The organism is Gordonia sp. HS-NH1, from assembly GCF_001418765.1.
Lineage (GTDB): Bacteria > Actinomycetota > Actinomycetes > Mycobacteriales > Mycobacteriaceae > Gordonia.
Genome location: NZ_LIYC01000009.1, coordinates 57,672 through 143,921, shown reverse-complemented (window position 1 = coordinate 143,921; position 86,250 = coordinate 57,672). Strand labels below are relative to the sequence as shown.

The 86,250-nt window shown below is 67.6% G+C and carries 80 protein-coding genes and 5 pseudogenes (1 of these 85 cut by a window edge); 45 read left to right on the top strand and 40 right to left on the bottom strand.

The features are described from left to right. Positions 1 to 742, bottom strand: a 742-nt coding sequence (locus AMD30_RS09350) for an SDR family NAD(P)-dependent oxidoreductase (RefSeq protein WP_055475432.1), incomplete at its 3' end; no start/stop codon positions are given. Then, the gene (locus tag AMD30_RS09345; RefSeq protein WP_055475431.1) at positions 739 to 1,077 is read right to left on the bottom strand and encodes a nuclear transport factor 2 family protein; all 339 of its coding nucleotides are present in this window, start codon (positions 1,075 to 1,077) and stop codon (positions 739 to 741) included. The genes AMD30_RS09350 and AMD30_RS09345, both read right to left, overlap by 4 nt. Before the next feature lie 149 nt (positions 1,078 to 1,226). Here AMD30_RS09345 and AMD30_RS09340 point away from each other — a divergent pair, with 149 nt between their 5' ends. Next, the gene (locus AMD30_RS09340) at positions 1,227 to 2,054 is read left to right on the top strand and encodes a MerR family transcriptional regulator (RefSeq protein ID WP_055475430.1); all 828 of its coding nucleotides are present in this window, start codon (positions 1,227 to 1,229) and stop codon (positions 2,052 to 2,054) included. Between the two features lie 51 nt (positions 2,055 to 2,105). On the opposite strand, the gene AMD30_RS09335 is transcribed toward AMD30_RS09340, so the two are convergent. Beyond that, a complete protein-coding gene (locus AMD30_RS09335; RefSeq protein ID WP_010842518.1) occupies positions 2,106 to 2,876 on the bottom strand; it encodes a DUF4436 family protein in 771 nt (256 codons plus the stop codon). 307 nt (positions 2,877 to 3,183) lie between these two features. After that, on the bottom strand, positions 3,184 to 3,570 hold the full coding sequence (locus AMD30_RS09330; protein ID WP_035717284.1) for an SRPBCC family protein: 387 nt from the start codon (positions 3,568 to 3,570) through the stop codon (positions 3,184 to 3,186). 278 nt (positions 3,571 to 3,848) lie between these two features. On the opposite strand from AMD30_RS09330, the pseudogene AMD30_RS09325 reads away from it, so the two are divergent. Together AMD30_RS09325 and AMD30_RS09320 are read left to right on the top strand one after the other, a co-directional pair. Further along, a pseudogene (locus tag AMD30_RS09325) lies at positions 3,849 to 4,124 on the top strand (hypothetical protein); the annotation flags it as partial. 279 nt (positions 4,125 to 4,403) lie between these two features. Next, complete coding sequence (locus AMD30_RS09320; protein ID WP_010842515.1) at positions 4,404 to 4,712, top strand: hypothetical protein; 309 nt, start codon at positions 4,404 to 4,406, stop codon at positions 4,710 to 4,712. Between the two features lie 39 nt (positions 4,713 to 4,751). On the opposite strand, the gene AMD30_RS09315 is transcribed toward AMD30_RS09320, so the two are convergent. Next, positions 4,752 to 5,150 carry a hypothetical protein gene (locus AMD30_RS09315; protein WP_148281193.1) on the bottom strand — a complete coding sequence of 133 codons (399 nt, stop codon included), beginning with the start codon at positions 5,148 to 5,150 and terminating at the stop codon, positions 4,752 to 4,754. Positions 5,151 to 5,449: 299 nt separating this feature from the next. Then, positions 5,450 to 5,983 carry a DUF1801 domain-containing protein gene (locus tag AMD30_RS09310; protein ID WP_152467748.1) on the bottom strand — a complete coding sequence of 178 codons (534 nt, stop codon included), beginning with the start codon at positions 5,981 to 5,983 and terminating at the stop codon, positions 5,450 to 5,452. 167 nt (positions 5,984 to 6,150) lie between these two features. Between AMD30_RS09310 and AMD30_RS09305 the strand changes: the two genes are divergently transcribed. After that, positions 6,151 to 6,627 (top strand): DoxX family protein, encoded by a 477-nt coding sequence (locus AMD30_RS09305; RefSeq protein WP_010842512.1) that lies wholly within the window; start codon positions 6,151 to 6,153, stop codon positions 6,625 to 6,627. Positions 6,628 to 6,809: 182 nt separating this feature from the next. After that, positions 6,810 to 7,250 carry an SRPBCC family protein gene (locus tag AMD30_RS09300; protein ID WP_055475429.1) on the top strand — a complete coding sequence of 147 codons (441 nt, stop codon included), beginning with the start codon at positions 6,810 to 6,812 and terminating at the stop codon, positions 7,248 to 7,250. Between the two features lie 153 nt (positions 7,251 to 7,403). Here AMD30_RS09300 and AMD30_RS09295 read toward each other — a convergent pair whose 3' ends face one another. After that, complete coding sequence (locus tag AMD30_RS09295; protein ID WP_010842510.1) at positions 7,404 to 8,291, bottom strand: DUF5996 family protein; 888 nt, start codon at positions 8,289 to 8,291, stop codon at positions 7,404 to 7,406. Between the two features lie 189 nt (positions 8,292 to 8,480). Between AMD30_RS09295 and AMD30_RS09290 the strand changes: the two genes are divergently transcribed. The 5 genes and pseudogenes from AMD30_RS09290 (at position 8,481) to AMD30_RS09270 (ending at position 12,150) form a co-directional block, all read left to right on the top strand. Further along, positions 8,481 to 8,831 (top strand): hypothetical protein, encoded by a 351-nt coding sequence (locus tag AMD30_RS09290; RefSeq protein WP_152467747.1) that lies wholly within the window; start codon positions 8,481 to 8,483, stop codon positions 8,829 to 8,831. A 149-nt stretch (positions 8,832 to 8,980) separates the two neighbouring features. Further along, positions 8,981 to 9,789: pseudogene (locus AMD30_RS09285) on the top strand (SDR family NAD(P)-dependent oxidoreductase). A gap of 352 nt (positions 9,790 to 10,141) precedes the next feature. Beyond that, a complete protein-coding gene (locus tag AMD30_RS09280; RefSeq protein WP_231632673.1) occupies positions 10,142 to 10,840 on the top strand; it encodes a PE-PPE domain-containing protein in 699 nt (232 codons plus the stop codon). Between the two features lie 104 nt (positions 10,841 to 10,944). Next, a complete protein-coding gene (locus AMD30_RS09275; protein WP_010842508.1) occupies positions 10,945 to 11,475 on the top strand; it encodes a hypothetical protein in 531 nt (176 codons plus the stop codon). 63 nt (positions 11,476 to 11,538) lie between these two features. Further along, positions 11,539 to 12,150 carry an AAA family ATPase gene (locus tag AMD30_RS09270; protein WP_010842507.1) on the top strand — a complete coding sequence of 204 codons (612 nt, stop codon included), beginning with the start codon at positions 11,539 to 11,541 and terminating at the stop codon, positions 12,148 to 12,150. A 46-nt stretch (positions 12,151 to 12,196) separates the two neighbouring features. Here AMD30_RS09270 and AMD30_RS09265 read toward each other — a convergent pair whose 3' ends face one another. Continuing rightward, a complete protein-coding gene (locus AMD30_RS09265) occupies positions 12,197 to 12,595 on the bottom strand; it encodes a GNAT family N-acetyltransferase (RefSeq protein ID WP_231632672.1) in 399 nt (132 codons plus the stop codon). Positions 12,596 to 12,832: 237 nt separating this feature from the next. Between AMD30_RS09265 and AMD30_RS09260 the strand changes: the two genes are divergently transcribed. Next, entirely contained in the window at positions 12,833 to 13,126 is a 294-nt protein-coding gene (locus AMD30_RS09260; RefSeq protein ID WP_055475428.1) for a hypothetical protein, read from the top strand. A gap of 12 nt (positions 13,127 to 13,138) precedes the next feature. Here the strand turns inward: AMD30_RS09260 and AMD30_RS09255 are convergent, their stop codons facing one another. After that, positions 13,139 to 13,579 carry a MarR family winged helix-turn-helix transcriptional regulator gene (locus AMD30_RS09255; RefSeq protein ID WP_035717329.1) on the bottom strand — a complete coding sequence of 147 codons (441 nt, stop codon included), beginning with the start codon at positions 13,577 to 13,579 and terminating at the stop codon, positions 13,139 to 13,141. 108 nt (positions 13,580 to 13,687) lie between these two features. Between AMD30_RS09255 and AMD30_RS09250 the strand changes: the two genes are divergently transcribed. Beyond that, positions 13,688 to 15,814 carry an MMPL family transporter gene (locus AMD30_RS09250; RefSeq protein WP_035717276.1) on the top strand — a complete coding sequence of 709 codons (2,127 nt, stop codon included), beginning with the start codon at positions 13,688 to 13,690 and terminating at the stop codon, positions 15,812 to 15,814. 57 nt (positions 15,815 to 15,871) lie between these two features. Here the strand turns inward: AMD30_RS09250 and AMD30_RS09245 are convergent, their stop codons facing one another. From AMD30_RS09245 to AMD30_RS09230, 4 genes are read right to left on the bottom strand one after another with little or no spacing between them, the layout of a single operon-like run. After that, positions 15,872 to 17,581 carry an ATP-binding cassette domain-containing protein gene (locus AMD30_RS09245; protein WP_051129794.1) on the bottom strand — a complete coding sequence of 570 codons (1,710 nt, stop codon included), beginning with the start codon at positions 17,579 to 17,581 and terminating at the stop codon, positions 15,872 to 15,874. Beyond that, positions 17,578 to 18,480, bottom strand: coding sequence for an ABC transporter permease (locus AMD30_RS09240; RefSeq protein WP_010842501.1), 903 nt, complete (start codon positions 18,478 to 18,480; stop codon positions 17,578 to 17,580). Before AMD30_RS09240 ends, AMD30_RS09245 begins: the two co-directional genes overlap by 4 nt. Before the next feature lies 1 nt (position 18,481). Then, positions 18,482 to 19,558: an ABC transporter permease gene (locus AMD30_RS09235; RefSeq protein WP_010842500.1), complete on the bottom strand. Its 1,077-nt coding sequence runs from the start codon at positions 19,556 to 19,558 to the stop codon at positions 18,482 to 18,484. Then, a complete protein-coding gene (locus AMD30_RS09230) occupies positions 19,558 to 21,150 on the bottom strand; it encodes an ABC transporter substrate-binding protein (protein ID WP_010842499.1) in 1,593 nt (530 codons plus the stop codon). The genes AMD30_RS09235 and AMD30_RS09230 overlap by 1 nt, the downstream gene beginning before the upstream one ends. Positions 21,151 to 21,397: 247 nt before the next feature. On the opposite strand from AMD30_RS09230, the gene AMD30_RS09225 reads away from it, so the two are divergent. The 5 genes from AMD30_RS09225 to AMD30_RS09205 all read left to right on the top strand — a co-directional run bounded on the left by AMD30_RS09225 (position 21,398) and on the right by AMD30_RS09205 (position 27,957). Continuing rightward, positions 21,398 to 22,597, top strand: coding sequence for a GNAT family N-acetyltransferase (locus tag AMD30_RS09225; protein ID WP_010842498.1), 1,200 nt, complete (start codon positions 21,398 to 21,400; stop codon positions 22,595 to 22,597). Positions 22,598 to 22,658: 61 nt separating this feature from the next. Further along, complete coding sequence (locus AMD30_RS09220; RefSeq protein WP_010842497.1) at positions 22,659 to 23,909, top strand: acyl-CoA dehydrogenase family protein; 1,251 nt, start codon at positions 22,659 to 22,661, stop codon at positions 23,907 to 23,909. Positions 23,910 to 23,911: 2 nt separating this feature from the next. Next, a complete protein-coding gene (locus tag AMD30_RS09215) occupies positions 23,912 to 24,808 on the top strand; it encodes an LLM class flavin-dependent oxidoreductase (RefSeq protein ID WP_010842496.1) in 897 nt (298 codons plus the stop codon). 58 nt (positions 24,809 to 24,866) lie between these two features. Beyond that, positions 24,867 to 26,162 (top strand): NtaA/DmoA family FMN-dependent monooxygenase, encoded by a 1,296-nt coding sequence (locus tag AMD30_RS09210; RefSeq protein ID WP_010842495.1) that lies wholly within the window; start codon positions 24,867 to 24,869, stop codon positions 26,160 to 26,162. Positions 26,163 to 26,328: 166 nt separating this feature from the next. Beyond that, positions 26,329 to 27,957 (top strand): APC family permease, encoded by a 1,629-nt coding sequence (locus AMD30_RS09205; protein WP_010842494.1) that lies wholly within the window; start codon positions 26,329 to 26,331, stop codon positions 27,955 to 27,957. A 54-nt stretch (positions 27,958 to 28,011) separates the two neighbouring features. Here AMD30_RS09205 and AMD30_RS09200 read toward each other — a convergent pair whose 3' ends face one another. Further along, entirely contained in the window at positions 28,012 to 29,292 is a 1,281-nt protein-coding gene (locus AMD30_RS09200; RefSeq protein ID WP_010842493.1) for a low temperature requirement protein A, read from the bottom strand. Between the two features lie 180 nt (positions 29,293 to 29,472). Further along, positions 29,473 to 30,648: a thiolase family protein gene (locus AMD30_RS09195; protein WP_010842492.1), complete on the bottom strand. Its 1,176-nt coding sequence runs from the start codon at positions 30,646 to 30,648 to the stop codon at positions 29,473 to 29,475. Between the two features lie 126 nt (positions 30,649 to 30,774). Here AMD30_RS09195 and AMD30_RS09190 point away from each other — a divergent pair, with 126 nt between their 5' ends. From AMD30_RS09190 to AMD30_RS09180, 3 genes are all read left to right on the top strand, one after another. Continuing rightward, complete coding sequence (locus tag AMD30_RS09190; RefSeq protein WP_010842491.1) at positions 30,775 to 31,248, top strand: winged helix-turn-helix transcriptional regulator; 474 nt, start codon at positions 30,775 to 30,777, stop codon at positions 31,246 to 31,248. Positions 31,249 to 31,272: 24 nt separating this feature from the next. Beyond that, positions 31,273 to 31,782, top strand: a complete 510-nt coding sequence (locus AMD30_RS09185) for a putative immunity protein (RefSeq protein WP_010842490.1) — start codon at positions 31,273 to 31,275, stop codon at positions 31,780 to 31,782. A gap of 190 nt (positions 31,783 to 31,972) precedes the next feature. Further along, a complete protein-coding gene (locus AMD30_RS09180; RefSeq protein ID WP_010842489.1) occupies positions 31,973 to 32,719 on the top strand; it encodes an MBL fold metallo-hydrolase in 747 nt (248 codons plus the stop codon). A 90-nt stretch (positions 32,720 to 32,809) separates the two neighbouring features. Here AMD30_RS09180 and AMD30_RS09175 read toward each other — a convergent pair whose 3' ends face one another. Beyond that, a complete protein-coding gene (locus tag AMD30_RS09175; RefSeq protein WP_010842488.1) occupies positions 32,810 to 34,186 on the bottom strand; it encodes an NAD-dependent succinate-semialdehyde dehydrogenase in 1,377 nt (458 codons plus the stop codon). A gap of 249 nt (positions 34,187 to 34,435) precedes the next feature. On the opposite strand from AMD30_RS09175, the gene AMD30_RS09170 reads away from it, so the two are divergent. The 3 genes and pseudogenes from AMD30_RS09170 (at position 34,436) to gdhA (ending at position 37,852) form a co-directional block, all read left to right on the top strand. Beyond that, positions 34,436 to 35,431: an alpha/beta hydrolase gene (locus AMD30_RS09170; RefSeq protein ID WP_055475427.1), complete on the top strand. Its 996-nt coding sequence runs from the start codon at positions 34,436 to 34,438 to the stop codon at positions 35,429 to 35,431. Between the two features lie 490 nt (positions 35,432 to 35,921). After that, positions 35,922 to 36,302 (top strand): hypothetical protein, encoded by a 381-nt coding sequence (locus tag AMD30_RS24985; RefSeq protein ID WP_231632671.1) that lies wholly within the window; start codon positions 35,922 to 35,924, stop codon positions 36,300 to 36,302. Between the two features lie 187 nt (positions 36,303 to 36,489). Then, positions 36,490 to 37,852 (top strand): annotated as a pseudogene (gene gdhA, locus AMD30_RS09160) (NADP-specific glutamate dehydrogenase). A 70-nt stretch (positions 37,853 to 37,922) separates the two neighbouring features. Here the strand turns inward: gdhA and AMD30_RS09155 are convergent. Continuing rightward, the gene (locus AMD30_RS09155; protein WP_010842484.1) at positions 37,923 to 38,606 is read right to left on the bottom strand and encodes a DNA alkylation repair protein; all 684 of its coding nucleotides are present in this window, start codon (positions 38,604 to 38,606) and stop codon (positions 37,923 to 37,925) included. Between the two features lie 56 nt (positions 38,607 to 38,662). Then, positions 38,663 to 38,961, bottom strand: a pseudogene (locus tag AMD30_RS09150) (putative quinol monooxygenase). A gap of 158 nt (positions 38,962 to 39,119) precedes the next feature. Between AMD30_RS09150 and AMD30_RS09145 the strand changes: the two are divergent. After that, positions 39,120 to 40,763, top strand: a complete 1,644-nt coding sequence (locus tag AMD30_RS09145) for an alkaline phosphatase D family protein (protein ID WP_035717322.1) — start codon at positions 39,120 to 39,122, stop codon at positions 40,761 to 40,763. A gap of 23 nt (positions 40,764 to 40,786) precedes the next feature. Here the strand turns inward: AMD30_RS09145 and AMD30_RS09140 are convergent, their stop codons facing one another. Both AMD30_RS09140 and AMD30_RS09135 read right to left on the bottom strand, forming a co-directional pair. Next, entirely contained in the window at positions 40,787 to 41,224 is a 438-nt protein-coding gene (locus tag AMD30_RS09140) for a VOC family protein (protein WP_010842480.1), read from the bottom strand. A gap of 65 nt (positions 41,225 to 41,289) precedes the next feature. Beyond that, positions 41,290 to 41,721 carry a PPOX class F420-dependent oxidoreductase gene (locus tag AMD30_RS09135; RefSeq protein WP_055475426.1) on the bottom strand — a complete coding sequence of 144 codons (432 nt, stop codon included), beginning with the start codon at positions 41,719 to 41,721 and terminating at the stop codon, positions 41,290 to 41,292. A 9-nt stretch (positions 41,722 to 41,730) separates the two neighbouring features. Here AMD30_RS09135 and AMD30_RS09130 point away from each other — a divergent pair. Both AMD30_RS09130 and AMD30_RS09125 read left to right on the top strand, forming a co-directional pair. After that, a pseudogene (locus AMD30_RS09130) lies at positions 41,731 to 42,042 on the top strand (DUF4334 domain-containing protein); the annotation flags it as partial. Positions 42,043 to 42,114: 72 nt separating this feature from the next. Continuing rightward, positions 42,115 to 42,528, top strand: coding sequence for a hypothetical protein (locus AMD30_RS09125; RefSeq protein WP_035717273.1), 414 nt, complete (start codon positions 42,115 to 42,117; stop codon positions 42,526 to 42,528). 38 nt (positions 42,529 to 42,566) lie between these two features. On the opposite strand, the gene AMD30_RS09120 is transcribed toward AMD30_RS09125, so the two are convergent. Continuing rightward, on the bottom strand, positions 42,567 to 43,460 hold the full coding sequence (locus AMD30_RS09120) for a hypothetical protein (RefSeq protein WP_055475443.1): 894 nt from the start codon (positions 43,458 to 43,460) through the stop codon (positions 42,567 to 42,569). Positions 43,461 to 43,587: 127 nt separating this feature from the next. Here AMD30_RS09120 and AMD30_RS09115 point away from each other — a divergent pair, with 127 nt between their 5' ends. The 5 genes from AMD30_RS09115 to upp all read left to right on the top strand — a co-directional run bounded on the left by AMD30_RS09115 (position 43,588) and on the right by upp (position 49,697). Continuing rightward, positions 43,588 to 44,013, top strand: a complete 426-nt coding sequence (locus tag AMD30_RS09115) for a Fur family transcriptional regulator (protein WP_055475442.1) — start codon at positions 43,588 to 43,590, stop codon at positions 44,011 to 44,013. Between the two features lie 82 nt (positions 44,014 to 44,095). Continuing rightward, on the top strand, positions 44,096 to 46,339 hold the full coding sequence (katG, locus tag AMD30_RS09110) for a catalase/peroxidase HPI (RefSeq protein WP_055475441.1): 2,244 nt from the start codon (positions 44,096 to 44,098) through the stop codon (positions 46,337 to 46,339). Positions 46,340 to 46,511: 172 nt separating this feature from the next. Continuing rightward, positions 46,512 to 47,759, top strand: a complete 1,248-nt coding sequence (locus tag AMD30_RS09105; protein WP_010842474.1) for a GTP cyclohydrolase II — start codon at positions 46,512 to 46,514, stop codon at positions 47,757 to 47,759. Continuing rightward, positions 47,759 to 49,003 (top strand): DUF1688 family protein, encoded by a 1,245-nt coding sequence (locus AMD30_RS09100; protein WP_055475425.1) that lies wholly within the window; start codon positions 47,759 to 47,761, stop codon positions 49,001 to 49,003. The genes AMD30_RS09105 and AMD30_RS09100 overlap by 1 nt, the downstream gene beginning before the upstream one ends. Positions 49,004 to 49,067: 64 nt before the next feature. After that, entirely contained in the window at positions 49,068 to 49,697 is a 630-nt protein-coding gene (gene upp / locus AMD30_RS09095) for a uracil phosphoribosyltransferase (protein WP_055475424.1), read from the top strand. 27 nt (positions 49,698 to 49,724) lie between these two features. Here upp and AMD30_RS09090 read toward each other — a convergent pair whose 3' ends face one another. After that, positions 49,725 to 50,435: a CPBP family intramembrane glutamic endopeptidase gene (locus tag AMD30_RS09090; RefSeq protein WP_055475423.1), complete on the bottom strand. Its 711-nt coding sequence runs from the start codon at positions 50,433 to 50,435 to the stop codon at positions 49,725 to 49,727. Between the two features lie 51 nt (positions 50,436 to 50,486). Here AMD30_RS09090 and AMD30_RS09085 point away from each other — a divergent pair, with 51 nt between their 5' ends. Continuing rightward, positions 50,487 to 51,473 (top strand): bile acid:sodium symporter, encoded by a 987-nt coding sequence (locus AMD30_RS09085; protein ID WP_055475440.1) that lies wholly within the window; start codon positions 50,487 to 50,489, stop codon positions 51,471 to 51,473. Here the strand turns inward: AMD30_RS09085 and AMD30_RS09080 are convergent. Then, complete coding sequence (locus AMD30_RS09080; protein ID WP_055475422.1) at positions 51,448 to 52,182, bottom strand: glucose 1-dehydrogenase; 735 nt, start codon at positions 52,180 to 52,182, stop codon at positions 51,448 to 51,450. The genes AMD30_RS09085 and AMD30_RS09080 overlap by 26 nt on opposite strands. Positions 52,183 to 52,317: 135 nt before the next feature. Between AMD30_RS09080 and AMD30_RS09075 the strand changes: the two genes are divergently transcribed. Next, the gene (locus tag AMD30_RS09075) at positions 52,318 to 53,403 is read left to right on the top strand and encodes an NAD(P)H-dependent amine dehydrogenase family protein (RefSeq protein ID WP_055475421.1); all 1,086 of its coding nucleotides are present in this window, start codon (positions 52,318 to 52,320) and stop codon (positions 53,401 to 53,403) included. Between the two features lie 100 nt (positions 53,404 to 53,503). Here the strand turns inward: AMD30_RS09075 and AMD30_RS09070 are convergent, their stop codons facing one another. Both AMD30_RS09070 and AMD30_RS09065 read right to left on the bottom strand, forming a co-directional pair. Beyond that, entirely contained in the window at positions 53,504 to 54,154 is a 651-nt protein-coding gene (locus AMD30_RS09070; RefSeq protein ID WP_055475420.1) for a response regulator, read from the bottom strand. Continuing rightward, positions 54,151 to 55,284: a sensor histidine kinase gene (locus AMD30_RS09065; protein WP_231632669.1), complete on the bottom strand. Its 1,134-nt coding sequence runs from the start codon at positions 55,282 to 55,284 to the stop codon at positions 54,151 to 54,153. The genes AMD30_RS09070 and AMD30_RS09065 overlap by 4 nt, the downstream gene beginning before the upstream one ends. Positions 55,285 to 55,435: 151 nt before the next feature. Between AMD30_RS09065 and AMD30_RS09060 the strand changes: the two genes are divergently transcribed. The 5 genes from AMD30_RS09060 to AMD30_RS09040 all read left to right on the top strand — a co-directional run bounded on the left by AMD30_RS09060 (position 55,436) and on the right by AMD30_RS09040 (position 60,585). Next, positions 55,436 to 56,359, top strand: a complete 924-nt coding sequence (locus AMD30_RS09060; RefSeq protein ID WP_055475418.1) for an ABC transporter ATP-binding protein — start codon at positions 55,436 to 55,438, stop codon at positions 56,357 to 56,359. Further along, positions 56,356 to 57,168 (top strand): ABC transporter permease, encoded by an 813-nt coding sequence (locus tag AMD30_RS09055; RefSeq protein ID WP_055475417.1) that lies wholly within the window; start codon positions 56,356 to 56,358, stop codon positions 57,166 to 57,168. The genes AMD30_RS09060 and AMD30_RS09055 overlap by 4 nt, the downstream gene beginning before the upstream one ends. 103 nt (positions 57,169 to 57,271) lie before the next feature. Further along, positions 57,272 to 59,023, top strand: a complete 1,752-nt coding sequence (locus AMD30_RS09050; protein WP_055475416.1) for an alpha/beta hydrolase — start codon at positions 57,272 to 57,274, stop codon at positions 59,021 to 59,023. 69 nt (positions 59,024 to 59,092) lie between these two features. Beyond that, positions 59,093 to 60,031 (top strand): helix-turn-helix domain-containing protein, encoded by a 939-nt coding sequence (locus AMD30_RS09045; RefSeq protein ID WP_055475415.1) that lies wholly within the window; start codon positions 59,093 to 59,095, stop codon positions 60,029 to 60,031. After that, positions 60,031 to 60,585: a dihydrofolate reductase family protein gene (locus AMD30_RS09040; protein WP_055475414.1), complete on the top strand. Its 555-nt coding sequence runs from the start codon at positions 60,031 to 60,033 to the stop codon at positions 60,583 to 60,585. The genes AMD30_RS09045 and AMD30_RS09040 overlap by 1 nt, the downstream gene beginning before the upstream one ends. A gap of 33 nt (positions 60,586 to 60,618) precedes the next feature. On the opposite strand, the gene AMD30_RS09035 is transcribed toward AMD30_RS09040, so the two are convergent. Beyond that, positions 60,619 to 61,278 (bottom strand): PaaI family thioesterase, encoded by a 660-nt coding sequence (locus AMD30_RS09035; protein ID WP_055475413.1) that lies wholly within the window; start codon positions 61,276 to 61,278, stop codon positions 60,619 to 60,621. A gap of 100 nt (positions 61,279 to 61,378) precedes the next feature. On the opposite strand from AMD30_RS09035, the gene AMD30_RS09030 reads away from it, so the two are divergent. After that, positions 61,379 to 62,221, top strand: coding sequence for a crotonase/enoyl-CoA hydratase family protein (locus tag AMD30_RS09030; protein WP_055475412.1), 843 nt, complete (start codon positions 61,379 to 61,381; stop codon positions 62,219 to 62,221). A 9-nt stretch (positions 62,222 to 62,230) separates the two neighbouring features. Here the strand turns inward: AMD30_RS09030 and AMD30_RS09025 are convergent, their stop codons facing one another. After that, entirely contained in the window at positions 62,231 to 63,190 is a 960-nt protein-coding gene (locus AMD30_RS09025; protein WP_055475439.1) for an N-acetylglucosamine kinase, read from the bottom strand. A gap of 147 nt (positions 63,191 to 63,337) precedes the next feature. On the opposite strand from AMD30_RS09025, the gene AMD30_RS09020 reads away from it, so the two are divergent. Further along, entirely contained in the window at positions 63,338 to 63,808 is a 471-nt protein-coding gene (locus AMD30_RS09020) for a nitroreductase family deazaflavin-dependent oxidoreductase (protein ID WP_055475411.1), read from the top strand. A gap of 6 nt (positions 63,809 to 63,814) precedes the next feature. Here AMD30_RS09020 and AMD30_RS09015 read toward each other — a convergent pair whose 3' ends face one another. Both AMD30_RS09015 and htpG read right to left on the bottom strand, forming a co-directional pair. Further along, complete coding sequence (locus AMD30_RS09015) at positions 63,815 to 64,810, bottom strand: hypothetical protein (protein ID WP_055475410.1); 996 nt, start codon at positions 64,808 to 64,810, stop codon at positions 63,815 to 63,817. 31 nt (positions 64,811 to 64,841) lie between these two features. Further along, the gene (gene htpG, locus AMD30_RS09010) at positions 64,842 to 66,845 is read right to left on the bottom strand and encodes a molecular chaperone HtpG (RefSeq protein WP_055475409.1); all 2,004 of its coding nucleotides are present in this window, start codon (positions 66,843 to 66,845) and stop codon (positions 64,842 to 64,844) included. 174 nt (positions 66,846 to 67,019) lie between these two features. Between htpG and AMD30_RS09005 the strand changes: the two genes are divergently transcribed. After that, positions 67,020 to 67,775, top strand: coding sequence for a PIG-L family deacetylase (locus tag AMD30_RS09005; protein WP_055475408.1), 756 nt, complete (start codon positions 67,020 to 67,022; stop codon positions 67,773 to 67,775). 103 nt (positions 67,776 to 67,878) lie between these two features. On the opposite strand, the gene recD is transcribed toward AMD30_RS09005, so the two are convergent. Genes recD through AMD30_RS08985 form a run of 4 tightly spaced genes read right to left on the bottom strand, consistent with a single transcriptional unit; the run spans position 67,879 to position 77,147 of the window. Continuing rightward, on the bottom strand, positions 67,879 to 69,741 hold the full coding sequence (gene recD / locus AMD30_RS09000) for an exodeoxyribonuclease V subunit alpha (RefSeq protein ID WP_055475407.1): 1,863 nt from the start codon (positions 69,739 to 69,741) through the stop codon (positions 67,879 to 67,881). Next, positions 69,741 to 73,121 (bottom strand): UvrD-helicase domain-containing protein, encoded by a 3,381-nt coding sequence (locus AMD30_RS08995; RefSeq protein ID WP_055475406.1) that lies wholly within the window; start codon positions 73,119 to 73,121, stop codon positions 69,741 to 69,743. Before AMD30_RS08995 ends, recD begins: the two co-directional genes overlap by 1 nt. Beyond that, entirely contained in the window at positions 73,118 to 76,600 is a 3,483-nt protein-coding gene (gene recC / locus AMD30_RS08990; protein WP_055475405.1) for an exodeoxyribonuclease V subunit gamma, read from the bottom strand. The genes AMD30_RS08995 and recC overlap by 4 nt, the downstream gene beginning before the upstream one ends. A gap of 31 nt (positions 76,601 to 76,631) precedes the next feature. Next, on the bottom strand, positions 76,632 to 77,147 hold the full coding sequence (locus tag AMD30_RS08985; RefSeq protein ID WP_055475404.1) for an acyl-CoA thioesterase: 516 nt from the start codon (positions 77,145 to 77,147) through the stop codon (positions 76,632 to 76,634). Positions 77,148 to 77,284: 137 nt separating this feature from the next. On the opposite strand from AMD30_RS08985, the gene AMD30_RS08980 reads away from it, so the two are divergent. Then, entirely contained in the window at positions 77,285 to 77,890 is a 606-nt protein-coding gene (locus AMD30_RS08980) for a GNAT family N-acetyltransferase (RefSeq protein WP_010843827.1), read from the top strand. A 171-nt stretch (positions 77,891 to 78,061) separates the two neighbouring features. Further along, positions 78,062 to 79,579, top strand: coding sequence for an NAD(P)/FAD-dependent oxidoreductase (locus AMD30_RS08975; protein ID WP_014926973.1), 1,518 nt, complete (start codon positions 78,062 to 78,064; stop codon positions 79,577 to 79,579). Positions 79,580 to 79,607: 28 nt separating this feature from the next. Here AMD30_RS08975 and AMD30_RS08970 read toward each other — a convergent pair whose 3' ends face one another. The 7 genes from AMD30_RS08970 to AMD30_RS08940 form a co-directional block, all read right to left on the bottom strand. Beyond that, positions 79,608 to 80,336 carry an urease accessory protein UreD gene (locus tag AMD30_RS08970; protein ID WP_055475403.1) on the bottom strand — a complete coding sequence of 243 codons (729 nt, stop codon included), beginning with the start codon at positions 80,334 to 80,336 and terminating at the stop codon, positions 79,608 to 79,610. Between the two features lie 2 nt (positions 80,337 to 80,338). Continuing rightward, complete coding sequence (gene ureG, locus AMD30_RS08965; protein ID WP_010843824.1) at positions 80,339 to 81,025, bottom strand: urease accessory protein UreG; 687 nt, start codon at positions 81,023 to 81,025, stop codon at positions 80,339 to 80,341. Positions 81,026 to 81,072: 47 nt separating this feature from the next. Continuing rightward, a complete protein-coding gene (locus AMD30_RS08960) occupies positions 81,073 to 81,738 on the bottom strand; it encodes an urease accessory protein UreF (RefSeq protein ID WP_055475402.1) in 666 nt (221 codons plus the stop codon). Further along, a complete protein-coding gene (locus AMD30_RS08955) occupies positions 81,738 to 83,456 on the bottom strand; it encodes an urease subunit alpha (protein WP_010843822.1) in 1,719 nt (572 codons plus the stop codon). Before AMD30_RS08955 ends, AMD30_RS08960 begins: the two co-directional genes overlap by 1 nt. 3 nt (positions 83,457 to 83,459) lie before the next feature. Next, positions 83,460 to 83,837, bottom strand: a complete 378-nt coding sequence (locus tag AMD30_RS08950) for an urease subunit beta (protein WP_055475401.1) — start codon at positions 83,835 to 83,837, stop codon at positions 83,460 to 83,462. Between the two features lie 86 nt (positions 83,838 to 83,923). Then, entirely contained in the window at positions 83,924 to 84,226 is a 303-nt protein-coding gene (locus AMD30_RS08945) for an urease subunit gamma (protein ID WP_004022149.1), read from the bottom strand. A 134-nt stretch (positions 84,227 to 84,360) separates the two neighbouring features. Continuing rightward, positions 84,361 to 84,783, bottom strand: a complete 423-nt coding sequence (locus AMD30_RS08940; RefSeq protein WP_010843820.1) for a PaaI family thioesterase — start codon at positions 84,781 to 84,783, stop codon at positions 84,361 to 84,363. A gap of 352 nt (positions 84,784 to 85,135) precedes the next feature. Here AMD30_RS08940 and AMD30_RS08935 point away from each other — a divergent pair, with 352 nt between their 5' ends. Beyond that, positions 85,136 to 85,534, top strand: a complete 399-nt coding sequence (locus tag AMD30_RS08935; protein WP_010843819.1) for a BlaI/MecI/CopY family transcriptional regulator — start codon at positions 85,136 to 85,138, stop codon at positions 85,532 to 85,534. A gap of 44 nt (positions 85,535 to 85,578) precedes the next feature. Next, a protein-coding gene (locus AMD30_RS08930; RefSeq protein ID WP_055475400.1) for a M56 family metallopeptidase crosses the window boundary here: on the top strand, positions 85,579 to 86,250 show its 5' portion. It continues 282 nt past the right edge of the window; only the first 672 of its 954 coding nucleotides appear in the window; it begins with the start codon at positions 85,579 to 85,581; its stop codon lies beyond the right edge, outside the window.

Sequence of the window (86,250 nt, the reverse complement as noted above, 5' to 3'; positions counted from 1 at the left end):
CTACCAGGGGCTTGACCCGGGGAGGCTGGTCCTGGTCGATGGCAGCGATCACCGCACGGGCGCCGCGTCGCGGGTCGCCGGGTTGTCTACCGTCCATGTCCACGAACGCTGCGCGGATCTGCTCGAGCATCTCGTGGTACTTCGGAATCGGCTCCGACACCGGCTCGTCGGCGAAGCCGGCGTAGGCGTTCGTGCGGAATGCTCCTGGTTCGACTGCCAGCACCGAGATCCCCTGCGCCATGACCTCCTCACGGAGCGCCTCGGTGACGGCTTCGATCGCGAACTTCGTCGCGCTGTAGTAGCCGAAGCCGGTCGCCGCGACAAGCCCCGCCACCGAGCTCACGTTGACGATCCATCCGTCGCCGCGGGCACGCATGCCCGGCAGTACGGCGCGCGTCACGGAGAGCACTGCGAAGAAGTTCAGCTCGAACATCGCCCGCACCGACGATTCGTCCATACCCTCGATCGATCCGAACCAGCCGCGGCCGGCGCTGTTGATCAGCACGTCGATACCGCCGAAGTGCTCCTCGGCTGCACCCACCGCTCGCTGCACCTGCGCGGGATCGGTGACGTCGAGCGGTACGACGAGCACGCGGTCTCCGTACTGCTCGGCCCACGTCACCAACTTGTGCGGACGCCGGGACGTGAGCACAACGCGGCCCCCCGCCTCGAGTGCAGCTTCGGCGAACGCAACCCCGAAGCCACCCGGCGTGCCCCCGGTGATGAACCATCGCCGCGTCATGGCTCGATCACCAACCGGCTGATCAGCGCGTCGCGCAACGTGAAGCGGTAGTGCAGGTCGACGACGCCGCCCGGGAAGTCACCGTGCAGGTGCTGCCCGACGTCGACGATCTCAGCGGTCGTGGTTGCGCCGGTGAACTCGGACGTATAGGTGTACTCGCTGACCGAGTCGGCCAGCCATGCTTCGATCTCATCCCGGCCCCGGTAGTCGCGGCCGTCGTCGGTCACGACGGCATCGGCGGCGAACGTGGCGGACGCACGGTCGTCCTCTCGGGCGTCGAGCGCGGTCATGAACGTCTTTATGGTGTCCGGGAGAGCATGCCATTCTGTGGTCATGACCCAACGATGGAGTCTCCCCTTACGGGAAAGTCAACTGTGAACGCCGCAGTTCGTCGGACTGCACCGACATGTTGACCTTCCCCCAGGGGCAGACTGCAGGATGTCCCTCGAGTGGTAACACGCGCGACGGATCACAGGAGGACGCGATGGGCGCACAGGTTTCGATCGGCGACTTCGCAGTGATGACGAGCCTGAGCCGGAAGGCCCTGAGGCATTACCACGACATCGGCATTCTCCAACCGACCCACATCGATTCCCGCACGGGCTACCGGTTCTACGACACCAGCCAGGTCGATCATGCGCATATCATCCGCCGGTTCCGATCTCTCGGAATGTCCATACCCGACGTCAAGGCGCTACTGAGCACCGACGACGCAGCGGCCCGCACCGAGATCATCGCAACTCATCTCGAGCAGATGGAGGTCCAGCTGCAGCAGACTCGTGACACCGTCGGCGCACTGCGCGAACTACTTTCTCCCGTGCACACCCCCACCGTGGTGGCGGTCCGGCATGAACCCGCGCTCGCCGTATGGTCCATTGGTGCCACCCTCGAGGTCTCCGAACTCGACGGGTGGTTCGCGGCGACGCTGAGGACGCTGCGGAACGCCGTCGCCACGGTGGGAGGCGCCACGTCCGCAATCGTGCCGGGCGGCCTCTACGATCGAGCGCTGTTCGTCGAATCACGAGGTGAGGCAACCCTCTTCGTACCCGCACCGGAGTCCGCGACTCCCCCAGAGGGCATCCGTGCCGAGGTCTTGCCCCGGGCCGAATTCGCAGTGCTCACCCACTCCGGTGGCCATGAGGGCATCGACCGCAGCTACGGGGCCCTGGGGGTCTACGTGAACGAGCATCTGATCAGCGGCCCGGGGCCGATCCGCGAACATTACGTCGGCGGTACGCCGTCAAACCCGACATCGATCACCACGACCGAGATCTACTGGCCGATCTTCAGCACCACTCCACCGACCGACTGACAGCAGCAGGACCCGCGGTCCCACAACTCGCGGTCCGGCCGCCGGGTCCGATCAGGGAGCCTGCTTCCACCAGGCGATCACGTACAGCGACAACGATGCGACCAGACCGCCGAGGACCCACAGCACCACCGAGTAATCGACCCACGACCCGAATGGGGGCGTACCGGGAAAGATGTTGCGCAACGGCAGCACAGCAAACAGCATCACCGCGAACCAGGTGACCATCGGGGGCTGAAATGCCTTGCGACGGCGAACCGTTTGGATCGAGACGAACAGCGTGCAGATCGGCAGGACAACCAGCATCACGCACAACGCGAGATCGAAGGTCAACGATCCGGCCGTTCTCGACGAGGAGATCGTGAAGGCCTTTCCGCCGGAGGAGGGCGTGTCTCCGGCTTCGATGTTCCAGCCGATGAGCGAATCGGTGAGCACGACGTCCGTCGGCAACTCCACGTCGTTCGGCCCGAAGGCCTGAACCGTCACGGAGTCGGACACATAGCTGTCGAACGGCCAGTGTCGGATGTCGCCGTTGCTGTACAAGGTCACCGGCAGGGCGCCCGGGCGTGTACCAGCGGGGAACTGCAATTCAGCGGCCGAGACTCTCGGTGAGACATCGACGGTGAGATCTTCCCTGAGCTCTCCGCGCTCGTCGAGCAGATCGCTGCCGGCATAGACCGAGACGTTGCCCCCGACCTCGAACGCCGCACCATCGACCGAGTCGATGTCCAGATAGACCAGGACCTCGTTGGCAGCGGGTTCGTTCGTATCCGGGTCGCCACCGGCACCGCCTGCGGCGTACGCCACCAGCACCGCGACATACATAATCACTACTCCGACGACAATCGCCAGACCCTTGACCCAACCCGATCGTCTACCGCTCTCCGCCATACGCCGGCCTCCGTCGTCACCACCGTTCGGCGGCCATGAGCAGGCGCCGGCTGGACGTGAGTGTATCGGTGATCATGCTGAGTAAGAGAGGTTCTCGTCGCCGGAACGGCCCAACGACGCACCTGTGAGCGTCATGTCGCGGCTACTCGCTCACCAGTGTCCCGCGAACGATGATGAATCGAGCGATTTCGCTGGGCGAATTCTGCCGCGAACCATCACTCGTGCCCCGTGTCGATTCATGTCACGGTTTGTTCAGTTTTTCAGAGGCGATCCGTTCGATGCGTGGCAAGGCAACAGCCAGCACCGGCAGATACCCGATCGCCCACACCGGCGCACCGAAACTGAGGACGCAGCCACCCGGCACCGCGATCACCTCGTGACGGGTCGCGTTCACTCCTGCCACCTTCCACGCCCAGGATCGATGTTCCACGAACTCGGTGATCTCGAACGGCAGTGGAACTCCCGCGATGGTCGTGACGGTCCCTGTGGTCCCAAGCGTCAACCCGCCGGCACCTTCCACCTGCGCACCCGAGACGGTGGGACCCCATCGCGGCCAGTCCTGCACATCGACGAGCGTTGCCCACACCGCCTCTGGGGCCAGGTTCATCCGAAGTTGGGCCGTAGGCATCCCGCGACGCCATGTACTGCGAACGCGCAGAGCCGACTTCAGCCACGTGGGTGAAGCTAGGTGGTTCATGAGGGGTCCAGCTCGCCGAGGATGTGATGCAGCATCAGACCATCGTCGCAGAGCGAGCTGTACCGCGCGCTGACTTCTCGGCCCAGCCGGCGCCTCGCATCACGCGGGTGGTGCGCTCCCCCGCCGGCGTTGGCATTCCCGCCCGTTCGAGGTCTCGGCATCCGATACTGGTTGCACCTGATCACCCGCACCGAACTCGAGGAGACCTGATGTCGGTCAGCGAGCCCGCCGCCGGTCGCGGCACGTATTTCGACGACCCGATCACGATCGATGAGCAGACCACGATGATCCCGGTGTCGCGCCGCGGGTTCCGCGGCCGGCCGGTCGCCGTCGGCGCCTATACGGTGACCGGCGGCGTCACGACCTGGACCCCGGCCGTCGACAGCGGTCGAGTGGCACTCATCGGAGTGATCACCGGCCTCGTCGCGGCCACACTGGGATCGGCTGCAGTCCTCCGGCAACCGCCCTGGCCGCGAATGACCATCGAGCAGAGTCACCTGCCCCGCCACGGATCACCGACAACGCCCTCCCGTCGTCTGCGGGTGGGCCGATTGCACGGGTCGGCCCAGCACTCTTGACGCCGCCTACGCCCGGACGCCTGCTGCGAAGTATTGCGATGCGTTGAGCACATCGAGTCTCTAGCGTTCGAGTGATGAACGAGCACGGGAACGAGTGGTTCCGCGATCTCGCACGCCTGCAACCGAAAGACAACCCCGACCTCCGGCCTACCCGGTGAGACCGACCACTGAGAGGAGACTCGTCCGATGCAAGCCGACACCTATCCCGATGACTGGCGTCCGGCGCAAGCCGACGGCCCGGTCGATCTCGTCGTCAACGGCGAGCTGTTCCAGGTGAGTATCCGGGCTGACGGAGGGTATTCGAGCAGGTGGGTGTCAGGTCCGAATCCCGGGTACGGCTTCGACTCCAGCGCACCGTGCGTCGCATGGAACAGCGGGGACGGGCTCCCGCCCGCGCCGCTTCCACTCCCCCTTCCGACCATTGCCGAACATCGCGAGTCGATCACTGAGTTCCTCTCTGACATCGACCCGCTGACCGGCTATCTCCGGGAGTAGCGATGCGGGGACACCGCCCGACGGCGAGCGGACTCGACCTCAGCCCCGCGCGACGACCGACCGGCCGCGGACTGGCCACCACAACACCCAGACCGTGATGGCGTTGATCACCGACATGGCGACGTACGGTGCGGTGAACACGAGCAGCTCGGCGGCCGTAAGGGTTGGGACCCAGGCGAATTCGTCGTAGGGCTGCGGATCGAATGTCATGCGTGCGATGTCGGCCACCGCGACGGTCCACACCACGGTGGTCCACAGCAACCCCGTGGTCGCGATGATTCTTCCGGCCAACGGCAGGGCGGTGAGTACTGAAACGGCCAGCCCGGCAGCCACGAGAGCCGGCAGATAGAACAGCGCACCGAGTGTCATCAGCAACGCCCAGGTGGCGGTCACATCCAGCGCCGACGAAGGATTGGCGACCTCGTTGAGCACTGCCATGGACGCGAACCCGACCACCAGAAGCAGCGGGGGCCCCAAGACCGCACACCGCGTCCAGCGTCTGATTCGGGTCACCCGGCCGATACTCGCACAACTCTCGCACTACCCGTGTCGGCGTTCCGGTCCGTGTCGCCGGTCAGCGGCATAGATCAGTCACGTACGACGATCGCTGCGACCGACGATCATCGCCCGCTGCGTCGTGCTGCGCGGCGGCGACCAGGAGCTGTGATCGCAGAGGGTGCGCATGAACTCGTGATCTGGGGCGACGGCAGCGCTGACAGCGCACGCGTACGCACACCTCAACTGTCGTGAGAAGCGCGGGTCTCCGCCAGCGAGCGCTCGAGAAGTGTCCTCAACACCTCACGGTCAACGTCTTTCAATCGCGTGAGGTGCAAGCACGATTTGCCGGCGCGGGTCTTACCGAGTCTGTCGATGAGGTCTGGCCATCGTGAGGCAAAATCGCTGACCAGATAGATGGTGTGGGTTTTCGGACCTGTCGCGAAGGCGAGTTCGGGTGCCCGACCACCGTGTCCGCTGTTGTAGCGGTACTCATACTCGCCGAAGCCGACCATGCGCCCGGCCCACACCACCGGTGTCTGCCCGGTGATGTCTTCGAAGAGTGCGATAAGTTCGTCAGCCTCGCGACGACGGGGACCGCCCGCTCGGTCCAGCGCCTCTTCGACCGCTGTCGCGGACGGAACCATAGCCGGCGCTCTGCCACCGGCGCGCTGATTGTCGTTCACGACAGCTTCTCTTTGTCTCGATTGAATCGCCGAGCCGAATGAACCTAATACACCGTCGAAGTTCGTTCCGCGACGGGCGCTTTCGTCCATCGGATTCGTAGGCTACCAGCACCTTCGCCATCCTGCGGGAATCTCGACACGACGGGAGCCCAGGAGCCGACACGCCGCAGGTGACACCCCGGGAGGCGTAGAAGAGCGCATGTGATGTGGGTCGCTAAAGCAGTCGTGAAACGAGACCACCGTGCAATAGTTAGGCAATGCTTGCCTTAACTGAGAGTGCTCGTCCGTGGCTGATCGGCGTCTACCGCATCGTCGTCGGTTTCCTTTTCTTCTGTCACGGGACGACGACGCTGTTCGCGTGGCCGATCGAACCGTACGGTGGCTCGACAGCAGAGTTCGGCGCGTGGCCGTCGTGGTGGGCCGCCGCGATCCAGGTGGTCGGCGGACTGCTCATCATGACCGGCGTCGGAACCCGGGTTGCGGCGTTCGTCAGTGCGGGAAGCATGGCGGTGGCCTACTTCTGGAAGCACCAGGGCGACGGGCTGGTGCCGATTCAGAACGACGGTGAGTCCTCGGCGCTCTTCTGCTGGGCGCTTCTGATCCTGGTCGTCATCGGCCCGGGCAAGCTGACCGCGCAGTCCATTCTCGATCGTCTACGCGGCAACGCGACCCCCGCGAATCAGACAGACACAGAGTCGATCTCGGAGCCACCCGAAACGTCGATGGTCCGATAGTAGGACACCGGCAGGACAATAAATCCCGACCAAAGCCCTCCACTCGGCCGTCGCCCGGCCTTACAACCGCGCGCGCCGATGAATTCTGACAGTCGCGAGGGTCTGCCTCGGTGTGGACAACGTCGTCCGCACCGAGGCAGACCGATGTCCACAGACATCGACGACCAGAAGGCAGGCTCACGATGACCGACGCGACCGGGGCGACCCTCACCTATATCTTCGGAGCTTCCCCTGACGCGGTGTTCGACGCGTGGACGACACCGGCGCTCTTCGCGACCTGGTTCGGCGGCAGCACAAACGAGGTGCCCGTCGAGTCGGTCGCGCTCGACGCCCGATCCGGCGGCACTTGGGCCGCAACGATGATCGTCGCGGAAGAAATGCCCGAATTCCATTGGCGTGGTGAGTACGTGGAGGTTGCGCGACCGAACAAGCTCGTGCTGACGATGACGGACGAGCCCGGTGACGAGCGCGAACTTCTCACCGCGGACTTCATCGCCGTCGATGCCGGTACCGAACTCCGGTTCAGCCAGACCGGCGGGAACCTCACGGACGAGCAATACGACTACGCCGCCGCCGGCTGGCGCGCGGCGTTCGAGACGCTGGACTCGCTACTGGCCGACTGACCGACCCGCCGGTGTCTCGATCCTGACCCGAGGCTGCGGGCTGCGGGCATCGGACTGGCAGACTTCGTTTCGTCGACGCGACCCCGACCGAAGTCGCGTCGACGAAACGAAGTCCGGGTGTCCGGTCCCGACTGTCGATGGCCTGGCCCGCGCCTACTCCCAGCCCGCGGTCTCCGCCGCCGCCTGATGGGTTTGCCGAAGGAAGTTCAGAACCATGGCGTCTGGGTCCTCGGCTTGGCGCACGAGGTGATACGGCAGAACGTATTCCCCCAGCGCGGCATCCCAGCGGGCCGGGGCCTCGACCGCAGGGTGGGTGTCGTAGCCCTCGGGATGCGGGTACGCGTATGCGTAGAAGGCGCCCTCCACGGCGCCGCCTGGCCAATATCCCGCGCTCGACACCTCGTCGCTGTAAGCCTCGTGCATCACCCAGTCGGGACAATTCGGCACCCCACCGGGATGTTGCGGCGCACTGCGTCCCGAGAATCGCGTGACAGCCAGATCGAAAGCGCCCCAGAAGAAGTGCACTGGTGACGACTTTCCCCGGAACTCGCCGCGGAACGTCGACAACACACGATGAGCACTGACGAGCGACCGCCAGAACCTCGACACGGCCTCTGCGTCGTACGACGAGTGGGCGGTGTCCTCGGCGAACGGGGTCGCCTCGGGCAATTCGACGGGGGTCGCGACGATGTCGATGTCGAAATCCAGATCGGTGAGGTGCGACGTGTACTCGGTGTAGAAGTCGGCCACCGTCCGAGGTTCGAGGTTCATTCGACGAGTGGTTCCGTCGGTCACCAAGAGGAGCAATTCGTGGTCCAGGAAGTCGAAGCGGATCTCGAGACCGCGGCCTCCGACGGCCATCAGCGATGTGGTGAGTCCTCGCGCGTCGACATATAACGGCACTCCCCACCAGTGATTGACCTCCGGACCGAGGGCCAGGCGCGTCTTGCCGACGATCTGGGTCCACAACTGCACTGTGTCCCTGGTATCGATCCACGAATCCACCGGTAGCGCGGGCCATGCCTCGTATTGCGTCTCCATGCCCCCATGATCCCGGACGCGTCAACTCGACGAGCGCGCCCCAGAATGCCCACGAGGTCGGGGCTGGGTGATGACTACACGGCGGCGCCTGCCACCTGTGGAGTCGGCAACAGGAGGGTCGAAGGACCGCTTAACCTGTCGGGATCAGAGGCGCCACGCTACGTGTGCGCCGTCACCGAGGAGGGCACATTGCCGCGTATCACGTTGGGAGCGATTCTGGTCTTCGTCGCGATCGGGAGCACCATGGTTGCCGCGCTGCTCGGGGCACCGGACTGGTTGATCATCGTCGTACTCACCGTGCTCTCCGTCTTTGCTCTCGTGCTGCCGACGGCGATCCGCGAGTTCGGACGGGATCAACCGACGTCGGTCGGCCGGTCGGGGCTCGGGAATCCGGCGGGTCCGCGTCCGACGCCGACGCAGTGGCGTCGACATGCCCAGAGCTCGGATTCGTCCTCGGGGTGGTTCGGATTCGATGGCGGCTGGTCGGGCGACGGCGGTTCTGATTCCTCCGGCGGAAGCTCGGGTGGCGGAGGAGACTGAGCGGCCAGAGGCGGCTCAGCGACCGGTCGGGGCCGCTGTCAGGTCGTCGACACGATCCCCCGGTTGGCGGCATTGACGTGATCAGAAGAGGAGACCCGGTGAGCAGGATCAGAACTGATCTGACGGCGGTTCTCGGCAGGAGCGTCGGTATGGCACTGCAGCGCCGCACGCTGCTACCTCGGGCAGTTTCCGAGGCCATCGCCGGCGAAGGACGCAGTGTCCGTGGACTCACCGTCGTCGTGACCGGCGCCTCGGCGGGGATCGGACGGGAATCCGTACGACAGCTCACCGCACGCGGCGCGCATGTGGTGGCCGTGGCACGACGTCGGCAAGAACTGAGCGAGCTGTCCGACGAGACCGGCTGCGACTACAGACTCTGCGACCTTTCCGACGAGGCCTCGACCGCTGAATTGATCGACGAACTCCGACAGGATCCGGTCGACGTACTGGTCAACAACGCGGGCCATTCGATCCGACGAACCATCCTCGTCTCCGCCGACCGGTTGCACGACTACCGCGCACCATCCGTCTCAACTACCTCGCCCCCGTCCAACTGTCTCTCGGCCTGCTGCCGGACATGATCGACCGTCGGTCAGGACACATCGTCAACGTGTGCACGTGGGGAATCATGGCGAACACCTTTCCCAGGTTCTCGGCCTACGCTGCGTCGAAGAGCGCACTGGCCATCTTCGGCCGGAGCCTCAACGCGGAGAACCCTCATCCACACGTTCGGGCGACGAACGTCTACTTTCCACTAGTACGAACCGAGATGATCTCGCCTACAGCGGAATACGACAACACTCCGGCGCTCAGCGTTGACGAGGCCGGCCGGTGGATCGTCCGCGCGATCACCCACCGTCCGACCTCCGTGGCGCCGGCTGCCGTACGTACACTGCTGCCGGTCATCGATTATTTCGCACCGACGGCCGCCGACAAGGCGATCGCGTCTATCACCTGACGGCCTGCGGACAGCCTCTCATCCGCTTCTGCGGCAACCGAGCTGTTGCCCGGCATGAAGCCGGAAGAGTCATCGTGGACCGATCAGGCCTATTGGAATCACGACGACAGCGAATTGCGCTCATACGGACCGCCGTCCCTATTTTCATTTGTTCCGGTGTCAATTCTCGGTGTGATAGACAGTGGTGAGACCTCAAGGCGGCGAATAGACGATGAAACGACATATGCGGGTACTTCTGGTCTCGATACTGGCAATTGGGATCGGACAATGGTCGCCGGTCGTCGCCGGCGCGGCACCGGGCCCTGGAGGTGCCACGGTCCTGACACTGGACCCGGCGTTTCGGTCGCTACCGATGAACTGGCTCCGCGGGGAGCTGTTCGCAGCACCGAATCACGTTGTGAATGTGCCGTACAACAACTTCCCGGGCGCGACGAACACCCACCGCGGACGAGACAAGCTCAACGAGATGCTGCACGAGATCCCAGGGCGGAAGATCGTGGTGGGCCACAGTCAGGGTGCGCAAGTTCAAGACGACTGGCTACGCACTTACGGACCGACCAGCGACATCGACCCCGCCACAGTGATGTTCGTGCTGACCGGTGATCTCGAATCGAAGTACAACGGCTGCGCCAATCAAGGCGGATGCCGGGCCGACTATGGCGGGAACAACTTCCCCGATGACACCCGGTACACCGTCAAGGTCGTTGCGAGACAGTACGACTACTGGGCCGACGCACCCAATCGTGATCTGATGACCGACGCTGCTCGTCGCAACCACAGCGCGTCGAACTCTGTTGGCGGACAGGGCGAAGGCCGACCCGTCCACAACGACTACAGCATGATCGGGCTCGACGATCCGGCCAACAAGACCTTCGTCGAAGGCAACGTCACCTACATCCTCGGGTCGCCGGCCACCTACTACCTGCCGATGGTCACGCAGATGTGGACAACCGCCGCCCGAAAGGCGGTCGAGGACGCCCGACTTCGCCCAGAGGTCGAGAAGGCCTACGACCGGCCGATGGGGGATCCACCAGCACCCTCGGGTAGCTGACCCCGGCAACCATCTCGCGTGGATCAGGTGGAAACCGACGTCGAAACGGACGCCGAGATCTACCATCAGTGCACAATCGGACGATGTGGTGAGCGAGGACCGGCATGAAGAAGACTCTGAATTCTCTGTCCGAGAGCGACTATCTTCTCGTCCGTGAGACCAAGAAGTCCCAGATGGCCGGGCTCGACGAGGACGGGCTGATCGACCTCCACTCCCGCATCCGCCGCGCACGCAACAAATACGTCACCTTGTATCGCCGAGCAGGAGCGGAGAAGGTCAAGGCCAAGGGCGGCCGTGGCAGCGCCAAAGCGGCGAATGTCCGGAACGCCGCGAAAGCCGAGGTGTTCGAGGACGCGCTGAGTCGAGTGAGTCGGCGACTGGCTCGGGTCTCCCGCGACGCCGCGCTCGAGTTGAAGGCGGAAAGACTGGCACGCGCGCGTAACGATGAACCAGCGTCGGGCAAGGGCGGCAAACCGGACAAGAACGCGAGGGACGGTAAGGGCAAGGTGAACTCGTCGGGACGAATCCGTACGGACGACACGCGCGATTCGCCGGGCCGGAAGAAGTACGAGGCGTCGACCATCGCGGCCGGTGCGCGCCGTCAGACCAAGAAGGACCGGCGTCACGACTCCTGACGCCGGCGGGCGTTGACGGTCGCCTCGGTCTGCGACGTGCCCACCCGCCGGTAGCCTCGGCGCATGCTGATCTGGATCAACGGCGCCTTTGGCGTCGGCAAGACACAGACCGCCCACGAACTCCACCGCTGGCTGTCCGCGTCGCATGTGGCAGATCCCGAACTCATCGGATTCGCGATGCACAAGATGCTGCCGGCTGCTCGGCGCGACGATTTCCAGGATCTACCGCAGTGGCGAACGAGTGTCACACAGATCCTCGCCGACGCTGATCGGTCGAGCGGCTGCCCTGTGATCGTTCCCATGACGCTCGTCGACACCGACTATTTCGACGAGATCATCGGCGGACTCGTCGACCACGATGTCGATCTCAGGCATTACAGTCTGACGGCTTCCGTCGAGGTGATCCATCGACGGCTCAGAGCACGCCTCGCTCACCGGCTCGGCTCCATCGTCGGCGTCGACGAGACCTGGGCGATGCGCCAGACGGAGAGATGCGTTGCTGCGCTACGCGAGGACCGATTCGCAACCCACGTACCCACGGACGGACGCAGCGTCGACGACGTGGTCGAACACATCGCCGACGCTGCCGGACTCGAGCTCGTTCGTCCGCGACTGACTTCGGCGCGGTATCAGCTGCGCCGAGCAACCGTTGCCGTCCGTCACATCCGATGGTGAGCCGCCCGATCTTGTAGTGACAGTGGGGATATGGCGCCGACTATTGCTACGAAATCCCGGGCCGCCGAAGGTGCAGCAGGGGGAACGGCCGGCCGTCGGAATCGAGAGGCGAGCGTCCCACCTGTTCGAACCCTCTGCGGCGATAGAACTCCACCGCACCCGGATTCTGTTCGTTGACGTCGAGCTCGTCGACGCCCGCGTGTTCGACCGCATGATCGAGCAGCGCCGTGCCGACGCCCCGCCCGTGGGCGGCCGCGTCGACGAACAGCATCTCCAGCCGGTTGTCGGCGTTTCCACTGAAGCCGACGACCACTCCATCAACCTCCGCCACAACGATCTCGACCGCCGGAAAGAAATCACGCGCGAGCCGATCGGCAAAACCGTCGATGTCCGCGGGAGTCAGAAAATGATGCGTCGCCTCGACCGCCGAACGCCACACGGCCACGAGACGGTCGGTGTCGGCCGGCTCGCACGGTCGTAGTCTCACCTCAGCCACGATGTCCCCGAACGCGTTTCTGCCGGTGAGCCAAGGGTCGCCGAAAGAGGCCGATGAAGCACGGTCGGCACTGTAGCGGGCACCGCCGTCGCAGGACAACGTAATACGATCTCCCGCAAACCTCGGCGTCGACGGTCGCGCCGGATATCGTGATGACGACACATCCGCAGGGACGAGGGGTAACAGGTGCTCGAGATCCATGGTCTGTCGAATGAAACGGTCGTGCTCGACGGGGACTGGTTCGAAAAACTCCGGGGCGGAACGTCGAAGACCCGGTTGCCGGCGGCCTCGTTCGTCTCCGCGGAGATCACGGAGACCGACCGACGGAAAAAGCTGTTCGGCGGCGAACGCGAACAACTCCTCCAGGTCACCCTCACCTTCTCGCGTCCGCCGTTCGTCGGCCTGATGACGTCTGCCGACAACCGCGCCAAGGTCGACGCGCTCGTCGCCGGACTCGAAGCCGCCCGCGACGCCGGCTGAGCCCAGCCCGCGTCATGGTGAACCCGCGCCCCGATCCTGTTGCACGCGAATCAATTCGAGTAGCAACCGGCGGAGCTCCGGTTCGGATTCACCGATGGACGCGATCAGTGCCGGATCGGTTCGCTCGCGCTCGAGCAGGGCGTGATAGACCTCGGTCCCGGCCGGCGTCGAGCTCACGTGCTTGCGGCGCTCGTCGTCGGGGTCGATCTGGCGTTGCACATAACCCATGCGTTCCAGTCGTTCGATGGTGCGGCTCGCCGTCTGGTCGGTCACCCTCGCCTTCTTGGCGATCTCGCGCTGGGTGGCCGGCCCGGTGCTCACCACGTGCAGTACGACGAGTCCGGCGCTGGAGATGTGATACTCCCGCAGCACGGCCTCCCAGGCATGCTCGACAAGTCTCGCCGCCGCCGACAGCAGCCGGCCGGTCGGCCACCCGTCCATCCCGTCGTCCATCGTGTCCTGCCGATTCTCGTTGTCACACCGCACAGACTTGCAATTGTTCAGCCTGCTGAACATCATGGTGCTGTCCCCGGCCCGCCGCAACCAACGAACGGAAGCCCCGTGAACCCACCCACCCCTTCTCAGCGAGTCAGTCGCCTGCGATGGATTCTGCCAGCCCTGTTGGTCATCGGATGGCTGGCCCTGGGCTCCGTCGGCGGGCCGTTCGCCGGGAAACTCGGCGACGTGCAGGCCAACGACAACACCTCGTTCCTACCCGCATCCGCCGAGGCCACCGAGGTCTCCCGACTCGAAGCCGACTTCGTCGACTCCTCTGAGATCCCGGCGGTGGTCGTCGCCGAACGTACAAGCGGCATCACCGACGCCGACCTCGCGTTCGTGTCCGACGCCGTGGCCACGGTGGCCGGCACCGACGGGATCTCTGAACGAACGTCGCCGCCGATCCGCTCGCAGGACGGTCAGGCCATCCAGATGATCGTGCCCGTGGACTCCTCGGGCGAGGTATCGGAGAGCATCGAGGCGCTGCGTGCGGAACTCGCGAACGGCCCGCCCGAGGGGCTGTCGGTGTACGTGACCGGGCCCGCGGGCACCGCCGGCGATCTCACCATCGCATTCGGCGGAATCGACGGGCTGCTGCTCCTGGTTGCCGGTGCGGTCGTGATCCTGATCCTGATCGTGGTGTACCGCAGTCCCATTCTGCCGTTCGTCGTCATCGTGTCCGCCGTGTTCGCGCTCGGACTGGCGAGCCTGCTGGTCTACGTGCTCGCCTCGAACGACGTGCTGACCCTCAACGGTCAGAGCCAGGGCATCCTCTTCATCCTGGTGTTCGGTGCGGCAACGGACTACGCCCTGCTACTGGTGTCCCGCTATCGAGAAGAACTACGCGTGACCGACGACAAGTACGACGCGATGAAGGCCGCGTGGCGCGCCACTCTCGAGCCGGTCGCGGCCTCCGCGGGCACGGTCATCGCCGGCGTCCTGTGCCTGCTGCTGTCGGACCTGAATTCCAACCGCGGACTCGGCCCGGTAGCGGCCATCGGTATCGCGGCATCCTTCCTGGCCTCGATGACATTCCTTCCCGCGGCTCTGACCCTGCTGGGACGCACCGCATTCTGGCCGAAGCGTCCGGTCCTCGATCCCGACTCGGCGCAGCGAGACGACAGCAGCAACCATCGTTTCTGGGGCGCCCTGGCGAATCGGATCGGGCGACACCCCCGCCGCTTCTGGGTGGCCACCACGCTGCTTCTGGTCCTCTTCGCGTTGTTCCTCCCCCAATTCAAGGCCGACGGCGTCGCGCAGTCCGACACCTTCCTCGTGCCGGTGGAGTCACAAGAGGGCCAAGAGGTACTCACCGCCCACTTCGACGCCGGGGACGGTTCGCCCGCGGTCATCATCGCCAACGGCGCCTCGTGGCAACAGGTTCAGACCGCCGCAGCGAACGTCGAGGGCGTGGCCGAGGTCGTTCCGGTCACCGACCCGGGGGGCGCACCCAAGACCGTCGACGGACGGGTCGCACTTCAGGCGACCTTGACCGACCCGGCGGATTCATTGGCCGCCGAGGAGACCATCGAGCAACTTCGCGACGCGGTCGGGAACGTGAACGGCGCCGACGCGCTCGTCGGTGGCCCGACGGCGGTCGACCTCGACACCAAGACGACGGCCATCCACGACCGGAATCTGATCATCCCGATCGTCAGCATCGTGGTGCTGCTCATCCTGTGTGCGCTCCTCCGCGCGATCGTGGCCCCGATCCTCCTGATGGCCACCGTGATCCTGAGCTTCGCCGCGACGTTGGGAATCTCGTCGATCGTGTTCAACCACATCCTCGGGTTCCCCGGCGCAGATCCGGTCGTACCGCTGTTCGCGTTCGTGTTCCTGGTGGCGCTGGGCATCGACTACAACATCTTCCTGATGACCCGCGTCCGTGAGGAGGCACTCCAGATCGGCACGCGCCGAGGTGTTCTCCGTGGACTCACCGTGACCGGCGGAGTCATCACCTCCGCAGGTGTGGTCCTCGCCGCGACGTTCTCGGCGCTGGCAGTCATTCCGCTGATCTTCCTGGCGCAGATCGCGTTCATCGTCGCCTTCGGCGTTCTCCTCGACGCACTGATCGTGCGGACGCTCCTGGTCCCCGCGCTCGTCTACGACATCGGCCGACCGGTGTGGTGGCCGAGTGCGCTGGCCAAGAAAGAGGACGTGCCGGAAGACAAGGAGCTGGTGGGCCCGTAGGGACACCACGACAGCGGCGCGAGTTCCCGTCGGCGGTCGGTGCTGCCGGTCCAGCGATCAGCGGACCGGCAGCACCTTGTCCACACGAACAGCCGGCCGCAGCGACCGCGGTCTCGGAGACAGCACCGCGTCGACGAGACGTCGTGTGACGGGATCGCGGTCCGGAGCACGGAAGTCACGCGCCTCGAACCGGTCGACAACCCGTCCCCCGTCCAGAACCACGACATCGTCGGCAAAAGCCTGTACGACGGCGAGGTCGTGAGCGATGAGCACGTAGTCGACCGATGTCGTCGACCGCAGGTCCGCGAGGAGTTCGAGGATCTCGTCCTGAGTCGTGACGTCCAGAGCCGACGTCGGTTCGTCCAGGATCACCAGGGCCGGCTCGACCCCGAGCGCCCGGGCGATGCCGACCCGCTGGCGTTGCCCGCCGGACAGCTGGTGAGGGTATCGGTCGCCGATGACCGAGGGATCGAGTCCGACGAGATCGAGGAGTTCGTCGGCACGCCGACGCGCTGCCGGACCAGAAGCCACCCCGAGCCGGCTGATGGGCCGCGAGATCTGTCCGCTCACCCGGATCCGCGGATTCAGCGCACTCCCGTGATCCTGGAACACCAGCTGCGCGTGCCGTGCGCGTTCGGCATCCCGCAGTCGCGAGATCTCGATCTCGACTCCGTCGCGGTGGATGGTCGCCGATCCCCGGGAGGCCGGTTCGATCCCGGCGAGAATGCGGGCGAGCGTGGACTTCCCGGACCCGGATTCGCCGATCAGCCCGAGTGTGCGTCCGCGGTCCACCCGAATCGACACGTCGTCCAGCGCCGCGAAATCCTCGCTTCGCCCGCCGGTCGCGGGGAACACCTTCGACACCCCGGAGATCACCGCGGCCGGGGCGGTGGCGGGCCTGGATGTCTCACGCTCGCCGAGGTGCGCGTCGGCGGAGAGTTCGGGAACCGCCGAGATGAGCCGCCGCGTGTACTGGTGTCGCGGATCTGTGAGCAACTCGGCCGTGGCGCCGTACTCCACGAGACGGCCGTGCCGGAGAACCGCGACCGAGTCACTCAGGCGTGCGACGACGCCGAAGTCGTGGGTCACCAGCAGTACCGCCATGCCGAGCTCCCGGCGCAGGCCGTCGATGAGGTCCAGGATGTGGACCGACAGGGTCGGGTCGAGTGCGGTCGTCGGCTCATCCGCGATCAGCAGATCGGGCTCGGGCAGGCAGGCTGTGGCGATCATGACCCGCTGCCGCATCCCACCGCTGAGCTGGTGCGGATAACTGCCCAGGACACGTGCTGCGTCGTGGATACCCACGCGCGCCAGCCACTCCGCGGCCAGCTCGCGGGCGTCCGCCCTACTCGACCGACGGTGCAGTCTGATCAACTCGATCAGCTGGTTGCCGATCGTGAACGACGGGTCGAACGAGGTCGCCGGATTCTGGAAGATCGTCCCGATTCTCTTGCCTCGCAGTGTGTTCAGTTCACGTTCCGGCGCACCGACGATCTGCCGCCCGTCCAGTGAGATCGATCCGGTCACCTCGGGCCGAGCACTCGCCGGCAGCAGACCGGCTATCGCGGACGCGGTGACGCTCTTACCCGAACCCGACTCCCCGACGAGGGCCAGGACATGGTCGGCGGGCAAGTCGAGACTCAGGTCGGTGACCGCGTCCACACCGCCGTCGCGGTGGGGAAAGCGAACTGACAGGTGATCGATGCGCAGTAGCGAAGCACCGGGCTCCGTGGCGCGGGCGGCGACATCGTGGTGGGTGGCGGTCATGGTCGAGGACTCCATCGCGGGTCGAGTACGTCACGTAATCCGTCGCCGAGCCAGTTGAACGCCAGACCGACGACGAGGATCGCGATACCCGGGACGATCGCCACGAACGGGCTCCCCGAGATCAGGACCTTGGCGCCTTCGGCCACCATCCGGCCCCAGTCCGGGGTCGGCGGCTGCACGCCGATGCCGAGTGCACTGAGACTCGAAGCCAACACGATCAGGATCCCGATCAGACTGGTCCAGTAGACGATGATGGTCGCGCCGACGTTCGGCAGGATCTCCGACCGCAGGACCGTCCACGACGACGCTCCCAGACCGACTGCGGCGTCGACGTATTCGAGTTCACGCTGCCGACGCGTCTCGGCGTGCACGATACGCGTGACGTACGGGACGGCTGCGAAGACGACCGCCGAGGCCACCACCCAGACCCCCATGCCGATCACCTCGGCCAGTGCGAACGCGACGATGACGACGGGGAAGGCGAACAGGATGTCGGTGATGCGCATGACCGCCGAGGACAGCCACGACCGCGACCATCCGGTGAGCAGGCCGATCACCGACCCGATCAGGACCGCGACCGAGGTGGCGATCGCGGTCGGCCCGATCGTCGCCCGACCACCCCAGATGAGGCGGCTCAAGATGTCGCGACCCTGCTCGTCGGTACCGAACAGATGACCCTCGGTGCCCGGTGTCAGGTACCGCGACGCCGGATCGCCGACGGTGGGGTCATGGGGCACGATCCACGGCGCCAGCACCGATACGACGATGACCGCCGCCAGCACCGACACCGCGACGACGAGTTGCCGGTGATGGGTCCACGCCGGGCGCCGCGGCCGACGTCGAGGGACCGGGACGCCGGCGTCGACCGTGCGGTCGACTGATTCCTCGGACAGGGACACGTCAGCTCCTCAGGCGCGGATCGAGTAGGTCGCCGACGACATCGGTGACGAGGTTGACGAGGACGAACACCACGGTGACCAACATGACGCCGCCCTGGATGACGGGATAGTCGTGCGCACTGATGGCGTTCATCAGGTCGGTGCCGACACCGGGCCAGCTGAAGACGAACTCGACGAACACCGCACCGCTGAGGAGTGTCCCGACCTCGAGACCGGTGGTGGTGACGATGATCGGCGCGACATTGCGCCCCACGTGCTTGACGAGGATCCGCCGTCGCGGCATGCCCTGGCTGCGCAGTGTCCGGATGTAGTCCGACTCCATGCTCTCGATGACCCCGGCACGGGCGAAGCGCGCCAGGATCAGCATGGAGATGAGCGCGGCGGAGAACGCCGGGAGGATGAGGTGATGGAACAGGTCGCCGGCTCCCCCGTCGCCCGAGGCGTCACGCATGCCGGTGGCGGGCAGCACCTTCCACTCCAGGGCGAACAGCCAGATCAGCAGCAGCCCGAACCAGTACACCGACAGGTTGGAGCCGACCTGCACGAGCAGCATGATCGCCCGGTCGACGAACCGGTTGTGGTTGAGTGCAGCCACCGTCCCGATGAACACGCCGAAGACCACGAACACGAGCGCCGCGGCCGCGGTGAGGACGAGGGTGTTGCCGAACGCCGTACCCAAGGTGTCGAACACTGTCGAGCCGTTGATGATCGAGCGTCCACCGCCGTCGGTGAACAGACTCGACAGCCACGTGAGGTACTGGACCACCACGGGGTCGTTCAGTCCGAAGGCCTTCTGGAGGTCGGCCACCGCGTCGGGCGAGAGCACGCCGTGCAGGCTCGCTTTGACGGGATCACCCGGACTGGCCTTCCCGAGGACGAAGACCAGGATCGAGATGACGAACAGCACCGGCACGAGGAGGAGGACGCGGCCCGAGATCCGGAGCGCGAGACGGTGTCTTCGGGCCGCGCGACGGATCGTGGCCAACCGGACCGGCCGCTCCTCCACCGGCTCTCCGGGCTGCGGCGGAGGCGGTCCGGGCCGGGCGACGGTCTCGTTCGTGAACAGGGTCGTCGACATCAGCCCTCCTTCGACACCGGACCGAGGTCGTACCAGTTCGTGTTCGGCCAGACGAATCCGCGGACCTGCGGCGAGATCGCGTAGTAGCGGGTGAAGTTCACCGTGGGGATCACCGCGTGATCGGCGGCGATGACCTTGTCGGCGTTCTGCCAGTTCGCGATCCGGACAGCAGGATCGGCTGTGTACCGCGCGGCGCCGAGAGCACGGGTGATCGCCGGGTAGTCGACGTAGCGCTCACCGCCATTGGCGACAACGGTCGAGTTGAATCCCTCGAGGGCCCACTCCGGGTAGGTGCCGCCGTACTCGCCGAGATGGAAGCCGTCGTCGGGCTGCGGGTTGGAGATGCGCGACGAGTAGTTGCCGCGCTCGAGCGCGACTACCGGCGCGTTGATCCCGACGGCCTTCAAGTTCGCCGAGATTGCCTCTGCCTCGGGCTGACCCGCGAGGTCGGCGATGATGTTGAACGACACCTGACCGTTCCCGACGCCGGCCTCGGTGAGCACCGCTCGCGCACGCTCGGGATCGTAGGAGTAGTTCCGGAGGTTCGCGTCGTATGCCTCGTTGCCGGGATTGAGGAACGACCACAACGGCTGGGCGTGACCGGAGTAGATGTTGTCGGCGAGACCCTGCCGGTCGATGGCGAGCGAGACCGCCTCGCGCACCGAGGGATTCTGCGCCCACTTGTTGCCGAACAGGAACGACACGTAGTCCAGTTGCGCCCCGGTCCCCTTCGGCACCACCGCGCCCTGCCGTTCGAGCAACTCGACATCGGTCGGCTGCACTCGGGTGAGGATGTCGATCTCGCCACTCTGGAACGCGGCGAGCCTGCTCTGGTTGTTGGGGATGGTGCGGAACACCAGGCGCTTGAGCGCGGGAGACTCACCCCAGTAGCCGTCGAAGCGATCGAGAGTGATGTGGTCGTTGATCTTGCGCTCGACGAATCGATACGGCCCCGTGCCGGTCGGATGCTCGGACAGGCCGTCGTTGCCGTACTCCCGCAGGGCCGCGGGACTGAAGATCAGCGGCGAACCGATGGACTGGGCGAGCAGACGGGGAAAGCCCAGGTACGGGCGGTTGAACGTGAACTCGTAGGTGTGATCGTCGACGATGCGGGTGCTCTCGAGGTCGTTGAAGCGCGCCTTGAGCATCGCGGCACTCTTCTCGTCGTAGAACTCGAAGCCGGGGTCGGTGAACCGCTTGACATTGAAGTCGAGTGCGGCAGCGTCGAAGTCCGTTCCGTCGTGGAACTTCACTCCGCGTCGGAGGTCGAATGTCCAGGTGGTGGCGTCGGGAGTGTGTCGCCACGCGGTCGCGAGCCCCGGCGCCAACTCCGTGACGCCCTGGTCGCTCGACAGCACCTCCTGCACCAGCGGCTCGTAGATGTTCCGTGACGCGCGGAAGGTCTCCCAGAAGTACTCGCGCTGCGGGTCGATCGCCGTCGGTTCCGTGTAGAGACCGACCACCAAGGTGTCGGTGGGATTCTTCGAGGAGATCGAATCACCTCCTCCTCCGCAGGCGGTCGCGATGACGGCGACCGACAGTGTCAGGGCGGCAACGATGACGCCGCGACGACGGATCCGTTCGATGAGCATGGTGCTGTGGCCGTTCCTCGAAGGGGTGCGCCGCGATCGCCAGCGCACGTCGGGGGACGACGCTACGGGGCGGGCGCGTTCTTCGGCATGTCTTCGATTCAACGCGATCCGATGTCGGACAGAAGGAATATCGGCCTGGTAGGCGTCTCATATTCGGTTGCCACACACTATGATTCCCAATCTGGACAATCGAATCTCGGCGCGCGAAACAGTCGATTTCCATCGCCCGCACGCCGATACTCGGGCAGTGACCCTCGAGATCCGGAACTTGTCGACGCCAGAGGAAGTGCGGTCGGCGCTCGGCGCCTTCTTCCGCTCCATGGTGGGACTACCGCCGTCGACTCTCGACGCCGCCACGATCACCGACCCCGGGCGGTACATCGGCGCGCTCGACGAGGGCCGGGTGATCGGCGGAACCGACTCCTACAGCGGGTATCTCGTGGTCCCCGGCGGCACCCGGGTACCCCACGCCGCCGTGACGCACGTCGGCGTGCTGCCGACGCACCGGCGCCGCGGCGCGCTCAGACGACTGCTCGCAGCGCAGTTCGACGACCTCGCACGCCGTGGAGAGATCGTCGCGACGCTGCGCGCGTCGGAGGCGGTCATCTACGAGCGCTTCGGCTACGGAGTGGCGAGCAGCGCCCGCTCGGTGCGGGTGGATGCCCGGCGTGCCCGTCTCCGACCCACACATCCGGAGGGAGGCCGGAACGTCCTCGTCGACGACGCGGTGACCACCAGCCGGCTGCGAGATATCGCCGGGCTCGTCGAGTCGCCGGGCTCGATCGGTCTCCCCGAGCCGTGGTGGGAACTCCAGCGTCTGCGTCGTGCGGGTGATCCGGCCTCCGTCCACGTGGCGGTGCACCGCACCGGAGACGTGGACGACGGCTTCGTCATCTACCGCCCCGAGGGCTCCGACCACTGGTTCGAGAGCAGCGAACGGACGATCACGGTCACCGACTTCGTCGCCGCGAACGACTCGGCACGGGCCGGCCTGTGGCGGCACCTGCTCTCGCTCGACCTCGTGGACGTCATCGACATCGCGGCTGTCCCACTTGACGATCCGATCGTGGTCGCGGTCGACGACCGCCGGTCCCTCACGCTCGGGCCGGAACGCGACGAGACCTGGCTTCGACTCATCGACGTCGAGGCGGCGCTCGGTGCACGGGCATACGCCGAGGAGGACCCGGTGAGCGTCGCCGTCGTCGATCCGCAACTGCCGTCCAACTCCGGCATCTACGAGATCGGCTCGAAATCTGTGCGGCGCACCGACGCCCGGCCAGATGTCACGGTCGACGTGTCCGCGCTCGGCGCCACCTACCTCGGCGGCACCCGCTGGCGTCAACTCGCCGCGGTCGGCCGGGTCACCGTGCACCGAGACGACGCGATCCGTCGTCTCGACGTGCTGTTCGGCACCGACCGGCTGCCCTTCTCCGGAACCTCGTTCTGAGGCCGATGCCGATACCGGAACCCGTTCCCCGACAGACTCCCGACAAGAAAGCAGTGAGCACATGACCGACACCGTGGCGCCGACCGCGCCGGTGTACCTGCAGCCCGCAACGGCAACCGACACCGAACTGGACGAACGTTTCACCCCGATCTTCGAACGCATCGCCGCGGGCAACATCGACCGCGAGCGCCACCGCGAATTCGCCCACGACCAGGTGTCGTGGCTCAAGGCCGCGGGCCTGGGCCGGATCCGTATCCCCGTCGAGCAGGGCGGACTGGGCGCATCGCTCGAGCAGACCTTCGCCCTCCTCGCCTCACTGGCCGAGGCCGACGCCAACGTGGCCCACGTCTGGCGCAACCACCTCGCGTTCGTCGAGGACCGGCTCAACGCACCGCAATCGGCCGCCAACGACCGGTGGATCGACAGATTCCTGGCCGGCGAGTTCGTGGGCGGCGGTTGGACGGAGGCCAACAACGGCACCCTCGCCGCGATGGCCACGACCATCCGGCCCGACGGCGATCAGTACCGCGTGACCGGGGCGAAGTTCTACGCGACCGGCAGCCTGTTCGCCGACTGGCTCGACGTCATCGGCCGGACCGACGACGGAGCACTGCTCACCGCCCTCGTCCGCCGCGACCACCCCGGCGTCGAACTCGTCGACGACTGGACCGGTTTCGGGCAACAGACCACCGCGAGCGGCAGCGCGAACTACATCGACGTGCCGGCCGAGGACGGGAACGTCTTCCCGGTCGCCGAGCGGTTCGTGTACCAGGGGCACTTCTACCAGGTCGCGATACTCGCAGTCCTGACCGGGATCATCCGTGCGGCCTTGCGCGACGGCGTGATCGCCCTGCGCTCGCGCGGGCGCAATTACCCCCATGGTCTCGACCCGGTGCCTGCCTCGGATCCCCAGCTGCTGCAGGTCATCGGCAGCGTGTCGGCGCATGCATTCGCCGCGGAGGCGGCTCTGCGGCAGACCGCACGCGAGTTGGATCGCCTCGCCATCGCTCACGCTGCCGGCGACGCCGACGAGCGCGCGCTGCGAGTCCGGACTTCCCAGGTGGCCACCGACCAGGCTCAGCTGGTGATCATCGACGCCGCGCTGGACGCCACGACCACCGTGTTCGACGCACTCGGGGCATCCGGCGTCTCGACCACCACGTTGCTCGACCGACATTGGCGCAATGCGCGGACCCTCGCATCGCACAATCCGCGTGTATACAAGGCACGCATCCTCGGGGACTGGGTGGTGAACGGCACCGATCCGGTGCCCGACCTCTTCGCCGCCGGTCGCGGTGGACAGGGCAACTGACGATGGCCGAGCCCTACCTCGCACTCGGGCTGACCGGCACGGCGGTTCTGCGGCTGCTCGACGATCCGCAGCTGAGGGCCGAGTGGGACGACCTTCCGCTGGCGTTCTCCATCCTCGGGATCGACCGGCTCGACGGCCGTTCCGGTCCCACTGAGGTCATCGTCGACGGGAGTGCTGCCGCGGCAGTCCTTCTGGCGCGCACCGTGGCTGCGCGAGTCCTCGTTCCCGCACCGCCTCGTCGCGATCACCCGTACAACCTCGCCCGTCGCGTTGCATCCCTCGGTCACCTGTCGACCGGACGGAGCGGGGTGGTCTTCGGACCCGAAGATCACGCGGGCGCGTCCGGGGACCCCTGGTCTACCGGCGGGGTAGCCGCAGACACGTCCCCAGCGGGTCGCGCGGTCGCCGCGGCCCGAGCGGTGCGGGCCTTGGAACGTAGCTGGCCACTGGACTCGGTGGTGGGCGACCGCGAGTCGGGGATCTTCGTACGCTCGGACGAGATCGAACACGTCGACGTCGAGGGCGTCTTCCGGATCGCCGGCCCACTGACGGTCCCAGAGCCGCCGCACGGCCCGTCCGTCATCGGGTGGTACGCCGCCGGAGAGCACGACGACCCCGAGGCGGACGACGCGGTCGACCTCGTGATCGGCGGAAACGGCCCGGTCCCCGTCGTGGAACCAGGTGAGCCACTCCCCGGCGACGCGACGGGCGTCGTCCTCGCGTCCCGCACCGACACAGACCTCGCCGAGTTGCTGTCCACCGCGCGTCGATGGTTGGCCGACGGTGCTCGTGCCACCGAACGGTCGCAGCCCCTGCGCGCAGCCCTCTCCCTGCCGGCACCCCCGCGCGACCGCGGTCGGCCGGCTTTCGCTGTACCCCAGCCCCATCCGTGGCTGTAGTCGCCACCGACGAGCCCGGTCCGACGCCGGCACCCCGACACAATCTTCAGGAGTACCCATGACCGAGCGCCGCGACGGACACGTCATCCTCGGGATCAACGTGCTGGTCCTCGGCTACCTACCCGCCGCGTGGCAGTCGCCGGAACTCGACGCCTTGTCCTTCGTCGACCCCGCGTACTGGCGGCGGATCGGGGCGGCCGCCGAGCGCGGCACCCTCGACGCCTTGTTCCTGGCCGACGTCCCGGCCCTCGGCGATCCCGCCCACGACGCCAACCCCGCACACCTCGAGCCGACGGTGAACTGGGGTTATGTCGCCGGAATCACCGAGAACGTGGGACTGGTGTCGACGGCCTCGACGACGTTCAACGACCCCGTCGAACTCGCCGAACGGCTGTTGTCCCTCGACCACGCGTCGGGTGGCCGCGCCGCATGGAACATCGTCACCAGCCGTGGCACGGCGCCGGCCCGCAACTTCGGCCTGCCCGACGTCCCGCTCCGCGACGACCGGTACGAACGTGCCGCCGAGTTCGTCGGCGTCGTTCGCGCGCTGTGGGATTCGGCTGTGACCGGACAGGAGGTGCACCATCGGGGCGACTTCTTCTCGGTGGATGCGCAGCTTCGCGTGCCACCCTCCCGGCAGGGCCATCCGGTGCTCTTCCAGGCGGGCGGTTCGGCCAAGGGCCGCGCACTGGCGGGACGGGTTGCCGAAGGTGTGTTCGCCGCCGAACTGACGCAGGACAAGGCCATCGAACACTATCGCCTGGTCAAGGGGCTCGCCCGCGCCGCGGGCCGCTCCCCCGACGACGTCAAGATCCTCCCGGGATTGCTGTTGTCCCTGGGCAGTACAGAGGAAGAGGCCCGGCGGCGGAGCGATGACCTGCACGACCGCGGCCCGGCGTCGTACTCCCTCGGATGGCTGTCGCAGGCCATCGGTTATGACGCCACCAAGCTCGAACTCGACGAGCCGTTCCCCGAGGCCGTGCTGGCCGCCCCGGCGGACCTCCAGACCTTCGCCGGCAGTGTGGGTTTCCGCGAATCGATCGTCGCCCAGATCAGAAAGACCAACCCGACGGTTCGGGAATACCTCACACAGACACGCTACACCGGTTCCGGACATGCCGGTTTCGTCGGGACGCCGGAGCAGCTGGCCGATCACATCGAAGACTGGTTCCATTCCGGTGCGATCGACGGCTTCAATCTCCAACCGGATGTTCTCGTCGACGGCCTGGACGTGATCGTCGACGAGCTCGTGCCAATTCTCCGTCGCCGCGGACTGTTTCGACGCGAATACGACACGCACACGCTGCGGGACCACCTACGGGCGGCGTCACCCACTCCTGCCTGGGCCCTCTGACTTCTCGCCGAAATCGGAGAGAAAGAACCGCAGCGAGCGCAACGAGTTTCTCGGCGACCGAATCCGCGCATACTCGGTCCCGACCGTTATCACCTCGCGACAATCATCGAAACAGCTGCGCGCCAGCGTGTTCCGACGGCATCGCGATTCGAGAAAGCAGGGAGTCATGACCGCATCCGCGGAGACCCCACCGACCACCGATGCCGGCACGTCCCGGCCTTCTCCGACGGGCCCGGATTCGCCGGCACCATCGCCGACGACGCTGTCCCTCGGTGGACGCAACCTGACGTCCGCGGAAACCACAGGACTGGAGAAGGACGCGCTGGGCACCTGGGGCGTGTTCGCCCAGGGGCTCGCCGCGGCGGCACCGAGCGTCGCTATTGCCGTCGTACCGTTCGCGCTGTACACGGCGGCCGGTAAAGGGGCGGCCTGGGCGGCGATCGTCGGGCTGGTGATCGCTCTGCTGATCGCCGGCACGATCGGTTTCCAGGCCCGCCGCACGGTGTCGAGCGGTTCCCTGGGCACCTACACCGGTAACGGCCTCGGCCCGGGATTCGCGTTCGTCGCGGGCACCAGTCTGTTGCTGGGGTACATCGGTTTCGCCACCACCGGCACCCTCGGCGGCGTCCTGTACGTCGATGCGTTCCTGTTCGAGATCGGATTGGGCAGCGAGGCAACGTGGTTCAAGCTGCTCCTCGTCGTCATCGTCGTCGGAGTCGGCATCTACCTGCCACTTCGCGGAGCGACCCTCGCGGCGAGGTACGAACTCGCCTTCGAGGTGCTGGCACTGGTGTCCATCGCCGTCATCATCATCGCGTCGTATGTGGCCTACGGGTTCCGGTTCGACGCCGAGCAATTGAGCCTCTCCAATCTGGGTGACAGTTCGACATTCGTCGCGGCAGTCACCGCCGTGGGTGCCTATGCGGGATTCGAGAGCGTGGCATCGCTCGGCGCCGAGGCACGCGATGCGCACCGCACGATCGCCCGGGCACTGTTGCGCGTCGTGCTCATCATCGGGGTGCTCTACCTGCTGGCCACCTACCCCCAGGTGCTGCACTTCGACGGTTTCGACGGGGACAAGGCCGTCCTGCCCCAGCTCGCCGACGACACCGGGGTGGCGTGGATCAACCCGGTCGTGAGTGCGGCGGTGGCCATCGCGTTCATCGTCTTCGTCACGGCTGTCACCACCTCGGCCGCCCGGTCACTGTTCACCCTCGCCCACGAGGGAGCTATCCCGAAGGTGCTCGCGCAGGCGCACCCGCGCTATCGCACGCCGTGGGTCGGCATTCTCCTCGTCGGCGCGGTGGCGCTGGTGTTCGCCGTCGTCGCGACGTTCAGCTCGGCCGGGCGGCTGGTCTTCGATGTCTACGGCGCCTACGTGGCCAACTGGGGCTTTCTGATCAGCTACCTTCTCGTGGTCATCGCGACGCCGATCTGGCTGTATCGGATCAAGGCCCTCACACCGGTGCGCGCCATCGTCTCCGGTCTCGCCGCGCTCGGTCTCGGCTACGTCATCCTCAACAACGTCTACCCGCAGCCCGAGTGGCCGTTCAATGTCCTGCCGCTGGTGTATGCGGCCATCCTGGCCGTCGCGGTCGGCTGGTACCTGTACCTGCGCCGCGCACGCCCCGATGTGGCGCGCCGCATCGGTAGCATCCAGACGCTGTCGGTCGAGGAGTACGCCCGGCTCGCCGACCTCGGCATCGTCGAGGTCCTTCACGCCGACAGCGACTCCACCACAGACGATCACCGGCGCCCCGACACAGACCACTTCGACGCGGCAGCGCGTCACTGATGTCGAGCCCGGCCGACCCAGGGACCTGGGCGCCGTCCCGCGGTCGGCCGGGGGTCAGGTCTCGGTCGTCTCGACGGGGCTCCGCCGCCGCCGGACGACCCCGGTCGCCACGGCGATGACGGCACCGACGGCGAGGACAACCGCCGACGCATACGGAAGAGCGTTGTCGACGGCGCCCACGACGAGCACCACCGGGATGACCAACGCGGGCCAGGGGACCACGGTCTTCCAGTTGCCCGAGCTCCACCCGAGGATCGAGCAGACCCCCACGGTGAAGAGAGCGATACCGCCGCACAGGATCCATCGCCCGGCAGACTCCAACTCACCGATCGGGTGGAGCACATACTGTTCGATACCCACCCCTACGAGAGCGGCACCCAGGGTGAGCGGCAGATGACCGTAGATGTACCCGTCGGCCCGTCCGCTGCCCACCGCACTGTCGTCCTCTTGGATCTCGACCTTGGCCTCGGCCCCGCCGATGTCGAAGTACATCCACCAGACGGAGGCGGCGATCGTGAACCCCAGGGCTGCCACCGCGGTCGACGACCATGCCCAGTGGCTGTCCTCCATGCCGAGCACGATGGCCGAGATCGACTCGCCGAGAACGAGGATGACGAACAGCCCGAAGCGTTCGGGAAGGTGTTCGAGGTGCAGCGGTACGTCCGGGCCCCAGCGCGTCGCGGCGAAGGGCGCCACCGCCTCTACGAGAATGCCCACCGCCCACAGGATGTAGGTGACCGGTGACGGCATGGACAGCGAGACCGTCCAGATCAGCCCACTCACGACGGTGGCCGCGAGATAGATGTCGACCGTGACGCGCACCTCGACGATGTGTCGCCAAGCCCGGAAATACAACGCTGCCAGGATGACCCGGGTCGTGATGTAACCCACCCCGAACGCCACGGTACCGTCGCCGCCGACCGCGGTCGCGGCACCCGCGGCCATCACCGCGACCGCGAATGTCGCGGCCAGTTTCAGGACCCGGTAGAACACATCGTTGGTGTCGAAGCGGTTGGCGTACAGCGTGGTGGTCACCCACGACCACCACGTGACCACGAACAACCCGGCGAACACACCCACGCCCCGCCAGCCAATGCTGACGGTGAGCGCCATCGCCAACTGGTGGATGACGAGGACATAGGCGAGATCGAAGAACAGCTCGAGCCTGGTGGCCGCCCGGTCCTCCTCCACGCGCAACCGTGGGGGTTCGACGAGCGGGGCCCGCTGGCCCGCACCGCTGCTGTCCTCGCTGTCCCGTACATCAGCCGCGTCGTCGACGCCGGCAGCGTCGTCGTGCCCACCGTCCGGCGGCGACTGCGTACTCTCACCCATCATCGGCGTCCCATCCTCGGCCTGGCGGGCTCGTCCGCTACCCGTCCTGCCCTACGGGCGTCGACGCATTCGAGCGACACCTCGTCGGTGCACTCCGGTACCCCACCGTCGCAGCACCCAAACGACAGGGGCAACCCTCGAACAGGGCCGCCCCCAGCCACGGTGGGGTCCGGACATCGCGACCTAGGAGGCGAGTCGTTCGTAGATCGTGGCGTTCGCCAGTCCGCCCGCCTCACACATCGTCTGGAGGAGGTAGCGACCCCCACGCTGCTCGAGGGCATTGAGCCCGGTGGTCGCGAGGCGCGCGCCACTGGCGCCCAGCGGATGACCGACGGCGATCGCGCCGCCGTTGACATTGACCTTGTCCAAGTCCACGCCGAACTCCCTCGACCATGCCAGCACCACCGGCGCGAACGCCTCGTTGACCTCGAACAGGTCGATGTCCTCGATGCGCAGCCCGCTGCGCGACAATGCCTTTCGGGTTGCCGGGATGATGCCGGTCAACATCAGCAGCGGATCGTCACCCGCGACCGCGATGGTGTGTACCCGGGCTCGGGCACGCACGCCGAGCTCGGCGGCCTTCTCCTCGCTCATGAGTAGTACCGCGGACGACCCGTCGCTGATCTGACTCGCGCTCGCCGCGGTGATCTTCCAGTCGATCTCCGGGAATCGGCGTGCGATCGCCTCGTCGTAATAGGCGGGCCGCAGTCGCGCCAGATCGTCGAGACTGCCCCCAAGCCGGATCCCCTCGTCCGACGTCAGTCCGGCAAGAGCCGCGAGTTCGTTGTCGAAGAGTCCGTTCTTGGTGGCCGTGGCGGCCAGATCATGGGACCGCAGGGAGAATTCGTCGATCTCGTGCCGCGAGATGTCCCAGCGGGCAGCGATCAGTTCGGCCGAGATCCCCTGACCCACGAGCCCCTCCGGGTATCGCTCGTCGAATGCCCGCCCGTTCAGATCGCCGGTACCGGCCGCGGCCGAACCCATCGGAACCCGGGACATCGACTCGACTCCCGCGGCGACCGCGACGTCGTAGGTACCCGCGATGATGCCCTGTGCAGCGAATGCGATGGCCTGCTGGCCGCTGCCGCATTGGCGATCGACGGACACGCCGGGCACCGACTCGGGATAGCCCGCGGCCAGGAGGGCGCGGCGCGCGAGGTTGAAACTCTGCTCGCCCACCTGGCTGACCACCCCGGTGATCACGTCGTCGACGAGTTCGGGGTCGACGCCCGAGCGATCCACGACCGCGCGCAGGCTGTGCGCCAGCAGGTCGACGGGATGGACGTCATGGAGGGCGCCGGTGGGCTTGCCCTTGCCGATGGGCGTGCGAACAGCGTCGACGATGACCGCAGATCTCATGACTGATCCTCCATCAGTTCGCGGGTCGGAAACTCCAGCCGACCCGGATATCCGGCTGACTTTTGTCTGCCATAGTCAGATCTACGCCCTGGCTATGGTTCTGTCAAGTCAGGGTAGGGTGGAGTCATGATGCACCTGAAGGGACCGCTGGCCGAGCGCGACAGCTGGGAGGCCACCGGTTGCTCGATCGCGAAGGCGATCGACCTGGTGGGGACCCGGTCGGCGATCCTCATCCTGAGGGAGGCCTTCTACGGCGCCACCAGGTTCGATCAGTTCAGTCGCCGGGTCGGGATCACCGATGCGGTTGCGTCGGCCCGCCTGAGAGAACTCACCGAGGCGGGGATCTTCACCAAGGTGCCCTACCGCGAAGCCGGCCAGCGTGAACGGTTCGAGTATCAACTCACCGACAAGGGCCGCGACCTGTTTCCCGTGGTGATGTCGTTGATGCAATGGGGCAACGACCATCTGCAGCCCGACGGCGCGCCGCTCACCGTGACCGACAAGGAGCATGTCCCCGTGCGTGTCGGGGTCGTCGCCGATCCCACCGCGGTGCTCGCACCCGAGGATGTCGAGCTGCGCGTCGCCCGGCGCACGCGCTGACTCGCGCAGACAGGAACGGTCGGGATGATTCTCCCCAAGGTGTTCGATCCCCGCTTGGTCACCATCCGCCGTGGCGGGACACTCACCGACGCCGACCATCACTTGCTGGCACTCTGGGCCGCGGCGTGCGCCGAGCACGTCCTCCCCCTGTTCGAGTCGGCGCGACCCGAGGACACGCGACCACGCGACGCCATCGCCGCGGTCCGCGCGTGGACCAGGGGTGAGCTGGCGATGATGGAGTCGCGAGCCGCGGGCGGACACGCCATGGGTGCCGCTCGTGACCTCCGTGGCGCTCCACGATTCGCCGCATACGCCGCCGGACAGGCAGCGGTGACCGCACACGTTGCCTCGCATGATCTGGGCGCCGCGGCGTATGCGATCAAGGCGGTACGCACCGAACACGGCAGCGATGACGCCGGCAGGCGCGAATGCGCCTGGCAGCGTGCACAACTCCCGGACCGGCTGCGCGACCTGGTGCTCGCCGACCAGCGCGCACGAAATGACCTGTGCTGGTCGGTGTTCACCGACGGCTGATTTCGGCACCGCGGTCCACGATTGGCTTCCGCCGCGGTAGGCCTGATAGTGTCGGACTCACGCTCGCGCGGTGCTGTAACCCGCATGTCGAGCCAGAGGCCGGGGTGATTACAGAAAACCCCCGGTCTTGTCCAAACCTCCGAGGTCGTACCACGGTTTGCCGCTGCCCCCGCAGGGTATGCGCCCGAGCATGACCTTGCATCGCGACGTCGTCCCCGGCATCCATTGGCTCGAACACGCGCACACGAATCAGTATCTGGTCGAGGACGGTGACCGGCTGGTGCTCGTCGACTGCGGACTCCCCCGGTCGTACGAGCCGCTCCGCAAAGCCGTCCGCGAACTCGGCCGGGACACCGACGCGGTCTCCGATCTGATCATCACCCATGGCCATTTCGACCATGTCGGCACCGCGCGACGCCTGGCGCGTGAGTGGCGGATCCCTGTCCACGTCCATCGTGACGACGCGTGGCTGGCATCGCATCCCTACCGCTACGCACACCAGAACGCCACCAGATTCGGGGTGCCCCTTCGTCATCCGCGTGCCCTCCCGCTGCTCGGGCGCATGGCAACGGCGGGCGCGCTCACCGTGCGCGGCGTCGACCACATGGACGTGACGACCTTCGGCGACGACGCGGTGCTCCCCGGCGGCGCGCAGGTGGTCCCCACCCCAGGGCACACCTACGGCCATGTGTCACTCCACTTTCCGTCCCGCGACGCGGTCATCGCCGGCGACGCCCTGGTGACGCTCGATCCGTACACCGCAGCGACCGGCCCGCGCATGATCGCCGGGTCCGCAACTGCCGACCTCGATCGCAATCGCGCATCGCTCGACGCGCTGGCGGCAACAGAGGCGAAATCGCTCCTGCCCGGCCATGGCGTCCCGTGGCACCACGGGGTGGCCGTCGCCGTCGCCCGCGCGCGTGAGACCAGCGGCTGACCCAGCCGACGACAGCAGGGCGGGCCGACGCTTCTCGCGTCGGCCCGCCCTCCACGTCGTGGAGACCCGCTCGTCGTCGGGTGATCCGATCTATGCGGAGGCTGTCCGACGGAGCTTCGTGTTGACGAATTCGCCCATGCCCCAGCGTCCGAGTTCGCGGCCGTATCCCGACCGCTTGACCCCGCCGAACGGGAGCCCGGGCAAGGTGGTGCCGTGCTCGTTGACATAGGCCATCCCGACCTCGAGCCGGTCGGCCACCTGTTCGGCCTTGCCGATGTCGCCGCTCCACACCGAACCGCTCAGGCCGAACTCGACATCGTTGGCGAGCGCCACGGCGTCCTCGGCGGAGGCGACCTTGTAGATCATGGCGACCGGACCGAAGATCTCCTCGGAGTACGCATCCATGTCCGGGGTGATGTCGGTCAGGACGGTGGGCTCGAAGAAGGCGCCGTCCCGCTGCACGGGCTTCCCACCCGTGCGCAGCGTGGCACCTTGTTTCACCGCGGTCTCGACCTGCTCGGCCACGGTGTCGCGCGCCGAGAGAGATGACAACGGCCCCATCTGGGTGGATTCGTCCGCCGGATCACCGACCGCGGTCGACTCGAACTGCTTCACCACCCCGTCGACGAAATCGTCGTACAACTCCTCGAGCACGATGAAGCGCTTCGGTGAGTTGCACGCCTGACCGGCATTCGACAATCGTGCCCGAGCCGCGATCTTCGTCGTGCGTTCCATGTCGGCGGAATCGAGGAGGATGTACGGGTCCGACCCCCCGAGCTCGAGCACGGACTTCTTCAGGTTCTCCGCCGCCACCTTCGCCACGGCGGCGCCGGCCTTTTCGCTTCCGGTGAGAGACACACCGCGTATCGCGTTGTGGGCCAGCAATTCTGCGATCTGATCACTGTTCGCGTACACGTTGATGTACGCGTCGCCGGGCACACCCGCGTCGTGCAGGATCTCCGCCATCAGAGCCGACGACGCGGCGCAGATCGATGCGTGCTTGAGGATGACGGTGTTGCCCGCCAACAGGTTCGGCGCGACGAATCGAGCGACCTGATAGTACGGATAGTTCCATGGCATGACGCCGACGAGCGGCCCGATCGGCGTCACCTGCACGATCGACGCGTCCGCACCCTGTGGATCGAGGGCCTCGGTCTCCAGGAGATCGGGTCCGTGCTCGGCGTACCAGCGATAGATGTCGGCGGCCAGCTGAACCTCACCGGCAGCTTCCTTGGCCGGTTTGCCCATCTCGGTCGTGATGACGGCCGCCAGTTCATCGGCTCGCTTCTCGTACAGATCCGCGGTTCGCGACAGCATCGCGGCACGCTCGGACGCCTCGGTCGAACGCCAGTCCTGGTAGGCAGCCAGCGACCGTTCGGCAACGCCGGCCACCTCGTCGTCCTTCAGTCCGGGGAATTCCCGGTCGGTCACACCCGTGGTCGGATTCGCGGTGACATATGTGCTCACGGAGCATCTACCTTCCTCTGTCGTTGCATCCCGACTGTCCACAGCCCGGGACCAGTCGGGTACCCGCGTCCCACGGCCCAAAACCCCGACCGTCGGCGCGCTCTGGTCCCACGACGATCACGAACCTGTTCTACTATGGCGGCGGTCCGTGTTCGGACCCGTGATCGACCGACACGCGGCGGATGCCGGACGTCGACCTGGGGGTGGGTCGCGACTCGTGATCGGGCAGCGTCCGAGGGGGATCGAAGAGTGTCACACTGGCGGCGAGCCGCGGGGCTCGGTTGTGCTTTCCTGATCGCGATCGTCGCAAGCCTCTCGACAGGGCAGCCGGCCGCGGCGACTCCACCGAAGCTCGGCGATTCGGCGCGCATCCTCGCGGTCTCCCCGGAGACTGCGACACGCACGACGATGACCGTGTACTCGGCAGCGATGAAGCGGCCGGTCCGAGTGAGCGTGCTGGTTCCCCGCGACCGGACCGGACCGCGCCCGACGCTGTATCTACTCGACGGAATCGACGGTGGGGTCTACACCAACTACACCCAGAGTGGATGGACGTTCCAGACCGACATTGCGCGCTTCGTCGCCGACAAGAAGGTCAACGTGGTTCTGCCGATCGGGGGTACGGGCTCGTACTACACCGACTGGCGCCGGCTCGACCCGGTGCTGGGGCGGAACATGTGGGAGACCTTTCTCACCGACGAACTTCCGCCACTGGTCGATCGGCGCTTTCGGGGCGACGGACGCAACGTGATCGGCGGGCTGTCGATGGGAGCGCTGGGCGCGATGTCCATCGCGGTGTGCAACCCCGATCTCTACCGGGGCGCCGTCGCGTTCAGCGGGTGCCTCGATCAGGGATCACCCGAGTTCCGGCAGGCGACCGCCACATCGGTCAGCACGAGGGGCGGAAATCCGGAGAACATGTGGGGGCCGCTCGACCACGACACCTGGGATGCCCACAATCCTGCCGATCACGTGTCCGCGCTGCGCGGCAAGCCCGTGTACGTGGCGGTCGGCAACGGGCTCCCCGACCCGGCACTCGGAATTGCCGGTCTCGCGTCGCCCGTCGGCGGCGTCCTCGAGGGTATCGTCGCCCGATGCACCGAGAGCTTCAAACGTCGCGCGGACCGCGCGGGAGTCGACATCACGTATGACTTCCGCGCCGGACTGCACTCATGGGGTTATTGGAACCAGGACCTGCACCGTGCCTGGCCGACCATCGCGCGGGCACTGAACGGCCCGCGCTGACGCCGCGATCGGCCGTTCACCGCTCCTCGAAGGAACTGCTCGCTCCTCAGGGAGCAACCGCGTCAGCGGGCACTTTTCCTCCTCCGAACAATTGAGGTGTCCTCGAGTGCGCGTTTCCGCTCACGGCGCTCCTTGAGTTCTTGGCGGCGTTTCTTGGAACTCGAATTCTTTTCTGCCACTTTTCCTCCATCGGTTGTCGACCACGACGGCTCTGACCTACCACCTCCGTGACCATAGCCCGGAAAAAACAAAAGTCCAGCCTCGCCGCGCGTTCACCTTTGCCGTGACCGTCACCTACTGGCGTACAAGCGATTTCGTCGCTATCAGACAAACCGGAACCGTCGAACTGGCTTTTATTTTTTTCTCGGCTAGAGTCCATGGCACCGGTCGGAGATGACCGGCAGCAGTGAAAGGAAGAGTGGCCGTGAAGGCGGTTGTGATGGAGTGCCGGATACGTGTATGCGGGTCTCCGAGTCGGGTGAGAGAATTCGTGGATCGCGCGTCGACACGCGCCCTGGACGCTTTTTCTCGCCCCGCCAGATGCTCGGTTGTCGTCGAAGAGTCGGACTCGTTGCTGCTGCGCAGGCAGTGGCACCGCGAGAACGACGTGGACGTGTTCGGGGTCCCGGAGGGTCGAGATGTGTGCTTCGGATTCGCGGACTCGTCCGGTCGCCTGACCGTCGCGAAACTCGAGAGCCTGTCACGCGACGTCCTCGCCCACCTCGAGTTGGATCCATGGGTGACCGACGACACCGAATCGGTGCCCTGGATTCTGACGCTCACCACCGGCGCCGACCCGACGTCCCGGCGTGAGATCGCGACTCGGCACCCGACGCTCGATATACGGCGACCTGTTCTCGCGTCATCGTGATGCGTGCGTCGCGGTGAGCGTGATCCCCCCGTCGTCAGGGCGAGTCCACCCTGATCTCCCGTCGCGGATGCACCCGCGACGTTCGTCAGACGGACCGGTCTGTGGTCGAATTTCTGTCGCTCGATAGGGTGCGGGTGGCGACGTGCTCACCTGGGCACGTCGCCGTCCCACACGTATCGATAAGGAAGTGGTCGCCATCGTGGCCGTGCTCGACGAGAAGATCAGTGATCTGTACGCGCAGGTCGTTGCGCGAAACCCCGGGGAAGCCGAGTTCCACCAGGCCGTCCGGGAGGTCTTCGACAGTCTGGGTCCGGTCTTGGCGAAGCACCCTCATTACGCGGACGCGGGGATCATCAAGAGGCTGACCGAGCCCGAGCGCCAGATCATCTTCCGGGTACCGTGGGTCGACGACCAGGGCCAGGTGCAGATCAACCGCGGTTTCCGTGTCGAGTTCAACTCCGCTCTGGGACCGTACAAGGGGGGCTTGCGTTTTCACCCGAGCGTCTACCTGGGCGTCGTCAAGTTCCTCGGGTTCGAGCAGATCTTCAAGAACGCTCTGACGGGACTCCCGATCGGCGGCGGCAAAGGCGGCGCCGACTTCGATCCCAAGGGGCGCTCCGACGGGGAGGTCATGCGCTTCTGCCAGTCGTTCATGACCGAGCTGTACCGCCACATCGGCGAGTACACCGACGTGCCCGCCGGCGACACGGGCGTCGGTGGTCGTGAGATCGGTTATCTCTTCGGCCAGTACAAGCGCATCACCAACCGTTACGAGTCCGGCGTCCTCACCGGCAAAGGACTCGCGTGGGGTGGCTCGCAGGTCCGCACCGAGGCGACCGGGTACGGCGTCGTGTTCTTCGTCCGTGACATGCTGGCCGCCGTCGGCGACGATCTCGCCGGCAAGACCGTGGTCGTCTCGGGCTCGGGCAATGTCGCGATCCACGCCATCGAGAAGGTGCAGCAACTCGGTGGCCGCGTGATCGCCTGCTCGGACTCGGGAGGTCATGTCGTCGACGAGGCCGGTGTCGACCTGGAACTGCTCAAGGACATCAAAAACGTTCGGCGTGGGCGGATCTCGGATTATGTCGACGCTCGCCGCGGGTCCGCCCGGTACATCGGCTCCGGCTCGTTGTGGAGTGTGCCCACCGACATCGCCATTCCCTGCGCGACGCAGAACGAACTGAACGGGGTCGACGCCACCGAACTGGCGAAGAACGGGTGCCGCATCGTGGCCGAGGGCGCGAACATGCCCAGCACGCCCGAGGCGGTGCGCATCTTCGCCGAGGCGGGCGTCGGCTTCGCGCCGGGCAAGGCCGCGAATGCGGGCGGAGTGGCCACGAGCGCACTCGAGATGCAGCAGAACGCTTCCCGGGATTCGTGGTCGTTCAGCCACACCCGAGGAGCGGCTGTCGGAGATCATGACGTCGATCCACGATCACTGCCTGCACACGGCGGACTTGTACGGGGTGCCCGGCAACTACGCGACCGGCGCCAACATCGCGGCGTTCACCCAGGTCGCCGATGCGATGCTCGCACTGGGTCTCATCTGACCCGAAGCCGCGACGCCGGAGATCCACGGACACTTGACCTTCAAGTAGGTCGAAGCCGGATGATCTCCGATCAGACCTCGCGGCGTCGGACCATCTCGGCTATCCACACCGGCGCATACGGCGACGTGCATCCAGGTGACGTCGGATAGTCCTCCAGCACCTTCAACCGCTCACCGATGTCGATTGCACGGGTACGGAACTCGGGATTCTCGATGCCGATGGTCGCCAGGCACGTGTTCATCGCCCACTGCAGACGAGGCGGCGCCTGTGTCATCTCCGACTCGATGACGTCGAGCAGGACCGCGAGGTCGAGATCACCGGGGCGCTTGGCCACCCGATCGGAGGTCAGGGCCCAGCCCGCTGCCGCGACACCGGGCTCGGGGTCGCCCAGCCACGCCGTCCGCAGTTCCTCGGCATGCGCATTCTTCTTGACGACATAGTTGACGAACCAATCGTGCACCTTCGGCCGGTCGGCCTCGCGGACCATCGTGTCGAGCGCTGCGGCGTCGAACGACTTCGGGCGGCAGATCAGCAGAGCGAGCAACCGCGCCGCCGTGTCCTCGGTCGCCCACAGCGCCGCGGAGAGGTCGGGCTGTATCCGAAGTCGTTTCGCGAGGGCCCTGAGCTTCGTGAGATTGACCCCGTGATCGTCCCCGTGCCTCTCGTTCACCGCCCGGATCTTCGGGTCATCGAGTGCCCGTAGCTCATCGAGGACCTCGGCGAGACTCTGGTGGACGTCGGTACTGCCGGTCATCTCTCTCCCCTCGCGCGGCGCGCACACAGCGTACGACGACGACCGGCGCACGGTCGTCAGTCCGGAGCGCCGGCGAGGATCCGGATGTCGGCGACATCGTATTCGGCGACCGCCGCCGAGAGGATCGCCTGCGCCTGCTCGTCGCCGACCCCGTCACCCCGGAAGGCGTCGACTGCCGACTGCGAGTCCCATCGCTCGAAGATGTTGACACGGCCCGGGTCCGTCGTGTCGGCGCTGATCGCGAAGTCGCGACACCCCGGAGCCCGACGGGCCGCACCGATCACTCCTCGCATCCGGCGAGGTAGTCGGCCCGCCCGCGCGGGTCCACTCGAAGACTGCCGGCGACGATCACCATGGGTTCCTCCTCCGTCGATTCTCGGTGCGCCGTCCTGCCGGCGTGACCGTGTCCCCCGCGTGCAGCGGCAACACGAGTACAGACCGGCTCTTCCGGACGAACTCATCGCGCCGATCGACGCGGGCGCACGAGCGCGCGCGACGGCCTACTCTGATCGAATGGCTTTGGTTCTGGGTCCGATCCTCCGGCACGTCGACGAGACCTCCGCGCTGGTCTGGGTGCAAACCGACGAACCGGGCGAGGTCGAGGTGCTCGGTTGCGGCACCCGGACATTCGAGGTGTCCGGTCATCACTACGCGTTGGTCGAGGTCACCGGCCTGGTGCCCGACACGATCACCGAGTACCAGGTCCGCGTCAACGGCGCCCTCGAGTGGCCGCTTCCCGACATGGAGTTCCCGCCCAGCGTCATCCGAACCCGGGGACCGGACACCGCGGACCGGCACCGATTCGTGTTCGGGTCCTGCCGGTATCCACGTGCCGAGGACCCGAAGCTCGACCAGAAACTCGGACTCGACGCGTTGGACTGCTACGCCATCCGGATGCGTCATCTCCCTGTCGACGAGTGGCCCGACACGCTCATCTTGCTCGGCGACCAGGTGTACGCCGACGAACTGACCCCGCAGGTGAAGGAGTCGCTGGAATCGAATCGGACGTCCACCGCCGGACCGTCGGACGAAGTCGTCGACTTCGAGGAATACGAGGGCCTCTATCGGCACACCTGGGGTGACCCCGAGATCCGATGGATCCTCTCCACCGTGCCCACGGCCATGATCTTCGACGATCACGACATCCGTGATGACTGGAACACCTCCGACACCTGGCGTCGTCAGATGCAGGAGAAGCCGTGGTGGCAGGACCGTATCCGCGCCGGCCTGGCGTCGTACTGGGTGTATCAGCACCTCGGCAACCTCTCCCCCGCCGAACTGGCCGAGTCCGAGGACTACCGCCGCGTGCGCGAGATCGACGGTGACTGTTGGCCCCACCTGATCGGTGTCGCGGATCGCGCCGACCACGAAACCGACGGAACCAAGGGCATCCGGTTCAGCTTCCGATGGGACCTGGGCAACACGCGGCTCGTCATGATCGACTCCCGCAACGGCCGCATCCTCTCCGGGGGGACGCGAAAGATGTTGAGCGACGTCGAATTCGATTGGGTCGAGAGCCAGGTCGACGACGATCTGGACGGGCTCGACCACCTCGTCCTCGGTTCATCGCTGCCGTGGTTGCTGCCGCCCGTCGTCGGCGATGCGGAGACCCTCAACGAGATCGGCGCCCGGCGGTCGGGGCGTCGAGGGCAACTCGCCGAGAAGATCCGGCAGGGCGCGGACCTCGAGCACTGGCCTGCCTTCTTCGACTCCTTCGTCCGGCTCAGTGACATGATCCGGCGGGTCGCGACCCGCGATCCGGGGCCGGCGACGGTCAGCGTACTGTCCGGCGACGTCCACCACAGCTACGCCGCGCGTGCGACCTTCTCGGACGCGACCACCGCCGACGTCCACCAGCTGGTGTGCTCGCCCGTGCACAACGCGATCCCGCCGTACATCAAGGTGGTGTTCCGGCTGGGATGGTCCAATCGGCTCGCCTCGATCGTCCGACGCTGGGCCCGTCGCGGTGGGTCGCCCGATCTGCCGGTCGCCTGGCGCAACTCTCTCGGCCCGCTGTTCGGCAACACCATCGCGACGCTCTCGGTGGAGGGGCGTTCCGCCGAGGTCACCTTCGAGCAACCCGACCTCGACGGGACGCTGGGTAGGGCCGGAAACATCTCCCTGACCCCGGATCTCGTAGCAAGAGAACGCACATAGCGCGCAGTGTCGCTACGAAATCCCTAGTCCAGGCAGAACTCGTTGCCCTCGGGGTCCTGCAGGACGATGTGCCCCTCGCCGAGCGGTGGAGCCGGATCGTGCCGTTCGACCCGGGTCGCGCCGAGTCCGACGAGACGGTCCGCCTCAGCCTCGAGAGCGTTCATCCGCTCGTCCCCGCGCAGACCGGGTGCGGCACGGACGTCGAGGTGGACCCGGTTCTTGGCCGCCTTGCCCTCGGGGACGCGCTGGAAGAACAGCCGGGGCCCGCGTCCGCCCGGATCGATCACCCCCGACGCGTCGTTCCGGCGTTCCGGCGGGACACCGAACGCATCGAGCGCGGCATCCCAGCTGTCGAAACCGGGTGGTGGGTCCTGGAGCCGATAGCCGAGCACCTCGGCCCAGAACTCCGACAGCGATGCCGGATCACCACAATCGAACGTCACCTGAAATTCAGTTGCCATGCCTCCACTGTGCGCCACCATGAGGACAGCGCGCGTCCTCATTCGACAACGCGGCGCCCGACATCTCAGCGAAGACGTTCGCCGTACACCCGGTCCACCGCCATGACCATCAGGACACGACGGTCGGCGACCATCACCCTGCGGTACTCATCCCAGTCCGGGTGCTCGCCGGCAGCTCGGCGGTAGTAGTCCACGAGGGTCTCGACCTCGGGCCCGTCCGGTTCGGTACCCGGACCTATCAGTGTCACGGTGCCCTCCGCCGTCGCCCAGGTGTAGCGATCGGGGCCGGTGATCTCGAGGGCTGCGCGTGGATCGCGCCGGAGGTTCGCCGTCTTGGCCCGCCCCTCGGTCATCGAGACATAGATGGTCTCGGCGTCGCGGTCGTAGAAGGGCGTCACGGGCGACAGCTGAGGAAGTCCCGATGCCTTGATCGTGGCCAGGACACCGAGCCCGCCTTCGGCGAGAAGGTCACGAGGGTCGTACGCAGAGTCGGTCATGCCTGCGGCAACCCGGCGATCGCGTTCGGCGGACTCGGGATCGCCGAGAAGGCACCCGGGGTCAGATCGCTGTCGTTCGCGACGCCGATCGCGGCGACCCGTCTCCTCAGTGGCACCCGACGAGCGCGTGCCCGTCTGCGCACCACCCGGTACCGCGGCACGGACACGGCCACGATGGTCTACGACCAGCTGCCGATCAACGACGTCTTCCGCCGGATCTCCGACGACGCCGTCCTGGGCGCCATGGATCTCAAGGGTTCGCCGAAACCGTACTTCTTCGTGCTCCGGCGCGACGACTCACTGCGCCTCGTCGGCCACTGACCCTCGCTATCGGTTCCGCATCGGCGTGGCCGATCCCAGGTCAACGGGATTGCACGGGCGTTCAATCGACAGATGGACACCGCACTCACATCCCATCTCCGTCACTGTGCCGCGCCGGCCGCCGCGGTTCTGATCGCTGGGGTGATCACGCTCGTCGCGCCCGGCACCGCGCTGGCCGCCCCGCCCATGCCGACCGGGTACTACCGCGGCGATGTCACCAGTGCCCCCATCGCCGACACGGTGTGGTTCGGCAAGAACTTCACGGGCTCGCGGGTCGTCAACGACACAGCCATCGGATGGGCGTTCCCCGGTGCGGTGTACCCGGGCCGCTCGGTGCAGGACGGCGCGCCCGTCATCGTCGTGGACTACTCGGGAACCCCCGTCGGATTCGTGCGTGACGAGCTCCGCGCCGACGGCCGCGGCGGCTACTGGGGCCGTGCGCTCAACGGCACCTCCGAGTTGCTGCGCTTCCACTTGACGCGCTGACCCTCAGGCGCCGACCATCCGCGTGGCGCGCGGTGCCCTCAGAGTTCGGCCAGCGCCGCGCGGATCTCGTTGGTCGCCGCGACCGCCTCGCGGAGCGCGATCCGGGCCTCGGCCCTGCCATGCTCGGCGGTCGACAGACGTTGGCGCGCAAAGCGCAGCGACTCCTCGCAGCGCGCCAGCTCAGCCCTTAGTTCCTGAGCCCGGCCGACGACCTCGTCCACTTCCGACGACACACCGTCGACCGCCTTCGAGGCATCGTCGAGGTCGGATCGCGCAGCCCGCTCCCCCGCCTCCGCGTCGGCCAGCCGGGCCTCGAGCTCACGGCGTTCGCGTTCGCTGTCGGAGTCGTCCGACGGGGTCGGCTCATCTGGGTCGTCGGCCGTACCTCCCGCATCGTCGACCTCCGGCTCGTCCTCGCCCCGTTCCGGTGACGGCTCCGGCACCACGAACACGCCGGCGGGTCCGAAGCCGCTGTACTCGGCAGACGCGGTGAGATTGCCCCGCAACACCTGCTCGAGTACCTCCTGGTCGGCCACCGCGGCGCGCAGTGTCTGCGTGACCTCTCGAACGGCACCGTCCGCCAGCCTCACCTGACGGTCAGCCGCTGCCCTCGCGACCGCGGTCACCGACGAGCTGATCAGCTCCTGGCGGCGCCGGGACAGTGCCCGAATCTTGTCGACCGCCGAGCGGCGCTGCGCCGCAGTCAATTCCGACGCCAACTCGGCGATGAGCGCACTGTCGTCGGGGTACGCGCGCACCCACTGGTTGATCGCCCAGGCCGATTGCGTTGGTCGCCGCAGCTTTTCGATCCGACCGGCGAGTTCGCGGTCGCCATCCGCCTTCACCTCACGAGCCAGTTCATTCCGGCGGGTCACGAACGCGCCGGGCGCGAGACCGTAGAGCTCGTCGACGATCTCGTCGTAACGGGTCATCAGCTCACCCGCGAACGAGTCGGCGTCGCTGTCGGCATGAGCCGATCCTACGACTTCGGGGGTGATCGGCACCTCACTTCCCCACATAAACTTGAATGGTTCCAGAAAAGTGGGCACGATGGGCGTCATGCTCACCGACGACGACTGCACCCGGCACCTGCGGGCGGCCGGACTGCGGGTCACTCGTCCGCGCATCGCGGTGATGCAGGCCGTCCGGGCCCACCCCCACGCCGACACCGACGAGGTGCTGCGTTCGACTCGCGCACGGCTGCCCGAGGTCTCGCAACAGACGGTGTATGACGTTCTGGGCGTGTTGACTTCGGCCGGCCTGATCCGACGTATCCAACCGTCGGGCCACGTGTCTCGATATGAGTCACGGGTCGGGGACAACCACCACCACGTGATATGCCGTACATGCGGGTCCATCGGTGACGTCGACTGCGCAATCGGCGAAGCCCCGTGCCTGACCCCGTCCGACGACCGAGGTTTCGTCATCGACGAAGCCGAGGTCATCTACTGGGGCTACTGCTCCGACTGCATCCCCGACCGATAACCCCGACGACCGACATCGCACCGACTCTGTGATCGCCGACCCGGCGATCACAGTTCTCTCCGTGCCCGAAAGGAAACCCCAGATGGCCCAGCACGACCCCACGTCCGTCTCCGACGCGCGGGAACACCCCCCGATCGCCGAGGCGAACACCGAGCCCGCGACCGGCGGATGCCCGGTCGCACACGGTAGGCTCAAGCCGCCGACCCAGGGCGGCGGCAACCGCGACTGGTGGCCGAATCAATTGAATCTGAAAGTCCTCCAGCACAATCCGGATGTCGCGAATCCGATGGACGCCGACTTCGACTACGACTCGGCCCTCGAGACCCTCGACGTCGAGGCTCTGCGCGCGGATCTGACAGCGCTCATGACCGATTCCCAGGACTGGTGGCCCGCCGACTTCGGACACTACGGCGGTCTGTTCGTCCGCATGTCCTGGCACGCCGCGGGCACCTACCGCGTGGAGGACGGACGCGGTGGCGCCGGCGCCGGAATGCAACGATTCGCCCCGCTCAACAGCTGGCCGGACAACGCCAACCTGGACAAGGCGCGCCGCCTGCTGTGGCCGATCAAGAAGAAGTACGGCAAGGCCCTGTCCTGGGCCGACCTGCTGGTCTTCGCCGGAAATGTCGCGCTGGAGTCGATGGGATTCGCCACCGCGGGCTTCGCATTCGGTCGCGTCGACGAGTGGGAGCCCGACGAGGTGTACTGGGGACCCGAACTCGAGTGGCTCGCCGATCACCGGTACTCGGGCAACCGCGAACTCGAGAAACCCCTTGCCGCAGTGCAGATGGGCTTGATCTATGTGAATCCGGAAGGGCCGAACGGCAATCCGGACATCCTCGCATCCGCGGTGGACATCCGCGAGACGTTTGCGCGTATGGCGATGAACGACGTCGAGACCGCCGCACTGATCGTCGGCGGCCACACCTTCGGCAAGACCCACGGTGCCGGTGACGCCGGGCTGGTGGGTCCCGAACCGGAGGCCGCCGCCGTCGAGGACGCCGGCCTCGGCTGGGCCAGCTCACACGGCTCCGGCAAGGGTGCGGATGCGATCACCAGCGGACTCGAGGTGATCTGGAATCCCACTCCGACCACCTGGGACAACGCATTTCTCGAAACTCTCTATGGCTATGAGTGGGAGCTCTACAAGAGTCCGGCCGGGGCCAACCAGTGGCGCCCGAAAGACGGAGCCGGAGCAGGCACCGTCCCGAAGGCGTTCGGCGACGACAGGACTCATCCGTCGATGCTGACCACGGACCTCGCGATGCGGTACGACCCCGGTTTCGAGCAGATCACCCGGCGCTGGCTGGACCACCCCGAGGAACTGGCCGATGAGTTCGCCAAGGCCTGGTTCAAGCTCCTGCACCGCGACATGGGGCCCGCCGTCCGTTATCGCGGGCCGCTGGTCCCGACCGAGACCTACCTCTGGCAGGACAATGTCCCGGCGCATGAGGGACCGGTCGTGTCCGAAGCCGACGTGGCGATCCTGAAGGGGATGCTGCTCGACTCGGGATTGACTGTCGCGCAACTCGTCAAGACCGCCTGGGCGGCGGCGTCGAGTTTCCGCGGCAGCGACAAGCGCGGCGGCGCCAACGGCGGCCGCATCCGGTTGCAACCGCAGTCGGAGTGGGAGGTGAACGAGCCCACCGAGCTGGCGGCCGTGATCGACACCCTCGAAGGGATCCGGGACTCGTTCATCGGTGAGGCCGGCGCGACGATCTCCTTCGCCGACCTGGTGGTGCTCGGCGGTGCGGCGGCCGTCGAGAAGGCCGCGCGGGACGCGGGCGTGGACATCACCGTGCCGTTCACCCCGGGTCGCACCGACGCCTCCCAGGAGGAGACCGACGTCGAGTCCTTCGCGTACCTCGAGCCCAAGGCCGACGGGTTCCGCAACTACATGGCCGAGGGCAGTGATCTCCCGGCCGAGTTCACCCTCGTCGACAAGGCAGCGCTGTTGACCCTCAGCGCACCCGAGATGACGGTGCTGGTGGGCGGACTCCGAGTGCTGGGCAACAACTTCGGCGGCTCATCTGCGGGTGTTCTGACCGATCGCCCCGGCATCCTCACGAACGATTTCTTCGTCAACCTGCTCGACATGTCGACGGCCTGGTCGGCCTCGGATGAGGAGAACGTCTACATCGGTCGGGATCGCGCCACCGGTGAGCAGGTCTGGACCGGTACCCGCGCCGATCTGGCGTTCACGTCGAACTCCCAGCTGCGCGCTCTCGCCGAGGTCTACGCGACCGACGACGCCGCCGAGAAGTTCGTGAACGACTTCGTCGCGGCCTGGGACAAGGTGATGAACCTGGACCGGTTCGACCTCTGATCGAGGCGGCGCACCTCGTCACCACGACGGTCAGAACGTGGCGGCGGCACCCTTGGCGGGTGCCGCCGCCACGGCGTTCGGCATCACCCGGCACACACGGGCATCCGCAACTATGCTGGCGCTTTCCCTGAAGTGGCGGGTGACCGTCTCGACAGAAGTGAGGACGATGACGATGTCCGGCGAACACAGGTCCCTGGGCCACATCCGACTGACCTCCCACAGCGGCGGGATCGACGCGCCGTCCATCCACTGGGGGGCCGCCACCGCGGCCGAGCGCGGTCCCGTCATCGGGACCACGGGCACGCGTGGGCATCGCAATGTCATCGGCACCCACAGCGGCTCCTACAGCGTGTACCGCGCCCTGGCCGTCGCCGCCGGCGCCCTGGCGCGCGAGCACCGGGCCGACCTCACCAACACCTCGCCCACCGACCACATCGGACCGTATCCACAGTGGGGTGACCCGCGCGCCATCGTCTCGATGGATCCCTGGGGTGCCACGGTCGCCGAGAGTTTCCCCGACGAGATCGGGCGCGGTTACGACATCCGGCCCACCATCGCGGTGACCAAGGCGCACGTCATCCTCCCAGAGATCGCCGAGGCGATCGAGAAAGGTCGTCTCATCCCCGACGGCGAGGTCCTGCTGCCCAGTGGCGCCGCGCTGGTCACGAAGGCGGCCGTGGAGCCGGTGTGGCATCTGCCCGGCGTCGCCGATCGCTTCGGATGCTCGGAAGCCGAGCTGCGTCGGGTGTTGTTCGAGGAGACCGGCGGCATGTACCCCGAACTCGTGACCCGCTCGGACCTGGAGGTGTTCCTGCCACCCATCGGCGGCCAGACGGTCTACATCTTCGGCGACCCCCGCGACCTCGCCGATTCGTCGGTGGAACTCACCGCACGCGTCCACGACGAGTGCAACGGTTCCGACGTCTTCGGCTCCGACATCTGCACGTGCCGTCCGTATCTGACGCACGCGATCGAGGAGTGCATCCGCGGGACCCAGCGCGGCGGCGTCGGCCTGGTCGCCTACTCCCGCAAGGAGGGACGCGCGCTCGGCGAGGTCACCAAGTTCCTCGTCTACAACGCCCGCAAACGTCAGCTCGGCGGCGACACCGCCGATCAGTACTTCGCACGCACCGAATGCGTTGCGGGCGTTCAGGACATGCGGTTCCAAGAGCTCATGCCCGACGTCCTGCACTGGTTCGGCATCACCAGGATCCACCACCTGGTGTCGATGTCGAACATGAAATACGACGCCATCACCGGCTCGGGCATCGAGGTCGGCGAACGCGTGAACATCCCCGACGAACTGATCCCCGCCGACGCCCGGGTCGAGATCGACGCGAAAATGGCTGCCGGCTACTTCACCCCCGGACCTGTCCCGGACGCCGAACAGTTGCGACAGGTCAAGGGTCGGGCGCTCTGATGGCCGGTGCGCCGGACGTGGAGTTGTCGGCTTCCCAGGCCGGTCGGATGCTTCGGTCCACCGCCACCATCCGGAGCCGATCGCGGCAGCTCCTGGAACGAGCGCGGTCCGGCGAGTCGTCGTGGTTCGTGGTTCGCGACGAGGCACTGGACGCGGCGGCCGACCTCGTCGCGGAGACGACACTGTCACGATATCCCGACGGGGACATACCTTTTCACAGTCGATGGCGACACTTCGAGGCCGGCGGCGTCGACCGCCTCGGCGCGATCGATGCCGCCTTGCCCGCGGCCGGTTCGGCCGAGCGGACCCGCGCCCTCGTCGACGTCGTGCTCGTCAGTGTCCTGCTCGACGCCGGGGCCGGACCCGAGTGGTCCTACCGCGAGCAGTCGAGCGATCTCGTCCTCACGCGTTCGGAGGGACTCGGCGTCGCGAGCTGGGTGGCCTTCTGCGACGGGCTGTTCTCGAGTGACCCGACCGATCCCCTGCGAGTCGACGCCGGCGGTCTGAGCCGGATCAGTGCCGACACTCTCGGCGCCGCCTTCCAGACAGGTCCCGACAATCCGCTCACCGGCCTCTCCGGACGAGTCGATCTGCTGCGCCGACTGGGTGAGACCCTGTCCCGCCGGCCCGAGATCTTCGGTCCGGACGCGCGGCCCGGCGGCCTGTTCGACCACCTCACCCGCGGTGGGCGCTCGGAGGTGTCCGCGGTGGACATCCTGAGTGGCATCCTCGAATACCTGGGCCCGATCTGGCCGTCGGACAACGCGATCGACGCCAATCCACTGGGTGACTGCTGGCATCACGACGCCGTCGTCGGTCCGGGTCTGACAGCAGGCTGGGTGCCGTTCCACAAACTGTCGCAGTGGCTGACCTACTCACTGCTGGAGCCGTTCCGGTGGTCCGGTGTCCGGGTGACCGGACTCGACGAGCTGACCGGTCTCCCCGAGTATCGCAACGGCGGACTTCTGATCGACTCCGGGGTACTCGAGCTCCGCGACGAGGGCTGGGCGGATCGCGAGTGGGAGGTCGGCGACGAGCTCGTCGTCGAATGGCGTGCGCTCACCGTCGCCCTGATCGACGAGATCGCCGACCTCGTGCGCAAGCGGCTCGGCGCGGATACGACCACCATGCCGCTGGCCTGCGTGCTCGAGGGCGGGACATGGGCGGCCGGTCGTGTTCTGGCGAACCGGATTCGAGATGGTCTGCCGCCCTTGTCGATACGCAGCACCGGCACCGTGTTCTGAGCACCGGCGTCCAGACCACGACCCGATCCACACATCGCTTCACACACTCGACCGAGAGGTATTCATGGGCAGCGTCGCCGTCATCGACCATCCGCTGGTGCAACACAAGCTGACGCTGATGCGTCGCAAGGAAACGTCGACCAACGACTTCCGCCGCCTCCTCGACGAGATCTCGATCCTGATGGCGTACGACGTCCTGCGCGACATCCCGATGCACGAGATCACCATCGACACGCCACTCGAGACCACCACCGCGCGAGTCATCGACGGCAAGAAGCTGGTGTTCGCCGCCGTCCTGCGTGCCGGTGCGGGCATCGCCGACGGCATGCTGACGGTGGTCCCGGGCGCGCGCGTCGGCCACATCGGTCTCTACCGTGACCCGAAGACCATGGTCGTCGTCGAGTACTACTTCAAGATGCCGTCGGAGCTGTCCGAACGTGACGTCGTGATCGTCGATCCACTGCTGGCGACCGGCCATTCGGCCGTCGCCGCCATCGACCGCATCAAGGAGTACGGTCCGAAATCCATCAAGTTCGTCTGCCTGCTCGCCTGCCCGGAGGGCATCGAGGTACTGCACCACTCGCACCCCGACGTGCCGATCTACACCGCAGCGGTCGATCGGGAACTCGACGACAACGGCTTCATCCGCCCCGGGCTCGGCGATGCGGGCGACCGCATCTTCGGGACCGCGTGAGGCCGGCGATCCGCGGGTGATGCCCGTCTAGGACACCTGCCAGGCCACGGCGGCACCGATCGCCCCGGTCGCGTTCAGGGCCCAGTGGAGCGCGATGGGCGCGAGCAGGCTCGTGGTGCGCTGCCGGAGCCAGCCCAGCACGAAACCCGCGACCGCGGTCGCGAGCACGGCTCCGGCGATGCCGACGATCTGCGCCACCGTCCCGGCGCCCAAGATGCCGCTCAGTCCTTCGTTGCCCGCGGTGAGCCCCGTCGAGGACAGGATGTGCCAGAGGCCGAAGGCGATCGCGCCGACGACCAGCGTCGTCAACGGGGCGAACAGCCGGCCCAGAACCCCTTGCAGCACACCGCGGAACAAGACCTCCTCCGGGAGAACCGTCTGCAGCGGAATGATCACAAATGCCGCGAGAAGGGCCTCGGAGGTGTCGTCGTACCGGTCGGACAGGAAGAACTCACGCGTGGCCGGGATCGCGACCGCCGTGGACACCACGGCGGCGACCACGAGGACCGCTGCCACGGCAACCGGGATCCCGGCGCGCAGCTCCGCGCGGCTCAGGCCGAGGTCCCGCCAGCCGAGGCCGGCGAGACGAGCGATGACCACGGCCACGACGGCGGCCACGGGGACGATCGCCACCGACACCGCATCTTCGGTGAGATGCGCGCCCACGTTCACCGCGACGAGAAGCGCGACCACCACGATCAACAGCGCGACGTCGGTGCGCCGGGAGGGGGTGATCACCCGTCGAGTCTGCCCCACCGCGTCCCTGCGGTGCCGGTGAACGAGACCGCGGTGTCGCAGAATGATGCGGTGCCCGGATCCGCGACCGTCGTCGACCGCCTCGAACGCCATCAGGTGGTGCTGTATCTCGGCGCGATCCTCACCGGGCTGGTCGCCGGTGTGGTGGTTCCCGGTCCTGCCGAGTTGCTCGAGGCGGCGATCACGCCACTGCTCGCAGCGCTGCTCTACGTCACCTTCTTGCAGATCCGCCTGTCGGACCTGCTGGCTTCGTGGCGCGACCGCCGGTTCATGGCGGCGGTGTTGCTCCTGAACTTCGTCCTCGCCCCGCTGCTGATCGCGGTACTGTCCCTCGCCCTGCCCGCCGACGACGCGATACGGCTCGGTGCTCTGTTGGTGCTGCTGTGCCCGTGCGTCGACTACGTCGTCGTGTTCGCCGGACTCGGCGGCGGTGACGCCCGTCGACTGCTCGCGGCCACGCCACTGCTGCTCCTCGCCCAGATGCTGATGACACCGCTCTACCTGCTGGTACTGCTCGGCGACGGGCGGTCGGTGATCGAGCCGGAGCCCTTCCTCTGGGCGTTCCTGATCCTCATCATGTGCCCGCTCGCGCTGGCGTGGGCCACCCAGGCGTGGGCGGACCGGTCCGAAGCGGGCCGCCGAACCTCGGCCGGAGCCGCCACCACCATGGTCCCCCTGATGATGGCCGTTCTCTTCGTCGCGGTGAGTTCTCAGGTGCCCCTTGTCGGTTCACGCTTCGCCGAGATCGCCGGCGTCATCCCGGTCTTCGCCGCGTTCCTGGTGATCATGGTCGCGATCGGGTTCGGGGTGACGCGCTCGTTCCGGCTCGCCCCGGAACCCTCGACCGCGGTCGTCTTCTCCGGAGCCACCCGCAACTCGCTCGTCGTCCTGCCACTCGCGCTGGCGCTGCCGGTCGGGGCGGAACTGGCCGCGGCGACGGTGATCACGCAGACACTCGTCGAACTGATCGGGATGGTCGTCCTGGTGTGGGCGTTCACTTGTGTGGCACGTCGGCGCTGAGGCCGCCGTCCATCACGAACTCGGCACCGGTCGCGTACGAGGACTCGTCGCTGGCCAGGAACACCACGAAGGTCGACACCTCGCGTGACTCCGCGGCCCGACCCATCGGCACGGTCACCATGTCGTCGGGGATCCCCTCGGTCATCGGCGTCCGGATGAGACCCGGGTGGATGGAGTTCACCCGCACGTTGTGCGGAGCCAGTTCGAGCGCAACCGATTTCGCCAGACCACGCACGCCCCACTTGCTCGCGACATAGCCGTGCGCCCAGGGACTTCCGCGCAGGCCCTCCACCGACGAGACGTTGATGATCGAGCCACCGCCGGCGTCGATCATCAGGTCCGCGACCGCCTGGATTCCGAGGAACGTGCCCGTCAGGTTCACGTCCAGGATCTGCTTCCACTTGTCCAGCCGGAACTTCTGGATCGTCGAACCGTTCACGATGCCGGCATTGTTCACCAGGACGTTGACCTTGCCGAACTCGTCTACCGCGGTGGACACCGTCGTCTGCCAGTCCTCGGGCGAGGTGACATCGAGGTGGACGTAGCGCGCCGCGTCCCCCAGTTCGGCGGCCAGCGCCTTGCCCTCATCGTCGAGGATGTCGCCGATCACCACCTTCGCCCCCTCGGCCACGAGGGCCCGGGCGTGCTCGGCGCCCATGCCCCGCGAACCACCGGTGATCACTGCAACCTTGTCGTCTACGCGTCCCATGGGCGGCAACGCTACCGCGACGAGCGCGAAAATAGAACAGGTTCCACCGAAAAATGGTCTACTGAACAGACAAACGTCCGGACAGGTGTACACCACGCCCCACCGGCGCCGATCGAACACAAGGAGTTCCACGCCATGTCCTTCCGGGTAGCTCTCGTCGGAACCGGCAACGTCGGCCGGTTGTGCCTCACCCAGCTGATCGAGGACCCGCGGTTCGAACTCGTGGCCGTCTGCGTGTCCACCCCTGAAAAAGTCGGTGTCGACGCCGCGACGCTCGCCGGGCTGGAGACACCCACCGGAGTCCTGGCGGTGGGCGACCTCGACGAGGTGATCGCGACGAAGCCGGATTGTGTCGTGTACTGCGCCATGGGTGACACACGTCCCGTCGAGGCCTTCGACGATGTGGTGCGCATCCTCGCCGCCGGGATCGACGTCGTCGGGTCCTCCCCGAACACGCTCCAGTACCCCTGGGACGTGATGCCCGCGAAGGCGATCGCCAAGATCGACGAGACCACCGCGGGCAGCGGCGCCAGCCTGTTCGTGACCGGGGTCGATCCCGGTTTCGCCAACGACCTCATCCCGTTCGTCTTCGCAGGCACCTGCCAGCACATCGAGCAGGTGCGCTGCATGGAGATCGCCGACTACGCGACCTATGACGGGGCGACCGTCATGTTCGACGTCATGGGCTTCGGCAAACCGCTCGACGAGACCCCCATGCTGTTCCTGCCGGGGGTACTGGGGTTGGCATGGGGCACGACGATCCGGCAACTGGCCGCCGGTCTCGGCGTCACCGTCGACGACATCGAGGAGATCTCCGAAAGCGAGCCTGCGCCGGAGGATTTCGACATCGCGGCCGGTCACATCGCTGCGGGCACCCGCGCGGCCGTGCGTTTCGAGATCATCGGCAAGGTGGCCGGCGAACCCGTGATCGTCATCGAGCACGTGACGCGGCTTCGAGGTGACCTGCGGCCGGACTGGGCGCAGCCGGCTCAGCCCGGCGGGTGCTACCGCGTCGAGATCACCGGCGAACCGTCGTACACCGTCGACATCATGCCGACGAGCCGCAAGGGTGACCACAACCACGCCGCCATCGTCGCCGCGGCCGGCCGGATCGTGAACGCCATCCCCGCGGTGGTCGACGGGCCCGCGGGACTTCGCACCACACTCGACCTTCCGCTGGTGACGGGCCCGGGGGTTTCGACAGGCTCAACCGGCGGGTAGGCGGCTCCGCGCCCACGGAATTCGCAAACCCACCCCTTTTCCGTAAACGCACCACGCTCGGACCGGGTGGGTTCACGAAAAAGGGGTGGGTGTGTCGACGTCACACCATCCCGGCGTCGTGCATCAGGATCGCGACCTGGACCCGGTTGCCCGCGTCGAGTTTGGTGAAGATGTGCGAGATGTGCGCCTTGACCGTCGCAAGACTCATGTAGAGCCGTTCAGCGATCTCGGCGTTCGACGCCCCGCGGGCGAGCTCGACGGCCACATCACGCTCGCGTGCGGTGAGTCGGTCGACACGTTCGACCGCGGACGAGGTTCGGTGACCGCCGCTGGTGACGACCTGCTTGATCAACGCGGCGGTCACCGAGGGACTCAGGGCAGGTCGACCGTCGAGCACTTGGTGGATGGCCGCGACGATGTCGTCGGGTGGCGTGTCCTTGAGCAGGAATCCGTCGGCACCCATCGCGAGTGCGCGGACGACGTAGTCGTCGGCGTCGAAGGTCGTGAGCACGATGATCGCGGGTGGCGAGGCCAGTGCCTTGAAGCGGCCGGTGGCCGCGATCCCGTCGAGCACCGGCATCCGCAGATCCATGAGGACGAGATCCACGGGCGCCGTGGCATGGGTGTCGAGGGCCTCCTGCCCGTTGCCCGCCTCGGCGACGATGTCGAGGCCGGCATCACCGCCGAGGAGGAGCCGGAGTCCGGAACGGACGAGGGGGTCGTCGTCGACGATCATGATGCGGGCGGTCATGACTGCCACGGTAACCAGACGTGCAACAGGAACCGTTTGTCCTCGCTCACGGTCACCGACTGCCTGCCGCCGTGCAACCCGACCCGCTCGGCCAGGCCGACGAGGCCGAATCCTGGTGTGGGACCACCTGAACCCGCCGTCAGCGGTAGCGGATTCTCGACGAGCAGATCCACACCGTGCTCGGGTCCGCCCCGGATGTGCATGGTCACCGGCGCGCTCGGCGCATGACGCCGCGCATTGGTCAAGGCCTCCTGCACACACCGATACAGCGTGCGTGAGATCGCCGGGCCCAGCGAATTCACATCGATGTCGCATCGGCTGTCCACACGCATCCCCAGCCGGCGCGCCTCCTCGATCAGCGCGGCCAGGTCCGGAACCCCTTGCGGTTCCTCGGGCGCGGCGTCGCCGGGCCCCTCCCGCAGAACCCCGAGCACCTCCCGCAGCTCGGTCAACGCCAGGTGCGAGGTCTCCTGGATGGTCTGCGCCGTCTCGCGGATCTGCTCTCCGGACAGGTCCGAACGGTAGGCCAATGCGCCCGCGTACATGCTCATCGCCGAGATCCGATGCGCGAGGATGTCGTGCATCTCGCGTGCGATCCGCGCCCGTTCGAGCGAACGCGCCTGCATCACCTTCGCCTGCTGTTCGGCCTCGGAGGCCAGCGCGCGCGCCTGCCAGCTGGCGAGAAGCTCACGCCGCGAACCGATGTAGAGACCCCACGCGACCATCGCCGCCGTCGCGACCACCGTGACCGAGTAACTGACGATGACGGGATCGTTCGCCTCGGTCGGAGTGGCGAAGAAGGCGAGGGCGATGATCCCCGCGACAACGGACAACACCGCCTGCGGGATGATCTCGCGCCACCGACGCCGGGTCGACAGGGACACCATGGCGAGAATGCCCGGTCCGAGAGACGACGACGACACGATGGTCACGATGTTCGTGAACGTCGTGACCGGTACGGGATGGCTTCGGCGCCACCAGATGACGATGTAGGAGAGCACCCCGAGTGCGAGGTCGGCGACGAACCACCACCGGGCCTGGTCCCACAGGTACGACGCACGGGTGGCGAAGGTGCCGGCCGAGACGCAGAGCATCACCGCGAGCCGCCACAATCGGCTGGCCCACGTCATCGGTGGTTGGTACTGCTCAGGACGCACAACCGTCACCGTAGTCGGGCGCCGGTGGTGCCCGCGTCCTCCCGATGGGTGTCGACCCCTACGACTTTCGGTCGATACGACGCTGTCCGGAGGTCCGATGTGCACGCCGTGCGGAAACGACACGATGGACGACATGATCACAGTGAAGAATCTGACGAAGCGCTACGGCGACTACGTCGCAGTCGACGACGTGTCGTTCACCTGCCGCCCCGGGCAGGTGACCGGATTCCTGGGCCCCAACGGCGCCGGGAAGTCGACGACGATGCGGATCATCGCCGGGCTGACGCCGCCGACGTCGGGGGTGGCGCAACTCTACGGCGTCGACTACCGGTCCATCCCGAATCCCGGCACGCAGGTCGGCATCCTCCTGGACGCCTCGGCTCAGCACGCCGGCCGGACGGGCGCGGAGGTCCTGCGACTGTCGGCGATGACCATGGGCATCGGCCACGACCGCGTCGACGAGATGCTCGAGCTGGTCAGCCTCACCCCGGAGGAGGCCGGGCGACGAGTGCGCAACTACTCCCTCGGCATGCGCCAGCGTCTCGGTATCGCCGCAGCCCTGCTCGGGGACCCGAAGATCCTGATCCTCGACGAACCGGCCAACGGACTGGACCCGGCGGGCATCCACTGGATGCGAACCCTGCTGCGCGGGTACGCCGATCGCGGCGGCACGGTGCTGCTGTCGTCGCACCTGTTGCACGAGATCGAGATCGTCGCCGACGACATCGTCGTGATCGGCAACGGCCGGATCGTGGCCCAGGGCACCAAAGACGAACTGCTCGCCGGCGCCGGGACACGCGTCCGATCACTCGACGACGCGACCCTCGGCGAGGCGCTGAACGCAGCCGGGATCACCGTGCAGCGCAACGCCTCCGGCGGACTCGATGTCGACGCCGACCCCATCGACGTGGGCCGCGCCGCGGCCGCCGTCGGCGTCGTCCTCACCGAGCTGCGGCCCGCGGACGGCGCCCAGCTCGAGGCGATGTTCCTGCAGCTGACCGCGGACACCCAGCGTGAACACACCACACTCGAAGGAGCAGCCCGATGACCCTCGCCGACTTCGGCACCCCCGTGCCCCACACCGACGTGATCGACGTCGAGCGCCCCGGAATCCCGTTCTCCCGACTCGTCCGCGTCGAACTGCGCAAGCTCGTCGACACGCGTGCGGGTTTCTGGCTGACCGCCTCGATCGGAGTCATCGCGGCGATCGTCGTGATCGCGATGCTCATCGCGAACCGCAACAGCCCCGAGAACCTCAACCTCGGACAGTTCTTCGGGATGATGAACATCCCGACCGCCATCATTCTGCCCATCCTCGCGATCCTGCTCGTGACCGGGGAGTGGAGCCAACGCACCGCGCTGACGACATTCACCCTCGAACCCCGACGGCAGCGCGTCGTCGGAGCGAAGCTGGTGGCGGCGCTCCTCACCGCCGTCGCGGCGGTCGCGGTCGCGCTCATCCTCGGCGTCATCGGCAACGGGATCGCCGGTCTGGCGTTCCCCGATCCCGCCGGCTCCTGGGACCTCACGCTCGCCGGGTTCGTGAATTCGTTTGTCTCGCAGACCTTCGGCTTGCTGCTCGGTTTCGGCTTCGCCGCCCTGATCCTGAACACCCCGGGCGCGATTGTCGCCTACTTCGCGCTGCCCACCGCTCTGACCGTGGTCAGCCAGCTGGTCCCGTGGTTCAAGGACAATCTCGGCCAGTGGGTGGACACCGGCTTGACGAACGTGCCCTTTCAAGAGGGCGACTGGGCGACCGGGGGCGAATGGGCGAGGATGCTCGTCTCGGCAGTGATCTGGATCGGACTGCCCCTGGCGTTCGGGGTGCTACGGATTCTGCGGTCTGAGGTCAAGTAACGGACGCCGCTGGATGGCACGACGGTCACGGTCGCCGTAAGCGCCGCTGCCACACCGCGATCGGTGTTACGGTTTTCGGGTTCTCGAGAAAAGAGGAACCCACGTGTCGTCGACCACGCCCACCTCGCAACCACCTGCCGCTCCGGAACCGGACGACGCACCGGTTCCGGAGCAGTCCGGCGCCACCGGCCCGGCAGAAGAGAAGACGCCGTCGTGGTGGCGGCGGCGGCTCCACCGGTATTCCTGCGTCGGGTTGACGGTCGCGCTCGTCTTTCTGTGGCTGTCGGTGACGCCGTCGCTCCTGCCGCGCGGGCCGCTGTTCCAAGGCATCGTGAGCGGGGCCTCGGCCGCGGTCGGGTACGGCCTCGGTGTGCTGGTGTCCTGGCTGATCCGTTACATGATCTCCCGGGAGGAACCCTGGCCCGCGCCGATGCGCCGGCTCTGGGCGGCGCTGGGCCTGGCCGCGATCGCGGGCACCGTCGTCATGCTGGTCGCGTTCCAGCGGTGGCAGGACCAGGTCCGGACGATGATGGGGGTCGACCTCCTGTCCTGGACGGCCTACCCGCAGATCCTGCTCATCGCCGTGGTGGTCTTCGCCCTGCTGATGACCATCGGGCAGGCGTGGGGCGACGGGGTGAAGTGGCTCGTCCGGAAACTCAATCGCGTGGCGCCGCCGCGTATCTCGGCCTTCGCCGCGGCGACCATCGCGATCATCATCACGGTGCTGGTCCTCAACGGCGTCGTCGCCAACTACGGTATGCAGGCGCTGAACTCGTCGTTCGCGGCGGTCAACGACGAAACGACGGCGGACTCCAGTCCGCCGACCACCCCGCAGCGTTCGGGCGGTCCGGGTTCGCTGGTGACCTGGGATTCGCTCGGGCGTCAAGGCCGGATCTTCATCTCGGTGTCGCCCACCGTGGAAGAGCTGAGCGCGTTCAACGGGTCCCCCGCCATGGAACCGATCCGCGCCTACGTCGGGCTCGGCTCGGGTACAGATCTGCGTGCCAATGCCGAACTCGCCGCAGAGGAACTCGTGCGCGCCGGCGGGTTGCAGCGCAAACTCATCGCGGTCGCCTCCACCACCGGCACCGGATGGATCAACCAGGCGACGGTGGACTCGCTCGAGTACATGTACAACGGCGACACGGCGACGGTGAGCATGCAGTACTCGTACCTGCCGAGCTGGTTGTCGTTCCTCGTCGACAAGGAACGCGCGCGGCAGGCCGGGCAGGCGCTCTTCGAGGCGGTCTCGGAACGGGTGCGCGAGGTACCTGAGGCCCAACGCCCCAAGCTCGTCGTCTTCGGCGAGAGCCTCGGCTCCTTCGCGGCCGAGTCGGCGTTCGGGACCATCCCGGCGCTGAGCGCGCGCACTGACGGTGCCCTGTTCAGCGGACCGACCTTCAACAACAAATTGTGGGTGGACACGACCGGGTCACGCGACGACGGGACGCCGGAAGTGTTGCCCACTTACGACGACGGTCGACAGGTCCGATTCATCGCCGACGCACCGGACCTCGACAAGCCGACCACCGAGTGGACGTCGCCGTCGGGTCGCGCGGTTTATCTGCAGCACGCCTCCGATCCGATCTCGTGGTGGAACCCGCGACTGATCCTCCGCGAGCCGGACTGGCTCGAGGAGGAACCCGGACGCGACGTGCTGTCGGCGATGCGGTGGATCCCGTTCGTGACCTTCTTGCAGGTCAGCGCCGACATGGCGGTGTCGGTCGGAGTCCCCGACGGCCACGGACACAACTACATGTCCGCGATCCCGGCAGCCTGGGCCAAGATCCTGCAGCCGCCGGGCTGGACCGAGGCCAAGACCGAACGTCTGATCCCCCTGCTGACGAGGGACTGATCGGCACCGCCGCCCGGTGGAGCAATTTCGGTCGGGCGGGAACGGCTTTCGCGGTTCCATACTCAGAGGGTGACCTCTACCGACCGTGACCGTCTCCGGCAGCTTCTCGACGCGGTGCTGTCCGAGGACAACACCTCGCTCGACGACATGGCCTCGGGCGCCTACGCGTCGCCGTTCCACTTCACCCGGCAGGTCCGGCGCGGTGCCGGCGAGGCACCGGTGGCCCTGCGGCGCCGCGTCCTCCTCGAACGTGCGGCGTGGCTCCTCCAGCGGGGACAGTCGGTGACCGACGTGGCCTTCGAGTCCGGGTACTCGTCCGTCGACGGCTTCTCGCGTGCCTTCAGCCGCGCCTTCGGACACAGTCCCGGCCGCATGGGTGCGGTGGGAGAGCACAGCCACTGGCTGCCGGCGCCGAACGGCATCCACTTCCACTCGCCCACTGCGCTGTACGTCGACAGCGGCTCACCCACGACCGAGGATGCGGGCAACGTGGTGATGCTCATGATTCGCCACGACCTCGACGACATCGAGGCGCTCCTCGACGCCGCGAAGGGGCTCGACGCCGCGTCGTGGACCGCGCCGCGTTTCGCGGGTAACCAGCTGCTGTCCTGGAGTGGACCGGAAGAGTCTCTCGCAGAGGTCATTTCCCATCTCGTCGGCGACAAACTCCCCTGGTTGTCGACGATCGAGGGAGCCGACCTGCCGCCGGCCGCACTGACCCAACTGACCGACCTCATCGAGTTGCATCGCGACATCGCACCGCGCTGGCTCGCCCTGATCCGTGACATCGACCGACGCGGCGCGTGGCAGGACCGCGTGATCGACGCCTTGTGCGACCCACCCGAATCGTTCCTGCTCTCCCAGATCGTCGCGCACGTGTTGACGTTCTCCGCACATCGTCGGCTCGTCGCCCGCTGGATGCTGCGGGACTCCGGCGTCGACGTCACCGCCCCGACTCTCGATCCCGACCCGATCATGTGGCACCGCAAACACTCCGGAGGATTCTGATGGCATTCCGCTACTACACGGCAACGACCCTCGACGGCTTCCTCGCCGACGACCGGGACAACCTCGACTGGCTGCTCAGCCAGCCGCTCGAGGAGGGCGGGCCGATGAACTACGACGACTTCTTCCGGCAGGTCGGTGTCGCCGTGATGGGCGCGACGACCTACCGGTGGATCCTCGACCACGAGGTCTCCGACGGGAAGCCGTGGCCATACGACATACCGACGTTCGTCTTCACCCATCAGTCACTGACGCCGGTGTCGGACACCATCTCGGTGGTCGCCGGGAGCCCCGCAGACCTCCGTGACCGTCTGGTCGACGCAGCGGGCGACCGCCACGTCTGGGTCGTGGGCGGCGGCGACCTCGCCGCGCAGTTCGCCGAAGCCGGAATGCTCGACGACGTCATCGTGTCGATCGCGCCCGTCACCTTGGGGTCGGGCCGACCACTCTTCCCGCGCGCCTACGACTTCGAGTTGCAGGACTTCGCACGCAACGGCGCGTTCCTGTGTGCGCGCTACTCACCCGTAGGGCCGCGATCGACTCCCGCGGAGGTCTGACCGGTCGTCGGGCGACGGGCCGGCCCGCGGCGTTCAGCCCTCGCCGACCGAGTTCCGCATGGCGTCGGGCACCTCACCGCGAGCCCACCGCGGCAGGATGAAGATGCCCTCGGACTCGGCCGTGAGCTGGCCGTCGACCGAGATCGTCCCTGTGACGAACGTCTTCACACCCTCGACCCGATCGACGCGCGCCTCGCCGCGGATCACCCCGAGCGGCGTACCGCGCCGATACCGGACGGTGAGGGTGCCGGTCATCCCGGGCACACCCTGGAACTCCGCGGTCGAACCCAGCAGCTGGTCGAAGACGAGCGCGAGCACGCCGCCGTGGACGAGTCCGGCCGGACCCTCGTACTGGGGACCGAGTGCGACCTCGAGCCAGCTGTACTCGGATTCGTGATGGAGCTCGACCGGCGGTGCGATCGGGTTCCGCCGCCCCAGAACGGCATTGCCCCAGGACCGTTTGGTGCCGTCGGAGTTGAATCGGATGCCGAACGGGCCCGGCAGCTGGTCCTTCCGGAGGATCTCGGTGGCGGCGGCGATGAGCCGCCTCGCCTCCGCGATGTCTGTCTCACCGACCTCGGTGCGCACCGTCGCATCGATCAAGTCCCGGACGCTGCCCGCGATCGCGGACGCGAGTTCGGTCCGGTGCGCGAGTTCCTCCGGGTCGATGTCCTCCTGGATGTATCCGCTCATGTACCCATCTAACAGGGTCGACGCACCGCTCTCGGCCCGACCGGTCGCCGTCGGCGGATCCGGACACCGCCGGTTCTGACCGCCGAGTAGGCTCCCTCGCATGACAGACCACGCCTGGAACGACCGCGCCTGGACCGCGTTCGACATCACCGTCTCCGACCACATCGCCGAGGTCACCCTCATCGGCCCGGGCAAGGGCAATGCCATGGGACCGGACTTCTGGCAGGAACTCCCAGAGCTGTTCGGGCACCTCGACACCGATCCGGAAGTGCGCGCGGTGGTGCTGACGGGGTCGGGCAAGAACTTCTCCTACGGCCTCGACCTCGTCGCGATGGGCGGGACGCTGTCGGCCGTCCTCGCCGGGGACGCCAAAGCCGCGCCGCGCACCGAATTCCTCGACTCGCTGCGCACACTCCAGGCCGGCATCACCGCGGTCGCCGACTGTCGCAAGCCGGTCGTCGCGGCCGTGTCCGGCTGGTGCATCGGTGGCGGCGTGGACCTGATCTGCGCGGCCGATGTGCGCTACGCCAGCGCCGACGCCACGTTCAGTGTGCGCGAGGTCAAGGTCGGCATGGTCGCCGACGTGGGCACGCTCGCACGGCTGCCGTTCATCATCGGCGACGGCCACCTGCGCGAGCTGGCGCTGACCGGCAAGGACATCGACGCCGCTCGTGCCGAGAAGATCGGTCTCGTCAACGACGTCGCCGACGATCAGGACGCCGTCCTCGAACTCGCCCGGACAACCGCTCGCGAGATCGCGGACAACCCGCCGCTGGTCGTCCACGGCATCAAGTCCGTGCTCGACCATTCGCGCAGCGCCGCCGTCCACGACAGCCTCCGCTACGTCGCGGCATGGAACTCGGCATTCCTGCCCAGTGAGGACCTCTCCGAGGCCATTACCGCCGTCTTCGAGAAGCGCAAACCCGAGTTCAAGGGGCGCTGAGCCGGCGGTTCACCACGCGCGGTACACCTCCCCGGACAGCGGGTGCGCGTTGTCGAGATCGGCCAGGAGTCGCACGCCGTCGAACGGCCTGCCGTGCGGCGGTGCGACCGTCACGCCTGGGGATCGGCGAGACACGCTGTCCACGAATCGGTTTCGGAGTCGGTCACTCGCCGACATCACGCCTCCCACCCAACTCACGCGTGCGGGGTCGTCAGTGCCGTGGCCGCTGCGGTCCAGGGCGGTGACCGCCGCGGTGGCCAGTTCGTCGGCCGCATCGTCGATGATCCGCTGTGCCACCGCATCCCGGTCCTCCGACGCGGCGTCGACCGTCCGCGCGAAGCCGGCGACGCGCGCGACCCGGTCGGGATCGGCCTGCACCACCATGTACAACTCCGGCAGCGGACCGAACTCCTCCTCCGCGGCCATGCGCAGCGTAGTGTCGGGTCCCCGGCCGTCGAAGGCGCGGAGGGCTGCCGCGATCCCCGAGCGCCCGATCCAGTACGCACTGCCTGCGTCACCGAACAGGTGACCCCAGCCGTCGACGCGGCACACCCCGCCGCGGCCGACGCCGAGTGTGACCACGCCCGTCCCCACCGCGGTGACCGCACCGAACTCGTCGCGATTGGCGGCCAGATAGGCGGTCACCGAATCGTGGGCGAGCGCAACGGAAACGACGCCGACGCCGGCAAGTGCCTCGAGCAGGTCGACCGGGCGAGAGGCGTCGGGGGTCAGGCCGGACACCCCGGCCGCGATCACCGACCGGCCGACCGACTCATCGGCCGCCGGCTGGCCGGCCCCCGCGTCGAGGATGTCCCGCACCGTCGTGGCGATCTGCTCCACGACCGGCCGGTCGGTACGGATCGGCGGTGCCTCGTGGTCGGCGGCACCGCCGGCCGTCTCGATGCGGACGCGGGTACCGGTCTGGCCGCCGTCGATCAGGATGCGCGTCGCGCTGTCACCGGTGGGCATGGATCGCACGCTACCCGGGTGATCGCCGGCCTCGAGAGGGTCGCGCATATCGACGGCATCGTCGACCGCCGAGAGCACCTCGACGGCGTCGGCGGGATGTGCGGGGAGTCGACGCCGAGGCCGGGACGCACATGACACACTGGGCGCATGAGTGTGCGGCGCGGACTCGCGGTGAAGATCGGTTCGATCTCCTGGATGCCTCGGTTTCTCCCGCAGATCGTCAAGTGCGACAGCGTGATCCAATCGGTGTCGGGCAACCGGCTCAGCTTGCTCGACATCGGTGACCTGCCGAACATCACGATCCGGGTTCCGGGACGCAAGAGCGGCGCGATCCGGACGACGCAGCTCCTCGCCGCCCCGGACGGGTCGGACTGGCTGATCGCGGGGTCGTACTTCGGCGGCCCGAAGATGCCGGCGTGGGTGTTCAATCTCCGAGCTGCCGACGAGATCGAGATCGTCGTCCACGGCGAGGTGTCCGCAGCCGTGCCCACCGAACTGTTCGGCGCCGACCGGGACGCGGCCTGGCAGACACTGCGCACCGTCTGGCCCAACTTCGATCTGTACGAGCAACGCACCGACCGCCGTATCCCGGTGTTCCGGCTGCGGCCACTGACCTGATGCCGGTCAGCCGTCGGTGACGAACTCCGGTCGGCTGTCGGTGAGATCGACATGGCCCACGAGATACTGCTCGTCGACCGTCTCGACCCGCGGCCCGTCGGCGTCGTAGTCGGGGGTGTAGGACACCCGCCAGCGCACGGGTCCGACCACATCGACGACCCCCAGACCGGATCCGCTCCGAGTGCCCCTGTCCCCCGGTGCATCCGAACCCGGATCCCGGAGCAGATATCGCAGACCGGACAAGTCCCTCGGCGCGGTCCACCGCACACTGCCGTCGACCGCGGAGCGATACAGCCGTTGGGTGCAGCCCTCGACCTGCCGGCCCGCATCGGCGCGGCTCGACGCCGCACACGCGGTCAGGTGGGCCGACACCGCGTCGCTGACGGCCCCGGTGCCGGCGGCACTCAGCTCGCCGACGACCCGCACCGTCATGGGTGCTCGCGGCGTGGTCGGGTGATCGTCATCCGACGCGCGCGCGACGAAATCGGTGTCGCGGGAGCCCCAGCGCTGCGGTCCGGGGAACAGATGGACCGTGTCGCCCTCCTCGACCTCCGCACCGAAGAGCGTCGGCTGCACGACAGCCAGCGAGACGATCCGAACCGCGACCGCGCCGTCGACGACCGCCCACCCGTCGGCGACCCGCGTGGTCCGGATCTCGGTGTCGACCACCCGCGTCCCCATTCGGTACCGCGCCCGGACCTTCGCCTCCGGTTCGCCGTCGGCCGCAGGCTGCACCTCGATGTCGCCGAGAGGTGCGGCAGCGCGTTGTGCGCGCAGGACGTTGTCGGTCAGGAACCGCGCATCGGGACGCGGGTCGATCACGCCCAGAGCGGCGTCGGCGTCGGCGTCGGCAAGTGCATCGAGATAGGTGCGGACGGCGTCGGCCGGGGTGGCCGCCCGCTCGTCTTCGCGGGCCAGACCGACGACGAGCGCGGCTACCAGCACCATCGTCAGGACAACCGCCACGCCGCCGAAGACGATGATCCGTCTCCGGCGGCTCACCGGCGGCCTGTCCGTGGTCCGGCTGGAGCGATCAGGACTCCGAACCGGCCGCCGACCCGTTCCCGGTGAACGCCTCGGTGAGGCGGCCGGCGAGGATCTTCGCGAACTCGGCCGGGTCGTCGAGCTCGCCGCCCTCGGCGATGACGGCCATGCCGTACAGCAGCTTCGCGGTGGGCACGAGCTGCTCGTGATCACCCGCTCCGTAGGCCTTGTTCAGAGCGGCGACGAGTGGGTGATCGGGGTTGAGTTCGAGGGCCCGCTTGGACTTGGGGAACTCCTGCCCCGACGCCCGGTACAGCTTCTCCAGCTGCGGTGACATCGAGAACGTGTCACCGACGAGACATGCCGGCGATTCGGTCAGGCGCGAGGAGAGCCGCGTCTCGCTGACATCGTCGGAGAGGGTGCTCGTGAGCCACTCCAACAGATCCGCGTAGGTCTTGTTCTGCTCTTCCTTGGCGGAGTCGTCGGTGTCCTCGTCGTCACCCTCGAGGTCGACAGCACCCTTGGCGATCGACTGGAACGTCTTGCCGTCGAACTCCGCGCCCGCCGAAACCCACATCTCGTCGACGGGATCGGACAGGACGAGGACCTCGATCCCCTTGGCGCGGAACGCTTCCATGTGCGGCGAGTTCACGATCTGCTGACGCGATTCGCCCGTCATGTAGTAGATCGTGTCCTGACCGCTCTTCATCCGGCCGATGTAGTCGGCGAGTGTGGTCAGCTCATCCTCGGAGTGGGTGGTGGCGAACGACGACGCCTTCAGGAGCGCATCGCGGTTGTCCGGGTCGTTGACGAGCCCTTCCTTGAACACCCGGCCGAAGGCATCCCAGAAGGTGCGGTAGTCCTCGGGACGACCGGCGCGCATCTCGGTGACCGTCGAGATGACCTTCTTCGTCAGACGGCGACGGATGGCACGGATCTGACGATCCTGCTGCAGGATCTCCCGGGACACGTTCAGCGAGAGGTCGGCCGCGTCGACGACACCCTTCACGAAGCGCAGATACTCCGGCATCAGTTCGGCGCAGTCGTCCATGATGAAGACGCGCTTGACGTAGAGATGGATGCCGACCTTGCTGTCCCGCATGAACAGGTCGAACGGCGGCTGCGTCGGGATGAACAGCAGGGCCTGGTACTCGAAGGTGCCCTCGGCCTGCAGCGTGATGGTCTCCAGCGGCGAATCCCAGGCATGGGAGACGTGCCGGTAGAACTCCTGGTACTCCTCGTCGGTCACTTCCGAGCGCGACTTGGCCCAGAGCGCCTTCATCGAGTTGATCGTCTCCGGCTCGACGATCGTCGTCGTCTCCGGTGTCTTCGCCTCGCCCGCGTCCTCGGTGTCGGCGTCGGGGGTCTCCACCGGGACCGTCTTCTCGACGTTCATCCGGATCGGCCACGCGATGAAGTCCGAGTACCGCTTCACGAGCTGACGGAGCTTGGTCTGATCCGAATAGTCGTAGAGGTGGTCCTCGGTGTCGACGGGCTTGAGCGCCAACTTGACCGAGGTGCCCTGCGGCGCGTCGGGGACATCGTCGATCGTGTACGTGCCGTCACCGGTCGACTCCCAGCGGGTACCGGTGGTCTCCCCCGCCTTGCGGGTCACCAGGGTGACCTTGTCGGCGACCATGAACGTCGAGTAGAAGCCGATACCGAACTGGCCGATCAGTTCCTCGGCAGCCGCGTCGGACACCCCGTTCGCACGTGCCTCCGTGAGCGATCGGCGTAGTTCGGCCGTGCCCGAACGGGCCAGCGTGCCGATCAATCCGACGACCTCGTCACGGGTCATGCCGATCCCGTTGTCGGCGACGACCAGCGTCCGTGCCTCCGCGTCCGGGTCCAGGGTGATGTGGAGATCGGAGGTGTCGACGTCGAGGTCCTTGTCGAGCAGGGACTCGAGCCGCAGCTTGTCCAGCGCGTCGGATGCATTCGAGATCAACTCGCGCAGGAAGCTGTCCTTGTTCGAGTAGATCGAGTGCACCATGAGATCCAGCAGCTGCCGGGTCTCGGCCTGGAACTCGTGGACTTCGGGCTGAGCGCTCATCGCAGACCTCCATGTTCTGTTCTCGTGCACCGGGCGGCGGGGATCTGTCGCACCGGTGCGACACGTGGGGACGGACACCGACTTTACCGAGCGGTGGTGTGGCTACCCTGGGTCGGGGACCGACTAACCCGGGCGGCATCCGTGCCGGCCGGGAACGATCAGGAAGCCAGGTGGATGGGCACACCACGACTGCTGTTGGTGCACGCGCACCCTGATGACGAATCCCTGTGGACCGGCGGCCTGATCGCGCGTCACACCGACGCCGGCGGCGAGGCGGACCTCGTCATGTGCACCTGGACCGACGGCACGATCAGGCACCGCGAACTCGCCGACGCGGTGAACATCCTCGGGATGCCCCGCCCGCCGATCATGCTCGGCTATGCCGACGACCGGCGACCGGAGTCGGCCCCCGATGCGGAGCGGTTGTGCGACGCGTCGTTCGACGAACAGGTCCGCGCACTGACCCACCACATCCGCGCCCTGCAACCGGACATCGTGATCACCTACGACTCGCTGGGCGTCTACGGTCACCCGGACCACGTCCATGCCCATCGGCTCGCGTGCGCGGCCGCGGATGCCGCGGCGTCGACGAAGCTCTATCACCGCGCCGGGCCGGCCTGGCGGGTCCGTTCGTTGTACTTCGCCACGATCCCGGAATGGATGATGGACATCCTCGCGGAGAGCCTCTTCGCGGACATCCCGCGGGCGCAGTTGCCCGGGACGCCGGAGTCCGAGATCGACGTGGTCGTCGACGTGTCGGATCTCGCGGCCCGGAAGCGGGCCGCGGTCACCGCCCACCGTTCGGAGATCCCTCGCAGCCGGGCCATCTCGGGCTTCATGACGTTGCCCGACGACGTCCAGGAGAAGCTGCTCGGCGTCGAGTGTTACCAGCGGCGAGACCTCGTCCCCGGTGGGTGCGACCTGTTCTAGGACGGTCGACGAGTTACCCCGCGCCCGCAAACCCACCCCTTTTCCAGATTCTCACCGCGCTCGGACCGGGTGGGTTTACGGAAAAGGGGTGGGTTTGCCGGAATCACTCCGTATCCCCGAACGGTGTCACCGCTGATCGCAGACCGCTGGCCCGCTGCACGCGTCGATCGACCGCCGCGGCGAGGACCTCTGGCGTCCCGACGATCCGCACGCGCTCGCGGGCTCGGGTGATGGCGGTGTAGAGCAGCTCCCGGGTGAGCAACTCCGACCCCGGGGGAGGAAGGATCACCGTGACCTGCCGGAACTGACTCCCCTGGCTACGGTGGATCGTCATCGCGTGGACCGACTCCACGTCGGCGAGTTGCGTCGGGTGCAGCAGTCGGACAGATCCGCCCCGCCGGAAGGCGACCCGGACGGCGTCGGCTCCCTGCTTTCGGCCGTCGGGGTCGGCGATCACGACACCGGTGTCACCGTTGAACGTCGACGTCTGACGATCATTGGCGGTGACCAGGATCGGCTGTCCCGGATACCATCCGGTGTGCTCCGCGCCTGCGGTACCGAGCCACTCGGTGATCCTGGCCGACCATCCGCGGACGCCCGACGACCCTTCACGGTGCGCGCACAACACACGGTGGGTGTCGAGGGCATCGAGGGCGGCTTCGGCATCGGCGTCGCGGGCAGCCGTTCGAAGGGCCCTACCCCACTCGACGACATCAGCACGCACGTCGTCGAGGTCATCGGCTGACACGAGCTCGACGTTCGGAACGTCATCCGCGGTCACGAGTCTCACCACCTCGTCGGCGTCGCCGGAATTCACGGCGGCGGCGACCCGAGAGATGCCACCGCCGAACCGGAACTGCCGCCGCAGGGTAATGACGCCGTCGGCGAGGCGATCCGTGTCGGCCGGGTCCAGGTCTTCGCCGGCCGGACCCACCGCTTCCAGCGCGGCCTGCGACGCCCTCACCGCAGCGTCCGAGTCCGCCTGCACCCCGATGACATCGGTCCGTTCGACGAGGTCGGCCAGCACCGCACCCGCCTCGACCGACGCGAGCTGATGCGGGTCACCGACGAAGATCACGCGCGCGTCGGGCCGGACCGCGTCGAGCAGCCGGCTCATCGCGGTCATCGACAGCATGGATGTCTCGTCGACGACGATCACATCGTGCGGCAATGTACGCCCGCGGCCATACCTCGGGTTGGCTCCCGGGCGCCAGCCGAGCAGCGAGTGCAGGGTGATGGCGTGCGCCGTGACCGGCACCGTCGACTCCGCCTCCACCGAGGCCTGCAACTGGGCGGCTGCCCGGCCGGTGGGCGCACACAGTCCGATCCGGAGGCCGGGGCCCTGCAGCGCGTCGAGTACGGCGAGAATGCGTGCGACGGTGTAGGTCTTGCCGGTGCCCGGACCGCCCGCCAGGACGGTCGTCCACCGGGTCGCGGCGACCGCGGCGGCGAGCTTCTGCAGCCGGCCGTCCTCCGGCGAGGTGTACACGGCGGCGATCGCGGCGCGCAGGGCGTCGGCGTCGACGGCCGGTGACGTCTGTGCGCGGCGGGCCAGCGTGTCCCGGATCGTCTGCTCCTGCCGGAAGTACTTCTGGAGATAGACCAGCGGCCCGTCGACGGACTGCCGTACGACCAACGGACGCAACGGACCCGCCTCGCTGCCGGCCACGAGCGGACTCTCCAGCAACGCGTGGAGCATCGCATCCGACGACGGGACCGTGAGATCCGGGCTGGTCTCGCCGGCCAGGTCACCCAACCGGTCCAGTGCCAGGCACGTCGAACCCAGCCGCACCGCGCGTACCGCGAGCGCGGCGCCGAGGCGCGCGGTCTCGGAGACCGGTTCGGCGCACATCGCCACGAGCCGATCGGTGATGTGCACGTCTGCCGCGGCCAGCACACCGGCCTCGTTCCACTCGGCGAGCACACCGGTGGCCCACTCAGTCACCTGCACATCGGAAGTGGACATCAGGATGCTCCCGCCAGCGCGTCGGACAGCGCGATGATCAGCTCTGCGGGCAGGTCCCACTCGAACACGCCGCAACCGGGCGGAGTATCCGGACCGGCCATTCCGCGTACGAAGTGGTACTGCACCGGACCGAGATGCCGGACCGGATCGTAATCCTGTACGCGCCATCGCAGATATCTGTGCAGCGCAACGGAATACAGCATCGCCTGCAGTGGGTAGTGGGCCGCGGTCATCTCGCCCGCCATCGCCTCGGTGTCGAAATCCTCGACGAGGAGGTCGCCCGGACGGATCCGGTTGGTCTTGTAGTCGACGACGACGTAACGCCCGTCCGGGGTGCGCAGCACCGAGTCGATGCTGCCCGTGAGGAACCCGCGGAGTTCTCGGGCGGGGAGTTCGCGCAGGTGATCGGCGTAGTCCCGCAGCGGATCCCCGCCGGGCAGATACCGGTCCAGGAGCTCGGCGAACCGCCCGGGGGTCGCCCCACCGCCGCCGGATGTGCGGTCGGCCGGTCCCAGCGGGAGCTCGAAGTCGAGCTCGGCGAGCCGATCGCCCGGTTCGACACCCCAGAGGTCGCCGAATCCGAGTGGGGTGGTGAGAACGCCCACCAGTGCGGTGACCAGCACATCGGCGTCGATGTCGGCCGGCAGGACCCCCAGGGCGCGTGAACAGAGCTCGCGCACATGGGCGTTGATGTCGGGCGCCGAGGTGTCGACATACTCGAGGACCTCGTGCACCAGGGTTCCGAACGCCGCACCGTAGGGCAGCCCGTTCATCAGCGACGGCGTTCCGGCCCGGTCGGCGTCCGGATTCGTCTCGTCGACCTCGGTCGGATCGGCGACCGGCTCGTCGGTCAGAATGTCCTCGGTCGGTTCGCTGCCGGTGGTGACGACCGGGCCGGCGGGCGCACCGGGTGCGCTGTGCGCGACGTCGGCGACGATGGCCGAGTACGACGTCCGACGCCATTCCTGATCGATGCCACGCCGAAACCGTGCCACCCCGAGGGTTGCGGCCTCCCCCTCGGACCGCGGCGGGGCCGCCACCGCGGCTGCCTCGATCCGGCCGGCGGGCTCGACAGAGATCGCCGCGTCGCGTTCGGCCAGGGCGCGAAGCTCGCTCACGCAGGTGGGGTCTTCGTCCGGAATGGGCACATCAGAGGCGACGGACCACACCGATTCGCCGGTCTCGGAAGGGATCCGCGTCGCGGTGCCGCGGCCGAAGATCAGGCGGTGCAGCGGCCCGCTCGTGGTGTTCATCGACGGCGCCCACCACGCGACGACCTGCGACTGCGCCCGCGTCAGGGCCACGTAGAGCAATCGGAGATCCTCACCGGCGGTCTCTTCCGCATAGCGTTTGCGCCGGGCCGCGCGTCCGGGGGCCTGCCCACCGCCGACATCGAGACGCCGCGTACCCGATTCGTCGTGGTAGGTGATGTTGCCGCGGTCGCCGATCCACGTCCCGTCCCAGCCGTAGGGAACGTAGACGATCGGGAACTGCAGCCCCTTGCTGGCGTGCACGGTCATGATCTGGACTGCCTGGGTGTCACGGTCGAGCCGGCGGCTCTGATCCTCGTACCGTTGCCGCGCGGACGTGTCCGCGATCCGCTCGGCCAGCCACTCCACGAGGGCGCTGAGTCCCGCCGAGGTCTCCACGACGTGCTTGTTGCACAGCGCGGACACCTGCAGCAGATCGGTGAGGATGCGTTCCCCGTTCTCGGTGGCCAGCACCCGAGCCGCGACCCCATGCGCGTCGAGGAGCCGCTGCGCCATCGCGGCGAACCCGCCTTGGACAAACACTCTTGCAAGCGAGGACATCTCGGCGCCGAGCTCGGCGATCGCCGGTTCACCCGCGGTCGCCACCTGCTCGGTCGACCAACCGAGGAGTGTCGTGAGTGCGGCCAGCCGCACCCGGTCGGCGCGGGAGGGCTGTTCGATGGCGCGCATCACCCACAACCAGTGCTGGGCCGCGGTCGTCGAGAACACGTTGACCCCCGAGCCGATGACCGAGTTGATGCCGCGCGCGGCCAGTTCGCGCTGCAACGGCTCGATGGTGCTGTTGAGCCGCACGAGGATCGCGATGTCGCCAGGGTCGACCAGGCGAGAGACTCCGTCGACCTCGAGCCGAGCCCTCTGGGCCAAGGTGTGCGCGATGTCGTCGGCGACGTCGACCGCGATCCGGGCGCGGACGTCCTTCACCGAGGGCAGGTTGTAGGAATTGCGGGTGGAGAAGTCGTTGCGCAGGAACGCACGGATCCGCAACGGTGGCCGGTCGTCCAGACGGCTCCCCGCGTGCGCAGCGGAGACGGGATGCACGACGATGCCCGGATGTCCCAGCGCGGCTTGGCCATACAGATGACCGAGGGCGTCGACCAGGGCGCCGTCGGATCGGCGGTTCACGTCGAGCGCCTGGAGGGTGTCGGCGGAGGACACCGCGGCGAGGTAGCTGAGGACCTCGGCACCGCGGAATCCGTAGATCGACTGTTTGGGATCGCCGACGAGGATGAGGCGGCGGTGTCCGTGGAAGCAGCGGCGCACGATCTCCCATTGCAGCGGATCGGTGTCCTGGAACTCGTCGACCAGGACGACGGTGAAGGTGTCGCGGATTCGGCGGCACGCGCGCTCGCCGACCACCGGGTCGGTCACGATCCGGTGCAGGATGGCCTGCAGGTCGTCGTAGGTCCGCACGCGCGCATCGCGTTTCCGGGTCTCGACGATGCGGCGGACCGCGGACGCGAAACTCACCCGGCGGGCGGCGACGGCGTCAGCCCCCGGCCCATCGGTCGACTCGGACTCGTCCGGCGCCAGCGCGACCGACGCCTGACGCACCGCGTCGCGGGCGATGGCGCGGGCCTCGGCGAAGTCGAACTCCGGTGTGTCACTGGCCCAGAATCCTCGCAGGTACAGGTCCAGAGCCACCTCTTCGGTGAGCTCGTCGACCTCTTCGACGATCGAGTAGACCAGTTCACGCTCACCGAGAAAGCCGAGCGCCTCCAGCATGCGGTTGCAGAACGTGTGGGTGGTCGCGATCGTCGACGCGTCGAAGTCGCTCAGGGCGCGGGCCAGATTGTGGCGGCGCGCGGCCACCTCGGCCGGAGATCCCTGCGCCAGCATCTGCAGCAACGCGTCGTGGTCGGGCACCGGTCCGGTCCGGCCGAGCCCGTCGAGCAACTCCCGCACGCGGTCTCGCATGCGTTCGCGCAGTTCGGCGGTCGCGGCCCGACTGAACGTCACGAGCAGCATCTCCGAGATGGGAACCCCCTCGGCGATGTGCCGGGCGGCGAGACCGACGATCGCGTAGGTCTTCCCGGTGCCCGCGCTCGCCTCCAGAACCGTGGTGTGGTCCGGCAGGTCGGCGGTGATGTCGAAGGTGGCCGGGCGTCTCATGTGCCCTCCCGGTGCTGATTGAGCGGCACCCACACGGTTCGAGCCAGGCCGGCGAACAGCGGCTCTCCCTCGGTCATGGCCAACTCGACACCGCCGATGGTTCGTTGCTCGGCTGCCGGGTCGTCGAGGAGGTCGTCGAACTCGACATCGGCCAGTACGTCTCCTCCGAAGGCTAGCTTCACGTAGGGGTCGTTGGCGGGACCGAACTTGTCGTCGAAGGTCCTGCGGGCATTGGCCAGCGAGAAGGTGCTCCGCCGGCCGGGACCGTCGTTCTCGACGAAAGTGCACGCCGGTTCCAACGGCAGCGGCAGCGGGCGACGCAGACCCTCGTCGCGCAGTCGGACGAGGTCGTGGAGCAGCGAGACCGGATCCTCGGGACGCCGGAGCCTGACGGTGCTGGTCCCACCGCCCCGTGCGGCACGCCCGACCAGGACCGCCGACTCGACCGGTCGGGCTTCGGGGTTGCCCTGAGTCGCCGCGGCGGCGACCGCGAGGAGCGTGATCCAGCCACTGAGTTGCTGTTTGGCCTTGAGTTTGGAATAGGTCGCCCGTACCACCGCGGCCGGTCCGGTGTCGCCGAACACGTCGCCGACCGTGCCATGCACCCGGCGTCCGTCGGGCAGGCGGACCAGGACGTCGAGGGTTCTGGGAGTCCCCGACCGCAACGGCTCGACGACGCCGTGCAAGCGGGTCACCGCCCGCGAGATCGCGCGGAGCTCGCGGGTACCGAACGCGAACGGCGGCAGGGTGCCGCGCCGGAGTTCGGCCGCTTCGCAGTCCGCGATCGACACCCCGGTCAGCATCCGGGACAGGAACCGATCGCCGATTCCCCACTTGTCCAGCGGTTCCAGTTCGACGTCGAGCTGGTCGTCGTGCGGCCGGTCGTCGTCGGGAATGCGGGCACCGAGTCGTTGCCGGACGAACGCGACGATCGGATCCACGTGGAAATCGATGAGCGTCGCGAGGTCGATGTCCTCGGTGTCGAAAGTGCGTTCCGGCGCGGGCAGTACCTCGTGCGCGGCAACCACCGGACGCTGCGACGGCTCGCGCAACGCCTCGGCGCCGGCGAGCATCGACGCATCGTGGCTGAACGGTCCCGGAATGCCCGGCACCCCACCGGGAGTGAAGTTCCGCGCATCGAACCCGTGCAGAGAGTGCCGACGGAGAACGCTGGTGCCGGTCAGGCCGGTGAGGGTGTCCGTGAGTTCGCTGACGACCACGGCGGGCGGGATCCGCCGGCCCGACACCGGATCGGCACCGCTGTAGAAAACCAGGAGTGCGTCCTGCGCCGCGCAGATCGCGTCGAGGAAACACTGCCGGTCCTCGTCCCGCGGGTTACGCTCCCCCACCAGCGGATCGACGCCGAGGACGTCGTCTCCGTCGATGCGCTGCACACGCGGGAAGACCTCCGCGTCCACACCGAGGAGCACGATCACCCGATGCGGCACCGAGCGCATGGGCACCATCGTGCAGACGGTGAGTTCTCCGGTGCGGAAGTTCGAGCGCGTCGGCCGGCCCGCGACCAGAGCCGCCAACAGGTCCCGCACGTCTGCCAGGCGCAGTACCTCCTCCGGCTCGACCGGCCGGGTGTCGCCGAAGGCCTCACTCAGCATCCGGATGGCCTGCGCGCGTTGCCAATCGTCGACGGGCTCGGTCGCCGTGAGAGAGGAGACGGCATCGATGAGCGTCTCCGCCCAGCGGTGCGCGGGCGCGGCTTCCCGCAGTTCGGCCAGCACGCGTCCGAGGCGGGAGAGGAACTCGTCGAACCGGCCGACGAGGTCGATCCCGGTGCTCTCGACGCCGGCCAGCGGGAGTGCGGTGCCGAGCCATTCATCGTCGGACTCCTCGGCGACGACGCCGAGGGAGATGCGATCCAGGCCGGCATCGAAGGTGCCCTGACGGAAGCGTTCGAGACCGTACCGGGCCCGTTCGGCGACGCCCAGACCCCAGCGGACATTGCTGTGCGCCAACCATTCCCGGATGAGGTCGAGGTCGTCGTCGGTCATCGCGAATCGTGTTCGTACCGGCGGGGCCCCGAGGAGGTCGACGACATCACCGGCGGTCACGCGTCCCGCGGCCAGCTCGACGACCCCGACGATCACGTCGAGGATCGGGTTGACGTGACGGATTCCGCGGTCGGCCAGCCGAACTCGGAGGTCGAAGGCCGGATGCGGCAGTCCCGCCTGACCGAACGCACCACGGATCAGGGGCGCGAAGGTCTCGACATCGGGACACATGATGAGGACGTCGCGCGGCTGCAGCTCGGGATCGTCGGCGAACAGATGCAACAACCGATCCCGCAGCACCTCGATCTGGCGCTCGGGTCCGTGACAGGCGTGCACCTCGACCGACCGGTCCGCGACTGCCGACGACGATGCGAGGCCACCGTGCGCGATGCCGACGGGGCCGGAATCACCTGAGGAGTCGGTGACGTCGGGCGCAGGGTCGAGGTCATCGCGGATCCCCGACTGGACCGCGTGTAGCGCCGAATCCGCGACCACCGGCTGCCGCGGCGGATGGTGGACGTCCCGATCCACGATCGGGGCAAGCCGCAACTGCAGTTCCTGTAGATCCCGGGAGAGGCCGGCCAGCAACGGGTTTCGCAGTTCGGGGAGCTCGCGTTCCCCGCGCCTCGGCGGAACCCCCTCGTGGGCATCGCGGTCGACGAGGGCTCCGAGTTCGTCCCACAGGCGCGGACTCGGATGCGGAACGAACAGGTGGACATCATGGTGGACGGCCGCGGCGGCGGCGATCTGACGGAACGACTCGGTGATCCGCGTCGGCCCGAACACCGACAGTCGTTCCGGCAACCCGCCGGCCGCGGGGTCGGCGCGGAGGCGATCGCAGACGGCGGCGAGATCCTCCGCGGGATGCGGTCGGCCGATCTCCTCGCGGACCGCACGCCAGAACGCCGGCTGCCAGGCGAGGTCATCCCGCAGTGGTCGACCGGCGCCGTCGAGGTCGTCACCGGCGGCCCAGTCGGCGATCAGGGACGGCCGCGACCGCCCGTACCGGTCGAACAGTTCGGCCAGATGCCGCGCAGTGGCGTAGCGGCGTCCGATCCGGGGCGAGGAGGCATCGCCGGCTCCGATGTGCCGCGCGATGACGTCCAGAGCGGGATCGTCGATCCGGTCGTCGAGGACGCGCAGCACCGGCCACGTCAGCTCGGTCGCGCGCCACGGGTCGTCCGGCGCCGTGAGCGAGGCGGCGGTGTTCAGACGGGTTCCGCCGAGCACCGCGGCGCCGATCGCGTCCGCCAGACGGGACGGCCCGGTGAAGTCGATGTTGGCGGCGATACCGTCGCCGCCGGCACCGGTCCCCAACCGCCGTGCCAGATGCTGGGCGAGCCACCGCTCGACCCCGGCGGCGGGGACCGACACGATCTCCGGACGCATCGGATCGTCCAGCGGATGCGTCAGGACGTCGGCCAGGGCGTCGGCCAGCGTGTCGGTGCGTTCGGCGCGGTGGAGGATCAGCATCGGAAGGGTGTGCCCGTCGGGCGCGGGCCGGTCAACCCGCGACGTCCGGCCGGGGTGTGTGGAACCGCACCGGTTCCCCGAGCCGTGCCGACAGAAGTCCCCGGGCGTCGTCGGGAATCGGGGTCGGTCGGCCGGTGTCCGGGTCGACGACGACCATCGTGGTCTCGGCGGTGGCGCACAACGTCCCGGACTGGTCGAACAGGCGCAGGGCCATGACGAACGACGACCGGCCGACGCGTCCGATGCACGTGCGGACGTGCACGGGGTCGGGCGAGTAGTGGACGGGAGCGGAGAACTCGATGTCGTGGCGGACGACGAGGAACGAGAACCGCCGCGGGCGGTCGGGCATCCATTCGATGAACGAACGCACGCGGCTCTCCTCGAAGATCCGGGAGATCTGCACGTTGTTGATGTGGTTGTTGATGTCCATGTCACCCCACCGCAGCGCAACCGGGACGTCGAGGTGATAGTCGGGCCCGGCAGAACCGGCTGCGTGCCCGTCGGGATCGAGGGCGTCGGGATCGAGGGCGTCTGGGTCGAGGGCCACGGCGCAGATCTTAGTGCGGGACACGCGTGCGGCGAACTGCCGGAGTCACCGACGGCCAGACCGTAGACTCACTCGCCGGGGGTCAGAACCACAGGCGAATCGGTGCGCGCACCCCCGGCGCGCGGTGAGGGGCTCGGGTGAACATCGACACGGTACGGGCTCGGCTGCGCCCGGTGTCCGCCGTCGATGTCGACGAGCTCGTGCACCTCGACAGTGATCCCGAGGTCATGCGCTATGTGAGCGGCGGTGCGGCCACCCCGCGCGCCGTGATCGAGGACTGGATGCTCCCCCGTGCCGAGACCGAGCGTCGCAAGTACGGCACCGGCACCTGGATTCTCTGCGACCCCGCCACGACCGCTTTCCTCGGCTGGATCTCGCTGCGCACCCCACGGCACAGCTGCCGGGCCGAACTCGAACTGAGCTACCGCCTCCGCCGCACGGTGTGGGGTCGCGGGCTGGCGACCGAGGCGGCGTTCGCCCTCGTCGCCTTCGCGTTCGACCACCTCGGGACCGAACGGGTCTTCGCCAGCACCGTCGCCCGCAACGCGTCGTCGCGGCGGGTGATGGAGAAACTGGGCATGACGCTCTGCGCGATCCACCTCTGCGACGATGCCGCCGACTCGGCCGACCTGCTGACCATCCACCCGGACCGGGACCGCTCCGAGGTCGAGTACGAGATCCTTCGCGCCGACTGGCAGCAGCGATCGCAGCGCTGGTCGTCGGCCGGCGGTCTCACCGCGTGAGCACAACACCCCTCTGGCCGCGCCCATCGGATCATCATTGACTACCGTTGAGAACATGCACGGTCGTACTCCGGCCCCGGCGCTGCACCGTCACCTCGGGTAGCGCCCCCACCCGGTCCGCCGAAGTCCCGCACGACCGTCGCCCAACGACGTAGAAGGAGATGTCTGGAGATGAGCAGCCCCGCCGTCCAGGCCCCCACTGGAGCAGCCACGACCCGCCGGAAAGTCGTCATCATCGGGTCCGGCTTCGGCGGATTGTTCGCCGCCCAGCGACTGGCCAAGGCCGATGTCGACGTGACGCTGATCGCCAAGACCACGCATCACCTGTTCCAGCCGATGCTCTACCAGGTGGCGACCGGCATCGTCGCCGAGGGCGAGATCGCGCCGGCCACCCGCGTCGTCCTGCGCAAGCAGAAGAACACCGCCGTGCTCATGGGCGACGTGTACGACATCGACCTGGATGCCAAGACCGTCACCTCCCGGTTGCTCGAACGGATCACGGTCACCCCGTACGACGACCTGATCGTGGCCGCCGGCGCCGACCAGTCCTACTTCGGCAACGACCACTTCGCCGAGTTCGCACCCGGCATGAAGACCATCGACCACGCCCTCGAGCTGCGCGGCCGCATCCTCGGCGCCTTCGAGCAGGCCGAGTTGTCCCACGACCCCGCCGAGCGCGCCAAGCTGCTGACCTTCGTGGTCGTCGGCGCCGGCCCCACCGGGGTCGAGCTGGCCGGGCAGATCGCCGAGATGAGCGACAAGACGCTCAAGGGCGCGTTCCGCAACATCGACCCGACCGAGGCCCGGGTGATCCTGCTCGACGCCGCACCGGCCGTCCTGCCGCCGTTCGGTCCGAAGCTCGGCGGCAAGGCCGCGGAGCGGCTCGAGCGGATGGGTGTCGAGATCCAGCTCAACGCGATGGTCGTCGACGTCGACTACGACGGTCTGGTCGTCAAGGAGAAGGACGGCACCACCCGCCGCATCGAATCACAGTGCAAGGTCTGGTCGGCCGGCGTGCAGGCCAGTCCGCTCGGACAGCAGCTCGCCGAACAGTCCGGCGTCGAACTCGACCGCGCCGGACGGGTGAAGGTCCTGCCGGATCTCACGATCCCCGGCCATCCCGAGGTGTTCGTGGTCGGCGACATGATGGCGGTCGACGGCGTGCCGGGCGTCGCACAGGGCGCGATCCAGGGCGGTCGCTACGCGGCCGACGCCATCAAGGCCGAGCTGAAGGGCCAGACCCCGGACCAGCGCAAGCCGTTCAGCTACTACGACAAGGGTTCGATGGCGACCATCTCGCGGTACTCCGCGGTGATGCAGGTCCCGATCCCGGGCATCAAGAAGACGTTCGAGACCGAGGGCTACTTCGCCTGGCTCGGCTGGCTCGCGCTGCACCTCGTGTATCTGGTCGGGTTCCGCAACCGGTTGAACACGCTGATCAACTGGTTCTTCGCGTTCACCACGCGCGGTCGATCGCAGCTCGCGGTGACCGAGCAGCAGGTGTATGCGCGAACCGCGATCGGCCAGCTGTCCGCCCTGGAGAAGGCCGGCACGACCTCGGAGTCAGAACCCGCGAAGACCGACGCCGGGACCGTGGACTCGGGTTCGACCGGCCCCGGGACCACCGGGTCGGTACCCACCGAGGGTAAAGACGCCGACGGCAACGAATCCGAGGCCGAGGCCAGCTGACCCTCCGCGGCCTGCTGACCGCGGAGGGCTACGGCGCCACGGCCAGTGCGTCGAGCTCGAGGTCGTCGGCCAGCCGGCGCGCAGCGCTGACCGACGCCCCTAGCGCACTGGTCAGGCTGGCACCACCGGCCAGCTGGAGGCGCGCGGCGAACTCGGTCGCGTGCACCACCCCCGGCCGATTGTCCGGGTAGCGGAAGACGCTGCTCGCCGCGCGGTGGCCGGCAGCTGCGGCCGGTGTGCCGTGACCCAGCCGCAGCCGATGCGCCAGCACCACCTCGCCGTCGGTGTCCACGCGCAGTCCCCCTGTCCAGGTGCCCGCCCGATCACGGTCGGCCAGCGTCGTGTCCGTCATCGTGGCCGCCCGGCCGATCTGCACGTGTTCGTGCAGATCGAGGGTGGCGCCGGACGCGAGACCGACCGCGATGTCGGAGTGGTGGACCGAGCCGCCGGCGACCACGGTCGGCTGCGGATCGACGCGCAGACGGCCGCCGTCGCCGACCAGGATCTCCCACCGGGCCGACGAGTCCACACGGTCGCGGGCCGGTAGTGCGATGGTCGCCGCGACGCTGCCCACCCGCAAATGCGCACCGGGTTCGACCTCGATGCGGACGACGATCTCGTCACCGCCCAGCGGCGTCGCGGCCGTACCGATGAGCTGCACGTGGCCGGGAGCGGTGACCCGCACGCCCAGTCCCCCGACCGCCCGGTGACGCACGCCGCGGTCGACCGTGGCGACGATGTCGACCTCGGTGCGCATGGTCACCCGGCGACGACCGGGGCCGCCAGCTGAGTCCGGACCCACGCCAGCACGTCGGTCGCCGCGGGATCCTCCGTCAGCGAGATCATCGCGGTCTGGCGGCCGTCACGGACCTTCGCCGCGTCGCGGCGCATGACCTCGAGGTCGGCGTTGACGCGTTCGGCCAGATCGATCTTGTTGATCACCAACAGGTCCGAGAACGTGACGCCGGGGCCGCCCTTGCGGGGGACCTTGTCGCCGCCGGCGACGTCGATGACGAAGATCTGGACGTCGATGAGCCCGGTCGAGAAGGTGGCGGTGAGGTTGTCGCCGCCGGACTCCACGAGGATCAGGTCCAGCGGCGGGTTGGCCTCGACGAGATCGTCGATGGCGTCGAGGTTGGCGGTGATGTCGTCGCGGATGGCGGTATGGGGGCATCCGCCGGTCTGGACGGCGGTGATCCGCTCGTCGGGCAGAACGGCGTTGCGGCGCAGGAAGTCGGCATCCTCGGTCGTGTAGATGTCGTTGGTCAGCACGGCCACCGACAGCTCGTCCCGGAGCTGTCGGCACAACGCGGCCACCAGCGCGGTCTTGCCGGACCCGACCGGGCCGCCGATGCCGATGCGCAGGGCCTCACCGGGTTCGCGCTTGCGGCGCGGCCGGTCGTGGTCGTGGGTGTGCGGCTGCCCGTCGATGAGATGCGGGGGCATGAGGACTCCTCTCGGTTCGCGACGTGCGGCTGCGCGAGGTCGCGGGATCAGGACATGAAGAGCGGCATCGGTTGCCGCTCATGACGTTCGGCGAATATGTCGAGGACCGGGTCGGACAGGTCCGCCAGACCGACCGCGGCCTCGGCGGCGACTCGTTCGCATTCGGCGCCGAGCTCGGCGATCATGATCGACACGTCGGCGGGGTCGAGTGCGAGCAACCGCTGACCGGCGGTCGCCGACCCGCTCATCGTGGTGTAGACGAGGATCAGCGCGGTGTGGAATCCCGACAGGGAGGACACCGCGCCGATGGACCCGCTGATGACCGGAAGGTGCGTCGACGGCCGGTGGGCCGACCAATCGGTGTCCGGCCACATCCGGCGTGCCAGCCGCACCATGCCGCGCCCTTGCGCCAGCGAGGCCTTCCGAGCGGCGGATGACGGTGTGCGGGCGTCGGTCTCACGTTGCGCGCGGGGCACCTCGAGTACGCCGTCGGCCACCGCGGCCGCCACCGAGGCCGCGACCAGACCGCTCGTGGTCACCCGGCGGTACAGAAAGGCCGCGAGATCGCCTGCGGTGCGGATGAATCCGTCGGCGATCGCCTGTTCGACACCGCCGGAGTGCACGTGCCCGCCCACCGGCAGCCGGGAATCCGCCAGCGCGAGCATCATCGCCAGCGGCGCGGAGGTGACCGTGGTCGTGTCGTCGGAACGCATCAGAACAGGAAATACCGTTGCGCCATGGGGAGTTCGGCGACTGGTTCGGACTCCCACACCTCACCGTCGACCGTCACGGTGAACGTGTCGGGATCGACCTCGATCGTCGGGCATGCGTCGTTGTTGATCATGTCGGCCTTGCCGACACCCCGGGTGTTCTTGACCGGGACCAGCCTGCGGTCGACCCCGATCCGGCCCGCGAGGTCTGCGTCGGCCCCCGGGGCCACGAAGCTCACCGACGTCGCGGCCGCGAGTTTCGGTGCGGCGCCGAACATCGGCCGCGGGAAAACGGGCTGCGGCGTGGGGATCGACGCGTTGGCGTCGCCCATCGCCGCCCAGGCGATGGCGCCGCCCTTGATGACCAGATCCGGCCGGATCCCGAAGAACGCGGGATCCCACAGCACCAGGTCGGCGAGCTTGCCGACCTCGACCGAACCGATCTCGTCGTCGAAGCCGTGCGCGCGCGCCGGGCAGATCGTGTACTTCGCGACGTAACGCCGTGCACGATTGTTGTCGGCCCGGCCGTCACCGGGAAGTGACCCGCGTTTGCGTTTCATGACATGCGCGGTCTGCCAGGTTCGCAGCACGACTTCGCCGATGCGGCCCATCGCCTGCGAATCCGACCCGATCATCGAGATGGCACCCAGGTCGTGCAGGAGGTCCTCGGCGGCGATCGTGGACGGACGGATCCGGCTCTCGGCGAAGGCGAGATCTTCCGGCACGGTCGGGTTGAGATGATGGCACACCATCAGCATGTCGAGATGCTCGTCGAGCGTGTTCACCGTGTGCGGGCGAGTCGGATTCGTCGAGGACGGAAGCACATTCGGATAGGCCGCGACCGTGATGATGTCCGGCGCGTGACCACCGCCCGCTCCCTCGGTGTGGTAGGCGTGGATGCCCCGGCCCGCGATCGCCCCGAGCGTGGTCTCCACGAATCCCGCCTCGTTCAGGGTGTCGGAGTGCAAGGCGACCTGGACGCCGGTCTCGTCGGCCACCCGCAAGCAGGCGTCGATGGCCGCGGGCGTACTGCCCCAGTCCTCGTGAAGCTTGAAACCCGATGCGCCCGCCCGGATCTGCTCGTGCATCGACTCGGCGCTGACGGTGTTGCCCTTGCCGAGGAGCGCGATGTTCATCGGCCAGTGATCGGTCGCGGCGAGAATCGATGCCAGGTGCCAGGCGCCGGGCGTCACGGTGGTCGCCTTGCTGCCCTCGGCCGGCCCCGTCCCGCCACCGACCACGGTCGTGATCCCGTTGCCCAGCGCCTCGTCCATGATCTGGGGACAGATGAAGTGCACGTGGCAGTCGATGGCGCCGGCGGTGACGATCTTGCCGTTGCCGGCGATGATCTCCGTCGATGGTCCGATGACCAGGTCCGGATGCACCCCGTCCATGGTGTCGGGGTTGCCCGCCTTACCCATCGCGACGATGCGGCCGTCCCGGATCCCGAGGTCGGCCTTGATGATTCCCCAGTGGTCGAGCACGACGACACCGGTGATGATCGTGTCGGGGGCACCGTCGGCGCGAGTCGCCCGGCTCTGTCCCATCGACTCGCGGATCACTTTGCCGCCGCCGAAGACCGCCTCGTCCCCGGCGCGCCCGGGCCCACCCGAGAGGTCGTCGGTGACCTCGATGAGCAGGTCGGTGTCGGCGAGCCGGATCAGATCGCCCGTGGTCGGGCCGAACAGTTGCGCGTAGCGGTCGCGTCCCAGGATGGCCATGCGTCACTCACTCTCGTCGCTGCGGACGGCGTCGACCGGACCGCAGGCACCGGGGGGATCGAGGGTGATCCCGTACACCTCCCGGGTGCCGCCGAGCGGGACGAGACCGACGGTCGTCTCGATACCCGGCTCGAACCGCACGGCCGTGCCGGCCGGGATGTCGAGCCGGCGGCCATGTGCGCGGACACGGTCGAAGACGAGTGCGTCGTTCGACTGCGGGAAGTGCACGTGACTGCCGACCTGCACGGGGCGGTCACCGGAGTTGACGACACGGAGCTCCACGGCGTCGACGCCCGCGTTGAGTTCGATGGTCCCCTCGACGGCGATGACCTCGCCCGGCACGATCGTCGATCGCGGGCCGGTGGAATGAGTACCCGGCATCTCGGTCCTCTCTGGAATGCTGCGGTTCGGTGAACGGGACGGGGTCCGGCAAGGACCGACCCGCCACTGGTCTCGATCGACGACTCTCAGGCGATCGGGTCGTGCACGGTCACCAGCTTGGTGCCGTCGGGAAAGGTCGCCTCCACCTGGACGTCGTGCAGCATCTCCGGCACACCGTCCATCACGTCGTCGCGCCGGAGCACCTCGCGTCCCGAGGTCATCAACTCGGCCACCGAACGGCCGTCGCGCGCGCCTTCGAGGACGTGGTCGGTGATCAGAGCCACCGATTCCGGGTGATTGAGCTTCAGACCTCGTGCCTGTCGCCGGCGGGCCAGTTCGGCCGCGTAAGAGATCAACAGCCGTTCTTGTTCATGCGGCGACAATCGCACCGGGAGCGCTCCTCGAAAGTGTTCGGCCGGACGGTCGTCTCGAATGGGTCCGGCCGGGCAGTACGAGTCATCCTGCCATGCCGGGGCGGGGTCGGCGCGCCGAGCCGCCCGGGGGTGACGCGGGCCTCAGCGGCCTACTTGACCTCGATGTTCTGCAGTCGCACCTGAGACTTGGCCAGCAGCGCGCCGTCCTGGTCGACCATGTCGACGGCCCACAACTGCTGACGTCGGCCCCGGTGGATCGGAGTCGACGTCGCGGTGACGGTGCCCGCGCGGACCGACCGGAGGAAGTCGGTGTTGTTGTTCACCCCGACGGCGGTCCCACCGATCCCGGAGTCCTGCAGCCACAGGAAGCCACTCATGCTCGCGACGCTCTCGCCGACCGCGCAGTAGACCCCGCCGTGCACGATCCCGAACGGTTGATGGTGACTCTCGGTGATCTCCATCGTGGCCACGATCCGGTCAGGACCCGCCTCGACGACTTCGAGGCCCAGGACGCCGTCGAGGCCCTTGCCGAATGAATCCCGGAGAACACCGTCCGCACTGTTCGCAGTCATGCCGTCAACAGTCGCATGCGGCTCCGTGCGTCGCGACAGCGGTCGGCTCGCGCCCGGGAGGCCGCCGGGAACACGGGACACACCCTCCGACGTTGTCCCCCGTAGATACCGGAAGGCCCCGCACCTCTGGGAGATGCGGGGCCTTCCGTGCCGTGGACCGGGGGTCTCTGCAGCCCTCAGGACTCTCGCGCGGTCCGACGTGACACTTAATGTAGGCTAGCCTTACCAACGTGTCAAGCGCCGGGGAAAAGGCCACGTCAACGGCGTGCCGCTCCGCAAGGGCGTCGCTCGGCACACCGGCACGCAACAACTGGGTATCCAGCGGACCCACAAACGGAGGCACAGCAGTAAAATGCGAAAGATGAATGGCCTGGGCGACCTCGAGCGCGCTGTGATGGACACGTTGTGGGAGAGTTCGACCCCGCAGACCGTGCGGCAGGTTCATGCCGCGCTGTCGCGGGACCGCTCCCTCGCCTACACGACCGTCATGACGGTCCTGCAGCGACTGGCGAAGAAGAATCTGGTGACCCAGATCCGGGACGACCGGGCACACAAGTACGTCCCCACCCATCCACGGGAGGACCTGGTCGCCAGCCTCATGGTCGACGCCCTCAGCGAGGCCGACGCCCCTGGCTCCCGACACGCGGCACTGGTGTCGTTCGTCGGACGCGTCGGCGCCGACGAGGCGGCTGCCCTCCGTTCCGCACTCGATGAGCTCGAAGCCGCACGAGGAACAAGCGACACCGGTTAGATTCGCGGCACCACCACTCGCAGCCCACATTTAGGAATCACCAGATGACCGCCTTGCTCTTCGGCATCGTCAGCCTGGTGCTCGCCGGACCCGTCCCCGAGGCACTGTCCCGGGCACGCTGGCCGATCCGAGCCCCACGCGCGGCGATGACGCTGTGGCAGGCCATTGCCCTCGCCGCCGTGCTGTCGGCGTTCAGCTGTGGCCTGGCGATCGCGGCGAACATCCTCGTGATCGGACCGGATGGCACCCCGACCACTCACCCGGTCCGCGAGATCGAACGGCTCGGCCTGCCGCTGTGGCTCCTCTGCGTCGGCGTCTTCGTCCTGACCCTCCTCGTCGGCGCGCGCCTGTTCTACACGGTGATCCGCGTCGGTGTACGCACCCGCGCCCGCCGGAAGGCGCACCGCCAGCTCATCGACATCCTCGACCGCTGCGACCGGATCGACGACGCCGACGACCCCCTCTATGCCCGCGACGTCCGGATGATCGACGTGGAGCAACCACTCGCCTACTGCCTGCCCGGACTCCGACAGCGCGTCGTGGTCAGCGAGGGCGTGGTGCACCGCCTCACCCGTGACGAACTGGTCGCGGTCATCGCCCACGAGCGCGCCCACCTGCGCGCTCGGCACGACCTCGTGCTCGAGGCCTTCATCGCCTTGCACGAGGCGTTCCCCCGATTCGTGCGGAGCAGTTCCGCGCTCGGCGCGGCCGAGTTG

Bases quoted from the DNA above. Each gene is read 5' to 3' on its own strand.
- AMD30_RS09210 (WP_010842495.1), top strand. From the start codon at position 24,867: ATGACCGAGCGCCGCGACGGACACGTCATCCTCGGGATCAACGTGCTG.
- AMD30_RS09125 (WP_035717273.1), top strand. From the start codon at position 42,115: ATGGACACCGCACTCACATCCCATCTCCGTCACTGTGCCGCGCCGGCC.
- AMD30_RS09135 (WP_055475426.1), bottom strand. From the start codon at position 41,721: ATGACCGACTCTGCGTACGACCCTCGTGACCTTCTCGCCGAAGGCGGG.
- AMD30_RS09055 (WP_055475417.1), top strand. From the start codon at position 56,356: ATGACCCTCGCCGACTTCGGCACCCCCGTGCCCCACACCGACGTGATC.
- AMD30_RS08970 (WP_055475403.1), bottom strand. From the start codon at position 80,336: ATGCGCACCGAGGTCGACATCGTCGCCACGGTCGACCGCGGCGTGCGT.
- AMD30_RS08940 (WP_010843820.1), bottom strand. From the start codon at position 84,783: ATGACTGCGAACAGTGCGGACGGTGTTCTCCGGGATTCATTCGGCAAG.
- AMD30_RS09220 (WP_010842497.1), top strand. From the start codon at position 22,659: ATGACCGACACCGTGGCGCCGACCGCGCCGGTGTACCTGCAGCCCGCA.
- AMD30_RS09120 (WP_055475443.1), bottom strand. From the start codon at position 43,460: ATGACCCGTTACGACGAGATCGTCGACGAGCTCTACGGTCTCGCGCCC.
- AMD30_RS09030 (WP_055475412.1), top strand. From the start codon at position 61,379: ATGACAGACCACGCCTGGAACGACCGCGCCTGGACCGCGTTCGACATC.
- AMD30_RS09295 (WP_010842510.1), bottom strand. From the start codon at position 8,291: ATGGAGACGCAATACGAGGCATGGCCCGCGCTACCGGTGGATTCGTGG.
- AMD30_RS09080 (WP_055475422.1), bottom strand. From the start codon at position 52,182: ATGGGACGCGTAGACGACAAGGTTGCAGTGATCACCGGTGGTTCGCGG.
- AMD30_RS09145 (WP_035717322.1), top strand. From the start codon at position 39,120: ATGGCTTTGGTTCTGGGTCCGATCCTCCGGCACGTCGACGAGACCTCC.
- AMD30_RS09305 (WP_010842512.1), top strand. From the start codon at position 6,151: ATGCTTGCCTTAACTGAGAGTGCTCGTCCGTGGCTGATCGGCGTCTAC.
- AMD30_RS09230 (WP_010842499.1), bottom strand. From the start codon at position 21,150: ATGCTCATCGAACGGATCCGTCGTCGCGGCGTCATCGTTGCCGCCCTG.
- AMD30_RS09020 (WP_055475411.1), top strand. From the start codon at position 63,338: ATGAGTGTGCGGCGCGGACTCGCGGTGAAGATCGGTTCGATCTCCTGG.
- AMD30_RS09335 (WP_010842518.1), bottom strand. From the start codon at position 2,876: ATGTATGTCGCGGTGCTGGTGGCGTACGCCGCAGGCGGTGCCGGTGGC.
- AMD30_RS09310 (WP_152467748.1), bottom strand. From the start codon at position 5,983: ATGGACGAAAGCGCCCGTCGCGGAACGAACTTCGACGGTGTATTAGGT.
- AMD30_RS09115 (WP_055475442.1), top strand. From the start codon at position 43,588: ATGCTCACCGACGACGACTGCACCCGGCACCTGCGGGCGGCCGGACTG.
- AMD30_RS09070 (WP_055475420.1), bottom strand. From the start codon at position 54,154: ATGACCGCCCGCATCATGATCGTCGACGACGACCCCCTCGTCCGTTCC.
- AMD30_RS09340 (WP_055475430.1), top strand. From the start codon at position 1,227: ATGGGCGCACAGGTTTCGATCGGCGACTTCGCAGTGATGACGAGCCTG.
- AMD30_RS09270 (WP_010842507.1), top strand. From the start codon at position 11,539: ATGCTGATCTGGATCAACGGCGCCTTTGGCGTCGGCAAGACACAGACC.
- AMD30_RS08960 (WP_055475402.1), bottom strand. From the start codon at position 81,738: ATGCGTTCCGACGACACGACCACGGTCACCTCCGCGCCGCTGGCGATG.
- AMD30_RS09155 (WP_010842484.1), bottom strand. From the start codon at position 38,606: ATGACCGGCAGTACCGACGTCCACCAGAGTCTCGCCGAGGTCCTCGAT.
- AMD30_RS09215 (WP_010842496.1), top strand. From the start codon at position 23,912: ATGGCCGAGCCCTACCTCGCACTCGGGCTGACCGGCACGGCGGTTCTG.
- AMD30_RS09190 (WP_010842491.1), top strand. From the start codon at position 30,775: ATGATGCACCTGAAGGGACCGCTGGCCGAGCGCGACAGCTGGGAGGCC.
- AMD30_RS09005 (WP_055475408.1), top strand. From the start codon at position 67,020: ATGGGCACACCACGACTGCTGTTGGTGCACGCGCACCCTGATGACGAA.
- AMD30_RS09035 (WP_055475413.1), bottom strand. From the start codon at position 61,278: ATGAGCGGATACATCCAGGAGGACATCGACCCGGAGGAACTCGCGCAC.
- katG (WP_055475441.1), top strand. From the start codon at position 44,096: ATGGCCCAGCACGACCCCACGTCCGTCTCCGACGCGCGGGAACACCCC.
- AMD30_RS09180 (WP_010842489.1), top strand. From the start codon at position 31,973: ATGACCTTGCATCGCGACGTCGTCCCCGGCATCCATTGGCTCGAACAC.
- AMD30_RS09235 (WP_010842500.1), bottom strand. From the start codon at position 19,558: ATGTCGACGACCCTGTTCACGAACGAGACCGTCGCCCGGCCCGGACCG.
- AMD30_RS09195 (WP_010842492.1), bottom strand. From the start codon at position 30,648: ATGAGATCTGCGGTCATCGTCGACGCTGTTCGCACGCCCATCGGCAAG.
- AMD30_RS09105 (WP_010842474.1), top strand. From the start codon at position 46,512: ATGTCCGGCGAACACAGGTCCCTGGGCCACATCCGACTGACCTCCCAC.
- AMD30_RS08955 (WP_010843822.1), bottom strand. From the start codon at position 83,456: ATGGCCATCCTGGGACGCGACCGCTACGCGCAACTGTTCGGCCCGACC.
- recC (WP_055475405.1), bottom strand. From the start codon at position 76,600: ATGCTGATCCTCCACCGCGCCGAACGCACCGACACGCTGGCCGACGCC.
- AMD30_RS09205 (WP_010842494.1), top strand. From the start codon at position 26,329: ATGACCGCATCCGCGGAGACCCCACCGACCACCGATGCCGGCACGTCC.
- AMD30_RS09065 (WP_231632669.1), bottom strand. From the start codon at position 55,284: ATGACGTGGGCCAGCCGATTGTGGCGGCTCGCGGTGATGCTCTGCGTC.
- AMD30_RS09140 (WP_010842480.1), bottom strand. From the start codon at position 41,224: ATGGCAACTGAATTTCAGGTGACGTTCGATTGTGGTGATCCGGCATCG.
- AMD30_RS09280 (WP_231632673.1), top strand. From the start codon at position 10,142: ATGAACTGGCTCCGCGGGGAGCTGTTCGCAGCACCGAATCACGTTGTG.
- AMD30_RS09320 (WP_010842515.1), top strand. From the start codon at position 4,404: ATGCAAGCCGACACCTATCCCGATGACTGGCGTCCGGCGCAAGCCGAC.
- htpG (WP_055475409.1), bottom strand. From the start codon at position 66,845: ATGAGCGCTCAGCCCGAAGTCCACGAGTTCCAGGCCGAGACCCGGCAG.
- upp (WP_055475424.1), top strand. From the start codon at position 49,068: ATGGGCAGCGTCGCCGTCATCGACCATCCGCTGGTGCAACACAAGCTG.
- AMD30_RS09275 (WP_010842508.1), top strand. From the start codon at position 10,945: ATGAAGAAGACTCTGAATTCTCTGTCCGAGAGCGACTATCTTCTCGTC.
- recD (WP_055475407.1), bottom strand. From the start codon at position 69,741: ATGTCCACTTCCGATGTGCAGGTGACTGAGTGGGCCACCGGTGTGCTC.
- AMD30_RS08950 (WP_055475401.1), bottom strand. From the start codon at position 83,837: ATGCCGGGTACTCATTCCACCGGCCCGCGATCGACGATCGTGCCGGGC.
- AMD30_RS09200 (WP_010842493.1), bottom strand. From the start codon at position 29,292: ATGATGGGTGAGAGTACGCAGTCGCCGCCGGACGGTGGGCACGACGAC.
- AMD30_RS09075 (WP_055475421.1), top strand. From the start codon at position 52,318: ATGTCCTTCCGGGTAGCTCTCGTCGGAACCGGCAACGTCGGCCGGTTG.
- AMD30_RS09255 (WP_035717329.1), bottom strand. From the start codon at position 13,579: ATGGACGACGGGATGGACGGGTGGCCGACCGGCCGGCTGCTGTCGGCG.
- AMD30_RS09060 (WP_055475418.1), top strand. From the start codon at position 55,436: ATGGACGACATGATCACAGTGAAGAATCTGACGAAGCGCTACGGCGAC.
- AMD30_RS09025 (WP_055475439.1), bottom strand. From the start codon at position 63,190: ATGCCCACCGGTGACAGCGCGACGCGCATCCTGATCGACGGCGGCCAG.
- AMD30_RS09245 (WP_051129794.1), bottom strand. From the start codon at position 17,581: ATGACCGCCACCCACCACGATGTCGCCGCCCGCGCCACGGAGCCCGGT.
- AMD30_RS08935 (WP_010843819.1), top strand. From the start codon at position 85,136: ATGCGAAAGATGAATGGCCTGGGCGACCTCGAGCGCGCTGTGATGGAC.
- AMD30_RS09315 (WP_148281193.1), bottom strand. From the start codon at position 5,150: ATGGCAGTGCTCAACGAGGTCGCCAATCCTTCGTCGGCGCTGGATGTG.
- AMD30_RS08995 (WP_055475406.1), bottom strand. From the start codon at position 73,121: ATGAGACGCCCGGCCACCTTCGACATCACCGCCGACCTGCCGGACCAC.
- AMD30_RS09345 (WP_055475431.1), bottom strand. From the start codon at position 1,077: ATGACCACAGAATGGCATGCTCTCCCGGACACCATAAAGACGTTCATG.
- AMD30_RS09100 (WP_055475425.1), top strand. From the start codon at position 47,759: ATGGCCGGTGCGCCGGACGTGGAGTTGTCGGCTTCCCAGGCCGGTCGG.
- AMD30_RS09185 (WP_010842490.1), top strand. From the start codon at position 31,273: ATGATTCTCCCCAAGGTGTTCGATCCCCGCTTGGTCACCATCCGCCGT.
- AMD30_RS09300 (WP_055475429.1), top strand. From the start codon at position 6,810: ATGACCGACGCGACCGGGGCGACCCTCACCTATATCTTCGGAGCTTCC.
- AMD30_RS08975 (WP_014926973.1), top strand. From the start codon at position 78,062: ATGAGCAGCCCCGCCGTCCAGGCCCCCACTGGAGCAGCCACGACCCGC.
- ureG (WP_010843824.1), bottom strand. From the start codon at position 81,025: ATGCCCCCGCATCTCATCGACGGGCAGCCGCACACCCACGACCACGAC.
- AMD30_RS09330 (WP_035717284.1), bottom strand. From the start codon at position 3,570: ATGCCTACGGCCCAACTTCGGATGAACCTGGCCCCAGAGGCGGTGTGG.
- AMD30_RS09040 (WP_055475414.1), top strand. From the start codon at position 60,031: ATGGCATTCCGCTACTACACGGCAACGACCCTCGACGGCTTCCTCGCC.